85 protein-coding genes, 4 tRNA genes and 2 pseudogenes (1 of these 91 cut by a window edge) are annotated in these 95,446 nt (G+C 71.5%); 50 read left to right on the plus strand and 41 right to left on the minus strand.

Features of this window, described 5'->3' with window-relative positions:
* The 5 genes from ACGFYH_RS17460 to ACGFYH_RS17480 form a co-directional block, all read right to left on the minus strand.
* A protein-coding gene (locus tag ACGFYH_RS17460) for a copper resistance CopC/CopD family protein (protein WP_393803994.1) crosses the window boundary here: on the minus strand, positions 1–310 show its start. 1,817 nt of this gene lie to the left of the window's left edge; only the first 310 of its 2,127 coding nucleotides appear in the window; it begins with the start codon at positions 308–310; its stop codon lies beyond the left edge, outside the window.
* A 13-nt stretch (positions 311–323) separates the two neighbouring features.
* A complete protein-coding gene (locus ACGFYH_RS17465) occupies positions 324–827 on the minus strand; it encodes a copper chaperone PCu(A)C (RefSeq protein ID WP_393803995.1) in 504 nt (167 codons plus the stop codon).
* Positions 824–1,474 carry an SCO family protein gene (locus ACGFYH_RS17470; protein WP_393803996.1) on the minus strand — a complete coding sequence of 217 codons (651 nt, stop codon included), beginning with the start codon at positions 1,472–1,474 and terminating at the stop codon, positions 824–826. Before ACGFYH_RS17470 ends, ACGFYH_RS17465 begins: the two co-directional genes overlap by 4 nt.
* A 146-nt stretch (positions 1,475–1,620) precedes the next feature.
* On the minus strand, positions 1,621–2,379 hold the full coding sequence (locus tag ACGFYH_RS17475; protein WP_393803997.1) for a YcnI family protein: 759 nt from the start codon (positions 2,377–2,379) through the stop codon (positions 1,621–1,623).
* A 125-nt stretch (positions 2,380–2,504) separates the two neighbouring features.
* Positions 2,505–3,353, minus strand: a complete 849-nt coding sequence (locus ACGFYH_RS17480) for a hypothetical protein (RefSeq protein ID WP_393803998.1) — start codon at positions 3,351–3,353, stop codon at positions 2,505–2,507.
* A 241-nt stretch (positions 3,354–3,594) separates the two neighbouring features.
* On the opposite strand from ACGFYH_RS17480, the gene ACGFYH_RS17485 reads away from it, so the two are divergent.
* Positions 3,595–4,059 carry an ATP-binding protein gene (locus ACGFYH_RS17485; RefSeq protein ID WP_393803999.1) on the plus strand — a complete coding sequence of 155 codons (465 nt, stop codon included), beginning with the start codon at positions 3,595–3,597 and terminating at the stop codon, positions 4,057–4,059.
* A 249-nt stretch (positions 4,060–4,308) separates the two neighbouring features.
* Here ACGFYH_RS17485 and ACGFYH_RS17490 read toward each other — a convergent pair whose 3' ends face one another.
* The gene (locus ACGFYH_RS17490) at positions 4,309–5,796 is read right to left on the minus strand and encodes an aminopeptidase P family protein (protein WP_393804000.1); all 1,488 of its coding nucleotides are present in this window, start codon (positions 5,794–5,796) and stop codon (positions 4,309–4,311) included.
* Positions 5,797–5,939: 143 nt separating this feature from the next.
* Positions 5,940–7,373 carry a PP2C family protein-serine/threonine phosphatase gene (locus ACGFYH_RS17495; protein ID WP_393804001.1) on the minus strand — a complete coding sequence of 478 codons (1,434 nt, stop codon included), beginning with the start codon at positions 7,371–7,373 and terminating at the stop codon, positions 5,940–5,942.
* A 649-nt stretch (positions 7,374–8,022) separates the two neighbouring features.
* On the opposite strand from ACGFYH_RS17495, the gene ACGFYH_RS17500 reads away from it, so the two are divergent.
* Positions 8,023–8,688 carry a bifunctional DNA primase/polymerase gene (locus ACGFYH_RS17500; protein WP_393804002.1) on the plus strand — a complete coding sequence of 222 codons (666 nt, stop codon included), beginning with the start codon at positions 8,023–8,025 and terminating at the stop codon, positions 8,686–8,688.
* A gap of 55 nt (positions 8,689–8,743) precedes the next feature.
* A pseudogene (locus ACGFYH_RS17505) lies at positions 8,744–9,409 on the plus strand (hypothetical protein); the annotation flags it as partial.
* Between the two features lie 415 nt (positions 9,410–9,824).
* On the opposite strand, the gene ACGFYH_RS17510 reads toward ACGFYH_RS17505, so the two are convergent.
* From ACGFYH_RS17510 to ACGFYH_RS17520, 3 genes are all read right to left on the minus strand, one after another.
* Entirely contained in the window at positions 9,825–10,790 is a 966-nt protein-coding gene (locus tag ACGFYH_RS17510; RefSeq protein ID WP_393804003.1) for a DUF5926 family protein, read from the minus strand.
* Between the two features lie 234 nt (positions 10,791–11,024).
* On the minus strand, positions 11,025–11,663 hold the full coding sequence (locus tag ACGFYH_RS17515) for an ATP-binding protein (RefSeq protein WP_393804004.1): 639 nt from the start codon (positions 11,661–11,663) through the stop codon (positions 11,025–11,027).
* A 127-nt stretch (positions 11,664–11,790) separates the two neighbouring features.
* Positions 11,791–12,618, minus strand: coding sequence for a glycerophosphodiester phosphodiesterase (locus ACGFYH_RS17520; protein WP_393804005.1), 828 nt, complete (start codon positions 12,616–12,618; stop codon positions 11,791–11,793).
* Positions 12,619–12,880: 262 nt separating this feature from the next.
* On the opposite strand from ACGFYH_RS17520, the gene ACGFYH_RS17525 reads away from it, so the two are divergent.
* Positions 12,881–14,419 (plus strand): S1C family serine protease, encoded by a 1,539-nt coding sequence (locus tag ACGFYH_RS17525; protein WP_393804006.1) that lies wholly within the window; start codon positions 12,881–12,883, stop codon positions 14,417–14,419.
* Between the two features lie 148 nt (positions 14,420–14,567).
* Here ACGFYH_RS17525 and ACGFYH_RS17530 read toward each other — a convergent pair whose 3' ends face one another.
* The gene (locus ACGFYH_RS17530) at positions 14,568–15,461 is read right to left on the minus strand and encodes an NADP-dependent oxidoreductase (protein WP_393804007.1); all 894 of its coding nucleotides are present in this window, start codon (positions 15,459–15,461) and stop codon (positions 14,568–14,570) included.
* 88 nt (positions 15,462–15,549) lie between these two features.
* On the opposite strand from ACGFYH_RS17530, the gene ACGFYH_RS17535 reads away from it, so the two are divergent.
* Positions 15,550–16,134 (plus strand): TetR/AcrR family transcriptional regulator, encoded by a 585-nt coding sequence (locus tag ACGFYH_RS17535; RefSeq protein ID WP_393804008.1) that lies wholly within the window; start codon positions 15,550–15,552, stop codon positions 16,132–16,134.
* 302 nt (positions 16,135–16,436) lie between these two features.
* On the opposite strand, the gene ACGFYH_RS17540 is transcribed toward ACGFYH_RS17535, so the two are convergent.
* Both ACGFYH_RS17540 and ACGFYH_RS17545 read right to left on the minus strand, forming a co-directional pair.
* Positions 16,437–17,834, minus strand: a complete 1,398-nt coding sequence (locus ACGFYH_RS17540; RefSeq protein WP_393804009.1) for an FAD-binding oxidoreductase — start codon at positions 17,832–17,834, stop codon at positions 16,437–16,439.
* Positions 17,835–17,907: 73 nt separating this feature from the next.
* A complete protein-coding gene (locus tag ACGFYH_RS17545; protein ID WP_393804010.1) occupies positions 17,908–18,189 on the minus strand; it encodes a hypothetical protein in 282 nt (93 codons plus the stop codon).
* A 333-nt stretch (positions 18,190–18,522) separates the two neighbouring features.
* Between ACGFYH_RS17545 and ACGFYH_RS17550 the strand changes: the two genes are divergently transcribed.
* Positions 18,523–18,609 (plus strand) — tRNA-Ser (locus tag ACGFYH_RS17550).
* A gap of 66 nt (positions 18,610–18,675) precedes the next feature.
* Entirely contained in the window at positions 18,676–18,852 is a 177-nt protein-coding gene (locus ACGFYH_RS17555; protein ID WP_393804011.1) for a hypothetical protein, read from the plus strand.
* Between the two features lie 223 nt (positions 18,853–19,075).
* On the opposite strand, the gene ACGFYH_RS17560 is transcribed toward ACGFYH_RS17555, so the two are convergent.
* The 5 genes from ACGFYH_RS17560 to ACGFYH_RS17580 all read right to left on the minus strand — a co-directional run bounded on the left by ACGFYH_RS17560 (position 19,076) and on the right by ACGFYH_RS17580 (position 25,920).
* Positions 19,076–19,756, minus strand: coding sequence for a hypothetical protein (locus ACGFYH_RS17560; protein ID WP_393804012.1), 681 nt, complete (start codon positions 19,754–19,756; stop codon positions 19,076–19,078).
* A 267-nt stretch (positions 19,757–20,023) separates the two neighbouring features.
* A complete protein-coding gene (locus ACGFYH_RS17565; RefSeq protein WP_393804013.1) occupies positions 20,024–22,060 on the minus strand; it encodes a copper resistance CopC/CopD family protein in 2,037 nt (678 codons plus the stop codon).
* Between the two features lie 350 nt (positions 22,061–22,410).
* The gene (locus tag ACGFYH_RS17570; protein ID WP_393804014.1) at positions 22,411–22,902 is read right to left on the minus strand and encodes a cupin domain-containing protein; all 492 of its coding nucleotides are present in this window, start codon (positions 22,900–22,902) and stop codon (positions 22,411–22,413) included.
* Positions 22,899–23,537 carry a GNAT family N-acetyltransferase gene (locus ACGFYH_RS17575; protein ID WP_393804015.1) on the minus strand — a complete coding sequence of 213 codons (639 nt, stop codon included), beginning with the start codon at positions 23,535–23,537 and terminating at the stop codon, positions 22,899–22,901. Before ACGFYH_RS17575 ends, ACGFYH_RS17570 begins: the two co-directional genes overlap by 4 nt.
* Positions 23,530–25,920 (minus strand): penicillin acylase family protein, encoded by a 2,391-nt coding sequence (locus tag ACGFYH_RS17580; protein WP_393804078.1) that lies wholly within the window; start codon positions 25,918–25,920, stop codon positions 23,530–23,532. Before ACGFYH_RS17580 ends, ACGFYH_RS17575 begins: the two co-directional genes overlap by 8 nt.
* A gap of 116 nt (positions 25,921–26,036) precedes the next feature.
* Between ACGFYH_RS17580 and ACGFYH_RS17585 the strand changes: the two genes are divergently transcribed.
* The 6 genes from ACGFYH_RS17585 (at position 26,037) to ACGFYH_RS17610 (ending at position 30,434) form a co-directional block, all read left to right on the plus strand.
* The gene (locus ACGFYH_RS17585; protein ID WP_393804016.1) at positions 26,037–26,762 is read left to right on the plus strand and encodes a siderophore-interacting protein; all 726 of its coding nucleotides are present in this window, start codon (positions 26,037–26,039) and stop codon (positions 26,760–26,762) included.
* A gap of 25 nt (positions 26,763–26,787) precedes the next feature.
* Entirely contained in the window at positions 26,788–27,369 is a 582-nt protein-coding gene (locus ACGFYH_RS17590; protein ID WP_393804017.1) for an HhH-GPD-type base excision DNA repair protein, read from the plus strand.
* Positions 27,370–27,814: 445 nt separating this feature from the next.
* Entirely contained in the window at positions 27,815–28,498 is a 684-nt protein-coding gene (locus ACGFYH_RS17595) for an HdeD family acid-resistance protein (protein WP_393804018.1), read from the plus strand.
* Positions 28,499–29,101: 603 nt separating this feature from the next.
* Positions 29,102–29,230: a hypothetical protein gene (locus ACGFYH_RS17600; RefSeq protein WP_393804019.1), complete on the plus strand. Its 129-nt coding sequence runs from the start codon at positions 29,102–29,104 to the stop codon at positions 29,228–29,230.
* A 146-nt stretch (positions 29,231–29,376) separates the two neighbouring features.
* Positions 29,377–29,673, plus strand: a complete 297-nt coding sequence (locus ACGFYH_RS17605; protein ID WP_003999914.1) for a type II toxin-antitoxin system VapB family antitoxin — start codon at positions 29,377–29,379, stop codon at positions 29,671–29,673.
* A gap of 146 nt (positions 29,674–29,819) precedes the next feature.
* The gene (locus tag ACGFYH_RS17610) at positions 29,820–30,434 is read left to right on the plus strand and encodes a LytR C-terminal domain-containing protein (RefSeq protein WP_393804079.1); all 615 of its coding nucleotides are present in this window, start codon (positions 29,820–29,822) and stop codon (positions 30,432–30,434) included.
* 16 nt (positions 30,435–30,450) lie between these two features.
* Here ACGFYH_RS17610 and upp read toward each other — a convergent pair whose 3' ends face one another.
* Complete coding sequence (upp, locus tag ACGFYH_RS17615; RefSeq protein WP_393804020.1) at positions 30,451–31,086, minus strand: uracil phosphoribosyltransferase; 636 nt, start codon at positions 31,084–31,086, stop codon at positions 30,451–30,453.
* A 141-nt stretch (positions 31,087–31,227) separates the two neighbouring features.
* Here upp and ACGFYH_RS17620 point away from each other — a divergent pair, with 141 nt between their 5' ends.
* The 8 genes from ACGFYH_RS17620 to ACGFYH_RS17655 all read left to right on the plus strand — a co-directional run bounded on the left by ACGFYH_RS17620 (position 31,228) and on the right by ACGFYH_RS17655 (position 35,819).
* On the plus strand, positions 31,228–31,470 hold the full coding sequence (locus tag ACGFYH_RS17620) for a hypothetical protein (RefSeq protein WP_393804021.1): 243 nt from the start codon (positions 31,228–31,230) through the stop codon (positions 31,468–31,470).
* 322 nt (positions 31,471–31,792) lie between these two features.
* On the plus strand, positions 31,793–32,350 hold the full coding sequence (locus ACGFYH_RS17625; RefSeq protein WP_393804022.1) for a hypothetical protein: 558 nt from the start codon (positions 31,793–31,795) through the stop codon (positions 32,348–32,350).
* Positions 32,351–32,418: 68 nt separating this feature from the next.
* A complete protein-coding gene (tadA, locus tag ACGFYH_RS17630; RefSeq protein WP_393804080.1) occupies positions 32,419–32,850 on the plus strand; it encodes a tRNA adenosine(34) deaminase TadA in 432 nt (143 codons plus the stop codon).
* A gap of 77 nt (positions 32,851–32,927) precedes the next feature.
* Positions 32,928–33,012, plus strand: a tRNA-Ser gene (locus tag ACGFYH_RS17635).
* A gap of 87 nt (positions 33,013–33,099) precedes the next feature.
* Positions 33,100–33,276, plus strand: coding sequence for a hypothetical protein (locus tag ACGFYH_RS17640; protein WP_393804023.1), 177 nt, complete (start codon positions 33,100–33,102; stop codon positions 33,274–33,276).
* Positions 33,276–33,569, plus strand: coding sequence for a Dabb family protein (locus ACGFYH_RS17645; protein WP_393804024.1), 294 nt, complete (start codon positions 33,276–33,278; stop codon positions 33,567–33,569). Before ACGFYH_RS17640 ends, ACGFYH_RS17645 begins: the two co-directional genes overlap by 1 nt.
* Positions 33,570–33,751: 182 nt before the next feature.
* A complete protein-coding gene (locus tag ACGFYH_RS17650; RefSeq protein ID WP_393804025.1) occupies positions 33,752–34,591 on the plus strand; it encodes an RNA polymerase sigma factor SigF in 840 nt (279 codons plus the stop codon).
* A 292-nt stretch (positions 34,592–34,883) separates the two neighbouring features.
* The gene (locus ACGFYH_RS17655; protein ID WP_393804026.1) at positions 34,884–35,819 is read left to right on the plus strand and encodes an RNA polymerase sigma factor SigF; all 936 of its coding nucleotides are present in this window, start codon (positions 34,884–34,886) and stop codon (positions 35,817–35,819) included.
* A gap of 132 nt (positions 35,820–35,951) precedes the next feature.
* Here the strand turns inward: ACGFYH_RS17655 and ACGFYH_RS17660 are convergent, their stop codons facing one another.
* A complete protein-coding gene (locus ACGFYH_RS17660; RefSeq protein WP_393804027.1) occupies positions 35,952–36,149 on the minus strand; it encodes a hypothetical protein in 198 nt (65 codons plus the stop codon).
* 205 nt (positions 36,150–36,354) lie between these two features.
* Between ACGFYH_RS17660 and ACGFYH_RS17665 the strand changes: the two genes are divergently transcribed.
* The 3 genes from ACGFYH_RS17665 (at position 36,355) to ACGFYH_RS17675 (ending at position 40,442) form a co-directional block, all read left to right on the plus strand.
* A complete protein-coding gene (locus tag ACGFYH_RS17665) occupies positions 36,355–36,855 on the plus strand; it encodes a MarR family winged helix-turn-helix transcriptional regulator (protein ID WP_393804028.1) in 501 nt (166 codons plus the stop codon).
* Positions 36,856–36,868: 13 nt separating this feature from the next.
* Positions 36,869–39,511 carry an MFS transporter gene (locus ACGFYH_RS17670; protein ID WP_393804029.1) on the plus strand — a complete coding sequence of 881 codons (2,643 nt, stop codon included), beginning with the start codon at positions 36,869–36,871 and terminating at the stop codon, positions 39,509–39,511.
* A 109-nt stretch (positions 39,512–39,620) separates the two neighbouring features.
* Positions 39,621–40,442, plus strand: coding sequence for a YceI family protein (locus tag ACGFYH_RS17675; protein ID WP_393804030.1), 822 nt, complete (start codon positions 39,621–39,623; stop codon positions 40,440–40,442).
* On the opposite strand, the gene ACGFYH_RS17680 is transcribed toward ACGFYH_RS17675, so the two are convergent.
* Together ACGFYH_RS17680 and ACGFYH_RS17685 are read right to left on the minus strand one after the other, a co-directional pair.
* Positions 40,425–41,126: a GAF and ANTAR domain-containing protein gene (locus tag ACGFYH_RS17680; protein ID WP_393804031.1), complete on the minus strand. Its 702-nt coding sequence runs from the start codon at positions 41,124–41,126 to the stop codon at positions 40,425–40,427. The two genes, ACGFYH_RS17675 and ACGFYH_RS17680, sit on opposite strands and share 18 nt — an antisense overlap.
* Before the next feature lie 18 nt (positions 41,127–41,144).
* Positions 41,145–41,852 (minus strand): ANTAR domain-containing protein, encoded by a 708-nt coding sequence (locus ACGFYH_RS17685; RefSeq protein ID WP_393804032.1) that lies wholly within the window; start codon positions 41,850–41,852, stop codon positions 41,145–41,147.
* Between the two features lie 258 nt (positions 41,853–42,110).
* Here ACGFYH_RS17685 and ACGFYH_RS17690 point away from each other — a divergent pair, with 258 nt between their 5' ends.
* Both ACGFYH_RS17690 and ACGFYH_RS17695 read left to right on the plus strand, forming a co-directional pair.
* Positions 42,111–42,506 carry an STAS domain-containing protein gene (locus ACGFYH_RS17690; protein WP_393804033.1) on the plus strand — a complete coding sequence of 132 codons (396 nt, stop codon included), beginning with the start codon at positions 42,111–42,113 and terminating at the stop codon, positions 42,504–42,506.
* 9 nt (positions 42,507–42,515) lie between these two features.
* On the plus strand, positions 42,516–42,986 hold the full coding sequence (locus ACGFYH_RS17695) for a PPOX class F420-dependent oxidoreductase (protein ID WP_393804034.1): 471 nt from the start codon (positions 42,516–42,518) through the stop codon (positions 42,984–42,986).
* 7 nt (positions 42,987–42,993) lie between these two features.
* Here ACGFYH_RS17695 and ACGFYH_RS17700 read toward each other — a convergent pair whose 3' ends face one another.
* The 8 genes from ACGFYH_RS17700 to ACGFYH_RS17735 all read right to left on the minus strand — a co-directional run bounded on the left by ACGFYH_RS17700 (position 42,994) and on the right by ACGFYH_RS17735 (position 51,784).
* Entirely contained in the window at positions 42,994–43,149 is a 156-nt protein-coding gene (locus ACGFYH_RS17700; protein WP_393804035.1) for a hypothetical protein, read from the minus strand.
* A gap of 128 nt (positions 43,150–43,277) precedes the next feature.
* Complete coding sequence (locus ACGFYH_RS17705; protein ID WP_393804036.1) at positions 43,278–43,403, minus strand: hypothetical protein; 126 nt, start codon at positions 43,401–43,403, stop codon at positions 43,278–43,280.
* A 150-nt stretch (positions 43,404–43,553) separates the two neighbouring features.
* Positions 43,554–45,785: an ArnT family glycosyltransferase gene (locus tag ACGFYH_RS17710; RefSeq protein ID WP_393804037.1), complete on the minus strand. Its 2,232-nt coding sequence runs from the start codon at positions 45,783–45,785 to the stop codon at positions 43,554–43,556.
* Positions 45,782–47,155: a glycosyltransferase gene (locus ACGFYH_RS17715; RefSeq protein ID WP_393804038.1), complete on the minus strand. Its 1,374-nt coding sequence runs from the start codon at positions 47,153–47,155 to the stop codon at positions 45,782–45,784. The genes ACGFYH_RS17710 and ACGFYH_RS17715 overlap by 4 nt, the downstream gene beginning before the upstream one ends.
* Positions 47,156–47,169: 14 nt before the next feature.
* Positions 47,170–48,840, minus strand: coding sequence for an ATP-binding protein (locus ACGFYH_RS17720; RefSeq protein ID WP_393804039.1), 1,671 nt, complete (start codon positions 48,838–48,840; stop codon positions 47,170–47,172).
* Positions 48,837–49,577 carry a response regulator transcription factor gene (locus ACGFYH_RS17725; protein WP_393804040.1) on the minus strand — a complete coding sequence of 247 codons (741 nt, stop codon included), beginning with the start codon at positions 49,575–49,577 and terminating at the stop codon, positions 48,837–48,839. Before ACGFYH_RS17725 ends, ACGFYH_RS17720 begins: the two co-directional genes overlap by 4 nt.
* Before the next feature lie 367 nt (positions 49,578–49,944).
* Complete coding sequence (locus ACGFYH_RS17730; protein WP_393804041.1) at positions 49,945–50,835, minus strand: amidohydrolase family protein; 891 nt, start codon at positions 50,833–50,835, stop codon at positions 49,945–49,947.
* A gap of 67 nt (positions 50,836–50,902) precedes the next feature.
* Positions 50,903–51,784, minus strand: a complete 882-nt coding sequence (locus ACGFYH_RS17735; RefSeq protein ID WP_393804042.1) for a DUF2797 domain-containing protein — start codon at positions 51,782–51,784, stop codon at positions 50,903–50,905.
* Between the two features lie 114 nt (positions 51,785–51,898).
* Between ACGFYH_RS17735 and ACGFYH_RS17740 the strand changes: the two genes are divergently transcribed.
* The gene (locus ACGFYH_RS17740; RefSeq protein WP_393804043.1) at positions 51,899–52,252 is read left to right on the plus strand and encodes a winged helix-turn-helix transcriptional regulator; all 354 of its coding nucleotides are present in this window, start codon (positions 51,899–51,901) and stop codon (positions 52,250–52,252) included.
* A 22-nt stretch (positions 52,253–52,274) separates the two neighbouring features.
* Here the strand turns inward: ACGFYH_RS17740 and ACGFYH_RS17745 are convergent, their stop codons facing one another.
* The gene (locus ACGFYH_RS17745; RefSeq protein WP_393804044.1) at positions 52,275–53,762 is read right to left on the minus strand and encodes a peptidoglycan D,D-transpeptidase FtsI family protein; all 1,488 of its coding nucleotides are present in this window, start codon (positions 53,760–53,762) and stop codon (positions 52,275–52,277) included.
* Positions 53,763–54,085: 323 nt separating this feature from the next.
* On the opposite strand from ACGFYH_RS17745, the gene ACGFYH_RS17750 reads away from it, so the two are divergent.
* From ACGFYH_RS17750 to ACGFYH_RS17765, 4 genes and pseudogenes are all read left to right on the plus strand, one after another.
* Positions 54,086–55,393: an LAETG motif-containing sortase-dependent surface protein gene (locus ACGFYH_RS17750; RefSeq protein ID WP_393804045.1), complete on the plus strand. Its 1,308-nt coding sequence runs from the start codon at positions 54,086–54,088 to the stop codon at positions 55,391–55,393.
* A 277-nt stretch (positions 55,394–55,670) separates the two neighbouring features.
* The gene (locus ACGFYH_RS17755; RefSeq protein ID WP_393804046.1) at positions 55,671–56,300 is read left to right on the plus strand and encodes a hypothetical protein; all 630 of its coding nucleotides are present in this window, start codon (positions 55,671–55,673) and stop codon (positions 56,298–56,300) included.
* A 36-nt stretch (positions 56,301–56,336) separates the two neighbouring features.
* Positions 56,337–56,737: pseudogene (locus ACGFYH_RS17760) on the plus strand (hypothetical protein); the annotation flags it as partial.
* Between the two features lie 79 nt (positions 56,738–56,816).
* Entirely contained in the window at positions 56,817–57,653 is an 837-nt protein-coding gene (locus ACGFYH_RS17765; protein WP_393804047.1) for a protein kinase, read from the plus strand.
* Positions 57,654–57,860: 207 nt separating this feature from the next.
* Here ACGFYH_RS17765 and ACGFYH_RS17770 read toward each other — a convergent pair.
* A tRNA-Arg gene (locus ACGFYH_RS17770) sits at positions 57,861–57,933 on the minus strand.
* Positions 57,934–58,136: 203 nt separating this feature from the next.
* A tRNA-Ser gene (locus ACGFYH_RS17775) sits at positions 58,137–58,227 on the minus strand.
* Between the two features lie 191 nt (positions 58,228–58,418).
* On the opposite strand from ACGFYH_RS17775, the gene ACGFYH_RS17780 reads away from it, so the two are divergent.
* Positions 58,419–58,880 (plus strand): SSI family serine proteinase inhibitor, encoded by a 462-nt coding sequence (locus ACGFYH_RS17780; protein ID WP_393804048.1) that lies wholly within the window; start codon positions 58,419–58,421, stop codon positions 58,878–58,880.
* A 199-nt stretch (positions 58,881–59,079) separates the two neighbouring features.
* A complete protein-coding gene (locus tag ACGFYH_RS17785) occupies positions 59,080–63,603 on the plus strand; it encodes a PAS domain-containing protein (RefSeq protein ID WP_393804049.1) in 4,524 nt (1,507 codons plus the stop codon).
* Positions 63,604–63,615: 12 nt separating this feature from the next.
* Here ACGFYH_RS17785 and ACGFYH_RS17790 read toward each other — a convergent pair whose 3' ends face one another.
* Entirely contained in the window at positions 63,616–64,194 is a 579-nt protein-coding gene (locus ACGFYH_RS17790) for a TetR family transcriptional regulator (protein WP_393804050.1), read from the minus strand.
* A 359-nt stretch (positions 64,195–64,553) separates the two neighbouring features.
* Here ACGFYH_RS17790 and ACGFYH_RS17795 point away from each other — a divergent pair, with 359 nt between their 5' ends.
* On the plus strand, positions 64,554–65,738 hold the full coding sequence (locus ACGFYH_RS17795; RefSeq protein WP_393804051.1) for an MFS transporter: 1,185 nt from the start codon (positions 64,554–64,556) through the stop codon (positions 65,736–65,738).
* 198 nt (positions 65,739–65,936) lie between these two features.
* On the opposite strand, the gene ACGFYH_RS17800 is transcribed toward ACGFYH_RS17795, so the two are convergent.
* From ACGFYH_RS17800 to ACGFYH_RS17810, 3 genes are all read right to left on the minus strand, one after another.
* Positions 65,937–67,613, minus strand: a complete 1,677-nt coding sequence (locus ACGFYH_RS17800; protein WP_393804052.1) for a long-chain fatty acid--CoA ligase — start codon at positions 67,611–67,613, stop codon at positions 65,937–65,939.
* Between the two features lie 125 nt (positions 67,614–67,738).
* Positions 67,739–68,377, minus strand: coding sequence for a SigE family RNA polymerase sigma factor (locus ACGFYH_RS17805; RefSeq protein ID WP_393804053.1), 639 nt, complete (start codon positions 68,375–68,377; stop codon positions 67,739–67,741).
* A 540-nt stretch (positions 68,378–68,917) separates the two neighbouring features.
* Positions 68,918–69,244 carry a hypothetical protein gene (locus ACGFYH_RS17810; RefSeq protein WP_393804054.1) on the minus strand — a complete coding sequence of 109 codons (327 nt, stop codon included), beginning with the start codon at positions 69,242–69,244 and terminating at the stop codon, positions 68,918–68,920.
* 364 nt (positions 69,245–69,608) lie between these two features.
* On the opposite strand from ACGFYH_RS17810, the gene ACGFYH_RS17815 reads away from it, so the two are divergent.
* Positions 69,609–70,475, plus strand: coding sequence for a bifunctional DNA primase/polymerase (locus ACGFYH_RS17815; protein ID WP_393804055.1), 867 nt, complete (start codon positions 69,609–69,611; stop codon positions 70,473–70,475).
* Between the two features lie 138 nt (positions 70,476–70,613).
* Entirely contained in the window at positions 70,614–71,066 is a 453-nt protein-coding gene (locus ACGFYH_RS17820) for a hypothetical protein (RefSeq protein WP_393804056.1), read from the plus strand.
* A gap of 72 nt (positions 71,067–71,138) precedes the next feature.
* Here the strand turns inward: ACGFYH_RS17820 and ACGFYH_RS17825 are convergent, their stop codons facing one another.
* The gene (locus ACGFYH_RS17825) at positions 71,139–71,528 is read right to left on the minus strand and encodes a hypothetical protein (protein ID WP_393804057.1); all 390 of its coding nucleotides are present in this window, start codon (positions 71,526–71,528) and stop codon (positions 71,139–71,141) included.
* 569 nt (positions 71,529–72,097) lie between these two features.
* On the opposite strand from ACGFYH_RS17825, the gene ACGFYH_RS17830 reads away from it, so the two are divergent.
* From ACGFYH_RS17830 to ACGFYH_RS17850, 5 genes are all read left to right on the plus strand, one after another.
* Positions 72,098–73,360: a helix-turn-helix domain-containing protein gene (locus tag ACGFYH_RS17830; protein ID WP_393804058.1), complete on the plus strand. Its 1,263-nt coding sequence runs from the start codon at positions 72,098–72,100 to the stop codon at positions 73,358–73,360.
* 60 nt (positions 73,361–73,420) lie between these two features.
* Positions 73,421–74,668 (plus strand): hypothetical protein, encoded by a 1,248-nt coding sequence (locus ACGFYH_RS17835; RefSeq protein WP_393804059.1) that lies wholly within the window; start codon positions 73,421–73,423, stop codon positions 74,666–74,668.
* Positions 74,665–77,976 carry a hypothetical protein gene (locus ACGFYH_RS17840; RefSeq protein WP_393804060.1) on the plus strand — a complete coding sequence of 1,104 codons (3,312 nt, stop codon included), beginning with the start codon at positions 74,665–74,667 and terminating at the stop codon, positions 77,974–77,976. The genes ACGFYH_RS17835 and ACGFYH_RS17840 overlap by 4 nt, the downstream gene beginning before the upstream one ends.
* A 15-nt stretch (positions 77,977–77,991) precedes the next feature.
* On the plus strand, positions 77,992–80,808 hold the full coding sequence (locus ACGFYH_RS17845) for an RNaseH domain-containing protein (RefSeq protein ID WP_393804061.1): 2,817 nt from the start codon (positions 77,992–77,994) through the stop codon (positions 80,806–80,808).
* 165 nt (positions 80,809–80,973) lie between these two features.
* Positions 80,974–81,816 (plus strand): PE-PGRS family protein, encoded by an 843-nt coding sequence (locus ACGFYH_RS17850; RefSeq protein WP_393804062.1) that lies wholly within the window; start codon positions 80,974–80,976, stop codon positions 81,814–81,816.
* Here the strand turns inward: ACGFYH_RS17850 and ACGFYH_RS17855 are convergent.
* On the minus strand, positions 81,746–83,047 hold the full coding sequence (locus ACGFYH_RS17855; protein WP_393804063.1) for a hypothetical protein: 1,302 nt from the start codon (positions 83,045–83,047) through the stop codon (positions 81,746–81,748). The two genes, ACGFYH_RS17850 and ACGFYH_RS17855, sit on opposite strands and share 71 nt — an antisense overlap.
* 632 nt (positions 83,048–83,679) lie before the next feature.
* The gene (locus tag ACGFYH_RS17860; protein WP_393804064.1) at positions 83,680–85,623 is read right to left on the minus strand and encodes a hypothetical protein; all 1,944 of its coding nucleotides are present in this window, start codon (positions 85,621–85,623) and stop codon (positions 83,680–83,682) included.
* Between the two features lie 161 nt (positions 85,624–85,784).
* Between ACGFYH_RS17860 and ACGFYH_RS17865 the strand changes: the two genes are divergently transcribed.
* Positions 85,785–86,444, plus strand: a complete 660-nt coding sequence (locus ACGFYH_RS17865) for an HAD family hydrolase (protein WP_393804065.1) — start codon at positions 85,785–85,787, stop codon at positions 86,442–86,444.
* On the opposite strand, the gene ACGFYH_RS17870 is transcribed toward ACGFYH_RS17865, so the two are convergent.
* Entirely contained in the window at positions 86,425–87,699 is a 1,275-nt protein-coding gene (locus tag ACGFYH_RS17870) for a transcriptional regulator (protein ID WP_393804066.1), read from the minus strand. The genes ACGFYH_RS17865 and ACGFYH_RS17870 overlap by 20 nt on opposite strands.
* 267 nt (positions 87,700–87,966) lie before the next feature.
* Here ACGFYH_RS17870 and ACGFYH_RS17875 point away from each other — a divergent pair, with 267 nt between their 5' ends.
* The 8 genes from ACGFYH_RS17875 (at position 87,967) to ACGFYH_RS17910 (ending at position 95,245) form a co-directional block, all read left to right on the plus strand.
* Positions 87,967–89,217 (plus strand): methionine adenosyltransferase, encoded by a 1,251-nt coding sequence (locus tag ACGFYH_RS17875; protein WP_393804067.1) that lies wholly within the window; start codon positions 87,967–87,969, stop codon positions 89,215–89,217.
* 92 nt (positions 89,218–89,309) lie between these two features.
* Positions 89,310–90,143: an aminoglycoside phosphotransferase family protein gene (locus ACGFYH_RS17880; protein WP_393804068.1), complete on the plus strand. Its 834-nt coding sequence runs from the start codon at positions 89,310–89,312 to the stop codon at positions 90,141–90,143.
* Entirely contained in the window at positions 90,140–90,439 is a 300-nt protein-coding gene (locus tag ACGFYH_RS17885) for a histidine phosphatase family protein (protein ID WP_393804069.1), read from the plus strand. Before ACGFYH_RS17880 ends, ACGFYH_RS17885 begins: the two co-directional genes overlap by 4 nt.
* 81 nt (positions 90,440–90,520) lie before the next feature.
* Positions 90,521–90,853 (plus strand): hypothetical protein, encoded by a 333-nt coding sequence (locus tag ACGFYH_RS17890; protein WP_393804070.1) that lies wholly within the window; start codon positions 90,521–90,523, stop codon positions 90,851–90,853.
* Positions 90,846–92,138 carry a serine--tRNA ligase gene (gene serS / locus ACGFYH_RS17895; RefSeq protein WP_393804071.1) on the plus strand — a complete coding sequence of 431 codons (1,293 nt, stop codon included), beginning with the start codon at positions 90,846–90,848 and terminating at the stop codon, positions 92,136–92,138. The genes ACGFYH_RS17890 and serS overlap by 8 nt, the downstream gene beginning before the upstream one ends.
* Position 92,139: 1 nt before the next feature.
* Positions 92,140–93,162 (plus strand): glycosyltransferase, encoded by a 1,023-nt coding sequence (locus ACGFYH_RS17900; RefSeq protein ID WP_393804072.1) that lies wholly within the window; start codon positions 92,140–92,142, stop codon positions 93,160–93,162.
* On the plus strand, positions 93,156–94,172 hold the full coding sequence (locus tag ACGFYH_RS17905; RefSeq protein ID WP_393804073.1) for a hypothetical protein: 1,017 nt from the start codon (positions 93,156–93,158) through the stop codon (positions 94,170–94,172). Before ACGFYH_RS17900 ends, ACGFYH_RS17905 begins: the two co-directional genes overlap by 7 nt.
* 380 nt (positions 94,173–94,552) lie before the next feature.
* Entirely contained in the window at positions 94,553–95,245 is a 693-nt protein-coding gene (locus ACGFYH_RS17910; RefSeq protein WP_393804081.1) for a restriction endonuclease, read from the plus strand.
* Positions 95,246–95,446: the final 201 nt, after the last annotated feature.

Below are 95,446 nucleotides of genomic sequence, written 5' to 3' on the forward strand. Positions count from 1 at the left end.
TGCCGTCGGGCAGTCCGGTGTGCAGTTTCACGGAGTACGTCGTGCCGCCCGTGCCGGCCGGTCTGCCGTCGTCGACCCGCTTGCCCTTGGGGTCGAGGACGCGCAGCGAGTCGTCGTCCATGGAGACGGACTCGGAGAAGGTGAGCGACACCTGGGCCGGAGCCTTGTCGACCACCGCCCCCTGCCGGGGATCGCTGCCGGTGAGCGCGGCGTGCGCGGAGGCCGGCCCGGCGCCGGCCAGCAGCGCGCAGGCCGCGGCCAGGAGCAGCAGCACCAGGGTCCGGACGCGCGGGGCGATGGTCTGCGTCAAGGTGGTCCCTCCCTCAGTGTCCGGAGTCTTCGGAGCGTCCGGCGTGTCCGTCGGCGGGCTGGTAGGTGGCCGCCTTCACGGGCAGCTCGACCGTGACGGGGTCGGCGTGGGCGAAGTGCAGCTCGACGGCGACGGACTGGCCCTGCTTCGGCCGGTGCTTCAGCTTCTCGAACATCAGGTGGTTTCCACCGCTCTTGAACACGAGTCGGCCGTGGGCGGGGACCTTGAGGCGGTCGACCCGCTTCATGGTCCCGCCGACGGTTTCGTGCACCGTGACCTCGCCGGCCCCGCTGGTGACGGAGGTCAGTTCGTCGGCCGCGTCGCCCTCGTTGGTGATGGTGAGGAAACCGGCCGCCATCGAGTCGGAGACGGGCTGCGGTATGTAGGCGGCGTCGACCGAGAGTCCGGCGCCGGCGGCCGGGGAGCCGGACTCCGAGCCGCCGCAGCCCGCGAGGGCCAGGGCGCAGGCCAGTGTCACGGCGGCCAGGGCGGTACGGCCTCCCGGGCGGCCCCTCACGGGCTCTCCCCCTTGATGAGCTTGGGGAGGTCCTTGGTGTAGTCGTCGACCGTGGCGTCCTCGCCGTAGAGGACGTAGCCCGCGTCGGACTTCGGGGAGAAGGCGACGACCTGTGTGCCGTGGGCCGATACGGTCTTGCCGTCCTTGTCCTTGGTCGGCGGATCGATCGAGATGCCGAGGGTGCGGGCGCCGGCCTGGATGGTGTCGAAGTCGCCGGTCAGGCCGATGATCTGCGGGTCGATGCCCTTCAGCCACTCGCCGAGCGCGGCCGGGGTGTCGCGCTCCGGGTCGGTGCTGACGAACACGACGCGCAGCTTGTCCTGCTCCGCCCGGGGGAGCTGCTTCTTGGCCACGGCGATGTTGTTCATGGTCAGGGGGCAGACGTCGGGGCAGTGGGTGTAGCCGAAGTAGACCAGGGTGGGCTTGCCGGCGGTCTGCTCGCGGAGGTCGTACTTCTTGCCCTGGGTGTCGGTGAGGACCAGGTCGGGCTTCTCGAAGGGCTTGTCGAGGACGGTGGCTGCCTGGCGGCTGTTGTCCTCGGAGACCACGGTCACGGGCTTGTCGCCGGCGGCGTCGCTGCCGCAGGCGGACAGTGTCAGGGAGGCGGCGGCGAGCAGGGCGGCCGCGGCGAAGGTCTTCTTGCGCATAGGAAAATGTCCCAGATGTGAGGTGCTCCGGTGCGCGCCGGTGTCCGTCGGGCCGCCGGACGGGCGGTCCGACGGACGGTGTCCGGCGCGCACCGGACGAGAGGATGCGTCGGCGGGGTCGCGCCGACGCACCGGCGCGGGCGTTGTTACGCCGACGCGCCGGAGTTGCGCCGCCTGCCGGCCAGCACGCCGTACGCGACGCCCGCGGCACCGACGACGATGCCGACGATGCCGAGGACCCGGGCGGTGGTGTCGCTGCCGTCGCCGGAACCGGAGTCCGAGGAGGCGTCGGCGGCGGTGTTCCGCGCGGCCGCCCCGGTGGCGTCGTCCTCGGCGTCCGAGGAGCCCGACGCGCCGTGGGCGTCGTCCTCGGCGGCGGACAGCTTGAGCACCGGCGCCGGGGTGTCGGGCTCCTCCTGGCCCTCCTGGGGCACCTCGATCCAGCGCACGACCTCCTTGTTGGAGTACGTCTGGATCGTCTTGAACACGAGCTGGTCGGCGTCCTCGGGCAGCGCGCCGACGGAGACCGGGAACTTCTGGAAGTAGCCGGGCTCGACGCCCTTGCCGTCGGCGGTCCAGGTCACCTTGGTGACGACCTCGGTGAGCTTCTCACCGTGCGACTCCAGCGGCTTGGCCGGCTTGGACTTGGTGACCACTGCCTTCCAGCCGGGGACCGGCTCCGGCATCACGGACGCCAGCGGGTGGTCGGTGGGGAAGTTGACCTCCAGCTTGGTGGTGGAGGCGTTGTCGCGCTCGTTGGGCACCTTGAAGTCGACGACCGCGTAGCCGCCCTTGGCGGCCGTGCCCTCCGGCTGCACGCTGACGTGCGCGAAGGCGGGGGCGGACAGGGCGAGGACGGCGATGCCGGCAGTAACGCCGGCGGCGGCGATACGGGAAGCCTTCATGGACGGAGTACTCCGCTTCGGTGGGCACCGGCGCTGAGCCGGTGACGAGTGACGGGAGGATGCGCGCACGCGCGCGTGCCGCACGACGGTGGCCCCTCCGGAAGCGGAATGGCGGTCGCGTCGTGTCAGGCGGCGAGGGTGAACGTGTCACTCGGCGGGCCACGCCTGACGACCGTGTGCTGGAGTGCGGTGGTACGGGGCCGCGGCGGCGCCCATAGGGCGGTGTGCGGCGGACGCGGGCCCGTACCGGGGGCGCCGGCGAGCCCGGCGTGCAGAGCGCGCACCAGGGAGAGCGCCGCGCGCAGGGCGCGTACGAACGCCGCTTCGGCCATCGAGTGGGCCGAGTGCGCCGACAGTTCGACGAGCCGGGCCAGCGCCAGGTCCCCGCGCCGCAGCAGCCAGCCGGCGGCCAGGGCCGCGAGGACGTGCCCGAGCAGCATCGGCAGGGACGGCAGCAGCGAGGTGGAGCCACCGGCGGTGGCCAGGGCGTCGGCCGGGTGGTGCGTCGCACCCGCGTGGACGTCCGGGGCGATTCGCGCGTCGGTGAGGATCCGCTGGGCCTGGGCGGGGCTGATGGCCGCCGCGGTGGTCCCGCAGACCAGCCGTGCGGCCTGCTGGACCAGTGAGGCGTCGGACAGTGTGCCCGGTCCGCCGCCGGAGGCGACGGCCGTGCCGGACGCCGTGACCGCGGTGGTGCCGTGCTGGCCCAGTCCGAACAGGGTGTGCAGCGCCGTCTGTCCGACCGCGAGCAGCATCACGATGCCGGGCAGTGAGCGCCGGCGTCCGGCGAGGGGCACGGCGACCAGGACCGCCCCGAGGAACCCCGCGCCCAGCGACCACAACGGAACGGTGGCACAGGAGGCCAAGGTGTGCCCCGCCGCGGCCAGCACGACGCAGACCGCGGCGAACACCGCGGCCCGCAGGATCCGGAGATCGTTCCCGGAGCGCGCCGTTGGCGGGTGGGGGGCAGTCATGGCGGCCTCATCATCGCACTGACGCCCCGCGCGCCGTACGGCAGGTCCGCAAGATGCCGTACGGCCGGTATGCGGTGAACGGGATGGAAGATCACCTTCCGGCGCGAGTCGCCCCGCATACACCGATCGGCGGCGGGCACGCATCGGCCAGATGAGCGGAGTCACGGGCGGAGCGCGCTTACTCCCGGGTGTGAGGGGCAATACGTAACGGTATGTCGAGCCGCGGCCGGGAGGCTGGAGCATGAGCATCTGGTGGTCACTCCATTTGCGGCGCGAGGCTGCGAGCGTTTCCCTGGCGCGCCGCCTGCTGATCGGCACCATGGAGACCGCGGGCGTCGACCCCGACATCTCCTTCGACCTCTCCGTCGCGCTGAGCGAGGCCTGCGCGAACGCCGTCGAGCACGGCGGGGACGACGGCTCCGGCGGCCCCGGCGAGGCGTACCGCGTCACGGCCTACCTGGACGGCGAACGGTGCCGCATCGAGGTCGCCGACACGGGCCCCGGATTTCCCGCCCCCGTTCCGGACCGGCCGGGGTGCGTGGCCCGCCCGGTTTCCCCGGAGGCGGAGAGCGGTCGCGGACTGTGTCTCATCCGGGAGCTCGCCGACCATGTCCACATCGGCAGTACGCCGGGGCGGGCCGGTGCCGTGGTGAGCTTCGACAAGATCCTCAAGTGGCGGGAGAACGCCCCGCTGGTGGCGGTGTGACGGGCGCGCTCCGCCGAGCACGCCGAGGGCCGGGCACCCGTGAGTCCGTGTGGTGCCCGGCCCACGAAGGGCGGATCAGCGCGTGAGCGGTCGGCGCGCCGGCATCTCAGCGCTTCGGCCCGCACCGCTTCGGCGTGCACCGCACCGGCCCGCACCGCTTCGGCGCGCACCGCTTCGGCGCGCACCGCACCGGCCCGCACCGCACCGGCGTGCACTGCTTCGGCCCGCACCGCTTCGGTGCGCACCGCTTCACGGCTTCAGCGCGGCCATCCACTCCTCGACCTCGTCCGACCGGCGCGGCAGACCGGCGGACAGGTTCCGGTTGCCGTCGGCGGTGACGACGATGTCGTCCTCGATGCGCACGCCGATGCCCCGGTACTCCTCGGGCACGGTCAGGTCGTCGGCCTGGAAGTACAGGCCCGGCTCGACGGTGAGCACCATGCCGGGCTCCAACGTGCCGTCGACGTACGACTCCACGCGCGCGGCGGCGCAGTCGTGGACGTCCAGGCCGAGCATGTGGCCGGTGCCGTGCAGCGTCCAGCGGCGCTGCAGGCCGAGTTCGAGCACCCGCTCGACGGGGCCCTCGACCAGACCCCACTCGACGAGCCGCTCGGCCAGCACGCGCTGGGACGCGTCGTGGAAGCCGCGGTACTTGGCGCCGGGCTTCACCGCCGCGATGCCGGCCTCCTGGGCGTCGTACACCGCGTCGTAGATCTTCTTCTGCAGCTCGCTGTAGCGGCCGTTGAGCGGCAGCGTGCGCGTGACGTCGGCGGTGTAGTACGTGTGCGTCTCCACGCCCGCGTCGAGCAGCAGCAGGTCGCCGGAGCGGACCGGGCCGTCGTTGCGGACCCAGTGCAGGGTGCAGGCGTGCGGTCCCGCCGCGCAGATGGAGCCGTAGCCGACGTCGTTGCCCTCCACGCGCGCGCGGAGGAAGAAGGTGCCCTCGATGTAGCGCTCGCTGGTCGCCTCGGCCTTGTCGAGGACCTTCACGACGTCCTCGAAGCCGCGCACGGTGGAGTCGACGGCCTTCTGCAGCTCGCCGATCTCGAAGTCGTCCTTGACCAGGCGGGCCTCGGACAGGAAGACGCGCAGCTCCTCGTCGCGTTCGGCGGTGACCTTGTCGGCCAGGGCCGCCTCGATGCCGGCGTCGTAGCCGCGCACGACGCGCACCGGACCGGTGGCCTCGCGCAGGCTGTCGGCGAGTTCGCGGACGTCGGAGGCGGGGATGCCGTACAGCTTTCCGGCCTCGGTGAGGGAGTGCCGGCGGCCGACCCACAGCTCGCCCTGCCCGTTCAGCCAGAACTCGCCGTTCTCACGGTCCGAGCGCGGCAGCAGGTAGATCGTCGCGGTGTGGCCGTCGCCCTTGGGCTCCAGGACCAGCACGCCGTCCTCGGTCTGGTTGCCGGTGAGGTACGCGTACTCGACCGAGGCGCGGAAGGAGTACTCCGTGTCGTTCGAGCGGGTCTTCAGGTTGCCCGCGGGGATCACCAGGCGCTCGCCCGGGAAGCGGGCGGACAGGGCGGCCCGGCGGGCGGCGGTCTCGGCGGCCTGGGCGATCGGCTCCAGGTCACGCAGCTCCGTGTCGGCCCAGCCGGACTTCATGTTCTCGGCCAGCTCGTCGGACACGCCCGGGTACAGGCCGTTCTTGCGCTGCTTTGTGGGTTCCTCGGACTCGGTCTCCGGGCCCGCTGCGTCAGCAGCAAGATCAGATACTGCCGGGGTGAGCTCCTCCGCCACGGTCATCCTCCTCGATACGGCACTGGATCACCCCCATCGTACGGTCGTACGGAAGGGGGCCCAGGGTCGAAGGGCCTGTTACACGGAGGCGCTGCCGTCCGCTATGCGTGACGTCCGGGGCGCCGGCGCCCTGTCGGCGCCCGTTATCCGAACCGGACCGCCAGCAGAACGACGTCCTCCTCGGAGGCCGCGTCCGCCTTCCCGTCCGGCAGCACGGTGCGCAGAACGTGCTCGGCGACGGCGTCCGGGTCGTGCCGTGCGGCCCGGGGTACGCCGGCGGCCGCCGCGTGCAGCCGGGCGAAGGCGCGGTCGGCCGGCTCGCCGGTGCGGTGCAGCAGCCCGTCGGTGTAGAGCAGAACCGTCTCTCCGGGATCGGCCTGGAGCTCCACACTGGGCGCCTCCCAGCAGGCGAGCATGCCGAGCGGCGCGGAGACGGAGGTCTCGACGAACTCCGTGTGCCGCTCTCCGATCAGCAGGGGCGGACTGTGCCCGGCACCGGCCAGGGTGATCCGGCACAGCGCGGGCTCGCAGTAGCCGAACAGCGCGGTGGCCGAGCGGGCGGGCTCGGTGAGCCGCAGCAGCAGCTCCAGGTCGGACAGGACGGCGACCGGGTCCTCGCCCTCCATCACGGCGTACGCCCGCAGCGAGGCGCGCAGTCGCCCCATGGCCGCGACCGCGCTGGGACCCGAACCGGTGACGGACCCGACGGCGAGGCCGAGGGCGGCGTCCGGCAGAGGCAGCGCGTCGTACCAGTCGCCCCCGCCGAGCGGACCGGTGCGGTGCCGGGCGGCGAGCTGTACGCCGGGCACCCGGGGGAGCCGGGAGGGCAGCAGTTCCTCGGCCATCGTCGCCATGGACGCGCGGGTGCGCTCGACCTCCAGGAGGCGGGTCAGGTGCTGTGCGGCGTACCGGACGTACAGGCCGGCGAGGTGGCGCTGCCGCTCGCCCGGTTCGGCGGGCTCGTCGTAGAGCCACACGGCGGCGCCCAGGAGCCCGGTGCCTTCGGCGCACAGGGGGAGCGCGTAGCTGGCGGCGTAGCCGAGGCGGGCGGCGACCTCGCGGTGGCGGGGGTCGAGGCTCTTCTCGGCGAGCAGGTCGGGGGCGGCGATCCCGCCTTCGCCGACCGGCAGCCCGTCCAGAATCCGCCCGTAGGACAGGGAACTCCGGGGCACGGTCTCGATGTGGCCCAGGTCGGCGCGGGCGAGTCCGAGGCCGATGGTGGTGTCGGGGCCCAGTCCGTCGGCCGGTTCCAGCACGACCAGCCCGCGCCGGGCGCCGACCAGGGCGGCTCCGGCGCGCAGTAGCTCCTGGACGCCGTCGCAGAGGGTGTCCGTCCGGACCAGGCGCTCGGTCAGTTCGTGCAGGGTCGTGAGGTCCGAGACCCAGCCGGCGAGACGGTCCTGGAGCAGGGCGCCGGGGGCACAGTGGGTGCCCGAGGCGTCCGCGGCGGCTGCGGCATCCGTGGGATTCGGTGAGATCGCCGGTGCGGTGCCCGTGGCGGCGGACGCGACAGTGTGGGCGGGGGACGGAACCGTTGAATCGATTCCGGCCACTTTCGCAGGGTGCGGGGCGTTCATGGCGTCCGGCCTTCCGACCGGCGCCTACTGCTCAAAAGCATCGCGAACCCCCATGTCATTCTGCGCCGCTAGCAGTGTCTCCACATGTACACGCACTCGTAAGGGGATGTCCAGCATTGTCCTGCCGGGATTCCCGGTGTCCGCGGGGTGCGAGCGACCTCCTTCTCGACCCCTTGCGGAAAAGCGAAATTGGCTTGAAACTGCCCCAGAGGACGTCTTGTTGCGGTCGACTGGGGGTGCTTCACGGAGCGTCACAGCGGTCGTGATGGGTACGTACTCGGAGAAGGCCAGGGGTGGTTGGGGGCCACCTGGAACCTGGCGGCGGACCCGGGCGTCCTATCCACCGACGACCGTGCCCCATCCTCCCGTGGCGGAGGCGGAGAGAAATACGCGCGACGGCAAACGCCAGACTTCGCCACCCCCGCGCCACGCCCATGCTTGTGTCGGACGCAGTGTGGTCGGACCGTCACGGATGCAGTCAGTGCTCGACCCGCAGGGGTTTTCCTTGCCCTTGGCGGAGGCGTTCCCCGTGGGGGCGTCCCTCGGCAGGGGTGTGATGCGCCACCAGCAACGCACAGCGAAGTGATCGACACATGGTGTGAAGAGACCACGGTGTTGCCAGGCGTGCAACGGAAAGGAACGAGCGCTCATGCGCGAGATCCTCGGAAGGCGACACAGGCTCCTGTCCCAGCAGGACGACGGGCAGCCTGAGCTGATCGGCGCGGCCCTGACCTGCGCGACACAATGGCAGTGGCCCGTACTCCCGGGCGCGGCGGCGGACTCGCGGGCGCGGTCACGCTGCGGCTGCCCCGACCCCGAGTGCACGGTGCCTGGCGCGCATCCCTTCGACCCCGGACTTCTCGCGGCGACCACCGACGCGCGCATGGTGCGCTGGTGGTGGACCAACCGGCCGACCGCGCCGATCGTCCTGGCCACCGGAGGCAGCGCCCCGTGCGCCGTCTCCCTGCCCGCTCTGCCGGCCGCCCACGCCCTGGCCGCGCTCGACCGTGCCGGGCTGCGGCTCGGCCCGGTCGTCGCCTCGCCCACCCGCTGGTCGCTGCTGGTCAGGCCGTACTCCATGGAGCAGCTGGGCGAGCTGCTCTACGCCAAGGACTTCGTCCCCGGCTCGCTGCGCTTCCACGGCGAGGGCGGTTACCTCGCACTGCCCCCGTCCGAGACCGGCGCGGGTGCCGTCCGCTGGGAGCGCGCACCGCTGCCGGGCTCCGCCTCGCCCTGGGTGCCCGATGTGGAGGCCGTGGTGGACGCGGTGGTCGACGCCCTCACTCGTACGGGTGTGAGCGCGCCCGAGTTGTAGGAGTGTCCGGCGCGCGCCGGAGCCCGCGCCCGCCTCGGTCGTTATCGTCCGCCCCATGCCGCTGCACGCAGGACAGCACCGCGCCGTCGGGCCGTACCGCACCGGGTCACGCCGTGGCGGGCCGGACCATCGGCTGTGGCGTCTGTACGGGCTCGCCGGTGTCGTGGTGTGCGCGGTCGTGCTGCCGTTCGCCGTGGCGTCCGCGGGGCCTTCGGGCGGCGGGGGCGAGGAGGCGGCCGTGGCCGTCCCGCTCCTCACGCGGGGCGGTGACGGCAAGGCGTCCGGGGCCGCGTCCGGACCCGGGTCCGGGACGGGGGGAGGCGACCGCGCTCCGGCAGAGGCCGCGCCCGCCCGTTCCCCGCTGCCGCCCGGCCCGGCGCTGGCCGCGCGCTGCGGCCCCGAACTCACCTCACCCGCGGGCGTCGAGGCGCAGACCTGTGTCCTGGCCCGGGGTGCGGAGACCTGGGCCAGGACCTACTACCGCAACGCCACCGGTGGCCCGCTCGAGTCCGTACTGAGTCTCATCGGGCCCGGCGGGCGGAGCATGCGGACGCGCTGTGCGGTGAGCGCCGAGGACGCGCCGGGCACCTGCGAGACGCCGCCGGAAGGCACCCGGGGCGGTTTGGCGGGGTACACCGCGGTCGCCGAGTTCGCGAGCCGGGCCGGGTACGGGCCGCTGCTGCTGCGCAGCGGGAGCAACGGGGACACCGGGAGTGACGGGGGCGACGGGAGTACCGAAGCCGACGGGAGCGGCGGGAGTACCGAAGCCGACGGGAGCGGCGGGAACACCGAAGCCGACGGGAGTGGCGGGAGTACCGGGAGCGGCGTGAACGCAGAGGACAGCGGAGGAGACACCGGTGACATCAACTTCGTTGTGGAAACGGCGAGTTGACGAAGGGCTGCGGCCGGTGCACGGCCGGGTGCATGGGAAGACCCGGTTGCTGGCGACGGGGGATGCACCAGCAACCGGGCTACTCGAACGGTAACAAGAGATCGGCGGTTGGCAAATTCGATCTCCTGCTTTCCGGTCACCGACTGGCTTGTCCTCACCGGGAGTTGTGACCGCAGTCATCCGTCCACGGGCCATCGGTCCGGCTGACCGGTCGGTCAGCCGGACCGGCCTCCGCGGCCGTGCGTCAGCTGAGGGTGACCTGTCGGTTGGTCAGGCCGCCGCGCGCCCGGCGCTCGTCGTGCGTGAGCGCAGCGTCCGTGGCCAGGGCCCCCGCGAGCCGCTCGGCGAACTCGGCGGCCGGCTTCTCGGTGTCCTGCGCGGTGATCTCGCTCGGCAGGTCCCACACCGGCACGGTGAGCCCGTGAGCGCGGAAGGAGCCGACGAGGCGGGTGCCCTCGCCGAGGGACGACCGGCCCGCGGCGTGCAGCCGGGCGAGAGCGTCCAGAAGCCGCTCCTCCTCGTGCGGCATGACCCAGCGCAAATGGTTCTTGTCCGGCGTCTCGCACCAGTAGGCGGCGTCCACGCTCTGCAGCCGGACGGTCGGGATGGCCGCGGCGTTGGCCCGCTCCAGGGAGGCGGTCACGTCCGGGGTGGCGTTGTCCGGGTCCGGGACCCAGAACTCGAAGCCCGAGTGCACCTCCGGCTCGAAGGCCCCCTCGGGCGCGAGCAGGTCCTGCAGCCGCGGACCGTCGGCCGGCGCGCGGCGGCCCTGCACCGGGGTGCCCGGCTCCGCGGTCAGCGCCCGCGCGAGGGTGTCGGCGAGGTCGCGGCTGATGTCGCCCGACGCCGTGTCGTTCTGCAGGCCGAGCAGGACCGAGCCGTCGTCGCGGCGCAGGGCGGGCCAGGCCATCGGCAGCACCGTGGCCAGCGTGACGGAGGGGACGCCCTCGGGCAGACCGTCCCGCAGGGTCAGCCGGGCCGTGGCCGCCGGGACCAGCTCCCGCAGCGCCACCCAGTCGCACTCGCCGGCCAGCCCCTCGAACGGGCGCTGCACCAGCGCGGTGGTGGCCTGCGCGGCGGTCCGGCCGTGGCAGGCCTTGTACCGGCGGCCGCTGCCGCAGGGGCAGGGCTCGCGGGCGCCGACGACCGGGACCTCGCCATCGTCGAGCTGGGGCCGCTTGGCCTTCGTCTGGGGTCGCTTCTTGGCCATCGTGGGTGTCTCCCGGTTACGGCTCTACTCGTACGGGCGCGAGCCTAGCCGTTCCCACCGTGGCCGACGGGGTCCTGTGGACGACGGGCCGTCTGTGGACAACTCGTCCCTGCCCGCTCCGACTACGTCCCCGTCCGCCCCGACCAGGCCTTTGCCTGCCCGGCCGTGTCCCTGCCCGCTCCCGGCACGCCGCGGGGCCGGCGGCCCGCCCCCGCTCCGGTGCATGCCGCCGGGTCAGGCCAGGTCGTCGAAGGCGTCCGCGAAGTCCAGGCCGGGCACCTCCGACACCGCCGGGGCCGAGATCCGGGCGGCGAAGTCGTCGCGCCGGTGCCCGGCGTCCGGGTCGTGCACGTCCTCGTGGACGACGACCCAGACCGTGACCTCTCCGCGTGCGTCGTCCCGTACACCCCAGTCGTCGGCGAGCGCCGTGATGATGTTCAGCCCGCGGCCGCCGTGCGCGGTGACGGAGGGGGTCGCCGGGGCGGGTCGGGTCGGGCCGCCACCGTCCGTGACCTCGACCAGCAGCCGGCCGCCCGCGTCCACCTGCCACGCGGCGCGGACGTCACCGTCCCCGGCCAGGGCCTCGCCCAGCGGACGGCCGTGCTTGCACGCGTTGCTCAAGAGTTCGGAAAGGACCAGTACAGCGTCGTCGATGACCGATTCCGACACACCGCCTCTGCGCAACTGGTCACGCATGCGGTGTCTTGCCTTCCCCACGCCCGCAGGGCCATGGGGAACGGCCATGCTCGACGACGTGGGCACTTCCTGTGCCACCACCAACGCCACCCCCGAGACCTCCTTCGCCCCACGCCACGGTGTGGATGCCCCATCGTTCTGAGCCGGAAACCGGCCGCTCCCCGCACGGTGACGCATTCGACACGGTCGAACACGTACCGAACGCGCCGGAGCACTCCCTGTAATCACATGGCTGGATGTGGTCGGTGTGGCCGAGACCGGAGAATGCGGCAGTCGGGCCGCCGGGTCAAGAGCCGCGTACGAATCAGCGGCCCAGGTGGTCCAGGACGGCGCGCGGCCGGTTGGTGATGATGGCATCGACGCCCAGGCCGGAGCAGAGATCGACGTCTGCGGCCTCGTTCACCGTCCACACGTGCACCTGGTGGCCCGCCGCCTTCAGGCGCTCGATGTAAGCGGGGTGGTTGCGCACGATCCGGATCGAAGGGCCCGCGATCCGGACACCCGCGGGCAGTCGCCCGTCGCGCAGCCGGGGGGAGACGAACTGCATCAGATAGACCGTCGGCAGCGTCGGCGACGCGGCCCGCACCCGGTGCAGCGACCGGGCCGAGAAGCTCATCACCCGCACCGGGGACTCCTCGGCCGAGGCGGGGGCGTCGAGGCCGAACCGCTTCAGGAGCAACAGCAGCCGCTCCTCCACCTGCCCCGCCCAGCGGGTGGGATGCTTGGTCTCGATGGCCAGCTCCACGCGCCGCCCCGCGTCGGAGACCAGCTGGAGCAGCCGCTCCAGGGTCAGGACGGAGGTCTCCTCCCGGTCCTCGGGCCGGTGCTCCCAGTCGGGCTGCTCGTCGCGGGTGCGCCAGAACTCCCGGGTCCGGCGCGCGCCGAAGTCCAGCGCGGCCAGATCGGCGAGTTCCAGCGCGGACACCGCGCCGCGGCCGTTCGACGTGCGATTGACGCGCCAGTCGTGGACGCAGACGAGATGGCCGTCGGCGGTCAGGCGCACATCGCACTCGAGGGCGTCCGCCCCGTCCTCGATCGCCTTCCGGTAGGCGGCCAGGGTGTGCTCGGGGGCCTCCTCGGAGGCCCCACGGTGGGCGACGACCTGAATCCGGTGCTGTCGTGCGTGGGTCACCGCGTCATGGTGCCACCGCGGGCGGGTACACGTGCCATCGGGGGAAGCGACAGCACGTCCGTTTAGTCTTGGATGACCCATGTAAGGGGCGGTCGGAGACGCACAGCAACCGCTTATGGTGCTCTGACGGCCCGTGGGAAAAGCTGATGGCATACAAAATCACCAGCACATCCGCATCGCGCCGGACCGTGGAGCAGCGCGTGAGCGTGGCTGAGCGCGACCAGGGTGAGCGACAACCAGCCGTGGAACGAGGAGAGAAGCTGTGAGCACCGAGAACGAGGGCACCGCGGTACCCCCGGCCCCGTCCGCACCTCCAGCGCCGGTGGATGCTCCCACTGCCTCCGACCAGCCCCCCGTCCCGCACCGGGCCCCCGCCCCGGAGGCCCCGGCGGCTCCCCCCGCCCAGGCCCCGGCCGCACCGCGGGGACCCGCGACACAGCAGGACACGGGAGCGCAGGGGCCGGCGACACCTCAGGGATACCCGGCGCCTCAGCACGCGGCACCCCGCGGCGGCGAGGCCCCTCAGGGCTCCGCGGCACCGGACGCCTCCTGGCCTCCGCCCCCGCCGCCGGGCACCCCGGCCCCCACCCCGACGTACGGCGGCGGCGACGGCTCCGGAGACGGCGCCGGTGGCGGGGCAGGCGGCTGGGGGGCCTCGTACCAGCCCCCCGCCTCGAAGCCCCGTCGCGGCCGCGGCGGCATCGTCGCCGGGGTTCTGATCGCCGCGCTGGTCGCGGGCGGTGTGGGCGGCGGTCTCGGTTACACCCTGGCCAAGAACAACGACGAGAGCGGTTCCACGACGGTCGCCGCCTCCGACACCGGCGGCTCGGTCAAGCGCGACGCGGGCACGGTGGCCGGTGTGGCAGCCAGGGCGCTGCCGAGCACGGTCACCATCCAGGCCGAGGGAAGCAACGGCGAGGGCGGCACCGGCACCGGGTTCGTCTTCGACAGGGAAGGCCACATCCTCACCAACAACCACGTGGTGGCGGAGGCGGTCGACGGAGGCAAGCTCAGCGCGACCTTCCCCGACGGCAAGAAGTACGACGCCGTAGTGGTCGGCCACGCGCAGGGCTACGACGTCGCGGTGATCAAGCTGGAGGACGCCCCCTCGGACCTGAAGCCCCTCCCCCTGGGCGACTCCGACAAGGTCGCCGTGGGCGACTCGACGATCGCCATCGGCGCCCCCTTCGGTCTGTCCAACACGGTGACCACGGGCATCATCAGCGCCAAGAACCGTCCCGTGGCGTCCAGCGACGGCAGCGCCGACAGCAAGGCGTCCTACATGAGCGCCCTGCAGACCGACGCGTCGATCAACCCGGGCAACTCCGGCGGCCCCCTGCTGGACGCGCAGGGGAACGTGATCGGGATCAACTCCGCGATCCAGTCCACGAGCAACGGCGGTTTCGGCACCGGCCAGGCCGGCTCCATCGGCCTGGGCTTCGCCATCCCCGTCAACCAGGCCAAGTTCGTCGCCCAGCAACTGATCAAGAACGGCAAGCCGGTGTACGCGAAGATCGGTGCCTCCGTCTCCCTGGAGGAGACGACGAACGGCGCCAAGATCACCGAGCAGGGCGTAGGCGGCTCCGAGCCCGTCGAACCGGGCGGCCCCGCCGCCGACGCCGGCCTCAAGCCCGGTGACGTCATCACCAAGCTCGACGACCGGGTGATCGACAGCGGCCCGACCCTGATCGGCGAGATCTGGACCCACAAGCCCGGCGACGAGGTCACGGTCACCTACAAGCGCGGCGGCGAGCAGCACACGACCGAGGTCACGCTGGGTTCGAAGGTCGGCGACGACTGATCCCGATCCAGCTCCGTTCCACCGCACCACCGGGGTTCGCCCCGGTGGTGCGGTGCGTTCGGTGGGGGGCACGCGGAGCGAGCGGATCTCGGCGGCCCGCGCCGGTCTCGCTCCGGAGGTGATCCGGATATCCACCCGATGCGGACACTCAGACGACGACGACCCGGCGCCCGCGCGTGTGACCCGCCTGGCTGTCGGTGTGCGCCGCCGCGGCCTCGGCGAGCGCGTACGACTTCTCGACCGGGATGTGGAGCTTGCCCCGCGAGATCAGGTCGACCGTCTCGGCGAGTGCCGCCGGCACGCTCCCGGCCACGCCGGAGAACCGGACGCCGACCTCGGGCGCGCCGAGGTCGGCGATCGTGACGACCTTCTGCGGATCCCCGGTCAGTCCGACGAGTTCGCGGAGCACGCCCGAGCCGGCCAGATCGAGGGCCGCGTCCACACGGCCGAGCCGCCGCACCCGCTCCGCCCAGCCTTCGCCGTACGTCGTGGCGACGGCCCCCAGACCGCGCAGATACTCCTGATTCGCCGCACCGGCCGTGCCGACCACCGTGATGCCGCGGTCGCGGGCGATCTGCAGCACCGCCGATCCGACGCCCCCGGACGCGCCACTGACCAGCAGCGTCTGCCCGGGCCGCACACCGACCTCGCGGATGACGCGCAACGCGGTCTCCATCACGGAGGGATACCCGGCCGCCTCCTCGAACGTCAGCCCCTCGGGCATCCGGGCCCAGGCCGACAGCACCGCGAACTCGGCGTAGGTGCTGGACCCCTCGCCGAACACGCGATCACCGGCCTCGACCCCTTCGACCCCCGCGCCGACCTCGTCCACCACCCCGGCGGCGTCCAGACCGACCCCGGCGGGCAACTCGACCGGATGGGCTCCCAGGACCTGGCCCTCACGAATCCTCCAGTCGACGGGATTCACGCCCGCCGCTCGCACGGCGACGCGTATCTCCCCGGGACCCGCGTGGGGCTCCTCGGCGTCAACGAGGCGCAGGACATCCGGACCACCGAACTCGGCGAAGCTCACTTTCTTCATGCGACCGACGCTAGCACTAACGGTTGCGGCTTCATAGCCGTTATCTTTTCATATCGGTTATGCTTTCCTACCTGATAGCCTGCGCCGTATGACCGTGCAGTCCGGACGCCGTGAGCGCAAGAAGGCGGCGACCCGCCAGAAGATCGCCGACACCGCGCTGCGGCTCTTCCTGGAGCGCGGGTACGACGCGGTGGGTATCCGGGACGTGGCCGCCGAGGCCGACGTGGCCGTCACCACGCTCTTCTCGCACTTCGCCTCGAAAGAGGCTCTGGTGTTCGAACAGGACGAGGACTTCGAGCAACGCTTCACCCAGGCGGTCACCGACCGGGCGCCCCACGAGCCGCTCGTCCCCGCGCTGCGCCGCGAGGTCCTGGCTCTGGTGCGGCATTGCACCGCGGACGGTGCCGCCCCGATCTGGCGCATGATCGACACGTCACCCGCCCTGCGGAAGTACGACGAGTCGATGCGGCTGCGCCACGCGGACGCACTGGCGTCGGCCATCGCCGCCGACCCCGACCTGACCCGGAGCTCCACCGCCGCCCGCACGATCGCCAGGTTCGTGATCGACGCCTACTCACTGGCCCGCGAGGCGCCCGATCCGGAGGCCGCGCTGGACGAGATCTTCCCGATGATCGAGGCGGCCTGGGAGGCCGCGTCCCCTCCTCACAACTGAGACCCGCCCGCACCGAAGACGGGGCGTGGCGTCGCGGCGCAGTCACGCGTGATCGATGCCGCGGCGGCAGGCTCCTGGTCTCGTCCGCAACGGGCGACTCACCAGGGCGGCATGTGCCGGCTCGACACGCGGCGTTCGGTCTCGGAGATTCCCGGGCCCTGCGCGGCGCGGCAGCGAGGCCGGCCCGCGTCACACCCGGCCGGGCCGCGGGTGTACACCGGGGCCCCGGGCCGGGCCGCGGGTGCAGACCGATCTCTTCGGCTCCTCCGGCATCGGTGTGCCTTGCTCGTCCACGTGCCGTCTCACGCTGCCGACAGCGAGATGTTCTGGTTGGCGCGGAAGAAGTTGTCCGGGTCGTAGGTCCTCTTGACCGAGGCCAGCCGGTCATAGTTGCCGCGGTAGGTGGACCGGACTCGCTCCGGGCCCTCGGCCTCTCCGAGGAAGTTGACGTACGAACCACCCATGGAGTGCGGGTGCAGGTCGGTCCAGTAGTCGACGCACCACTGCCGGATCAGGTCGGCGTTTGCCGGATCGGGATCGATGCCGCCGATGACGCCGGACCACACGGCGTCCCGGTAGGCCCAGGCGGTCGCGTCGGGGCCGACTCGGTGGGCCGCCCCGTCCACCGGGTACAGGTGCATCGTCGACAGGTCGGTGGGGATCCCGTGGCCGTACCTCTCGTGCACCGCGATGGCGTCATCGGAAATGGTGTCGAAGAAGTCGCCGCGCCAATACCACTGCAACCCTTTCGGAATCAGCTCGTCGAACATGGTCTGCAGGGCGGGGTAGGGCATGGGCGCGGTGAAGTGGAAGGCCGGTGGTGCCGGATCGTTGACCACCGACATCACCTCTTCCAGACGTTCGGCCTCCAGGTCGCCCACGTGACACCAGACCACGCCGCACATCTTCTGCCCGTGGATCGGCTCCGGGAAGGGCGCCCCGGGCGGGACGACGAGAACCAGGAAGAAGCCGGTGAGCTCCTCCGGCGCGGCGGGCAGGAACTCTCGGTACCACCGCAACACGTCTGCTGTGCGGTCGATCGGCCATACGGTCACCCCGACTCCGACGGTGTGCACCGGGTGCAGCCGGTAGGTGAACGAGGTGACCACGCCGAAGTTGCCGCCGCCGCCCCGCAGCGCCCAGAGAAGGTCTGGGTGTTCCCTCTCGGATGCGGTGACGAGGCTGCCGTCGGCCAGGACGACATCCGCGGCGATCAGGCTGTCGATCGTCAACCCGTACCTGCGGGTCAGGTGGCCGTGTCCGCCGCCCAGCGTGAGCCCGCCCACTCCGGTGGTCGACATGATCCCGGCCGGCACGCCGAGACCGAAGGCGTGTGTCTCGTGGTCCAGGTCGCCGAGCAGACTGCCTCCGCCCACCTGCACGGTGCCGGCCTCGGGGTCGACACGCGCCCAGCGCATCGGGGACAGGTCGAGGGTGAGCCCGCCCTCGATCAGACACAGCCCGGGCCCGCTGTGACCGCCACCGCGTACCGCGAGGTCGACCCCTGTCTCCTGGGCGAAGGCGAGGGTCGTCCGCACGTCCGCCGTGCCCACACACCGGGAGATGGCGGCCGGACGCCGGTCGATCATGGCGTTGTAGAGGCTGCGGCTCTCGTCGTAGTCCGTGTCCTGCGGTGTGACGACACGACCCCGCAAAGCCGCGCGCAGGCTGTCGAGGGCAGTTGCGTCAATGCCGCTCATGGTCGAACACCTCTTGGAGGGAGTGCCGAACCCGATGGCCGCAGGCGGGCGAAGGCGCCAGGGGCTCGGTGTGTCACCCCGTCTGGGACTTGATGTGGTCGATGACCACGTTGAACTCCTTGGACGGTGAGAAGCCCACGTTCGCGCACTCCTCGACCGCCTCTGGCACGTGACCGGGCCCCCGGTGGAAGACCTGTCCCGCCTCGCAGATCTCGTCACCCGCCTTCGTCCGCATCCCCAGCCGCCCGTTGGAGCGGGTAACCCCAGTGGGGCCCTGGCAAAGATCATCGGGCAGCCCCACGAGGACGGGCGCAACCTTCACGCCCTGAGGAAGCCGCACGAACGCGGCGGACATATGCCCCCCGGCCTCCTGTGCGCGTGGCTCGACACCATTGCCTTCGATCGCAACGGGAGCCTCGCTCCACATCGTCGCTGTCATGGCTCCTCGCCACCAGCCGTCCGTGCGGGTATGCGGACGATCGCGTCCGATGACACTTCCAGTGTGACGCATGTCACTGCGGCGTGGGAAGGGTGCGTCCGATATGGCGCGGGGGGTGCAGTTCCCCGGTCGCAGCGTTGCCACCGGGGAACCGAACGGAGCCGGTGGACCCCCGTGCGGACCGCGAACCCCGCGTGAGGCCGGAGGCCGGTACGCTGTACCCGCTCCGCCCCTGGTGGGCGGTGCGAGGGTGGGTTGCCCGAGCGGCCTAAGGGAACGGTCTTGAAAACCGTCGTGGCAGCGATGTCACCGTGGGTTCGAATCCCACACCCACCGCGGTGATGGACGGCCCCTGACCAGGCTTTACGGTCGGGGGCCGTTGCCGTGCGGGCTATCTGCCGAGTGCCGCTGTTCCCCGCGATTTCCGGCTCGACCACGTACTCCGGCTACTTCGCCGTCAGCTCCGGCAAGACGGTGCGGAAGTCCTGGAGCAAGTCCGGCTCCTACATGGGCTACAACAGCACCGGTGTGCTGAACCAGAGCGGCGGTACCCTCCAGACTCCGACCGCCCACTGCTGAGGCGCAAGCTGGTGAGGGCCCGTCGTACATGACGGGGCCCCTCTGCTGTCTCCATGCCCGGCGGTTTCTCACGGTCGTTGCGACACGCGGTTGTGTCGATGGCCGGCAGTGACCGGTCGCCGCGCTCACCGCGGTCTGGCCGCAGAACGGGAGGCAGGGAGGTGGGTCTCCGCTGACCAGATCGGAACTCGTGTGGGGCGGCCCCTGACGAGTTCCGGTCTGGTCACTGCGCGACCTGAGGTGTGCCGGCCGGGCGGAACCACAGCGCCGCGCACATCGTCAAGGGCACGGCGACGGCGGGCACCGTCCACCACGGGACGCCGGTCCACACCGCCGGGATGCCCACCCCGAGGCACACGGTGACGGTGGTGAGGAGCAGACGCCTGCCGTACGGCTCCCAGGTGTAGGGCTCGTGGTCCGAGGCCCTGACCGCACGCACCGCGCCGAACACGAGGCCCTGGGCCGCGAGGAGCCCGGCGAGCACGCCGACGGCGGCGTTGCCCTGCAGTTCGTCACGGGGCATCTCCAAGGTGTCCTGCCGCACACCGTCCATGTCGACGACCACGATCTCGCCGCGCCAGGCGGTGGCCGTGACCCGGTCGCCGGGCCCGAGCCGCTCCAGGAGCGGTCCGGTGCCGCCGAACGACGCGGTTCCCCGCCAGGAATCCCGGTACCTCAGGGTCGCCTCGTGGACGGAATCCTTCCCCGCGGTCCTGTTCACCGTCTTCTGCACGGTGAGGTGCCAGGTACTCAGGCAGTCCGTGTCTCCCCGCGTCAGCTCGCGGGAGGAGCACGGTTCGGCCGCGCGGTAGTCCTGGTAGCGCTTGCCGTCGGAGGGCAGCCACCAGGCGAACACCGTGCAGCAGGCTGCCGCCGAGGCCAGGGACAGCAGGATTAGCAGCACGCCCGTGAGCCGCGTGCGGACCGGCGATCGCCCGCCCGTACGCCCCTCGCCCGGCGGCCTCCCCCGACTCTGCGCCGTGGCCCTCCCCCGGGTCGCCGTCGCCGGTGTCTTCCTGGTCCGTGATGTCATCGCCCACCCCTGCGACAGCTTCCCTCTGCGTGGAACAGGAACGCGACGTGGTGGGACGGCAGCCTTGGAGGGGTGGAGACTTCCGTGTCCCGGCAAACACGCGGCTGGGGGCGGTCGCCCGGACGCCGGGCCCGGCGGTTACCGTTCGACCCGTATCCGCCTCGTCTCGCTGACCTGGTCGATCTCCGACACCCGGACCGTCGTCCTCATCGTCCAGACTCCGGGGAGCGGGAGGGTGACGGTGTTGGCGCTCCAGTAACCGCCACGGTCGACCAGTTCCGCGTCGATGGGTCCCAGGTCCTTGTCGGGCAGGGTGAAGGAGAGGCGCAGTTCGGGTACGGCGGCCAGGCTGCCGTCGGGGCCGTAGACGACGGCCTGCACCGCGTTGTCGCCGGTGCGGCCGGGGTCCAGGGTGATCTGGACCGTGCCCCGGCCGGCGGCACCGACCTCGAAGGGGATCGTGGTGACCGACGCGGGCAGCACCCCGCCCGCCGGCACGGCCGCCGACGCCGCCTGTTCCGCGGCGCGGCCGGGCAGGGTGCCGGTGAGCACGGTGGTGACCACCAGGACGACCGCGGCGACGACGGCCTCGACGAGGACGGAACGGCGCAGGCCACGCCAGTGGACGTTCCCTGCGGGGGGCGGCTTCGGCTCGGACGGCCGTGGTGAGGAGGACGTCGGTGCCGAGCACTTGGGTGCGGAGGACGTCGGTGTGGAGGACGTGGGTCCGGAGGACGTCGGTCCGGGCGGCTGCGGTCCGGGCGTTTGCGGCGCCCCGACCGTCGGCGGGCCGCCCACCGGCTCCGGCACCCGCTCACTCAGCCGTTCCCGTTCCCGTTCTCGCTCCCGTTCCCGTTCCCGTTCCCGTTCTCGCTCCCGTTCCTGCTCCCGTTCTCCTTCCTGCTCCTGCTCCTGCTCCTGCTCCTGTTCCCATTCCCGCTCTCGCTCTCGCTCCCGTTCTCGCTCCTGCTCCCGTTTCCGTTTCCGCGCCCTCTCGGGCATGTCCGCCGCCACCCCCGTCACCAGCGCGGCCGTCCACCTCCGGGACACCGCGGCCGCGGCCAGCAGTACGGCCACCAGGACCACCTTGGCGAGCAGCAGCCTGCCGTACGCCGACCCGGTGAGCGCCTGCCAGGAGCCGAGGCCGCGCCAGGACTGGTAGACGCCGGTGACGACCAGCACGGTCACGGAGGCGAAGGCGATCCGGGAGAAGCGGGCGACCGTGGCGGCGTCCGGGGCGCAGCGCAGGGTCGTGAGCAGGGCCACGAGGCCGCCGAGCCAGACCGCGGTGGCCAGCAGATGCAGCACGGAGGACGTCATCGCGACCGGTACCTGTATCCCGGCCGAGGCGTGCTCGGCGGCCGCCCAGGTCAGGGCGAGGCCGACGGCCGACGCGGCGCCCACGGCGGCGGCGAGCGGGGAGCGCTCCCGGTGCCGGTCCACGCGGGCCGCGCGGACGAGGAGCAGTGCGACCGGCACCAGCAGGGCCAGTCTGACCAGCAGCAGGACACCGGGGCGGGCCGTGAGGGTGCCGCTCAGCGCGGCCGGGTCCAGGGCCGCCGACGGCCCCGTCCCCGCCTCGTACGGGGCGCGCAGCACCAGCAGTGCGACGGTGGCCGCCAGCAGGGTCCACCAGGCCGCCACCAGCGGCCGGCGCAGCGGGGCGGGGTCCGGCGGGCGGCACAGGACGACGAAGGCGGCGGTACCGATGAGCAGGGCCGCGGCGAGGTAGGAGAGGTAGCGGGCGATCGCGTGGAGGGTCGCGGTCAGCCGGTCCTCGGTGGGGCCGGTGTCCACCGGCACGGTCGTCTGCGACGGCTCGCCCACGGAGAAGGTGAAGGCGCCCGAGACGGGGTGGCTGTCGGCGGACACCACCCGCCAGGCCATGGTGTACGTGCCCTCACCCAGGCCGCCCGGCAGCGCGACGCGGACCGTGTCGGGCCGCCCGTCCACGCCCCCGGCCTCACCCGTGCGCACCCGGTGGCCGCCGGGATCCAGCAGCCGGAAGGAGTCGTCGCGCAGGGTGACGGACTCGCTGAAGGTCAGAGTGACGTGGCGGGGGGCCCGCTGGAGGACGGTTCCGTCCTCGGGGTCACTGGAGCGGAGGATGGCGTGGGAGGACGCCGGTCCCGCGCCGCCGAGGAGGAACAGGACCAGCACGGTGCCCAGCAGCACCAGCCGCTGAACTCCCCGGCGGTCCCCCCGCCGCTGAAGGTCCCACCGGCCCCACCGGCCCCAGCGGTGCCGTCGGCCCCACCGGCCCCAGCGGTGCCGTCGGCCCCACCGGCCCCAGCGGTGCCGTCGGCCCCACCGGCCCCAGCGGTGCCGTCGGCCCTTTCGCCGCTCCCGGGTCCGTCCGCCCCCCGGCCCCCGGCCTTCAGCGCGCACACCGCCACCACACCTCACGTCGCATCTCCGTCGTCGGGACCCACTGCCTCCGGGTTACGTACGGACGCGGAGGCCGCCCCGCTCACCGGAGCGCCCGGCGGCCGGCCACCACGGGGGGCGTGCCGTCACCCCGCCGTTCATGGACGGCACAGTTCCACGATGCGCGCGGCCTCGGCCGGATAGCGCGCCGTGAGGTCGGCGGCGTCACCGTGCGTGTAGTCCCCGTAGGTGAATCCGGGCGCCATCGTGCAGCCGAAGAACGACCACGCGCCGCCCACGGCCACCCGGCCGCCCATCCAGGTCCCGGCCGGGACGGTGAACTGCACGTGCTGTCCGCCCAGGACGTCCGGTCCCAGCACGACCGTGCGCGTACCGCCGTCCGGGGCGAGGAGCAGCAGTTCGAGCGGGTCGCCGAGGTAGAAGTGCCAGACCTCGTCGCCGGGCAGCCGGTGCAGGGCGGAGAAGTCACCCGGGCGGGCGGTGAGCAGGGCGACGATGGCGGACCCGGCGGGGCGTCCGTCCGGGCGCTCGGGCCCGGACCAGGTACGCCGGAACAGGCCGCCCTCGCGGGGGATCGGCTCCAGTCCGTAGTGCGTGATCAGGTCCTCGGCGGTCGGCGGGGAGGTCACCCGGCGAACGCTACCTCCCGGCGCAGGAACGCGAGTCGCGCCTTCTTCTCCGGCAGGTGCACGTCCGGCAGGTCGACCTCGGGCAGGACGACCGCCGGTCCGGCGGTGAAGCCCTGTTTGAGGAAGCGGGCGATCGCCTTCTCGTTGTCCACGTCCGGGTCCACCACGAGCCGCGTCCGGTCCAGGCCGAGCAGCACGTACGCCATGAGGGCGTCCGACAGCGCGGCGGTCCAGCCGGGCCGCGCGCCCTCCGGTCCGGCGGGGGCGAGCAGCAGGTGGACGCCGATGTCGCCGGGTTCGACGGCGTAGCACTCGCCCACCCGGTCGGCGCCGGGATCGTACGTCTGGAGCAGGGCGACCGGCTCGCCGTCCTTGACGACCAGGAAGGCGTGGTGGGTGTCGAGCGTGTCCAGGTGGGCGTAGGCCTCGGCGACCTGGTGGCGCGTCAGGCCGCGCATGCCCCAGAAGGCGGCCCGTTCCTCGCTCACCCAGCCGTGGATCACCGCGGCGTCCGCGGCGGCGTCCAGGGGGAGGACGCGGACGGTGCCGAAGCCGTCGAGGTGCTGCTCGTGGACGGCGGCGCGGTCGGTGTACGGGGCTGTGTGCGAAGGCGGGTGCGGGTGCGGGTCAGACATCGGTCTCCTTCGTGAGCCGGTCGAAGTCGGTGACCACCGGGGCGAGTTCCCCGTCGAGCCACAGGGACTGCTGGTCGCGGTGGTGGGGTGAGCCCGGGACGCCGGAGGCGCCGTGCGGCACCACCCAGCGGCTGTTCGCGCGGTCGGCCAGGTCCCAGACGTAGCGGGCGGCCGGTCCGCGTGCGGCGCGGTCGGTGAGGCCGGGCACGGGGGAGGTGCACAGCACGCAGTCGTGGTCGCCGGAGAGGCGCGGCTCCTCCGCCCGGGCCGGGTCGGGCAGCGCCCGCCAGGGGGCGAGGCGGTGAGTGTCGCCCCAGGTGCCGGCCGGCGGCCGCGCGGCGACCTCCTCCAGCGCGGCGCGGACGGTCGCGGCGCGGTCGATGCCGTACAGGTCCCGCGCACGCAGCAGGTGTTCCAGGGCGTGGCCGACGCGCGGCACGAGCGCGAGCCACGGCAGGAGCACCTCGGGATGCGCGGGCGGCACGGAAGCCGGGGCGAGGACCGGGTGCGCCGCCAGTCCTCGTACGGCCGCTCCGCGCACGGCCGCGTACGCCGCCGCGTCGGTGCTGTCGGCGTCCATGCGCCGGTCCCAGGCGAGGAGGCGGTCGCGGAGGGCGGCGGCCTCGGGGGTGAGGCCGGTCAGGGTGGCGAGGTGGTCCAGGAGGGGGGCGGCCGAAGCCAGGTGGGTGTCCGTGTGCAGGGCGGGCATGTCCGCCGCAGACCAGCGCTCCTTGCTCGCGAGCAGGGCGGCGATGCGGTCGGCGCGGTGCGGCGGGGCGAACTCGACGCCGAGGGGGGCGGCCGGGCCGCGCTGGTTGGCCATCACGGCGACGCCGTCGGTGAGTCCGGCGCGGGGCGGGGTGTGCCAGCCGGTCCACTCGTGGCCGGGTTCCCAGGCGGGCACCGGACGCAGGCCGTTGGCGGCGGGACGCACGGGTACGCGCCCCGCGACCCGGTGCAGCAGGCCGCCCTCGGTGTCGGCGGCCTGCACCACGTTGACCGGCTCGGCCCACGCGTCCAGGGCGCGGTCCACGTCGGCGACCCGGCGGGCCCGCAGCAGCGGCAGCAGGGCGCCGAAGCCGAGGTCGGCGGTGACGCGGGGCGGGTAGCGCAGGCTGAGGGCGGCCGGGGTGCCGTCGTCGAGGCCCTCGGGGCCGCCGGCGATCACCGGGCCCCGGTCGGTCTCGATGATCTCGACCTCGACGGTCTCCTCCCCCGAGTTCCCCGCGACCAGGATCGTCTCCGTGTGCCGGGCGGCGCGGTGCCAGGTGCCGTCGGGGCCGAGCGCCTCGACGCCGGCGCCGGTGCGGCGCAGGCGCTCGTGGTACAGGTCCTGGTAGTCGGCCATGGCGTTGGTGATGGCCCAGGCGACCGTGCCGGTGTGGCCGAAGTGGGCGACACCGGGGACGCCGGGCACGGCGAGGCCGACGACGTCGAACTCCGGGCAGGAGAGGTGGATCTGCTGGTATACCCCGGGGTCCTCGATGAAGCGGTGCGGGTCGCCCGCGATGACCGCGTGTCCGGTGGTGGTCCGCTCGCCGCTCACCAGCCAGCCGTTGCTGCCCGCGGTGCCGAGGCCGTCGGCGGCGAAGAGGGCGACGGCGTCCGGGCCGAGGTGGGCGGTGATGTGCTCGCGCCAGAGCTTGGCGGGGAAACCGGCGAACAGGATGTGCGTGGCGAGCCAGACGCCGAGCGGGGTCCAGGGCTCCCAGCGGCCGGGGCGGAGGCCGGTGCGCGCGAATTCGGGGGCGGGCCTGGCGCCTTGCGGTCCGTCGCCTTGGGGTCTGCCGTCTCCGGGCCTGCCTTCTTCCGGCCTGCCGTCTCCGGGCCTGCCGCCTCCCGGCCTGCCGTCTCCGGGCCTGCCGCCTTCCGGTCTGGCCTCTTCTGGCCTGCCGTCTCCGGGCCTGCCGCCTCCCGGCCTGCCGTCTCCGGGCCTGCCGCCTTCCGGTCTGGCCTCTTCTGGCCTGCCGTCTCCGGGCCTGCCGCCTCCCGGCCTGCCGTCTCCGGGCCTGCCGCCTCCCGACCCGCCGCCTCCCGGTCTGGCCTCTTCCGGTCTACCGCCTCCCGGCCTACCGGCTCCCGACCTGCCCCCTCCCGGTCGTTCGACCAGCCCCTCGTTGACGCCGTCGACGTACGCCCGCACCCAGGCCGCCGTCTCCGGGTCCGTCTCCTCCAGGGCGGCGAAGCAGCGGCGTGCGGTGTCCGCGAGCCGGGCGCGGCGGGCGAGGCGGTCCCAGGACAGGGCATCGGGGCCGAGGAAGGACGCGGAGGTGCCCTGGACGCGGTGTCGCTCGACCTCCAGTTGCCAGGCCCGGTCAAGGGCGGTCACCCGGCCCTGGGCGCGGGCGAGTTCGCGCGGGGTGTCCGCGCGCAGGTGCGGTATCCCCCAGGCGTCGCGATATGTCTCGGCGCTCACCCCTGTGCCCCTACTTTCCTTTAGGTTAGGCTCACCTAAGTAAACGGCGTCGTGGCCGAATAGTACGTGAAGGGTGAAGGATCATGGGGCAGGGGCGGGGCTGGGAGGGCGCGGTCCTCAAGCTGATGCGTGCGAAGGACTTCGAGTTCACCGTGACGGACGCCGAGGACGTGACCGAGCGGTACCGGCGGCTGCGCCTGACCGACGGCGGCATGCTGGCGGCGACCGGGGTCCACCCGACGATGTGGGTAAGGCTGTGGTTCGACAACGCGGGCAGGCCGCACCAGCGGGGGTACACACTGGTCGACCCGGACCCGGCGAGCGGCACGTTCGCCCTGGAGTTCGCCCTGCACGAAGGGTGCGCGAGCGACTGGGCGCGGGCGGCGAAACCGGGTGACACGATCGAGGCCACGGTCCAGGGCACCGGTTTCGAGGTGCCGCGACCCCTGCCCTCCCGCGTCCTCGCGGTCGCGGACCCGGCCTCCCTGCCCGCCCTCAACTCCCTCCTCGACGCGCTGGGGCCGGTCCCCGCGACGGTCTGGTTCGAGGGCGGCACGGACGACGGCCTGCCCTTCCGCACCGACCCCGGGAGGCACGAGGTCCACGCGGTCCCGCGTCGCGAGGCGGGTGCGCACCTGGTCGCCCGGGTGAAAGAGGAGCTGCCGGAGCTGCTGCGCTCCACCGCCGAACCGTTCGTCTGGATCGCCTGCGACACGGCGACGACGCGGACGCTGGCCTCGTACGTCCGCAAGGAGCTGGGGCTGGCGAAGCAGCGGGTGAACGCGCTGGGGTACTGGCGCGCGACCTGAGCGCCGACGCGCGATCATCACAACCATGGACGTCACACTTCACCTCGCCCAGGACCCCGAGGCCGACGAGCTCCTCGGGCGCAGTCCGCTCGCCGCGCTGGTCGGCATGCTGCTCGACCAGCAGGTGCCCATGGAGTGGGCGTTCAAGGGCCCGTCCACCGTCGCCCGGCGTATGGGGGCGGAGGATCTGGACGCGCACGACATCGCCGCCTACGACCCCGAGGCGTTCGCCGCGCTGCTCTCCGAGAAGCCCGCCGTGCACCGCTACCCCGGTTCGATGGCGGGCCGGGTGCAGCAGCTGTGCCGGTACCTCGTCGAGACGTACGACGGTGACGCCGAGGCGGTCTGGCGGAGCGCGTCCACCGGCAAGGAGCTGCTGAAGCGGCTCCAGGAACTGCCGGGGTTCGGCAAGCAGAAGGCCCAGATCTTCCTCGCCCTGCTCGGCAAGCAGCTCGACGTCCGTCCCGAGGGCTGGCGCGAGGCCGCCGGCGCCTACGGGGAACCCGGCTCCTTCCGCTCCGTCGCGGACATCAAGGGGCCGGAGTCCCTGACGAAGGTGCGCGCGTACAAGCAGGAGAGGAAGGCGGCGAAGGCCGCCCGCCCGTAGGGGCGGGAGTGCCTGCGACGCCTGTGCGGGTGCGGTGCGGGTGCGGGTGCGGTGCGGGTGCGGGTGCGGCGCGGGCGCGCTTACCGCGTGCGGTCGTGCCGTACGCGGCTCTCCCGCCGCTGAGCTGCGGGAGAGCCGCCCGCTTTCCCACCCGGCCGCGGGCACTCGTGCCGCTGGGCCCATGGGCCCCCCGCTCAGGCGAAGCCGGGGGTGGGGGGAGCGGGCGCAGCGGCACCCCGCGAGCGCCGGGCCGCAACACCCACGTCCACCCCCGCGCCCACACGCACACTCACGTCCACCCCGCGCCCACACGCACACTCACGTCCACCCCGCTCCCACCCCGCGCCCACACCCGCCCCGCACCCGCACCCACGCCGGGAGCGCATGTCAGCCCCGTGGACGCCCTCCGGTGGCGGGGACGCCGGAGGCGCTCGCAGCATGGGGCATGACCGAACCACCGAGCGGGCCCCCCGGAGGGACGCCGTACGACGACCGCGGGGTGCACGCCCGGCACGGGACGCACGATCCGGCCGCTGCGCGGCAGGAGCACGAGCCCGAGCCGGGCTTCGACGGGCCGCTGCACCTGCTGTCCCGGGCCGCCTGGCAGACCGTCCTGTTCACCGGGGTCGCCTCATTGGTCCTGGGCGTGCTGGTCCTGGTCTGGCCTGGTGCCTCGCTGCTCGCCGCCGGCGTGCTCTTCGGCCTCTACCTGGTCATCAGCGGCATCCTCCAGCTGGCCGCCGCCTTCGGCACGCACCGGCGGACCGCGCTGCGGGTGCTGGCCTTCATCAGCGGCGCCGTGTCGATCCTGCTGGGCCTGTTCTGCTTCCGCGGCCCGCTGCAGTCGGTGCTGCTGCTCGCGCTGTGGATCGGCATCGGCTGGCTGTTCCGCGGTGTCACGCAGACCGTGGCCGCCGTCCACGACCCCGCGATGCCCGCACGCGGCCGGCACATCTTCCTGGGCGTCGTCACCGTCGTCGCCGGCATCGTCCTGATCGACTCGCCGGTCGAGTCGGCCACCGTCCTCATGCTGGTCGGCGGCTGGTGGCTGGTCGTCGTCGGCATCGTCGAGATCGTCACGTCCCTGGGCCTGCGCGGGCGGGCGGGCCGGGTCCCCCGCGGTACGTGAACGACGCCCGCCCCCGCCCACGCCGTGCGGGCGGTTCTCGTCACCGGCGCGGTGGACGGCGTACGCCGGGCGGGGACACGACGGAGGCGAGACCCGCGCCGCACGCAGCGTCGCACGCCGCCCGCGCCGCACGCCGCCCGCGCCGCACGCCGCCCGCGCCGCACGTCGTCCGCGCCGCACGCAGCGTCGCACGCCGCCCGCGCCGCACGTCGTCCGCGCCGCACGCCGCGGCGCCTGTCCGCGGGCCCTGGTCCTGCTGCTCGTCCTGATCGTGCCCTGCACGCACGCGACGGCCCGGGCGGCGCCGGTCACGGTCGTCGGCGGTGGGGGACCGGGGGGCGGCACGGCGGGGGAGTACGACCATCCCGGCAGCGCGTTGCGCGTCCAGGACCGAAGCGGCCGGCGTGCGGTCGTGGTGCGGGCGTCCGCGCCGTCCTGCGAGCCGTGCCCCCGCGTTCCCCTCCGGACCGGCGCCCGTACCGACGATGCCCTCCCCCGCGGCCCGCGCTCCGTGGGTCTGCGCTGCTGACCGCGCCGGACCGGCTCGCTCGCCGGTCCCCCGCGGACAGGGACACCCCGCGGAACCAGGAACGAGGAACAGCCATGCCCGACGATCCGTACGCCGTCCTGCGCGCCCTCCCGCGCGCCGAGGCCGCCCGCCGCACCCCCGGCCCCGCGCCGCGGGCACCCGGTGAACAGCGGCTCCCCGAGCGGGAACGGAGGCGTGCCTGACGGGAGGCCCAGGGGCGGCGGAGGCGGGTCAGGAGCCGTCTCCGCCGTGGCCCCCTACCGATTGATCCCGTTTGCGGCTTCTTTTCCGGCGCCGCACTCCGGCGCCGTGGCTGTGCCCGCGAGGTCCGGGCCGGTAGGCTTTCCGTGTGATCTTCAAGCGCATCGGAAACGGCCGGCCGTACCCCGACCACGGCCGGGAAAGCACCCGGCAGTGGGCGGACGTCGCTCCGCGCCCGGTCCGCCTCGATCAGCTCGTGACGACCAAGGGCCAGCTCGACCTGGAAACGCTCCTGGCCGAGGACTCCACCTTCTACGGCGACCTCTTCGCGCACGTCGTGAAGTGGCAGGGCGATCTGTATCTGGAGGACGGCCTGCACCGGGCGGTGCGCGCCGCGCTGCAGCAGCGCCAAGTGCTGCACGCCCGGGTCCTCGAACTCGACTGACCGGGCCGCGAGGCCCTCGGCCGGGCTCCCGCTTGACCCTTTCGGGTTGCCTTGCGCAGATCTGCGGAACGTCTACTGATCATCTAATAGGCATCGTCGCTCCAGCGCACTACGCTGCGCCCATGAGCATGCTGACTCCTCCCGGCATGGGTGGCCAGTACAAGATCACGGGGGACAAGTACCCGCGGATGCGCCCGGTCCGACGACGCGGCAGAATCGCGCTCGTCTCCGTCGCCGGTGTCACCGTCCTGGGGGTGCTCGGCTGGGGCACGCTGCAGCTCATCGACGTCTTCACCGGCGGCGACAAGGCATCGGCGGCCGGTGCCGCGGGCTGTGTCACGACCGCGAGGGCGAGCGCCCCGCCCGCCGCCGTCGTGCTGCCGAAGCCGGACCGGATCACCGTCAACGTCCTCAACGCGACGACCCGCAGCGGGCTGGCGCAGAAGACCGCCGACGAGCTGAAGAAGCGAGGCTTCCACGTGGGCGACGTGAGCAACGCGCCCAAGCAGTACGACAAGAAGGTGGACGGCACGGGCCTCCTGCTCGGCCCGGCCGCCTCCCTGAAGAGTTCGCTCACCGTGCTCGGCACCCAGCTCCCCGGCGCCGAACACCGCACCGACGCGGCCCGCAAGGGTGCCGCCGTCGACCTGATCATCGGCAACGGCTTCAAGGGGCTGGCGAAGCGAGCGGACGCCGACACGGCGCTGACCGCGCTGGCCGCGCCGCGGTCCGCGCCCGCCGCGGAGAAGAAGAGCTGCTGAAGAGGGCTCCGGGGCGCTACTCGGCCGCGCCGTACATGCGGTCGCCCGCGTCGCCGAGGCCCGGGACGATGTAGCCCTGCTCGTTGAGACGCTCGTCGACCGAGGCCGTCACGACCGTCACCGGAGTGCCCGCCAGCTCGCGCTCCATGAGTTCGACGCCCTCGGGGGCGGCGAGCAGCACCACGGCCGTCACGTCGTCGGCGCCGCGCTTGATCAGCTCCCGGATGGACGCGACCAGGGTGCCGCCGGTGGCCAGCATCGGGTCCAGGACGTACACCTGGCGGCCGGACAGGTCGTCCGGCATGCGGGTGGCGTACGTGGAGGCCTGGAGCGTCTCCTCGTCGCGCACCATGCCGAGGAAGCCCACCTCGGCGGTCGGCAGCAGCCGGACCATGCCGTCGAGCATGCCGAGCCCGGCCCGCAGGATCGGCACCACCAGCGGGCGCGGGTGGGAGAGCTTGACGCCGGTGGTCTGCGAGACCGGCGTGCGGATGTCGACCTGTTCGGTGCGCACGTCGCGCGTGGCCTCGTAGGCGAGCAGGGTGACCAGCTCGTCGGCGAGACGGCGGAAGGTCGCGGAGTCGGTGCGCTGGTCGCGCAGCGTGGTGAGCTTGTGGGCGACCAGGGGGTGGTCGACGACGTGGAGACGCATGCCCACCACAGTAACCGGGCCCCCGGCACCGGCGTCCCCCCGGCGGGCGGGCAGGGCCCGGAACGCGGTCCCACTCGTTCACGGGCGTCGAACCGCCCGACCGGGGGAAGGCGGAAGAGACGGACGCTGGGTGGTGAGACTGTGCCTGACCGGGACTTCCACAACACGCCGTCCCCCGCCGCGGAGCGGGGTACGGGACGCGGGGCGACGCCGCGCACGGAGCGGGGTACGGAGCCGGAGCGCGAGGACGAACGGCGCCGGCGCCGTGCCCAGTTCCTGCGGGATTTGGCGGAGGCCCGTCAACTGCGGGACCGTGTGCAGCCGCGCCGCGCCAAGACGGCCCGGCTGCGGCACGCGATGCGCATGCGCACCTTCCGCTGGTAGCTCCCCGGGAAACCCCCTGGCCCGGCCGGGGAGGATCGCGCGCCGCGCCGACGTCGGTGCTGACGGACGTACGCGGGGACCGCGAGAATCCGCGTACGATCCGCACGTGGCGGCGACGAGAGCGCTACTGGGCGGCGGTCCGGACGGGTACTTCCGGGACGCCGGTCAAAACAGCCGGACACAGGGCGCCGAAGACGTCCCCTGAGTGCCTTGTTTCTGCCACGATTCCGAGTGGGTGGGGCTCGCAGCACCGCTCCCCCGCCCGTAGCCTCCGCCGGGGGGACCCCCAACCGGCACGCCTAGGACCAGTGGGAGAGTCACGGTGTACTTCGCCGCACTGCTCGCGCGCACCGAAGACGGGTGGGAAGCGAGCGACACGGAGCTCGACGATGTGGAAACCCTGTCGGATCTTGCCGACCTGGCCCGGGAGGCCTCTCCCGACGAGGACACGGTGCTCGTGCTGATCGAGCAGGAGGACGTGTGGTTCGGAGTCGTCCGGGTGGACGGCGAGGAGGACCCCCGTATCTACGTGTCGGACGCCGCCGCGGCCGCCCGCAGCAGCTACGGCGAGATCCTGCTCACCGACGAGCTGCTCGGCCGGGAACCCGGTGCCGACGGCGACGACCTCGACGCCCTCGACCTCGACGGCACGGAGGACGGCGAGTCCGACGACGAGGAGGAGGACGCGGACGTGGACGGTGGCGGCGGTGCCGCGGCCGCCGGCTCGGGCGAGGCCGTGCCGCACGGGCCGGTCGGCGACGCCGAGGTCCTCGACGACCTCGGGGTGAGCGAGAAGGAGCTGCGCTCGATGTCCGGGGACGCCGTCGGGGAGATCGCGGAGGCCCTGGGCGTCTCCGACGTCCTGGAGACCGTCCGCTGACCGCGCCGGCCGACGAGGGTCCCCCGGGGACACCGCCCGACCCGGTGCGCGACCGGTGGCGGGCCGCGATGCGGCTCGCCCTGGCCGAGGCCGGGCGGGCCGCGGGGGGCGGGGACGTCCCCGTCGGTGCCGTCGTCCTGGCACCGGACGGCCGCACCGTGCTGTCCACCGGGCACAACGAGCGCGAGGCCACCGGCGATCCGACGGCCCACGCCGAGATCCTCGCGGTCCGGCGGGCCGCCGCGGAACGGGGCGAGTGGCGCCTGACCGGCTGCACGCTGGTCGTCACCCTTGAGCCGTGCACGATGTGCGCGGGCGCGCTCGTGCAGTCCCGCGTCGACCGCGTCGTCTACGGCGCCCGCGACGACAAGGCGGGTGCGGCCGGGTCCCTGTGGGACGTCGTGCGCGACCGGCGTCTCAACCACCGTCCCGAGGTCATCGGGGGCGTGCTCGCGGACGACTGCGCCCGGCTGCTCACGGACTTCTTCCGCGACCGCTGACCACGCCCGCACAGCCGCCCCGCGGCCGTCGGACACCGATTTCAAACCATGCCGCGCTGTGCGGTAAGGTCTTTCTCGGTAGCGTGTCCGAGCGGCCGAAGGAGCTCGCCTCGAAAGCGAGTGTGGCGCAAGTCACCGAGGGTTCAAATCCCTCCGCTACCGCTCTGGAAGGGCCCCGTCGTAAGACGGGGCCCTTCGTGCGATCATGAGCGACCGAAAGCGTGGGTCGAGGGGACAGGGGAGGCCGCGGTGGCGGTGAACTCGAAGAAGATCGCCGTCTATGTGCTCGTGGTCTTCGCGCTCTATGTGATCATCACGGATCCGGCGAAGGCCGCCGACTACGTGCAGATAGGTTTCCAGGGCATATCCGACGCGGCGGGCGCCGTGGGCGACTTCATGACCTGGGCCGCCAACGGAGGAGAGTGATGATCCGCCACCTGGTGCTGTTCAAGCTGAACGACGGAGTCGGGCGCGAGGACCCGCGCGTCGTGGCGGGCGTCGAGGCCTTCCGGGCGCTCGGCGGCCAGATCGAGGACCTCCGCTTCTGGGAGTGCGCCTGGAACATCAGCGACCGGCCCATCGCCTACGACTTCGCCGTCAACTCGGCCGTGGACGACGCCGACGCCCTCGAGCGCTACCTCGAACACCCGGCACACCGGACGGGCGTCGCGCTGTGGCGGGAGTTCGCCACCTGGGTGATCGCCGACTACGAGTTCTAGTACGACCGCCCGCCCCGGCCCCGCGCCCCGGCCCCGCACCAGCCCGGTGCGGGGCCGCTCTGCGTTCACTCAACACGACGTTATGCGGTGCTTGCACACAGTGGGCATGTCTTGTGATGCTATGACCGCTTTTGACGGATGAGTTGACGGAAGAGTTGACAGATCACGAGGTGGAGTTGACCGTGCCGGCCAGTACTGCGCCTCAAGCACCGCCCGCGCCGCCCGCCCAGGCCCCGGAGGCACCCGCGCCGCAGCGCAGCCGGGGCGCCGACACCCGGGCACTGACCCAGGTGCTCTTCGGCGAGCTGAAGGACCTCACCCCGGGTACGCCGGAGCACGACCGGGTGCGCGCGGCGCTCATCGAGGCCAATCTCCCTCTGGTGCGCTACGCCGCCGCGCGTTTCCGCTCCCGCAACGAGCCGATGGAGGACGTCGTCCAGGTCGGCACCATCGGACTCATCAACGCCATCGACCGCTTCGACCCGGAACGCGGCGTGCAGTTCCCGACCTTCGCGATGCCGACCGTCGTCGGCGAGATCAAACGGTACTTCCGCGACAACGTCCGCACGGTGCACGTACCGCGCCGGCTGCACGAGCTGTGGGTGCAGGTCAACAGCGCCACCGAGGACCTCACGACCGCCTTCGGGCGCTCACCGACGACCGCCGAGATCGCCGAGCGGCTGCGCATCACCGAGGAGGAGGTGCTGTCCTGCATCGAGGCGGGGCGGTCCTACCACGCCACCTCGCTGGAGGCCGCCCAGGAGGGCGACGGGCTGCCCGGACTGCTCGACCGGCTCGGTTACGAGGACCCCGCCCTCGACGGAGTCGAACACCGCGACCTGGTGCGGCACCTGCTCGTCCAGCTCCCGGAGCGCGAGCAGCGCATCCTGCTGCTGCGCTACTACAGCAACCTGACCCAGTCGCAGATCAGTGCGGAACTCGGCGTCTCCCAGATGCACGTCTCGCGGCTACTGGCGCGTAGTTTCCAGCGGTTGAGGTCCGCGAACCGGATCGACGCGTAACCTCGGGAGGGACTCCGGGGGGAGTCGAAAGCGCGAGCGAGGGATCACCGGTGAGGGCGAATCGCTCACCAGGGCCGTTGCGGGTGGAACCGGTCCGACAGACCGTCAGACCCCCTGTTTCCAGGGGGTATTCGCATCTCGGATGTCGACATGTCACTACAGCGCGTTGCCGACATGTGACATTCTGCCGGAGACGCGTTTGCCGAAGCTCCGGCTCCGGTATTCAGGTGAAGGCTGCGTTCCCGGCATGGGAGCGTGTGCCGTGACCGTCCCGCGACCCAAAGGGGGTGGCATGTCCGCAGAACAGGGCAGCTCGAAGGTGCTCGCGCTCGCGGAGAGCGAGACCGCGCCCGTCACGATCGAGGCGCTCGGCCCCATCGATTCCGTCGGTCCCGACGGCGTTCGGGCCGTCGAAGCCGTGGCAGACCTCGACGCCGTGCCGGCCCAGACCCTTCCGGCCACGGAGGCCATCGACACCCGCACCCTGTCCCGCTCCCTGTTCCTGCGGCTCTCCGCCCTCGACCAGGACAGCCCCGAGCGTGCCTACGTCCGGGACACCCTGATCGAGCTCAATCTCCCGCTGGTGCGCTACGCCGCCGCGCGCTTCCGCTCCCGCAACGAGCCGATGGAGGACATCGTCCAGGTCGGCACCATCGGCCTGATCAAGGCGATCGACCGCTTCGACTGCGAACGGGGCGTGGAGTTCCCGACGTTCGCGATGCCGACCGTGGTCGGCGAGATCAAGCGGTTCTTCCGCGACACCTCGTGGTCGGTGCGCGTCCCGCGCCGCCTCCAGGAGCTGCGCCTGGCACTGACCAAGGCCAGCGACGAGCTGTCCCAGAAGCTGGACCGCTCCCCGACGGTGGGCGAGCTGGCCGCCGTGCTGGGCGTGTCCGAGGAGGACGTCGTCGACGGCCTCGCGGTCGGCAACGCCTACACCGCCTCCTCGCTGGACTCCCCGGCCCCGGAGGACGACGGCGGCGAGGGCTCGCTGGCGGACCGCCTGGGCTACGAGGACACGGCGCTGGAGGGGGTGGAGTACCGCGAGTCCCTCAAGCCGCTGCTGGCCAAGCTGCCGCCCCGGGAGCGCCGGATCATCATGCTGCGCTTCTTCGCCAACATGACCCAGTCGCAGATCGGCGAGGAGGTCGGCATCTCGCAGATGCACGTCTCCCGGCTGCTCACCCGGACCCTGTCGCAGCTGCGCGAGGGTCTCGTCTCCGACTGAGCCCGCGGCCCGCGACCGTCGGTCCAGCCCGTCGGTCCAGCCGTCGGTACAGCCGTCGGTACGACAGCCCGGCGACCGCCGCGGCACCTCGGGGGTGCCGCGGCGGTCGCCGTCGTACGGGCCGGTGCCGTCCTAGCCGAGCGCCAGCCAGGCCACGGCCGCGACGACGATCACGGCGGCCACGATGCCGACGATCAGGCCGACGCGGGGTCCGGAGGGGGCGGCGGGGGCCGCCTGCCGGGCCTGCGGGGCGTCGTCGACGAACGCGCGGAACATCTGGGTGCTGCCTGCGGGGTCGTTGGTGCCCTGGGGGCCCTGGTTGTTAGCCATGGGCCGAGACACTAGCGAATCCGCGGGTGCGGCCCAAGTGCGGGGCCGCCGACTGCCCTTCACCGGGGTCACCACCCATCACCTGCGCGTTTACTTTCGCAATACTTGTCTTTGCCAACTTTTTATGCCGCGCTGACCGTTTTTGTTTGCCTGTAGCAACCAACTGAACTTATGGTTGCCCTAAGCAACGAATCGGGAGGTGCACATGGCCGGGAAGGCGCAGTACGAGGAGCTGATCCGCCAGTTCAGCGCCTTCGGCGCCGTGAAGCGGGAGATGGGACGGCTGCTGCCGTCCGACTGTCCCGGCGGGTCCGTCGCCGTACTGACACTGCTCGGCCGCCACGGGGACATGCGCATGAGCAGGCTCGCGGAGCTGCTCGCGGTGGACATGTCGGTGACCAGCCGCCACGTCGCCCACGTCGCCGAGCGGGGTTGGATCGAACGCATCCCCGACCCCGCGGACAAGCGCTCGCGCATCCTGCGCCTGACGCCCCCCGGGCAGGAGCAGCTCGACGAGATCGCCGAGCGGACCACCCAGCTGCTCTCCCACCGCCTGGGCGACTGGTCCGACGACGAGGTCGGCCAGCTCTCCCGGCTCATGGCCCGTCTCAGGGCCAGCTTCGACGACTGCCGGGCCCCCACGGCCCGGCCTCCCGCACTGTCCGGGGACGACCAGTCCACCCGTACACCCTCGATCACCACGTAAGCAAAGGAAGTCCATGGCAACGACCACACCGGCCGGTGTGCGGGCTCATGCCAAGCACGGGGGAGGCTCCACCGGAGACGCTCCGATGACGCACCGGCAGATCATGGAGGCACTGTCCGGGCTGCTGCTCGGCATGTTCTGCGCGATCCTGTCCTCGACCATCGTCACCAACGCCCTGCCCGAGATCATCGGGGACCTCGGGGGCGGCCAGAGCGCCTACACCTGGGTCGTCACCGCCTCGCTGCTGACGATGACCGCGTCCACCCCCCTGTGGGGCAAGCTCGCGGACCTGTTCAGCAAGAAGGCCCTGGTCCAGATAGCCCTGGTCGTCTTCGTCCTCGGCTCCGTCGTGGCCGGTCTGGCGCAGAACCCGGCGATGCTGATCACCGCGCGCGGCATCCAGGGCCTGGGCGCCGGCGGTCTGTCCGCCCTGGCCCAGATCATCATGGCCGCGATGATCGCCCCGCGTGAGCGCGGGCGCTACTCCGGCTACCTCGGCGCCACCTTCGCCGTCGCCACCGTAGGCGGCCCGCTGCTGGGCGGCGTCATCACCGACACCAGCTGGCTCGGCTGGCGCTGGTGCCTCTACGTCGGTGTGCCCTTCGCGATCCTCGCGCTGATCGTGCTGCAGAAGACGCTGCACCTGCCGGTGATCAAGCGGCAGGTCAAGGTCGACTGGGCCGGCGCCTTCTTCGTCACCGCGGCCGTCTGCCTGCTGCTCGTCTGGGTCACCTTCGCCGACGACAAGTACTCCTGGATGTCCTGGCAGACCGGCGCGATGGTCGGCGGCGCGATCGTGCTGACGCTGGTCTTCCTCTTCGTCGAGTCGAAGGCCGACGAGCCGATCATCCCGCTGCGTCTGTTCAGGAACCGCACCATCACCCTGGCCTCGCTGGCCTCGCTGTTCGTCGGTATCGCGATGTTCGCGGGCACCGTCTACTTCAGCCAGTACTTCCAGCTGGCCCGGGACAAGTCCCCGACCATGTCGGGTGTCATGACGATCCCGATGATCGGCGGCCTGTTCGTCTCGTCGACGGTCTCCGGCATCGTCATCACCAAGACCGGCAAGTGGAAGCGCTGGCTGCTGGCCGGCGGTGTGCTGCTGACCGCGGGCCTGGGCCTGCTCGGCACCATGCGCTACGACACCCCGTACTGGCGCATCGGCATCTTCATGGCGCTGATGGGCCTCGGCGTCGGCATGATGATGCAGAACCTGGTGCTCTGCACGCAGAACCAGGTGTCCGTGGCCGACCTGGGCGCCGCGTCCTCCACGGTCACCTTCTTCCGGTCCCTCGGCGGCGCGGTGGGCGTCTCGGTGCTCGGCTCCGTCATGTCGACCCGGATCAGCCACTACGCCTCGGACACCATCGGGCAGCTCAGCCCGCAGGAGCAGGCGGCGGCCGCCAAGGCCTCCGGCAGCGGCGCGATCCCCGACATGGACCTGCTGCCCCCCGGCATCCGCGAGTGGCTGGAGAGCGCCTACGGGCACGGCATCGCCGACATCTTCCTGTACGTCGCGCCGATCGCCCTGCTCGCCTTCCTGGTGACGCTGTTCATCAAGGAGATCCCGCTGCGTACCAAGGGCGCCCTCGCCCAGGCCGCGGAGTCCTCGGCGGAGGCCGCCCCGCCGGTGGCGGGAGCCCCCGCGGAGGCCACCCGCGTCGCCGACGAGCCGGTCCCGGCCGGTGCGACGGCGGCCGGACCGGCGGCGCCCTCCGGTGCGTCGGACACGCCGGTCGCCTCGGACGCGCCGGTCGCCTCTGCCACCACGGCGGCCGGACCGGCGGCCACGCAGCCGCTCGCCGCCGCCGCCACCACGGCCGGACCGGCGGCCACGCAGCCGCTCGCCGCCGCCACGACGGCCGGGTCCGGTGAACCGCGGGGGCCCCTCCCCGGTGGCCTCGCGGTCCGCGGCTTCGTGCGCGGCGCCGAGTCCGCCCCGGTCCCGCAGGCCGCCGTGACGCTGATCTCCCTGGCCGGCCGCCAGCTCGGCCGGTCCGTCGCCCAGGCCGACGGCTCCTACGCCCTGGACGCGCCGAGCGCCGGGTCGTACGTGCTGATCGCCTCGGCCGACGGCTTCCAGCCGCAGGCCTCCACCGTCGTCGTCGACGGCGAGCCGGTCGCCTACGACATCCTGCTCAGCGGCACCAGCGGGCTCACCGGCCTGGTGCGGGCCGTGGAGGGCGGACTGCCGGTCAAGGACGCCATGGTGATCGTGACCGACGTGCGCGGTGACCTGCTGGCCAGCGCCGCCACCGGTGAGCAGGGCGAGTTCGCCTTCACCGAGCTGGTGCCCGGCACGGTGACCGTCGCGGTCAACGCCGCCGGCTTCCGGCCGCGCGCCCTGCCCCTGGAGGTGGGCGGCACCGGCGTCACCCGCGTCGAGGTCGACCTCCAGGCCGGCGCCCAGGTCCAGGGCGTCGTGCGGGCACCGCACGGCCCGCTGGCCGACGCCCGCGTCACCCTGGTCGACGCGGCGGGCAACGTGGTCGGTACGGCCACCACCGGCGCGGACGGGGCATACGCCTTCACCGACCTGGACGCCGGTGAGTACACCGTCATCGCGACCGGCTACCCGCCGGTGGCCACCGCCCTGACGGTCGCGGGACCCGGTACCGACGGCCACGACATCGAGCTCGCCCACCCCGGCGAGTAGCAGGACCCCGGCCCGTGGTGGCGTGCGCGCTCCGAGCGGAGGTGCGCCCGCCCACCACGGGCCGGCTTCTTCACGACCAGTTTCCGAGCCTTTGCAGGGAGAAAACGGGATGGCACTGACCGCGAGGATCCGAACGCGGGACGGATGGGCCGTGTCGCACGCGGTCGTCACGGTGACCGACATGACCGGCACCCAGGTGCTGCGCGCCGAGGCGGACCCCGAGGGCGCCGTGCGGGACACCACTCCGCTCACTCCGGGGGCGTACACCGTCATCGTCACCGCGGTCGGCTACGCACCCGCCGCCTCCAGCGCGATCGTCACCGCGAGCGGCCGGGCCGAGGTCGGCACGCTGACGCTGGCCCGCCAGGGCGGCGCGGAACTGCCGCCGCCGGGACCGTGGACGGTCGACCCGGCGCACTCCAGCGTGGCCGCCGTCGCCCAGCACCTCGGCATCTCCAGCGTGCGCGGCCGCTTCACCGACTTCACCGCCACCGTCGAGATCGCGCCGGACGACGTCACCAAGTCACGGGTGGAGGCGGTGATCCGGGCGGCCTCCATCGACACCGGCAACGGCATGCGCGACACCCACCTGCGCTCGGCGGACTTCCTGGACGTCGAGCGGTACCCGGAGATCACCTACCGCTCCACCCGGGTGAGCGAGACCGGCCCCGACCGCTGGACCGTCCGCGGCGAGCTGGGCCTGCACGGCGTCGTCCGCCAGGTCGACCTGGACCTGGCCTACCTCGGCACCGGCGCCGACCCCTGGGGCGGCACCCGGGCGGCCTTCCGAGCGACGACGGAACTGCACCGCGAGGACTTCGCCATGAACTACAACCAGGTCGTCCAGGCCGGCATCGCCGCCATCGGTACGACGCTCAGGGTCGAGCTGGACGTCCAGGCGGTCCAGGGGGAGTCACTGCCGGCCGCGTGAGGCGCCGCCGGACACCCGGTCCACCATCTGGGCGCACAGCTCCCGCAGCTTGACGTTCCGGTCCTGTGATGCCCGGCGCAGCCGCTCCAGGGCCCGGTGGGCGTCTATGCGCTCCCGGGCCATGAGCATGCCGACCGCCTGGTCGATGATGCTGCGGGAGAGCAGGGCGGTGCGCACGTCGGCCGCCGAGGCCTGCTGCCGCTCGATGCGCAGGGCCTCGTTCACCGCGTGCGCGATCCGCTCCGCGAAGGCGCGGGCCGCGTCCAGCCCCTGGGCCAGGGAGCCGGGCCGGAGACCGTAGAGGTTGAGCGCGGCGCCCGTCTCGCCCTCGACGGCCAGCGGCAGCGCCAGCACACAGCGCACGCCGGTGGTCAGCGCGTACTCCGTGTACGCGGGCCACCGGGCCTCGGCGGCCAGGTCGGGGGCGTACTGCGCGCTTCCCGTCTCGGCGGCGTCCACACAGGGGCCCGAGCCGTTCTCGTACTGGCGCAGGTCCAGGCCGCTGGGCAGACCGGTGCTGCCCGCGAGGGTCATCAGCCGGTCGGCACGGCGCACCGTGACCGAGCAGGCGTCCGCGCCGGGCACCTGCAGGACCGCCCGGTCGGTCAGGTCGCGCAGCAGGGTGTCGAGACCCTGGCTGTGCGCCATGGCGTGGTCAAGCGTCTCCGTGCTCCGCGAGGTCATGTCCGTACGAATGTCCCGTCACCGCTCGCCCACTCCTCGTCCCCCCGTGCCGGAGTTGGCGTCCACGATGCGGCGGGCCAGGTCGCGCAGTTTCACGTTCTCCCGCTGGGAGGCCTTGACCAGGGACTCGAAGGCGCCGGCCGCGTCGATGTTCAGGCGCTCCATGAGGATGCCGGTGGCCTGGCCGATCAGATCCCGGGTGCGCATCGCCTCGGTGAGCTGCTCGCGCACGGTCGCCGAGTCCAGGGCGAGGGAGACGTGCGCGGTGAACAGCCGGCCGATGCGGGTGGCGTCCTCGCCGAAGGCCTGCGGCTTGCGGGCGTAGGCGGTCAGCACGGTCAGGCGGCGCCGGTCGGCGCGCAGCCGCAGGGACAACGCCGAGCGCAGCCCGAGCCCGGACAGGAGGTTGCCACCGCCGTCGGCCTCGCTGTCGTCCGTCCGCACCACGGGCGTGGTCCACAGGTGCTCCCAGTCCGGGTGCGGCTCACGGTCCCCCTGCCGGGGCTCGGCCGCGAACCGTACTGCCTCGTCCGTCCAGGCGAGCGTGCGGAGCCTGCCGCCGCGCTGGATCTCCGAGATGCCCGCCTGCTCCGCACCGGGCAGCAGACGCACCGTCAGCGCCGCCGCGGTGCTCAGAGTGTCGCCCGGGGCACCCGCCCCGTGCAGCTGCCGGGCCGCCACCGTCAGGGCGTCGGCCAGCTCGAAACCCGCCGGAAAACGCGGCAAATCAGTAAATTCGGACGCAGCCACCACGAACCTCTTCGGCGTGCACGGCCTCACGGCCGTGCGCAGGAGAGCTCCGCAGCACATTCCCGACTGCGAGCACAGGACGAACAGCACTTTAGCTGCTTGGTTGCGAGCCGGTGACGCCCGGCCGAAGTACCGGGCGGGCGCCTTCCACGGCGTCGCGCCGCGTGGTGGAATGAGGGCTGGGTCAGGAAGCGGCCCGGCCGGAACCCGACGGACGTCTGTCAGGTGAGTGCTGTGACCTTCCACCCCCGACCCTGCGAGCCGTGCGCACCATGTGACCCACCCGGGTGCGCCGTGCTGACGATGCCCGGCGAGGTCGACTTCTGCAACGCCACGGGGCTGCTGCCCCTGATCATGGCCGCCGTGGACCAGCGGCCCGACGCGTTGCGCCTGCTCGTCCTGGACCTCTCGGCGACCCGCTTCATGGACTGCCAGGGCGTCCGGCTCCTCGACGCGGTACGCCGCGGTCTGCCCGGCCGTACCCGGCTGCGGGTGGTCGCCGCCCAGCAGGGCGTACCGAGCCGCGTACTGAAACTGTCCGGCCTGCGCCGCGACGTGCCGGTGTACGACAACCTCGCGGAGGCGCTGCGCACGGAGCGCGGGGCGGCGGAGCGCGGGGCCGCGGCCTAGGCTGGCGCCATGGCACCGAACATCGCGACGAACACCCGGGTCCCGCTGGACGAGTTGCTGGACTTCGTACGTCCCCGGCACCGGGCGATCCTGCTCACCCGGCGGGCCGACGGCAGCCCCCAGGGGTCGCCGCTGACCTGCGGCGTCGACGACTCGGACCGGATCGTGGTCTCCACCTATCCGGAGCGGGCCAAGACCCGCAACGCGCGCCGTGACCCGCGGGTCAGCCTCATCGTGCTCAGCGACGAGTGGAACGGCCCCTGGGTGCAGATCGACGGCACGGCCGAGGTCATCGACTCGCCCGACTCCGTGGAACCGCTCGTGGAGTACTTCCGCAACATCTCCGGCGAGCACCCGGACTGGGACGAGTACCGGCGTGCCATGGTCGAGCAGGGCAAGTCCATCGTCCGGGTGACACCCGAGAAGTGGGGCCCGGTGGCGACGGGCGGCTTCCCGGCGCGCCTGTCGGCGGACGGCTGAGGCCGGGTCAGCCCCCTCCGGCCACCGCATCGATGCCCGCCACTAGCAGGTCGGGGGCGGACTCGACGTCCCGGTCGGGCATCTCCGCGACGGTGCCGCCACCGCGCGCCGCCATGATGTCCCGCGGCCCCTCGACGACGCCCGCCGGGTACGGCGCCTCCAACCGCGCCCGTGGAGTGCCGGAAGTACTCGTCGGTCGGACCGCGACCGGTGTCCTCGGCCCGGAGGAGGAAGCGGCTCTCGACGGTGCGTGGCCGTGGGCGAACCCGAGGACGGCGGAGAAGGCGCCGGTCACCCGGTGCCGGTCCGCTCCCGGTCGGGACCGGACGCCCGGCCCAGCGCGCCGCCCGCGCCGGCGGCCCCCGCCGGCCGGACACCGGCCCGCAGTCCCTTGCCGCCCGCCTTCACCCCGCGCACCCACCTCGATGGCTCCGGTGCCGGTCCATGCCGGGCGTTCCCGGGAGGGGCGCGGCGCGGTGCGGGCGGGCGGCATCGGGGCGGTGGGCGCCGCGGCCAGGTCGTCGGGCCGGTCAGGCCGTCGGGGGCGGGCCAGGTCGTCGGGGGCGGTCAGGTCGTCGGACGGGTCAGGTCGTAGAAGGTGGCCGAGCCGGCAGTCACCTCCTCGAAGTTGGCCTCGACCCACGAGGTGATCCGGGACGAGGCGCCGGAGCCGTCGCCACCCATGCCGCCCCCCGTACCGCCGCCGATGAAGTAGTGGATCCTGCCGTCCGCCACGTACTTCTTGAACTGGGCCGGGGTCGGCGAGGGGTCCGTGCCGTTGAAGCCGCCGATCGCCATCACCGGGTCGCCGGTACTGAGCTGGTAACTCGCGGCGTTCTGGGAGCCGATGGCGGCCGCGGCCCAGGTGTAGTCCTCGGCGTCGGCCGCCACCAGCTTCCTGGCCGCGGAGTCGACCTGGGCGCCGTCGAGGAGCCCGCCCATGCCGCCTGCGCCCATACGGCCGGCCTCGCCGGTCCGGCCGTTCTGGGCCGTCTGCCCGTTCTGCCCGTTCTGCCCGTTCGGGGCGGTCTGGCCGGTGCCGGGGGCGCCGTTGCCCTGCTGGTTGCGGCCCGGAGCGGTGCCGCCGCCGGGGAAGCCGCCGTTGCCGGGACCGCCCTGGCCTTGACCTTGACCCTGGCCGGGCGCGTTCCCGCCGCCCGGGAAGCCGCCGCCTCCGGGACCACCGCCCCGGCCGCCGCCACCGCCCATCACGCTCGCGCCGGACGGACCGGCCGTGACGATGGAGCCGCTGTGCCCCTGGCGCACGGTGCTCAGCGTGTACGCGGTGGGCGCGGCCAGCGACGCCACGAGGCCCAGCCCCGCCGCCGCGAGGGCGGTCCGCCGCCCCAGCCGACCGGCGAAGACGAGCCCCAGCGCGGCGACCAGCCCGCCGACCAGGACGGACAACCTCAGCCAGGGCAGGTAGTCGGGCGTGCGGTCGAGGAGGACGTACCCCCAGACCGCGCTCGCCGTGACGGCGGCGGCGAGGGCGAGCGGCACCCAGATCCGCTCGCGCCGCTCCCACAGCGCCGCCGCGCCCATGCCGACGACCGCCGCCAGGTAGGGCGCGAGGGCCACCGTGTAGTACTGGTGGAAGATTCCGGCCATGTAGCTGAAGACGGCCGTGGTCATCAGCAGCGAGCCGCCCCAGACCAGGAAGGACGCGCGAGCGGTGTCGGTCCGGCCGCCGCCCCGGGTGGCGATCAGACCCGCGACGAGCAGGATCAGGGCGGCCGGGAGCAGCCAGGAGATCTGACCGCCGATCTCGGAGTTGAACATCCGGTCCCAGCCGGTCTCGCCCCACTGCCCGCCGCCACCGCCGCCCATGCCGCCACCACCGCCGACGCTGCCGGTCTCCTCGCCGTTGAGCCGGCCGAGGCCGTTGTAGCCGAAGGTCAGCTCCAGGAAGCTGTTGTTCTGCGAGCCGCCGATGTACGGGCGGGACGACGCAGGCCACCACTCCACGATCGCCACCCACCACCCGCCGGAGACGACGATCGCGAGGGTGGCGAGGGCGAGCTGTCCGAGGCGCTTCTTCAGCCGCACCGGCGCGCAGACGCCGTACACGAGGGCGAGCGGGGGCAGGATCAGGAAGGCCTGGAGGGTCTTGGCCAGGAAGGCGAAGCCGATCGCGACGCCCGCCCATACCAGCCACTTGGTCCGGCCGTCCTCCAGCGCCCGTACGACGAGGTAGCAGGCCACGGACATCAGCAGCGCGAGGAGCGCGTCCGGGTTGTTGAACCGGAACATCAGCGCGGCGACGGGCGTGAGCGCCAGCACCGCACCGGCGATCAGTCCGGCCGCGGGGCCGGACCGGCGGCGCACGGCGGCGTACACGACGGCGACCGTGCCCACCCCCATCAGTACCTCGGGGACGAGGACCGACCAGGAGGAGAGGCCGAAGATCCGCACCGCCAGTGCCATCGGCCACAGCGCGGCCGGGGGCTTGTCGACGGTGATGGCGTTGCCGGCGTCGAGGGAGCCGAAGAAGAACGCCTTCCAGGACTGGCTGCCCGCCTGCACGGCCGCCGAGTAGAAGGAGTTGGCGTAGCCGGAGGCGCTCAGGTTGTAGACGTAGAGGAGGGCGGTGGCCAGCAGGAGGCCGAGGAGGGCCGGGCGTATCCGGCGCGGGTCCTCGGGACGGCCGCGCCACAGCCGGGCGAGCCGGGGCCGCCGGGGCCGCCGGGGCCGCCGGGGCTGCCGGTGGGCGGGCGGCGCCGCCGACGGCGCTCCCCAGTCCTCGCTGCCGGGGGTGCGCGTGTCGTCGGCGTAAGCGGCCGGGTCGTGGTGCGTCGTCATCGGACGTCCCTCGGGTCGGTGTCGGCGGGGGGCACCGGCTGAAGCCGCACGGTGGCGTCGCTCCAGGTGCGGTACGGATCCGGAAGGTGGGCCGGGGGTGCGGGGGCCGGGTGCGGGGCGGGGGCCGGGTGCGGCGCGTCCGGGAACACCCAGGCGCGGAAGAGCAGGAAGCGCAGCACGGTGGCCGCGAGGTTGGCGGCGATGAGCACCGCCAGCTCGGTGGAGTGGTCCGGGTCGGCCGTCGCCGCGTTCAGGGCGGCGAGCGAACCGCTGGTCAGCGCGAGGCCGATGCCGAAGACGACCAGTCCCTGTGCCTGGTGCCGCACGGCCCCGCTCCGCCCCCGCACTCCGAAGGTCAGGCGCCGGTTGGCGGCGGTGTTGGCGACCGCGGAGACCAGCAGGGCGAGCGCGTTGGCGACCTGCGAGCCGGTGAAGAGGCGGAAGCCGCTGTAGAGGAGCAGGTAGAAGAGCGTGGACAGGACACCGACGACGCAGAAACCGACGAGCTGCCGGGCCAGCCCCTGCGGCACGCCGGTCAGGTCCCGGTCGCGCGGGTCGTCGCCGAAGGGCCTGGCCAGCCGGTCGAGCGGCAGCGAACCGGTGGCCAGCGCCGTGCCGACCCGCCACACACCCTTGAGGTCCTCGGTCGCCGTCTTCACGATGTGCACGGTCGAGTCCGGATCGTCGACCCAGTCGACCGGCACCTCGTGGATCCGGCAGCCGGCGCGTTCGGCGAGCACCAGCATCTCGGTGTCGAAGAACCAGCCGGTGTCCTCCACCAGCGGCAGCAGCACCTGGGCCACGTCCCGGCGGATCGCCTTGAAGCCGCACTGGGCGTCGGAGAAGCGGGCCTGGAGGGAGCCGCGCAGGATGAGGTTGTAGGTACGGGAGATGAACTCCCGCCTGGCGCCGCGCACCACCCGCGAGCTGCGGGCGAGCCGCGAGCCGATCGCGAGGTCCGAGTGACCGGAGATCAGCGGGGCCACCAGCGGCAGCAGCGCGTTCAGGTCGGTGGAGAGGTCCACGTCCATGTAGGCCAGGACCGGGGCGTCCGAGGCCGACCAGACGGCCCCCAGGGCCCGGCCCCGGCCCTTCTGCTCCAGCCGGACGGACCGGACCGCCGCGTGCTCAGCCGCCAGCCGGGCCGCGACGTACGGAGTGCCGTCCCTGGAGGCGTTGTCGGCGACCGTGATGCGGAAGGCGTACGGGAACGTCCGCGTGAGGTGCTCGTGCAGTCTCAGGACGCACGGCCCGAGGTCCTTCTCCTCGTTGTAGACGGGGATCACTACGTCCAGGACAGGAACACCGGCTCCTGCGGCCGGGAGATGCTCCCGCGCCGGCAGGGAGCCGGGAGAAGAGTCGGTTCGCATGGGACCGACTCTTCTCAACTCTCCTGTCGCACCCGTGTGGTGAGACTGTGCTGTGCCTGTGAGTACGGTGCTTGCGCGGGCGGTGCTGGCGCGAGCGGTTCATGCGCGGGCGATGCCCGCACATGCTGTGCCCGCACATGCTGTGCCTGCGTGTGCTGGGCCTGCGCGTGCTGCGGCGTGCCGCCCGGCCCTGCCGTGGTGGGCAGGTGCACGGTGAAGACCGTCCGCCCCGGCGCGCTGTCGACCGTCACACCGCCGCCGTGCGCGGTCGCCACCGCCTGCACGATGGCGAGCCCGAGGCCCGTCGAGCCGGTCGTGCGGGACCGCGCGGAGTCCCCGCGCGCGAACCGTTCGAAGACGTGCGGCAGCAACTCGGCAGGGATGCCCGGCCCGTCGTCCGCCACGTCCACGCACAGCCACGCCCCACCGCGTCGCACGCGCGCGGTGACGGTCGTACCGGGCGGGGTGTGGTTGCGGGCGTTGCCCAGCAGGTTGACCAGCACCTGCTGGAGCCGGGCGGGGTCCGCCGACACGAGGGCCGGTTCGTCGGGCAGGTCGAGCCGCCAGTTGTGGTCGAGGCCGGCCGCGCGGGCGTCGCTGACGGTGTCCACGACGAGCGGTACGAGATCGGTCCGCCCGAACTCCAGCGGCCGTCCGGTGTCCAGGCGGGCGAGCAGCAGCAGGTCCTCGACCAGCAGGGTCATGCGGCCGGCCTCGGACTCGATACGACCCAGCGCGTGCCGGGTGTCGGGGCCGACCCGTTCGCGTCCCCTGCGGGTGAGTTCGGCGTAGCCGCGGATGGAGGCCAGGGGTGTGCGCAGCTCGTGACTGGCGTCGGCGACGAACTGCCGTACCCGTGTCTCGCTCACCTGCCGTGCGTGCAGCGCTCCGTGCACGTGGTTCAGCATCCGGTTGAGCGCGGCACCGACCCGGCCGATCTCGGTGTGCGGGTCGCACTCCGACTCCGGAACCCGCTCGTCGAGGTTCACCTCGCCGGCGTGCAGCGGGAGTTCGGAGACCCGGGTGGCGGTGGCGGCGACCCTGCGCAGGGGGCGGGTGGCGACGCCGACGATGACGGCACCGGCGAGGGAGGCGGCGACGAGGCTGGCGGCGGTGACGCTGGCCTCGACGATGAGCAGGGTGTTGATGGTCTCGGTGACGTCGTCGGTCGGGACGGCGGCGTAGTAGCTGCCGTTGGTGCCCGCGCGGTACTGCACGCGGTAGTCGCCGAGGCCGGGGATCTCGACGGTGTGCGCGTCGCCGTCCCGGGGGGCCGATGCCAGCGCGGCACGCTGCGCCGAGCTGAGGGATACCGCCGTCATTCCGCTGAAGTCGGTACTGTCCTCGTCCTTCTGGCCGAACTCGGCGTCGACGACGACACCGTCGCGTACGTCGGCGACGACCGTGCGGCGCGGTTGCGGTCCGCGGGTGACGAACTCGTCGAGGTCCATCCGCTGCGGACCCTTGTCCCCGCCACCGGCCTGGGGCCCACCCGGCGGCCCGAAGCCGGAGACCCGGGTCACGACCTCGCCCAACTGCCCGTCCAGCTGCTCGTACAGATGCGAGCGCAACGCCACCGTCGTCACCGTGCCGATCACCGCGCACACCACCGCGATCAGCGCGACGGACGCGACGACGAGCCGCGTCCGCAGGGTCCGCGGCCGCGGTCGCCGCCACCCGCTCATGACACCGCGGGCTTGATCAGGTAACCGGCACCGCGCCGGGTGTGGATCATCGGCTCGCGACCGGCGTCGATCTTCCGGCGCAGGTAGGAGATGTACAGCTCCACGACGTTGGCCTGGCCGCCGAAGTCGTACGACCACACGCGGTCCAGGATCTGCGCCTTGCTCAGCACGCGCCTCGGGTTGCGCATCAGGAAGCGCAGCAGCTCGAACTCGGTGGCGGTGAGGTGGATGCCGTCGCCGCCCCGGGTGACCTCGTGGCTGTCCTCGTCGAGGGTGAGGTCGCCGACGGCCAGCACGGATTCGGAGCGCCGGTCGGCGGCGCCGGAGCGCCGGATCAGTCCGCGCAGCCGGGCGACGACCTCCTCGAGGCTGAACGGCTTGGTGACGTAGTCGTCCCCGCCGGCGGTCAGCCCCGCGATGCGGTCCTCGACGGCGTCCTTGGCGGTCAGGAACAGCACCGGCACGTCCGGCAGGTCGCGGCGCAGCCGCCCCAGCACGCTCAGCCCGTCCATGTCGGGCAGCATCATGTCCAGCACGACGGCGTCGGGCCGGAACTCGCGCGCGGCCTGAACGGCACCGTGGCCGTCCCCGGCGCTGCGGATCTGCCAGCCCTCGTAGCGCAGGGCCATGGACAGCAGTTCCGTGATGGACAGCTCGTCGTCCACTACAAGCACCCGGACGGGGCTCCCGTCCGGCCTCAGCAGTTCGGTGCGCCCCTGGGGCGAGGTCGTGGTCATGGCGGACACGATGTCGGGGCGCTCTGAGAGCACCCTTTCCCCAAGCTGTGATTTCTCTGAGAAAGCCGCAGGGACTACCCGGTACGGCCCGTCGGGTGCGGCCCCACGGTCTCGCCGGTCCGTCCCGCCGCCGCGGGGGTGAGGTGCGCGACCAGCACCTCGACCGCGGTGCCTGCGGCGCGGGCCGGCGCAGCCCCCTCCGGCCGGCGGTGCCTCTCGACGCCGTCCCGTCCGGGGTCGCGGTGCGTCGGCCAGCGGCGGGCCGGTTCGCCCGCGCCGTCCGCAGCCCGCCGAAGGTCTCCGCAGGACGGCGGCCGGTACCCAGCGGGCCCGTGCCCGTCGCCCCCGTGCGCGACCGGCGGGCAGCTCAGCGTCCCGGCAGCCCGAACAGCCGGGCCGCGTTGTCGTGGCAGACCCCGCGCAGCCACTGGTCCCCCAGCTCCAGCCGCTCCAGGGCGTGCAGCTGGTGCAGGTAGGGGTAAGGGATGTTGGGGAAGTCCGAACCGAGCAGAACGCGGTCGCCGAGGTCCGCCAGCCGGGGCAGCGCGCGGCGCGGGAAGGGGGCGAGACGTTCGCTGAAGTCGGTGAACGCCATGGTCGTGTCCAGCCGCACCTCGCCGTACCGTTCGGCGAGGTCCAGGAAGTCCTCGTACTCGGGCATCCCGAGGTGCGCGACGACCAGTCGCAGCCGGGGATGCCGCGCCAGGACGCGCCCGATCGGCTCGGGTCCGGTGTGCTTGCCGGGCGCCGGTCCGGATCCGCAGTGGATGACGACGGGGATTTCCGCCTCGGCGAGCACACCCCACGCCGGGTCGAGCAGCTCGTCGGCCGGGTCGTAGGCCCCCACCTGCACATGCGCCTTGAAGACCCGCGCCCCCGCTTCGACGGCCCGGCGGACGTACGCCTCGACGCCGGGCTCGGGGAAGAGGGTGGAGGTGTGCAGGCAGTCGGGTGTCCGGCGGGCGAAGTCCACCGCCCAGTCGTTCAGCCACCGGGCCATGCCCGCCTTGTGCGGGTAGAGCATGGCGGTGAAGGCGCGTACTCCGAACCCACGCAGCAGCGCGGCGCGTTCGTCCTCCTCCTGCCGGTAGGTGATCGGCCACTCGACCCCGCCGGTCAGCGGCCCGAGAGCGTCGAAGTAGGCCCAGACCTTGCGCAGCACCCGCTCGGGCATGAAGTGCGTGTGCACGTCGACCAGTCCGGGCAGGCCGAGGCCCTCCCAGAACCGGCGGACCTGCCCGGCCTCGTGATCACTCATGCGGTCACGATCGCGCCCCGCGGTCCCATGAAGCAAGGGGGTGTCGGGGGGCGGCCCAGGCGCGGGGTCAGAACAGCCCGTCCTGTACTCCGGCCGCTCGTCTGAGCTCCCGCAGGGGCACGGTGCACGGCTCGCCCTCGGCCGGCACCAGCTCCCATCCCGTCATCAGCCGTGTGTCGAGCACCACGACGCCACGCTCCGTCGCCAGATGCAGATCCGGCCCGGCGGCCGCCACCAGCTCGCCCCCGATCGCCCCGCCCGCCACCAGCTCGACCACCTCCGCCACCGCGGCCGGCCCGCGCTCCGCCCCCGCGATCCCGAACACGCCCGCGTGGTCGACGGCCCGGAACGGCTCCGGCGCCAGCGACTCCGGCCAGCCGCCGAGCGCGACCGCCCGTGCGTGCAACCCGGCGATCTCGGCCGTCCGCTCCGCCTCCGACTCGGGCAACCCGTCCCGCACCGCGCGCTTGTGGGCGTACGCGATGCGGTCGGGCACGCCCAGTGCGGCCCGCAGCAGCTCCTCGGTCCGGCGCGCGGCCATCAGCGGCCCGCAGCCCAGCCAGCTGAAGCACACGGCTCCCTGCTCGAGCAGCCGGGCCGCTCCCCTCTCCCGCGCCGTGATCCCCACCTTGACGAGCCCCGGACCGAACCACGCCAGATAGACGCGGTACGGCCGCGGATCGTCCGCCATGGTGTCGGCGGCCACCGAGTGGGCCCGGTCCAGCCGCGCGCACTCCTCGCACCGCGCCCCCGTACTCCGCCCCGGCACGCCGGCCCGCACCGGACACGCGTGCCCCCGTGCTCCCACACAAGTCCGCACACCTCCCTCGACGACCCCGAAGGCCACCCGCTTCCCCCGGGCCGGCACACTGCGCCGCCCCCCGACCCACGTCAGCACGGGACCGTCCGCCGCCCACCGCAGCCCCGCGCACTTCCATGCCTGTGCCATCTCCGTCGACACTAGAGGGCACCACTGACAACGACCGGACGACAACGACCGGACGACAACGACCGGGCTGGCGCTCACTCACGGTGAGCGCCCGCCCGGACGTACCGTACGGGCATGTCAGAAAGTGAAGCGATGTGCCCCGAGCGCCTGCTCCTGGAGCACATCACCAGCCGCTGGGGCACCCTGGCCCTGATCGCCCTGCTGGACCGCGGCCACCGCTTCGGCGAACTGCGCCGGGAGATCGGCTCGGTCAGCGAGAAGATGCTGGCCCAGACCCTGCGGACGCTGGAACGCGACGGCCTGGTCCACCGGGACGCCAGGCCCGTGATCCCGCCCCGCGTGGACTACTCCCTCACCGATCTCGGCCGCGAGGCCGCCGAGCAGGTCCGGGAGCTGGCGCGCTGGACGGAGCGGCGGATGGCGGCGGTCGAGCGGGCCCGCGGGGCCTACGACGCGACGAGGACCTGACGCGACGCCGCCCGCGACGGCGTCACGACTCCAGGACCGCCTTCATGACACTCCGGGCGATGGGCGCACCGAGCCCGCCACCGGAGATGTCCGCGCGGGAGATGTCCATGTCGGTGGGGTCGATGAACACGGCGACCGCGACGGAGGACCCGTCCCCCTTCTTGCCGTAGGACACGAACCAGCCGTACGGCACCTCGTCGTTCACGTCGACCCCACGCTGTGCGGTGCCGGTCTTGCCGCCGACCGTGACGCCGTCGATCTGGGCGCGGCGGGCGCTGCCCTCCTTGGCGGTGAACTCCATCATCTGCTGGACCTTCTGCGCGGTCTCGGCGGAGACCGCCTCGCTCAGCACCGCGGGCTCGGTCTTCTCCAGGGTGTCGAGGTCCGGGCCCTTGACCTCGTCGACGATGTAGGGCTGCATCACCTTTCCGTCGTTGGCGAGCCCGGCGGTGACCATGGCCATCTGCATCGGCGTACTGGTGAGGCTGCCCTGCCCCATGCCGGTGAGCGCGGTGCCCGGCGCGTCGAGGTTCTCGGGGTAGAGGCTCTTGGTGGCGAGCAGGTCGCCGAAGTCGTCGGAGTACACGTCCTCGTTGAAGCCGAACTTCTGGGCCGTCTCGCGCAGCTTGTCCTGCCCGAGCTCGGCCGCGGCGTCGAGGAAGACGTTGTTGCAGGAGTACTGCATGGCGGTCTTCATCGAGGCCTTGTCGCAGACCGCGTCCCCGGCCTCACTGCCGATCCTGTTGCTGGACTGCGGCAGCGGGTACGGGGAGACGGCGTCCGTGCGGGCGTCGACGTCGGTGACGATGCCGTGCTCCAGCGCGGCGGCCGCGGTGAGGATCTTGAAGGTGGAGCCCGGCGGGTAGGTCTCCCGCAGCGCGCGGTTGGCCAGCGGCTTGTTCTTCTTCTTGTCCAGCGCCACGAAGCGGTCGGACTCCTTGAAGGTGCCGCCCGCGAACGCCGACGGATCGTAGGAGGGCGCCGAGACCAGCGCCAGCACCTTCCCGGTCCGCGGGTCGAGCGCGACCACGGCTCCCCGTGCGCCCTTCAGGCCGGTCAGCCCGTCCCAGGCGGCCTTCTGCGCCTTCGGGTCGATGGTGGTGACCACGGAACCGGCCCGCCGGCCCTCACCGCTGACCACGTCGGCGAACCGCTGGAAGGCCAGCCGGTCGTCCTTCCCGGTGAGGATGCCGTCGTAGGTCTTCTCCAGCAGCGTCATGCCCTGGGCCTGCGACGCGTAGCCCGTCACCGGCGCGTACATCGGCCCGTCGGCGTAGGTGCGCTTGTACTTGAGGTCGGTACTCTCGGTCTCCTTGGAGCCGGTGACCGCCCGGCCGCCGACGATGATGTCGCCGCGCGGGGTGGCGAACTGCTCGATCTGCACCCGCCGGTTCTTGGTGTCGGAGGCCAGCTCCGGGGCCCGTACGTACTGCAGCCAGTTCGCGCGGACCAGCAGACCCAGCACCAGCAGTCCGCAGAAGATCGCCACGGCCCTCAGCGGCTTGTTCACCGGCGGCCTCCGTCGCGGCTCGGCCGGTCGGATATGAAGACGGATCCTCTCAACATGCGCACACCCTAAGCACAGTTACGCGTGCTGATCAGCGAGGGGCCCGGCGGCCGAGGTGGCATCCCTCACAGAAATACGCGGCCCTGGTGAGCAACCATCCCCGTCTGTCCCGATTATCCGGACGCCCTCTCCCGACGACACCCGCGAACCGGACAAAACACCGATGCGCTCCGTTACTTGAGCCATAAACTCATCATCTCTTCAGGCTGCCGTGCACACCTCCCGGCGGCCGTTTCCCTTTCTCGCCCCCTCCAGAAGGGTTCTCTGTGAGACTTCGCCGCTCACTCGCCGTAGCCGCCGCCGTCGCCGTGACCATGCCCGTCGCGCTGCTCACCGCCGCACCGGCATTCGCCGCCGGTGCCTCGGCGAGCCAGACGCAGACCCAGCCGACGTACGCGGAGCTGGAAAAGGCCGCCGCCGACGCACAGAAGGCGTACGACGAAGCCGTCCTCGCCCAGAAGAAGGGACGGAAGGAGGTCGAGGCCACCCTGACGGCCCTGGACTCCGACACGCACCCGCTCAAGGCGGCCGCGATCGCCGCGGGCAACACGGCCGAGGACGCCGAGGCCACCCGGACCGCCGCCGAGCAGGCCGTCACGAAGGCCGAGGCCGCGCTCGAGGCAGCGGTGAGCGACGCCGACAAGGCCGAGGCGCGGAAGGCCCTCGAAACCGCCGAAGCCGGCCTCGCGGACGCGGTCGGGGCCGAGAAGGAGGCCGACGCCGAGGCCGAGGAGGCCCAGACGGCCCTCGACGACGCGAAAGTCGCGGCCGTCCGCGAGTACAGCATCCTCAAGGAGGACCTCAAGAAGGCGTCCGAGGCCAAGAAGGCCGCCGCAGAGGCACTCGCCGCCGCCAAGGAATGCGTCCGTGAAAGCGGACTGACCTCGCGCGCGGTGGGACTGCCGTCCGAGGTCGTCGCCGGGACCACCGTCGACTTCACCCTGCGCGTCACCAACGGGACCAGGCGCACGCTGACCGTGGACCCCCTGGCGTTCGTCTACGTCTCCAGCGGATCCAAGGGTGCGAAGGGCCTGTTGCAGGTGAAATGGTCCCAGGGTTCGGGCTGGCAGCCCCTCGGCGGGGAGAGGCCCGAGCACATCGCCCACATCGACAGCCTGAAGCCGGGCGAGCGCAGCGTGGTGAAGCTGCGCATGAAGACCGACTCAGGGGCCGGGACCACCGAGGCCTTCGCGCTGTTCGCCAGTGACGCCGCCGACGCCTACCGGCCCTGCGTCCTGGGCCCGATGAAGCGCTACGAGTTCACCCTGCTGCCCGAGGGCAGCAAGCCCGACGCGGTCGACGACGCCGAGCCGGGCCGACCGGACGGGAAGGACGACGACCGGTCGGGCACCAAGGCCCCCGGCACCGGCTCGGCCCCCTCCACACAGGGCGGCACGTCCTCCGGGGCGGTGCGGTCCCAGGTCACCGCCACCGACACGACCGGCCGCCTCGCCGAGACGGGCGCGTCCTCCGCGACGACTCCGATCGCCCTCGCGGGCGCCGTGGCCGTCGCACTCGGCGCCGGCACGGTCTTCACCGTCCGCCGACGCAAGGCAGCCGCGGACTCCGCCTGACACAGACGTGCCGGCCGCTCTCCCGAGCTCTCACCGCCGGAAGCCGGAATCAAGAACGAAGGCCCTTTGGATCACTCCACAGGGCCTTCGCTCTTTACTCCGCACCCTTTACTTCGCACTGAGGTTTTCTCAGAGATGATCACCAGTGTGGAGTTGGCCTGGCACTCGCCGCTCATGGCACGTCGGCGCGTCCCTGAGCAGGCTGTCACCGCAGCGGCGAATCCGCTGCCGTCAGAGGTCGCTCCTACGCTGTGGCCCTATGGGACTTGCGCTATCAGTGGGACTCCTCAACGACCAGGCTCGCACTGACGCAGAGGGTCTCGACTATCACCGCCGTGCCTTCGCCCACCTCGGCCAGGCGCTCATGGCAGAGGGAATCAGCTGGCACGAGCCGGAGATCACCGATGCGCCGCACGCCCGTACCTTCTCCGGCGGCTTCCCCTACGGGTACCTGACCCAGCTGCGCCGCATCCTGATGCTCACGAACCTCGGCGAACCTGTCACGCCAGCCCGGGCGGTCAGCAGGCGCCAGTACGACCGCGACTGCGAGAAGATCCAAGACGAGACGTCGATGCTCGCCTCCCATCTGCTCTGTCACTCCGACAGTGCCGGCTACTACGTGCCGGTCGACTTCGAGGATCCGCTCTTCCTCCCTGACGAGGCGAGAGTCGATGGCGCTGGAATGGTCGGCTCCAGCCGGCGCCTGCTGGCCGAACTCTCGGGCATGGCGTCGTCGATCGGCATCAGCCCCGACGACGAGGGTGCTCCCTCAGACACGGGGGAGAGTGGGCTGGCCGAGGGTCTCGCGACTGACGGACCGTTCGAGACGGAGCGTTTCGCCTGGTACCAGCTCTACCGGGCATGCCTGGCAAGCATCGCCGGCGGCCACGCCGTCGTGTTCCACTGACTCTTTTGACTCTTTCGCGGCAGTGGTCACCTCCAGATTCTGTTGAGGACGAGGACGGTCGGCCTCGCCCACTTCGTGGTCGTCCACAACGGGCAGTCGCCCGAGCGTGCCCAGCGGATCGCGGACCAGGCCGGGGCCTTCTTGGTCACCGCCGCCACCGCCACGGTTCCAGGGTCCCGTCGGACGACGTGGACCTCGGGCTGCACGCGCTCATCCTGCACACGAAGGAGTACGCGGCCCTGTGCGAGCGGTAGGCGGGCCGCTTCCTGCACCACGGCCCGGCGCCGGGCGGCGGGGCCCGTGACCCGGAGAAGGTCGCCGCCTCCGCGCGCGCCACGAAGGCGGCCGGGTTCATGGTCTTCGACGACCTGTGGACCGTGGAGGGCGCCCACCTCGCGCAGTGCGACTCGGACTGCGGCCGGCCGTACGGTCGGGCGTTGCACACGACAGCAGCGAACGCGGCCGGCCACGAGTCGTGGCCGGCCGCGTTCGCCGGTACCGGAAGGAGAAGAGACGTTGTCCGGACCGTCCCCTGAACTGCCGATCGTGGTGCTCGACGCCCTCATGCCTACGGCTCAGCGTCTGGTGGTGGACCGCCGGGGCTCCACGGTCTGGGACGTGGAGAGCCATCGGGGTCACTACGCCGTGAAGCTCGGCCATCCGATCGAGGCCACGCCCGACTGGCCCGCCCAGCCCTGGTCCGCGCTCGCGCCCGCACGCGAGGGGGCCGTGCTGCATCGCCTCGGCTTGGACGACTTGGCGTACGGCGAGTGGAAGCGCGGAACGTGGAACCTCCAGCCGTGGCACGAGGGGCCGGACCTTCACCGACTGTGGGACCCCTGCCGCGCGAAGGACTCGCCCGTCGAACCTCACGCAAGCGTCGCCCTGGGCTGTGTCGAGGCGCTGGCCGAACTCCACGCCAAGGGCTGGGCACACGGTGACGTGCAGCCCGCCCACCTCATCGTCGGTCCGGAGCGGACGCACCTCATCGACCTCGCTCTTGCCCGGGGCGGGCACGTACCCGAGGGGTACGACTTCCCGTTCCGCGGCTGCCTCGTCCACTACGAGGCTCCGGAGATCGCGCGCAGCGTGCTCGCGTCCGGAGAGGCCGAACCCACGCAGGAAGCCGACGTCTACGGACTCGGCGCGTCTCTCCTCATCTCCGCCACTGGGAGCCGAGCCGTGGAGTATCCGGACGACGCTCCGCGCCCCGTCCAGAGAGAGGCAGTGGCGAACGGCAAGCGCCGCTCTGTGAAGGCTCCTGGTCCGCTGGGTGAGCTGATCGACGCGATGCTCAGCCATGCCCCGGAGGATCGGCCAACCATCTACGAGGTGGGCAAAGCCCTGAGCTGACTCTCAACAGCCAGAGACCGGACCCCCCTCAGCTGGACAGCATCGGAACGAGAGAGGCGAGGGCAACGGATGAGACGAAACGCGGCGGTCTGGACACATGCCCTCTCACTGCGCGATCCGCCTACCGGCACGGTTGCCGGCGGATACTGCCGTCAAGGCAAAAGCCAGAGGCCCCGTGGATTCCTCCACGGGGCCTCTGGTCTGCTGTGCACTCGGCAGGATTCGAACCTGCAACCTTCTGATCCGTAGTCAGATGCTCTATCCGTTAAGCTACGAGTGCTTGTCTTTTCACTTTTGCCGCCACTCTCGGCCCTTCCGGCCCGCTCGCGGCGACAGGAAGAACATTACATGACTGCCGCCGCCATGTGAAATCCATTGGCCACACCCCTTGTGACCTGCGTAAACGCCTACCTGGGGCTTTGTCCGCAGCATGCTCACGACACCGAAGCCCCGGCCGTGTGGCCGGGGCTTCGGTGATCGGTGCGGAGGCGGAGGGATTTGAACCCTCGATGGGCTTTAAAACCCAAACCGCATTAGCAGTGCGGCGCCATAGACCGGACTAGGCGACGCCTCCAGACAACATCACCATCTCGCGTGCGAGCGCGAGTGGCGCGTGCCGATGATGACACAGTTGAGCGCGCTGTCACCAATCGACCCCTACGGTACTAGGCAGGCAGGCCACAGGGCAAAGCCCTTGTGGCGCGCATACGGCCTACTCCGGGGCGGGTCGCGCAACGTCCGGCCGTCCGGCGCGTTGGGCAGGTCATGTTCCAGGCCACCCGCACCCCCGCCGCCCGCCTCCTCGGCGCGGCCGCCCTGTCCGCCGCCGCCCTCGCCTCCGTCTGCGCCGCGCACCCCGCGGCGGCCGTCGACCCCGCCGTCCCGGACGGTGATCACCTGACGGTCACCGTCCGCGACGCCGGAGCGGACACGGACGGCACGTACGAGCTGTACTGCCACCCCGGGGGCGGCGACCACCCCGACCCGGAGGGCGCCTGTGCCGTCGTCGAGCGCGACACCCGGTGGGGCGAGGACGTCTTCGCTCCCGTGCCCGAGGGCAGCGTCTGCACCATGCAGTACGGCGGTCCCGCCACCGCGCACGTCACCGGCACCTGGGCCGGACGCCCCGTCGACGTGACGTACGACCGCCGCGACGGCTGCGAGATCTCCCGCTGGGACCGCATGGTGCCGCTGCTGCCCGAGGTGGGGGCGCCGGCCCGCTCGTAGGGGCACGGACGGCGACCGCGGGCGGGCCCCCGACGGCCGGCGGTCACACGTTCTACGTCACTTTCTCGTGCGACCTCCGTCCCATCCCACGCCGCCCGCCGGGCCCCAGCCCTTAGACTCCCTCGCGTGACACGCTGCGGGCCGATTGACAAGATGGCCCGGGCGGTCGGCAAGTGCGGTAACAGGAGGGAAGCGTCTCGTGAGCAGCAGGCCATCCCGAGGCACTGCTCGCCTCGCAGCCATACTGGACGCGCTGCCGGACGCGTTGGTCCTGGTCAACGCCAACGGCACCGTGGTCAACGCGAACAGCATCGCGCTGGAGGCGTTCGAGACGCCGGGTACCGCGCTGGTCGGTCGCGGACTGCTGGACCTGCTGCCGCAGTTCGACTCGCGGCTCATCCCCGGGTCCATGCGACGGCCGGACCACATCGACCCGCGGGCGCGCACCAAGCCGACGCGGATGGTCGCGCGGCGCACGGACGGCTCCGAGTTCCCGGTCGAGGTCACCAGTGCCAACCTGGAGACCGGACAGCAGGCCTACGACACCTACGGCTACACCGGCGACGAACTGCTGATGCTCGTCGTCCGCGACCTCTCCGGCACCGTCGACACCGAGGCGGAGCTGGCCCGTTCGCAGCGGCAGACCGAAATGATCCTGCGGGCCGCCTCCGAGGGGGTCGTGGGCACCGACACCGACGGGCGGATCGTCCTCGTCAACCCGGCCGCAGCCCAGATACTGGGCTACCGGGCCGGTGAACTCGGCGGCCGCGAGCTGCACACCCTCGTCCTGCACTCGCGCGCCGACGGCTCGCCCTTCCCGTACGACGAGTCCCCGCTCGCCGACACCCTGCGCTCCGGGCGCAAGCACCGGGTGCGCGGACAGGTGGTGTTCGCCAAGAGCGGCGACCAGCTGCCGGTCGACCTGACGACCGCTCCCGTGCGCGACGGCGACCAGCTCGTCGGCGCCGTGATGACCTTCACCGACCGGCGTCCCTACGACGCGCTGGTCAAGGAGCACGAGGAGGCGGAGCAGCGGCACGCCGAGGAACTGGAGCGGCTCGCCGAGGAGCACGCCTCCGAACTGACCGCGCTGCGCCGACGGCATGCCGCCGAGCTGGAGGAGCTGCGGGAGCAGCACGCTGAGGAGATCGCCGCGGACGCCGACCGCTACGCCGCCCTCGGTGAGCGGGAGAAGGACCGGTACGAGGCGATCGCCGCCCGGCACGAGCAGCTGCTCACCCTCCTCGGCGACTCCCTGCGCGGGCCCCTGAACGAGCTGCGCCACGAGCTGGCCGCGCTGGCGTCGGACGACGCCGGGCAGTTGTGGCCGGAGGCCAACCAGGTGCTGCACCACCTGTCGGCCGGTTACTCGCGCATCACCACCCTCATCGACAACGTCCTCGGTTACCAGCGCCTCGATGTCGGCCACGAGCACGTCGCCCGTACGAAGGTGATGCTCGACGCCGTCGTCGCCGCCGGAGTCGACGGGGCTGTCGAGCTGATCGGTCCCGGACGGGTGCAGTTCGCCGTGCACGCACCGCCCATCGAGGCCGAGGTCGACTCCCGGCTGCTGGCCACCGCGCTCGCCCATCTCGTCGCGGACGTCGCGGGCGTCGACGCCACCGGCAACTCGACCGTGTCGGCGACGGGCGGGTACCTGGACAACACCGTCGTGGTCGCGGCGGCGCAGCGCGGTGAGGTCGTACGCATCGAGGTGCGCGGGCCGTACGCCGGGGGGGACCCGGTGCACGAGCCGATCGTGCGCGGGATCGTGCGGGCGCACGGTGGCGTGCTGCAGACGCACGAGGTGCCGGGCATGAGCGGCAGCTCGTACGTGTTGGAGGTGCCGATCGGCGGCGGAGCGGGGGCCGTCGCGGCCCCGGGTGCCGAGATCGCTCAGCTCGCTCCTGTCGCTCAGGCCGACCACGCCGACGGGAGTGCGGCGGCCGGGGGCGGGGGGACCGCTGTGGCCGTTCGGGAGCCGGCTCCCGGGGGCGGGCGGCGGCGTGCTCGACGGGCGTCCGTCGACGCCTTCCTGGAGAGCGCGGCCGCGGGCGCGCCGGGCGAGAGCGGTGCCGGACCCGAGGGGGAGAACACCGCGCCGACCGGGCGGCGCAGGCGGCGCGCGGCCCAGGCCGACGCCCAGGCTCAGGGCGACGCTCAGGCCCACGCCGACGCCCAGGCCCAGGCCCACGCCGAGGCTCAGGCCCACGCCGAGGCTCAGCCTCAGGCTCATGGACAGGCCACTGCATCGCCTTCGCTTCCCGTGCCCGCGCAGGCGGGGCCCGGCGAGGGCGCCGGGTCCGGTGGTACGGGACGTCGGCGCGGGCGGCCCGCGGAGGCACCGGGTTCCGAGGTCGCCGGGGTGCCCCAGGCGATGCCCGCCGGGGTTTCCGAGGGTGCCGTCGTCATGGCCGGCGAACACCGCGGGGGGTCCGCGGCGTCCAACACCGGTCTGGGCGGGACCGTACCGCCGCAGGGCGTGCCCGCGCCCGCCGGACGCCGGGCCGGGCAGGACGGCGGTGAGCAGCACGCGCTGCCCCCGGCACTGCCCGTGCAGGCCGGTGAGGCGGACCCGGCGGACGCGGACCGGCCGACAGGGCGGCGACGCCGTGCCCTGGCCTCCGCGAACGAGCGCGCCGCCGCGCAGGAGGCCGCTCCGCGCCAGGTGTTCGCCCTGCCGCCCGCCGACGCGGACCGGCCCGCCGACGGAACGGTGGGGGCGCCCGGGGTGCCCGTCGCCGCGCCCGCGGGGGAGGCGCAGGGCCAGGAGGGCCGTACCCGGGTGCCGGGACCGGCCGCTTCCGGTGACGCCCTGCCCGCCGACCGCCGTCACGACGCAGGCCGTCACGACGCCGCACCGCACGACCAGGCCGACGATCACACGCCGCCGCAGCCCCATCCGACCGAGGCGCCCACGGGACGCCGCCGCCGGGCCGGAGCCGCCCGCCCGCCCGGGGAGTCGGCGCCGGTGCCCGCGCAGGGTCGTCCGGCGCAGAGCGCGCCCGTGCAGAACACGCCCGTGCAGAACGCCCCGGCGCAGAGCGCGCCCGTGCAGAACACGCCCGTGCAGAGCATTCCGGTGCAGGGGACGCCGCCGGTGCACGGAACCCCCGTGCCCGCGCGGCACACCGCCGCGCACGCCGAGGCGCAGGGCCAGACGCAGGGGCAGCCCCAGCCGCCCCGGCCCGCCGAGGCCGGCACCGCGCACCCCGGCACCGCGCATCCCGGTACCGCGCATCCCGGTATCGCGCCGCCCGCTGCCGCGCCGCCCGCTGCCGCCGGTCGGTCCGGCCCCGCACCGCAGCCGTGGCCCGCCGCCGCTGACACCCAGGCCCCCACGGCCCCCGCGGCCCCCGCGGCCCCCGCGGCCCCCGCGGCCCCGGAGGCCGCGCAGGGCGTCCCCGCCTCCACGCCGAGCCGGGGCACCCCGCTGCCGCCCGAGAACGCGCCCGCTCCCCGCGCGGCACAGCCGCTGCCCGCCGAGGCGTCCGCGCCCGTCGACCCGGACTCGACGCAGGGACGGGCGTTCAGCGTGCGGACTCTGGGCCAGGGTGTGCCGTTCAACCGGCAGGCGGTCCAGGTGCAGCAGCCGTCGGCCCTGCCCGCCGCCCATGGGCCGTCGGCCACACCCGCCCCGCATCAGCCGGCCGGCGGCGGCCGACGCCGCAAGCTGGGGACACCGCCCGAGCCGGCCGCCGCCCGCCCGGAACAGCCGGCCCGCCCGCACCCGTCCGCCGAACAGCCGCCCGGCGCGCAGCCCCCCACGGCGCAGCCGAAGAAGCAGACCCGGGCGCAGCCCCCGGCCCAGGAACCGCAGGGTTCGACCGGTGGCCAGGGGCGGCTCGCGCCGATCGCCGAGGGCGCCGGGCGGTCGTACGCCATAGGGGCACCGGACCGGAACGCCGCCGAGGGACCCGAGCCGCTGGACGGACCGGGCGGGGCCGTGGAGGTGGCCGACCCGCCGCGTCCGCAGCCGATGGACGACGAGCTGCCGCCGGAGCCGCTGGACAATCCGCGCCGGCTGCTGGTGTGGCCCGCGCCGGACGTCTCCACCCAGCAGGCGCTCAGCGACCGGGGCTACCGGCCGGTGATCGTCCACTCGCGCGAGGAGGTCGACGCGCAGATCGCGGCGTTCCCGGCCGCGCTGTTCGTGGACCCGCTGACCGGTCCGATCACGCGGACCGCTCTCCAGTCGCTGCGGCAGGCGGCGGTGGCGGCCGAGGTGCCGGTGCTGGTGACGGCCGGGCTCGGACAGGCCTCGCGGGACGCCGCCTACGGCGCCGATCCCGCCGTACTGCTGAAGGCGCTCGCGCCCCGGGACAGCGAGCAGCATCCGCCGCGCGTGCTGCTGATCGAGGAGCACGCGGAGATCGCGCTGGCGCTGACCGCGACGCTGGAGCGGCGCGGAATGCAGGTGGCACGGGCGGCGAGCGACGCCGACGCGGTGACGCTGGCGGGCCAGTTCCGGCCGAACCTGGTCGTGATGGACCTGATGCGGGTGCAGCGGCGCCAGGAGGCGCACGCCGGAATCGTCGACTGGCTGCGCGCCAACGGACAGCTCAACCGCACCCCGCTGGTCGTCTACACCGCCGCCGTCGACCAGGACGACCTGCCGCGGCTGGCCTCCGGCGAGACGGTGCTGTTCCTGGCGGAGCGTTCCACCAGCGACGAGGTGCAGGCCCGGATCGTGGAGCTGCTCTCGCGGATCGGGACCAACTGACGCCTTCGCGCGCTACCCGTCGACGATCCGGCGGGCCGCCTTCTTGATCGAGTCGCGCAGGCGGTCGTCCTCGCCGTCCTCGCCGCCGACCAGAATCCGTTTCATCTGGGGCACGACGACCGCCCAGTTGGCCATCGCGACCAGCAGGAAGAGCAGGTCGGGCGCCGGGATGGCGGCGGTGACCACGCCGCGCTCCTGACCGTCCCGCACGGCGGCGACCTTGCGGGCGTAGTGGGCCTGGCGTTCGGCCTCGTGGGGCAGCTCGGCGGTGCCGTACTCCATGCCCTCCCAGAAGAGGAGGCGCAGCAGCTCGGGGTGGGCGGCGTGGTAGTCGAGCAAGCGGTCGATCCAGCCCTCGATGTCGTCCGGGTCGACGGGGACGGAGATCGCGAGGTCGAGCATCTTCTTCTCGAGGACGGACGCGAACAGCTCGCTCTTGTTGCCGTAGTAGGCGTAGATCAGCTGCTTGTTGGCCCTGGCCTCGGCCGCGATGCGGTCGATGCGCGCGCCGGCGATGCCGTGACGGGCGAACTCGGCGACCGCCGCCTCGAAGATCCGGGCCTTGGTGGCCTCGGGGTCCCTTGCTGCCATGAGGCAAGGGTAAGCGGAGCGGAGGAGGTAACCAACTATTCGGTTGACAGGGTTCGGGAATGCGGGCCAGACTCCCGGAGTTACTTCCAACCAACCAGTTAGTTGCCAGTGCGCTCGAAGGAGTCGCTCCGCTCATGCCGTCATCGTCGCCCGTTTCCGCGTCCGTGTCCGCAGCCGCGCAGGCAAGGCCCGCGACCGACCAAGCAGGACCGTCTTCCGAGACCGGGGCGTCCGGGACCGGGCCGTCAGGAACCGAGTCCTCCGGAACCGAGTCCTCCGGAACCGGGCCGTCAGGAACCGTGCCGTCCGGGACCGGGCCGTCCGGGACCGGGCCGTCCGGGACCGGACCGTCAGGAACCGTGCCGTCCGGGACCGGGCCGTCCGGCGTCGCTGCCCGGCTCTTCCTCCCGCTGATCGCCCTCTGCACCGCCGTGACGGCCGCCAACATCTACCTCGCGGCGCCGCTGCTTCCCCTCATCGCCCACGACATGGGCTCCACCCCGTCGGCGGTCGCCTGGCTCGCCTCCGTCGCGCAGTTGGGGTACGCGGGCGGCCTGCTCTTCTTCGCCCCGCTCGGGGACAGCGTGAACCGGCGCCGCCTGGTCGCCGTCCTCTCGCTGGTCGCCACGGCGGCCCTGCTCGCCGCCGCCGCGTCGGCCGGGACCGGCGCGCTCGCGGCCGCCGTCCTGGTCGCCTCGGCCGCGACCGTCGTACCGCAGCTGCTCGTCCCGCTGGTCGCCGAGCGCGCTCCCGCCGACCGCCGGGCCCGTCATGTCGCGGCCGTGATCGCGGGCCTTTTCACCGGCGTCGTCGCGGCCCGCGTGCTCGGCGGTCTCGCCGGGCAGGCCTTCGGCTGGCGGGTGGTGTTCGTGGGCGCCGCCGTCCTGACCGCCGTACTGGGGCTGGCGACCGCGTACATCCTGCCGGTGGAGCGGCGTCAGCGGCAGGGGCCGCTGTTCGCGGGGCTCGCCGCGATACCGGGCGTGGTGCGCCGCTCACCCGACCTGTGGCGGGCGTGCGTACGCCAGGCGGGGATGTACGGCGCCTGGAGCGCCCTGTGGACCTCGCTCGCGCTGCTCCTGACGGGCGACGACGGACACGGCTACGGCCTGACCACCGCCGCGGCCGGTCTGTTCGGTCTGTTCGGTCTCGCGGCGAGTGTGGTCGCACCGCTCGCGGGAGGCCTGGTCGACCGGTTCGGGGCCGCCAGGGTCGTACGGTCCGCGTACCTGCTGGCCGCCCTGTCGGTGCCGCTGTTCTGGCTCGGCGGGCAGGCGATGGCGGCCCTGTGCGCGGCGGCCGTCCTGGTGCACGCCGCCCTGGTCGCCTCCCACGTCGCCAACCAGACCCTCGCCCTGACCACCACCTCCGCTCCGGCCACCGCCAACACGGCGTACGTCGTCGCCGGCTTCGCGGGCGGCGCATTGGCCTCGGCGCTCGCCGGGCCCGCGTTCGGTCACTGGGGCTGGGGCGGCGTGTGCGCGGTGGCGGGGGCGTGGCTGGTCCTGGGATGGACGGCCACGGCGGTACGCCGTACGCGGTGAGGGCGGCCACGACCGCAACCCCGTACACGGTCAGGAGGGCGGCAACCGCACCCCGTACACGGCCGGGACCGCCACAACCGCACCCCGTACCTGGGCCGGACCGCCACAACCGCACGCGTAGGCGCGATGAGGACGGACGCCGGGCGGTGGGGGCCGTGGGCCCGCCGCCCGGCGGCGTCGTGCTCGTGCTCGTGCCGGTCAGAGCCGGGTGACGTCGAGACCGCCGTCGGCGTACTGCCTGCGCAGCACCTTCTTGTCGAACTTGCCGACGCTCGTCTTCGGCACCGTCTCGATGACCGTCCAGCGCTCCGGGAGCTGCCACTTGGCGATCTTGCCCTCCTCGGCGAGGAAGGCGCGCAGGGCGGTGAAGTCGGTGGTGGCGCCCTCCCTGAGGACGACGGTGGCCAGCGGACGCTCGCCCCACCTGTCGTCGGGCACGGCGACCACGGCGGCCTCGGCGACGTCCGGGTGCGACATCAGCGCGTTCTCCAGCTCGACGGAGGAGATCCACTCGCCGCCGGACTTGATGACGTCCTTGGCCCGGTCGGTGAGGGTGAGGAAGCCGTCCGGGGAGATCGTGCCGACGTCACCCGTCTTCAGCCAGCCGTCCTCGCTGAACTTGTCGTCGGGACGCAGCGGCTCGGCTCCGGGGCCGTTGTAGTAGGCGCCGGCGATCCAGTTGCCGCGCACCTCCAGCTCACCGGCGGACTCGCCGTCCCAGGGGAGGCGTTCGCCACCGGGGCCGGTGAGGCGGGCCTCGACGCCGGCCGGGAAGCGGCCCTGAGTGAGGCGGTAGCCGAACTCCCGCTCCGTGCCGATCGCGTGGGCCGGCGGCCGGGCGACCGTGCCGAGCGGGGAGGTCTCCGTCATGCCCCAGGCATGGCAGACCCGCATGCCCAGCGCGTCGAACGCCTCCATCAGCGACGGGGGACAGGCGGACCCGCCGATGGTGACCTGGGTGAGGGAGGAGACGTCGCGGGGCTTGGCGGTCAGCTCGGCGAGCAGGCCCTGCCAGATGGTGGGAACGGCGGCGGCGTGCGTCGGCCGCTCGCCCTCGATCATCGCGGCGAGGGGCGCGGGCTGCAGGAAGCGGTCCGGCATCAGCATGTTGACGCCGGTCATGAAGGTCGCGTGGGGCAGTCCCCAGGCGTTGACGTGGAACTGCGGGACCACGACCAGCGAGGTGTCCTCGTCGGTCAGGCCCATCGACTGGGCCATGTTGACCTGCATGGAGTGCAGGTAGATGGAGCGGTGGCTGTAGACCACGCCCTTGGGGTCGCCCGTGGTGCCGGAGGTGTAGCACATGGCGGCGGCGGCACGCTCGTCCAGCTCGGGCCAGTCGTAGGCGTCCGGCTTCCCGGCGATCAGGTCCTCGTACTCGTGCACCTGGACGGAGGCCGCCTCCAGCAGGGATCGGTCGCCCGGACCGGTGACGACGACGTGTTCGACCGTCTTCAGGTGCGGCAGCAGCGGGGCGAGCAGCGGCAGCAGCGAGCCGTTGGCGATCACGACCCGGTCGGCGGCGTGGTTGACGATCCAGGCCAGCTGCTCGGGCGGAAGGCGAAGATTGAGGGTGTGGAGGATCGCGCCCATGGAGGGGATCGCAAAGTAGGCCTCGACATGCTCGGCGTTGTTCCACATGAGGGTCGCCACGCGTTCGTCGTCGCCGACGGCGAGGTCCTCGCGCAGGGCGTGCGCCAGCCGGGCGGCGCGGGCGCCGATCTCGGCGAAGGACCGACGGTGCGGCTCGTCCTCACCGGTCCAGGTGGTCACCTGCGAGCTGCCGTGGATGCTCGACCCGTGGGTCAGGATCCTCGATATCAGCAGCGGTACGTCCTGCATCGTGCTCAGCACGGTGTCCTCCCGGGGCGACATTGCCTACGCGGCGGTAAGGGTTGCGCTGATTCTGCGCACATACCGCGCGGTATGTCACTAGTTCCGGGTGATCGATCAGTGAGCGGGACCGATTGCGCGATCCCACCGGGGGTTCACATACCAGATCAGGACCGGACAATTCCCAGCTCAGGGTCTTCGCGGAGCTTGCCGAGGGCCCGGGAGACCGCCGACTTCACCGTGCCCACGGAAACTCCGAGCACTTCGGCCGTCTGGGCCTCGCTGAGGTCCTCGTAGTACCTGAGGACGACCATCGCTCGCTGCCGGGTGGGCAGCTTCATGATCGCCCGCCACATCGCGTCGTGCAGGGCCTGCCGCTCCGCCGGGTCGTCACCGCCGTGCGCGGGCTCCGGCTCGGGCAGCTCGCCGCACGCGAACTCGTCGACCTTGCGCTTGCGCCACTGCGACGTCCGGGTGTTCAGCAGCGCCCGGCGCACATAGCCGTCCAGCGCGCGATGGTCCTCGATGCGCTCCCAGGCCACGTACGTCTTGGTGAGCGCGGTCTGCAGCAGGTCCTCCGCGTCGCTCGGGTTGGCGGTGAGGGACCGGGCGGTACGCAGCAGCACCGGCTGGCGCGCCTTCACGTACGACGAGAAGGAGGGATACGGGAAGGTCTGCGTCCTTGCCGTGGCCGTGGCCGGTGCCATAGCCGTGACGGGCGCCGTGGCAGTGACGGGCGCCGTGGCCATGGCGGGCGCCGTGGCCGTAGCGGCGTTCGAAGCACTGGTGCAGACGGGTGTGGTCATGACCCAACGCTATGAGCGAGGGAGCGCCCGGCGGATCGGCCGCAGGTCCCGAAGCGGAGTCCGCCTCAGGTTGTAGGGGTGGTGTTGGCCCCACCTCCTGTAGGTGGAGCAGAGGAGGAGAAGTACTGCGGGTTCACCCCTGGGGACTCCCTGTGGGGACTCCCTGTGGGGGGGGCGGGTCAGCGCGGAGACGCGCGGGCACCGGCGGAACACGCGGGTCCCCCTGGAGACGGACGGGCACCGGCAGGAGCACGCCGACCCACGCGGATACGCACGAGGGCCGGCAGGAGCACACCGACCCACGCGGATACGCACGAGGACCGGAGGAAGCACACCGATCCACGCGAGCACGCACGAGGCCCCACCGGAGACGCGGGGGCCGAGCGTGCCCTACGGGTCCGCCGGACACACCCGCGCACGAGGACGTCCGGGCGACGGCACCGAAGCACCGCCGCCCGGACGCACTGCGACCCCATGAAGCACACCCGCACAAGGAACCGGGGGACCGGCACGGCAGCGTACGCGCGCCGGTCCCTCAACTCACCACCACAGCGGGGAGAAGCTGACGGCCACGTTCTCGTTGCCCTGATTGATCGCCGTGAACGCGGAGCCGTCGACCTGCGCGGTGTTGCTCTGGTTCGAGGCCCCCGAGCCGACCGCCTGCTGCTGCGTGGTGGACGAGTTGCCGTTGTTGTTCCCGCCGACGCCGCTGCCGAGGATGCCGGCATTGGCACTGGCGGCGGTCGCGCTCGATCCGTCGTCCGCGAAGGCGCCGTTGTCCGCCGTCGCCACCCCGCCGAGGAGAGCGGCTGCGAGCGGAAGGGCGACGACGGCGGCGACGACACGGGCGGTACGGATGCTTGCCATGTTGTTCCTCCAGAACAAGTGCGCACCGGCTTTCAGCCGACAACGCGAGAAGTACGTGAACTCGGTTTTGTGTCAGGGCAGTTGGCCGACCGCCTTGACTTTGTGCACGACGTCGCGTGATCAGAATTGCCCACCGAATCCCCGGCGAACCACCCCGGAAGCACTGATTCGCCCTCAAGCGTGAGGACAAGTCGATAAACCCCTTTGACTCCCTTACATCCCAGCCCGGGACAGTACGAGCAGCTCCATCCCAAGTCCCGCAAGAGGTGAAGCGTTCCGCCACTTTTCCTGCTCACTCCCGCCCTCCCCGGCGTGTCACCCCTCCACTCTTCCCTTTGTCGAACATACGTACGAACATAGCCCCATGGCCACCACCGACCGGCGGGCCACGACGCTGGCCCTCGCACACGCCCTGTCAGCCGCGGAACGCGGACTGGCCGTCATCCCGCTCGCCCGGACGAAGCTTCCGGCCCTGCGCTCCCCCCACCGCGACGCCCCGACGCCGGACCCGTTCACCTGCCACGGCGAGTGCGGCCGCTTCGGGCACGGTGTCCACGACGCGTCCACCGACCCGGCCCGCATCCGCGCCCTCTTCGCCGCCGCCCCCTGGGCCACGGGCTACGGCATCGCCTGCGGCCTGCCGCCGCACCACCTGATCGGCGTCGACCTGGACACCAAGTCGGAGACGGACGCCTCGGCCGCCCTGCGCGAACTGGCCCTGCGCCACCTGTTCACGATCCCGCCCACCGTCGTCGTCCTGACCCCCAGCGGAGGCCGCCACCTCTGGCTCACCGGCCCGCCCGACCACGTCGTCCCCAACTCGGCCGGCCGCCTCGCCCCCGGCATCGACATCCGGGGCGCCGGCGGCTACCTGGTCGGCCCCGGCTCCCGCACCCGCCACGGGGCCTACGCCACCGCCCCCGGCACGTCCCACCTGGTCCCCGCGCCCTGCCCACCCGCACTCCTGCGTCTGCTGCTCCCGCCGCCCGTCCGGCGTGCCGGTGGCGGGGCCGTCGCGGGCGGCCGGGGCCTCGTCCAGTTCGTCCTCGCCGCGCACGAGGGCCAGCGCAACACCCGCCTCTTCTGGGCGGCCTGCCGCGCCTACGAGAACGGCATCGGCCCGGACCTGCTGGACCCCTTGCTGGACGCCGCACGTGCGACCGGCCTGACCGACCGCGAGGCCCGCGCGACCATCGCGTCGGCGGCCCGCAGGACGGGCCACGGCCCCTGACCGAAGCCTGCGCGCCTCCGCCCACCCGACCCGGCGCCCCACTCGACCCGGGCCCCCACTCGGCTCCCGCCCCACTCCGCACGCGACCGAAAGCCCCCGATGCACGACTGCCGGCACGACCGCCCCAAAGCTCCGACCATGTCACTGACCCGGGTCCTCCTGGCCTCCGGCCGCAGCGTCGACCTGGCCGAACTGCGGCTCACGCCGACCTACGGCGGCATGGCGGAGGGCTACCCGTGCCCCCCCGTCAACGACCTCCGCATCAAGGCACTCCTGCACACCGCCGCGCGAATGTCCCCCACCACGCCGGTGCACCTGCTCCCGCCCCCACGCGAGTACCCGGACCAGTACGCGGGCGCCCTCGGCCCTGTGGAGACGCTCCCGCGTGTGGCCTGCGTGGGCCGTTTCTCCTCCACGCCCCTGACCCCGGCCAACGACCCGGTCAGCTACCGCTCCGGCCTGACCGTCGTCTGGTTCCAGTCCACGCCCCGCGTCCCCGACACGTGCGACACGGCCCCCGCCCTGCGGGAGGTCGACTGGACGGCCCTGGCCCGGGACTACGAACCCTGGGACCTGTCGGACAGGCCGTAGGCGCCCCGGGCCGCACCGCTCACGGCTTCGCGCTCGGGTAGATGTAGAAGTACGTATCTATAAAACGTAACCCTATATGTGCACCGAGGCTGCCGACGCGCGGAGGAACGGCGCATCGGCAGGGGAAACCTGGCCACGAGGACCTGCTGCGCGCAGAACGACGTCCAACACGGTGTCGGCCAGGGCCGCGTAACTGTGAGAGAACCAGGGCGTGTTGACCTCCACCACGGCCCAGCGCTCATGACCGGTGTCGGGGTCCTGGATCAGGCCGACATCGACGGTAACTGCGCTGGGCGGCGACTCCCCCACCGTGACGAGGAGTCCCTGGGGGGACCGGCGCACCTCGCGCTCACGCGGATCCCCGTCGAGCGGGGCGACGTCCAGCCGCCCGTAGACGGCATACCGGCTTCCGGTCGCGATCCGCGGCAACCGCACCAACCAACCATCCGACAGCTCCAGCAATCCCAGCCCCGACCGCCGACGACCCGGTCAGCGGGCCAACGGGCCGAGGGAAATGACCGTAATGCCAGACATAAATGCAACCAAAACTGCAACCAAAGCACGCCGAAGAGCCGGACCGCGATCACGGCCCGGCTCTTCGTTTCGCCTGGTCAGGCGGCTGCGGAGGATACGAGATTCGAACTCGTGAGGGGTTGCCCCCAACACGCTTTCCAACTGTTCGTATGGGGGTCCGGCGGGGGCCGTACCTGTCCTGACCTGTGGCGGAGTGTTCGGGGTGGACTCGTCCGGACGGGCCTGGACGGTGGTGAATGAGACCAGAACTGAGACCACTAAGCGCTGCACTGAGCCTGGTGGCAGGCTGGCTCTGCTCAGCTTGAACTGCAGGGATGCCACGGACGCGACCCGGGCGATCTCGCTGGAGTGATCGGAGTCCTCCAGATGCGTGGTGCCCTCGCGGCATCCTGCCGCCGAGCAGTTGGCGGACCTCCATGACCGTCCAGAACATTTGTGTGCCGTCGGCCTGGTAAGAGTGCATTGCCATGAAGTCTTCATTGCAGTTCTATTGAGGCATGCCATTGCCCGTACGCGTGATAGCCCCCGGTCGCCTTGTGGCGCTGCGGGAGCAGGCCGGGCTGTCGAAGGCGGAACTTGCGCGGCGGATCGGGGTGTCTACGCGCATGGTGTTCTTCTACGAGAACGGACGCCACACGCCGACCCCGCAGCGGTTGCAGAAGATGGCTGCGGCGCTGCGCTGCGATGCGGAGGAGCTCACTGGGGTCCGCCGTGGAGACGAACGGCTCGTCGACCTGCGGTTCGGTGCTGGCCTGACGCTCGACCAGGTGGTGGAGCTACTACGCCGGACGGCCGTCGGGCGTGACCTCTATCTGTCGGCTCCGAGGCTCTCTGCCTTGGAGCAGGGGCGACCCGTGCTCGGCCGGAATTGGGGCGACGGTGACGTGGTGGGACGGCTCCCTGCCGCGTTGGCCAAAATCTATGGTGTGCCCGTGCGCATGGTCGTGGATGCCTGGATGCGTACCCGCCCTGACGAGCTGGCTCCGGTGCGCCCGAGGAGGCGGGCTCAGGAGGGGGCGAGCGGCTCCGCCGATGCTGCCTGGGAGTCTTTGAACGAGCGGCAGCGGGTCTACCTCGGTGAGGTCTTACGGGACGAGCGCATGACGGAGACAGAGGTGTGGATGCGCCGGACGCATCATCTGCCCGCGCCACGCCCTGCGGAGTGGCGCAAGCTTCCTCTGGCTCTTCGTGCACCAGCGCACCTCGTGGGCTATACGCGGCTCCAGGAACGTTTGCGACGTAGTGGAGTTCACGACCCCGGAGTCGGTGCGACAGTGCATGCCTTGGAACGCCGAGGACTGCTGATGACCAGTGCTGACGTGGTGCAGCATCCGGTAGCTGGCGAGGTGACTCGCGTTCGAGTAGAGCTGACGAGGCGAGGCAGGGCCGCCGCGCGCGCCGGACTAGGCGAGCCCGCGGAGCAGCAGCCGGACATGCCGCTGTTGTCCGAGTGGCTGTGGGGCGTCATGGCCCGGGTGGCTGGGGCAGGCCCGGACGGGCTGGAGCGTGACGCGCTGTCTGGGAGGGCTCCGTTCTACCTGGGCGTCGGCTACAAGGACAGGTCCGGAGGCCGGCCGAGCCGGGGATTCATCGACGAGGTTCCCGTACTCGCGGCTGACGGCAGCCATGTCGTCGGGTACCGGTGGAAGCTGACCCCGATCGGCCTACGACACGCGGCTGAGTACCTGGAGGAGTACCGGCATCGGTATCCACGAGTTAATACCACAGGCATCACGCCTTTCGCTGCCGAACCCTCATAATTCATCTTTTCCACACGAGGCCAGGCGAATTGTCAGTGGCGTCTCTTACCCTCTGGGCTCATGACGAACGCGACGAACAATGATGTTCGGCCGGTCGATGAGCTGTGGGTGAAGTCTCTGGTTGCCCGCTCGGTGCTGCGTGCCGCCAACGCGATAACGGCCCCTGGCGTGACGCCTTCCGCCCGTCTCGGGGTCTTGATGGAGTGCCACGGGGCGCTGCTAGCGGCGCGTGGTCCCGGCCGTGAGCTGTCCTTCGCGGACTTCCGGCGGCAGGTGCGCGGCGATCCCTCCCGGCTCCTACCCGAAGGTGTCCCTGGGTGGGATGTCGACGAACTGCGCGCGGTCGATGCGGACGGGCACGTTACGGAGGACGCTTTCGATATCGCCGCAGAGCAGCGCCTGGTGCTCCGCGTCCTGCAGAAACGCGGCCGGGGCGCTGGCCTGCTGGGTGGGCAGGACTTGGACGACGAGGTTGCGCAGGAATCGGCCTTCGCTCAGCTGTGCAAGGCGGGTAGCCAGAAGGTCTACGAGAGCGGACGTAGCGATCTGATCCGCTACCCGGCCGGCCCGGTGAGTGAGCTGAGTGAGCTGAGGCTGCCCCCGCTGGTCGCAGATCTGTACGAGGGCATCCCCTATGCCTCCAGGTATCGGGGCTGGTGGTTCGCGTGCCCTGTATGCAAGTGGCCGATGCGCGTCGCACTGCGCCGCGAGGCGGGGCAGCAGGTCGGTGTGATCGCCTGCTGGCACACGCCGCACCAGGAGATGGGCGCCACATACCGCTTCCGCCCAGTCGAGGGGATCGTGCCGCCCGAACTGCTGCCGGAGCCACCTCCGCCACGCCCAGACGAGCGGGAAGCGGTCCTATGGCCCGACCTTGAGTACATCCCGGAGGCGAAACCCGTGGAAGGACACAAGGCCCTGGTACGGGGCGTGTGGCGGTACACCTGCATCCCCGGGCTGCCGGAGCTGGCACTGCGGGACCGGCTCGTCGAACGCGGCCTCAAAGTGGATCTCTGGCCCGCCCTGGACGCCTACGACCTGTGCGTGCACGTCGGGCGTAAGCGGACGAGGAAGAAGGAGCAACTGCGCGTCGACGTGAAGGACTACACCTCGGGCACCGCGCTTGCGCAGCTGATCCACGCGCAGGAAGGCGACAGCGGGGGAGCGGAGTGGCTGGTCATTCCAGACCACCGCGCTACTCAGGTGCACCTGCTGTCCGGAGTGGGGAAGAAGTACGGGCTGAACGTAGCCACGGCGTCCGAGTTTGGCGCGATGGTCTGCGAGCGTTCGGGGGTGGCCTGGACGTGAGCGAGCCTTCCGTGGAACAGACGGCGCTGTGCGCCTCCCTCGCACTGGCCGCCCACTACTTCCCCGAGACGTCTGAGGACAGCGATGCACCCGCTGCCCCCTTCCGGAAGGCGGCCTTCCTGCTGTCCGGGCAATTCCGGGCCTGGGACCGGTGGCCGGAGCTGACGAGCGAAGAACGCCGACGCATCGTCGATGTGTACAGCAACGCCCCCGGCAAGTTCGGCGACCTCCGGAACTTCACGCCCGCCGCCCGGGCACTACTCACGGATCTCGGTGACGAGGACCCTGGTGAGCCCCAGAAGCTGCTCACCTTCGAACCGGCGGGCGGAGACCCGCTCACCGCCGAGGCAGCCATTCCGCGGGTCGGCGGTGACCTGCTGGCCTACGTCGACCGACAGATCGCCCGGTACCGGCGGCCCAGTGCGCGACCGAAGCCCCCTGAGTTCGTCGGCCCCGGATTCTGGAAAACGGGGGAGATCAGCGTGCAGGGCGTCGGCCAGGTGCATGGCCAGCTGACGATCCCCACCTATCCCGGCTTCACCGAGGCATTCGGCCATGACCGGCTGCCCCATGTCGACACCGCGTCCCCACTGGACGACCCCCGTATTCCTACGGACGATCTGCTCGAACTGGCCGCGCAGATCGAGAGCGGTGAGCCGGAGGAGAAGCGCTACCTCCATGCGGTCCTCAAGGGTCTGTTCTCCGTCCTGCAGACCTCCGACTCCATCAGCCCGCAGGAAGCGTTGCGCATGACGGCTGGGGGACTGGAGATCTTCCACGCGCCGACCGGGACGGGCAAGAGCGTCTTGGTGCGCGTCCTGGCCGCATGGTTCGCCCAGCAGGGCCACCGGGTGGCCATCGTGCTGCCCGACATCAAGGCGTGCCTGGCCATCACCCGCAGGATCCAGTCCGATCTGCGCGTCCTGCAGGATCTCGACGTCATCAAGCACGAGACCGGCTGCGCGCACCTGATGTCGTCATCGGGCATGCACGACCGTGCGCACAAGCTGGCCCGGCTCATCGACGAGGACCCGCAGACACCGGGAGAGTGGGGCGAGAACGGCGAACGGGACGTGGACCCGCTCTCCTACGGGTGCGCCCAGCAACCACTGCTTGAGTCCAACGCCGACTACCCGCCTGGGCGCGAGCCCTGCCTGTCCCTGTACCGGCAGGAATTGGGCGCGTCCGCCTGCCCCTGGATTCCCACCTGCGGCAAGTTCGCACCCGTGTACGAAGCCTGCTCGGCCCACGTGGTTGTGACGAACCACTTCGCCTTCCTCAAGGGCAACCTGCGCATCGGCGTGAACCTGGACGGGCGTCCCGTCCAGGGGGTGAGCGTTGCCGAATTCGCGCTGCGCACCTGTCATGCAGTCCTTGTTGACGAAGTCGACCAGTTCCAGTCGAGGGCAGTGGACCAATGTGCCGGCGAGGTCGTCCTTCACTCGCGGAGGCACTGGACGGCGGCTCCGCAGGAGATGGACACGGATGCGAAGCGGCTGCCGATCTCGGCCGAGGCCAACCTGCTTCCATCGGTCGGCCAGGTACGGCTGATGGCAGAGTTCCTGCTGCTCGCCGTATGCAGCAACGCGCTGCGCCTGGACATCAGGGACGATGAGCGCGCGGGGAACCGCGTGCCGGACCGTACCGGGCTGCGCTGGCACCTGGCCCGCGGCCGTGACCGGCAGCTGATCCGTCTGCTCTGGCCGGACCTGGCCACCTCCGGGGAGGCGGATCTTCCAGCCGACCTTGCTCGGCGTCTCCAGGACCTCATGCCCGCCCGCTACCTGCAGCCACGCGCCACGGAGACCGATCCGACGGAGGTGGGATGGGATGAGGTGCGCCGCGCTCTGGAGGCTTTGGTGGCTCCGCGAGGCCAGCAGCTGCTCGACGCCGTGAAGCTCGACCTGCACCGCCTGCTGGAGTCACGGGTGAAGGACCCGCATCAGCGTGCCCAGGCGGTCAACTTGCTCGTCACTCGGGCGACCATGACCGAGTTGGACGAAGCAATCTCCGAACTGCGCGCCTGCGTGCAGCATTACCGCCCCTCCGGGCTTCGCTCCGCGCAGCGGATCGCGGAGACGCTCAGTCCGAGCGCCGTCTCGGCCGTCCTCCCGCTCGGCCTGTTGGGGCGCTCGATCACGGGATGTCGGGTAACCGGCCTGGACAAGCGGGAGAGCGAGGCCGAACTCGTCGCGCAGAGCATCGCGGGCGACCCGCACACCTTCACCGCCGAACTGGGCGGCGTCGTCTCACTGTGCCTGGCCGGGGTCGAGCGTCCCGTCATGGGGTTGTCCGCCACGGCGTACTTTCCCCAGGCGGTGCGCGAGCACGTCCACGCGCCCGTGCGCTGGTGGATGACCGATGCCCAGGCCCGTTCGATCCGCGCTCGGCGCCACCGGATCGAGTACGGCGAGGGACACCCCATGTACGGCGAGCCGATCAAGATTTCGGGCCAGCACCCCAGCCGCAAGAAGGGCGCCTTGATCGAGCTCGGCACGGAGCTGTACGACCAGTACATCCACCGGGAGCTGGAGCGGCAGCGTGCCAAGGACAAGGACCGCGCGCACGTCCTGGTCGTGGCCAACTCCTACCAGCAGTGTGCCTGGCTAGCCCGAGGCATCGCTCAGGCCGGCACCTACCGGGAAGGGCTCTGTGTGGCCGTGCGGGACGGCGACCGGCACAACCCTGACCCCGACCTGCCTCGGGAGAACATCGCCACTCGCCTCACGGCCGAGCAGTTCGAGGACTTCCCCGCGCACGGCAACGTCCTGGTCGTCCCCCTGGCCCTCATCGCCCGCGGTCTGAACATCGTCGTCGGTATCCGCTCCGCCGTGCGCTCGGTCTACCTCTGCGTCCGACCTTTGGCATTGTTCGCCGAACCCGCGGAGATGTACGCCAGCGTCAATGCTGCCGGGCTGCACGCACTCCCAGAGGGCGGCGCCGCCGACCCCGACGACGCGCTGAAGGAAGCACGCGCCGTCGCGTGGCAGCGGCTCGAACTGATCCTGCGCGCGACACCCCAGTTCACCTCCATGCCGAAGTCGCTCCAGGAGGAGGTCGTCGCGGGTGTCGTCGTCGACCTGATCCAGCTGGCCGGACGGGCACGCCGGGGCGGCACCGAGGCCGTCCTGCACCTGGTCGACTACGCCTTTCACGAGGACACCTGGAGCTCCGACCTGGAAACCGTGCTGCGCCGCATCCACGAGCAGTGGCCGCCAGCGGTGAAGCGGCAGATGAACGACCTGTACGGGGAAGCCCTGAACGCCTTCCTCTCCTACGCGGGCATCGAACCGAACCTCACCCACTGAAAAGAGAAGAGAAGAGTGAACGACCAGAGCCTCGAGCCGGGCAAGTACCTGCACGCACTGGCCTACCGCTGCACTCCTGCTCTGGTGGGGGACGCGACGGTTCACCTGCGCCGGCTGGACACGGAGACGGCCAAGCTGTGGGGCACCTTCACCAACCAGTGCAGGAAGCGCTTCGGCAAGGAAGAGGCCCAGGCGCCATACAGCATCGCCACGACCGTGCTCCAAGTGATCACCGGCGGGTACGTGTACTTCGAGCCCTACGGTCCGGCGCCGTTCCTGGTGTCCCGACAGCCGATCGACAGCAATCTCCTGTCCAAAGCCTTCGCCCTGACCCACGGCCTCGCCCTCGGCCAGCCGGTCGAGACGATCGACCTGCAGCAACCACCCGAGCTCGCACGGCGCATCGCGCGGACTCCCGAGCGGGAACTCGCGCTGAAGGAGCACCTGGCAGGGGCGGACGGAGAACAGCCGGGGGCCCCGAACTGGCTTTACAAGAGCGTGGGTTGGGGGCTGGTGGAGCGTCTCGCAGCCGTTCCCTTCCAGCTCTCCAACGGTCGAGAGATCATGCTGCGTCCCGACACGACCGGCGGCCTGATTGCGTTGGACGACCCTTGGGAGAACGAGGGCGGCGGTCGCTACGCCGTGTGCCGCACGGCGGTGCGGCTGAAGACGCTGCCGAACGTGCAACACCCTGTGTTGCTCCTGGATGCGCGCGTCTCCCGTATTTCGTCCTCGCTGATCTTCAGCTCCACGGCACTTGCCGTCCAGCCCGGTGAGGGCCGCCCCGTCCTGGAGGTCAAGCTCAACGGGCGGGGTGGAATGAAGACGATCCCGCGGCAGACCCTGGAAGCACTCGGCCGGTTGGAGATGGACTACTCGATTCTGCAGTCCATCGCGAAGCGTTCCCAGCAGGAGCAGAAACTTCGCGAACGGGCCAGGGCCTTCAAAGAGAGGCTCCAGTTCCCCCGCGAACACCCCGGCCAGATCTGGCCCATCCCAGCGAAGAACTACCAACACCCCATCGGAACCGGCGTCGGCATGCACCACCTGCGGCTCCTACGCGCCCACGCAGACGCGGCCTTCGGCGATGATGCCCAGCGCCTATCCATGCGCCAGTCCACGATGACCCTGCCGCGACGCCCCACCGACCCTGAGAAGGTCTCGGCCCAGGAGTACAAGCGCCGGAAGGAGGAGCGCGAGCGGACCGGCAGCAAGGAGCCGCTGCTCTCACGGGGCAGCCTCTTTCCGTCAGCAGAGTCGCTCTGTGCCTCCGTCGACGAGGCCGGCTTCAAGAAGCTCCGCATCGCTTGCCTCTGGTACCGGGATGAGACCCGGCAGCGCATGCTGCAGACGTTCTGCCACGCGTTCGGACTCAGCCCCGCCGGCCTGGACACCCAGGAAGGCGTCGAGCTCGACCTCTACCAGGGACGCATCACCGCCGCTTTCCACTACGTGCCGGACTTCCTGCGACCAGGTCGCGGGCGGGACCGGGCAGAAGCACTGGGGGCCGTTGGTGCCTCACTCAGGTCTCGCGACGGAGTCCTGGTCGGCGCATGGTGTGAGACCGAAATTCCGCACGCCGACGACTTCCCTGGTATCGACGCTCGCGACCTGGACGATCTGGACGCCAAGCCGCAGACGAAGGCCGTCATGGCCCGCCTCGACGTCCCGTCGCAGTACCTGAAGGGCCGCGGGAAGGAAGGCGTCATCGAGCCGAACGGCGAGGACCACGCGGCACAGATGGCGCTCCTCGACCTGTATCGCTCGCTCGGTGTCATCGACGAGCGGATCTCTAACGCCCTTCAGAGCAAGAGTTCGTTCCCGGTCGACCGGCTGGCGCATGTCGGCGTGCATGTGCGACAGCAGAATCGGCGCTACGGCGAGAAGGGCGAGCCGAAGATCGTCGTTACGGCCACCGCGCTGGTCCCACCACAGTCCTCGCAGGGAGCATGGTCCCTGCTCGGCTGGAGCTCCACGGCCCCGGTATGGCGACCGTACCGTTCGGCTCAGAACGCCTTCCACACCCACCCATATCCCGAACCCTCCGCAGAGATTACGAGCTATCGGCAGAAGTGGGACGGCGCTGCCGACATGGTGGAACGCGCCCTGGGCGACCTTGCCGACGAACTGGACGGCGTGCCCTACACGGTCACAGTGGATGCACAATCTGCGCGACGCATGTGGGACGGCCTGCAGAACGTACGCCTCGGTGAACATCTCGGGCAGGCAGGAACTGATGGTAAGAGCAGCCGATACCAGCTCCCTGGGGCACGGCTCGGCCAGGACGCCCCGCTGGCCGTCATCCGTCTCAACACGGAAGACGAGGAGGTGCCACAGCCCGTCAGCGTCACCCACCTGGGCAAGAAGGAAGGTGCCGAGCCGGTCGAGAAGGACACCTCGACGCTGCTCTTCGAAGTCGCTACGGACTTCGGAACCCCGGTGTGGCTGCTGTGCAACGTGCCTCGCGCCTACGACGGCAGCGGCGCCGGCCGACTGGGCTCCAAGCGCACCCGGTGGGAAGCGGAGAAATCTGTGCAGTCAGAGGACCGGTCGAAGCGCCGCAAAGGCGAGATGCCGCAGAATTTCTACGCCATGACCGCCACCGAGATCCTCCCCATCGGGGGACCCTCCGACGAGGCACGTGAGGCGCTGTCGGCCATGACCGCACGCCTGTGCCACCAGACCCTCTTCTGGTCGGACCGCTCCCGTTACCCGGTGCCGCTGCATGCGGCACGGCAAATGGACCTCGACCACCCGCAGTACCGGCGCGAGGTGGCTTATGCGGAGCCAGGAAGTGGGGACGAAGGCGAAGAAGCAGCAACAACCGTGTAGAGCAGCGACGCCGTGAACTGGTGAGGGGATGGAGCAGTTCGCTCTATCCCCGAGGCAATGGGCGTGGGCCATCGCCTCTGAAGGAACCTCAGCGAGTGCTCAGTTCCATCAGCTGGTTTCGCAATCACGGGGCGACGGGATCAACAGACCTGGCTCAATGGACCCATGGAGATGGGTGAGCACTGGGCCTACCGAGCGAGGCCGAAGGAGCTGGGCGGCCCGGTGCGGCGGGTCGAGGTCGTACGCGTAGGCGGTCGCGGCCGGGCTGATTGGCTCCACGTCCGGTTCCTCGACGGTGACGACGCCGGACTGCAGGAGTGGGTCGACGCGACTTCCCTCGTGGCGCGCTGGGAGGACGTCGAGGCGTTCCGCGCGGACGACGCGAGCGAGCTCGCTCTGGCCGAGGCGTCGCGGCATGTGCGGGGGAGTGCCGACTTCGAGGCTGCACGGCTGATCCTCGGGTTCGTCCGCCCGAAGAGCAAGCTGCGGCTGCGGCGCAGTGTCGCGGACGCAGGGATCCTGGAGATGGGCAGTCTCGACGGCAGCGCTCCCCTTGTCGGCATGGATCCTGCGGAGCTGCGAGGCGATCCGATGGTCTACGAGAACCGCTACCGCAGGTGTCTGGCAGGATGGCCGGTCACCGAGCGCATCGCACGCCTCGTGGCTGGCCGTCATGCCGAGGACATCCTTCCGGAGGTGGACCGCAGGCAGCAGGCCATCGATCAGGAGCGCACGCAGTCCTCCTGGTACTCCTACAGCCGCCGGGACGACCGCAAGCTGGACACGGAAGCGGCCGTCCTGCGGACCGTCCGTGAGTGGTGTGGTCAGGACAAGGCCGAGCGTTACGACGAGCTGGTCGCCCTGCGCGAGGAGGTCGTCCGGCTCGGGAAGCTCGTGGAGAAATCGGTGAAGGCCCTACGCGACCGCGGGCACGGCGTCATCGCCTCCACCATTGAGCGCGACCTCGGGATCCATATCTCCAGCCTTGATCCAGAGGTTCGTCGGTGAAGCCGCGCCATCGCTCCGGCTCCGGCTTGGGCGGCTCGGCCTCCGCCTTGGGTTCTTCCTGCTTCGGAGGCTTCTCTTTCTCCGGCCGCTGCGGATGCCATCCGTCGAGGAACGGCCGCAGCTGGTCGCCCGTGGGCTCCGCGTGGAGGCTGTGGCCGGTCAGGCTCCTGCCAGCCACGGTCGGGTCGAGCCGGTCAGCCTCCGCCTTCCCCCACGCTGACCACTCGCGAAGCCGCTCGGCTTCGTGGGCGTCGTCCGAGGCGGAGGCGGCCTCGTCGAGCGCGGCGCAGAGGGCCCGCATCTCCCCTGCGGCCCGCCACTGCGCCAGGGCGGTGCCGAACCGGTCGACCCGTACGGCGTCCACTGCCTTGATCGTCGCGATGCTGACCGCCGCTTCCCATTCTCGCCGCGTGCGCTCCTTCTTCTCCGCCTTCCGCCGGCGGTGCTCCTCTTCTTCCTGGGCCTCTCGCAGGCGGCGTTCCTCCTCCTGCCGCTCCCGCTCCTCACGCTGACGCTGTTGTTCCGCCTCCCGCGCCAGCCGGGCCTGCTCCTCTTCCTCCGCGCGGGCCTTCAGCGCTCGGAGGACGGCGTCGATCTGGTCCTCCAATGGCTTCTTGGCGGTGTCGGACCATTCCTTCGTCCAGCCGTAGCGGTAGCCGTAGCTGTACCCCGATTGCTGGGCCACCTGCAGCTCCAGCTCGCCGGACGGTTCGAGCCGGTGGGCCGGGGTGACCCGCTGCCATTCGTACGTCCGCCGGCCCGGCTGCTTGGGCACGTATCGGACCTGCTTCTGCCGTTCCTTGAAGCTGATCTCGTACGTCCTGCCGTGGACCGTGAGCAGTGGCCGCGGCTGCCTGCGCTTCTTCGGCACCGCGATATCGCCGTGCCGTGCGAGTGCCTGCTCGGCGAGGAGCCGAAGGAGGGAGAGTGTCCGTGGGAGCACCTCGTCCGAGATCTCGAAGGCACTGTGGTCCGCGGTGACCGCCGCGATCACGTCCTCGACGTCGGTGATCACACGGCTGCGTGCCAGGCGGATCCGGTTCCACTCGGTGTCGTCCTCGCCCGTCACCCGGAGCAGGCCGAGGAAGAAGTCTCCCTTCGCCCGCCCGCTGTACTTCAGGTGGTAGCCCTCCGGTGCACACTGCCGCGCGGCGTCGAACGCCCGGCGATAGCGGGCCCGCTCCTCGTTGCTCGGGTCCGGGATCCGAAGGAACCGACCGGCCTTCTGCACCTCCGCGATCAAAGCCGCGCCGATTTCCGCCGGCGACTGCCGTGGCGGCTTCGCCGGGCGTGCCGGCGCTGGCTTCGCCTCGGGCGGGGGCGTCGCCCGCCGACGGGGAGGTGCCGCAGCCTCCGGTGTCGGCTCGGCGGTTGCCGATCGTTGCTTGCGCGGAGCTGGCTCGGGCCGGTCCGGGTGGTGGCCGTGTTCCAGGTAGAAGCGACCGTCGTCGGTGATCTCCGCCCGCCACTTCCCACCATGCCTGGGCATGGTGATGAGGCCCCGGCCCTTGAGTGCACGGGCGGTGTGGGCAAGTTCCGGGCTCGCCGAGGTGACGGGATCCGTTCCCTCTCCGATGCGGGTGAGCAAGGCCAGCTGTCGATCGTTGAGCGGCGACCATCGGTACATGGTGACCGTCGTACCGGTCCCGCCGAGCGCCTACAAGCAGAATGGCGATGTTCCCGCCTCCGCCTGCCGAGCAAATCCACGACGTGAACTTCCGACTGCGCCTTCTGGGGGAGCCGGACCCGCTGTCGGCCAGAATGCGAGCCAGGAGCCGACACGCCCTCCTGGGTTAGACCGCTGCTCTGGTGTTTTGAGCCATGGCCGCCGTGTTGTCGTCGCGCACTCGGGGGCTGGCTGGATCACCGGCCGCTCGGAGGCTTCGGCCACGCGCTGCCCTCCTTCGCGGCGGTGAGGATGTCGCCCAGGCGCAGCCAGGCAGTCGGCCCGGAGTAGGAGGCAGGGCTGGTGGCGAAGCGCGCCCAGGCTTCCTCGTCTTCGCCGAGCGCGGCGGTGACGACTGACGCCACCGCGGCGTGAGCCGTGCCGTGTTCGGGACCACCGACGGTCAATGCGGCCCAAGCGGGCAGCGCGCAGATGAGTTTCGTATCGCACTCGGGGAGTCTGAGCACTTGCCGAACCCATGCCTCGCGGAGGTGAGGGCCGCCCCCGAGGCGCTTACGCAGGCCAGCGGTGACCTGGAGCAGCGCCTCCTGTGGTGAAGAGTGCCGTCCCAGCACGTCGGAGAAACCGAGCTTCGGCCGGTAGCTGTCGCGACTGACGAACGACAGCAGCGCCTTCTCGACGAGCTCATCGATTCCGGCGTGGCGGGAGAGATAGTCGTCCAGCACTTCGTCGGAAGCGGTTGCCAGATCTCGTACGGTGACCTGCTGTGGATCGCCGAGCGCCGAACTGCGGGCAGCTGTGGTCGGGTCCCCGAGGATCCGGTCGATGGCGGTGCGAAGATCGGCAAACTCGCGATCGTGCTGATCTGTGGCGAGGTCAGTGACCTCCCAGCTTCGACGAGGCTGTGGTCTCGCATGCCGTAGGACAGCACGAGCCTTGTCCTTCACCTCGTTCGTCACCTGAGGGAGGTGAAGGAGCATGGAATGCAGCCATCGCAAATCGCGGGGAGTCCGTCGGCCGGGGCCAGGGTCGGTTTCCCAGAGATCCAGAGCCTCTTCGGCTACTGCCGCGAAACGCTCTCCGAGCGTCACCAGCAGTTCCTGCGGCGCGCGCCAGGTGTGCGCGCGGCCGAATCGGTCCTTGGCGTCGGACGGGGTGAGGATGTGGCGCCAGGAGGTGTCGGCCCTGGACTCCACCCAAAGGACTGCGGCACGCAGCCCCGCGGAGCGGACTTCAGGGGACTCGTCGAAGAACTCCTCGACGTGGCGGCGCTCCTTCGGGGACAGGGATGCGAACTCACCGGCAAACCGCGAGCGCACATCCGCCTCCGAGGCGCCATCACGGAGTAGCCGACTGATGCGCGTGATCAGGGAGGCGCGAGGGAAGTCCGCAAGGTCGCGAACGGCGATCTCTTCGAGGAGGGAGCCCTCGACATCCCAAGGGATGGTGCCGAGCAAGTGCTTCCGGATGTAGTGGCTCGCTCGCGTGCCCTGCGCCCACTCGACCAACTGACGATGACGGTCGATATGGACTCGCGTGATCGCCTCCCACATCGAGCTGCCCGCGTCCAAGGTGGCCATGTACGCGTCGAATCGGGCAATGACATCGCCGTCCCCCTCGTCCAGCCGTGGGGAGGAGGGAAGTACTGGCAGCAGGCCAAGAGCGGCGGCGAAGACCGAGTCGTCGAGCGTCGGCTCACGGAGGATGACTTGTGCCGTGCCGGGATCTTCAAGGAGCGCCGGCGTCATCGGCTGGCCGTGCGGTCCACGCCGGCGCAGCTCGGTGACAACCGCCGCCGTCAGTGTCGCCCCGCGGTCCCGTCGGCCGAGTGCGCCGAGTTGGGCTACGGAGCAGCGGCGCAGCGTCTCCGCGCGCAGTTCGTCCGGGCATGAAGGATGGCCGAGCGCCGCGGCGGACAGATGCATCGAATAGCTCGCGTAGGAGGCGGCCTCCTGTCGAAGGTCACTGTCGATCGCGGCGCTGAGCATCCATTCAGGAGCGGAGGCACTGAGCGCCCCAAGAAGAAGCGCGAGCAGGAGGTCGTCGCGCGCGCTTCCCTCAGGTAGCTCGTGTGCTCGGGCGACCGCCATGCCGACGGGCGGTGAATCCGGCCCGGACTGCGCGGCGATGGCACGCAGGAACTCGATGGGCAGCCCTGAACGTGGCTCTTCGACGATCATGGTTCTTCCCCCACGTTGATCACAGCACGTCCGCCCATGGTGAGCCATACCACGGACACCGCGGGCGATATGACCTGATCAGGTCAGGGACGGGGTGGATATTCAGCCGCGGTCCGACAGGGCTGTCTACTCCAGGTGCTGCACCGTCTAACCTGCGGAGCATGATTCGTGCGGTGGTGTTCGACGTGGGTGAGTGTCTTGTCGACGAGACCCGGGAGTACGGGACCTGGGCGGACTGGCTGGAGGTGCCGCGGCATACCTTCGCGGCGATGTTCGGGGCGGTCATCGCGCAGGGGCGCGACTACCGCGAGACCTTCCAGGAGTTCCGGCCGGGGTTCGACCTGACCGAAGAGCGCGAGAAGCGTGCGGCGGCCGGGAAGCCGGAATGGTTCGGCGAGGACGACCTCTACTCCGATGTGCGCCCCACGCTGGCCGCGCTGCGAGAGGCCGGCCTGTGGGTGGGCATCGCCGGGAACCAGACCGTCCGTGCGGGCGGCCTACTTCGCGGGCTGGACCTTCCGTCCGACCTGATCGCCACCAGTGACGACTGGGGCGCGTCGAAGCCGGACGTGAAGTTCTTCGAGCACGTCATCGAGGCGACCCCTGCCGAGCCGGGCGAGATCCTGTACGTCGGGGACCGACTCGACAACGACATCCGTCCGGCCGTGCAGGCCGGGCTTCTGACAGCTCTGATTCGGCGTGGGCCCTGGGGCACGATTCAGCAGCGTGACCCGGATGCGGACTCGATTACCACGATGCGCATCGACTCGCTCGCGGAGCTGCCTGAGAAGATCGCCAAGTTCAACGCTGGAGAGCGCTGACAGTCGTTCCCCAGTCGTAGAGACGATCGTCGAGGTCTCGGACGCACTGCTCGTTCTGCCATGGGGCGAGCGTGCGTCGGACCTCGCGGATGCGCTCCATGCCCGTGGCGTACCAGGTGATGGCGAGCTGGTCGAGGGCTTGCACGGCGTACCGGCATGCCGCTTCCGGGTGGCCGTCCGCGGCTTCGACTGCGGCGAGATCGCCGAGGACGACCGTGCGCTGCTTGTCCGACTCGGGCGGCAGGTCGTCGAGAACCTCCTGAAGAGTCTGGCGGGCTTGTGGCAGATGGCCGGCCTTCAGCTGCGTGTTCCCTTTGAACGCGGACAGGCGCACGGGGCTGAACCAGTCCAGCCACTCAGGGGCGGGGTGCTCGGAGCCCGAGGAAAGGGCGTCCTCGGCGTGTCCGATCAGGCGGAGCGCGGCGCGAGGGTCGCCGCATCGGGTCTCGCATTCCGCCTCGACTGCATCCAGCCATGCCCAGAGCTCCGCGGAGGCGTCTCCGCGTCGAGCGTAGGTGCGGGCGGCCATCATGCGCTCGATCGCCGCTTCCCGGTCATCGGTCCAGCCGGGGATAAACGCCATGTGCGCGAGGATGGCCGATCCAAGGAGGGGGTCGTCGGCTTCGCCCGCCGCTTGCAGGGCACGCAAGAGGGTTTCCGAGGCTTGGTCGGGCTGGCGTAGGTCGAAGAACTCGATGCGCCCGGCCAGTAGATAGGACTCGGCAAGGGCGCCGGCCAGGGTCTGGCGGGCAGGGTTCGCCGTCTCCGGCAGGAGAGCGCATCCCAGACGGGCGTGCTCGAGCACCGCGGGGTGCAGTACGGCGGGCGCTACGGACCAGTAGAGGTGCCGGTGAGAACGAGTGACGGCCTCGAAGTCCTTGCCCACTGTGACTGGCTGCGTTGCGGGGCCGGCCTGCGCGGGGACGTTGGCTAGCCGCGCTCCCTTCAGAGGCGCATGCGGGGTGTTGCGGACCGTCGAGCCCGCGTGGCGGCTCTCATTTCCCCAGGGTGGGGTGAATCCCAAGTCCTCCATGCTCTGGCCCAGGAGGTGGGTCAGAACTCGGTGGACGTCAGGCTGAGGCCAGGGCGGTGTGGCGGACTCCCAGCGTCGGATCTGACGCACGCCAACAGCGAGCCCCCTGATGCCCAGCTTGGGTGCCGTCTTGGTGATGGCGTCGGCCAGAGCCTGCTGTGAGTTGTATCCGGCCGCCAGGCGGGCGGACTTGAGTCGGGTGTTGCCTGCGGGACGGGACATGGATCTCCTCCGGGGACGAGTTCTCGTCAGAGAGTGACATGCGATGTCCCCGCCGCGGCGCAAAATCATCCACAGGAGCCCAACAAAGCCCTGTAGAGGTCCTCTTGATGACCTGTCAGAGCCCTCGAATAGGACCTGAAGGGCCAGGAAGATGGCACCCACGGACCGAGGACATCGGCCTCGTCACCACCCACGGCACTTACCGCTCGTCCAGGCGTTCTGCGCCTGCGCTCATCCCCTTCTGTCCACCCTGAACGGGAGTTCGTGATGCTTCGCACGAGCACGACCATCGACAACAGCCACCTCGTCATCGAGACGGGCGGGTCCGCCCCGGATGCCACGACCATCGTGGAGCGCAAGGGCCTCGGCCATCCGGACACCCTCGCCGATCAGTTGGCCGAGCGACTGTCCCGCGCGTACAGCGCCTACACCGTCCAGCACTTCGGCGCGGTGCTGCACCACAACTTCGACAAGCTCGCCCTGCTGGGCGGAGCGAGTGAGGTCCGCTACGGCGCCGGCCGCATGACCGCCCCGGTCCGGGTGCTCGTCAACGGCCGCGCAGCGCCCATGTGCGGCGGTGAGCGGATCCCCGTCGAGGACATCGTGGAGGCCGAGGTACAGGCGTTCTTCGCTCGCCGGCTCCCCGAGGTCTCCGACCACCTCGACATCACCTTCAACATCACCAGCAACTCCAGCCCCGGTGCCGTCCTCACGGGCGACGAGGTGCCCGACCGGACGCGATGGTTCAACCCGCGGTCGATCGACGACCTGCGGGAGCGGCGGGTGCGGCTCTCCAACGACACGTCGCTGGGCACGGGCTGGGCGCCGGAGAACGTCTTCGAGTCCTTCGCGCGGGATCTGGTCGACCACTTCTCCGGGGAGAGCGACTTCACCCTCTCCCACGCCTGGTGTGGGTCGGACGTGAAGCTCATGGGCTACTGGGACGGGGAGCGGGCGGATGTCGTGCTCTGTGTGCCGCAGAAGTCGCGGCACGTCGCGAGCCGTGCGGAGTACGTCCAGAACACCGAGAGCGTCCTGGCCGAGTGCTACCGGCTCGCCGGCCTCCACCTGCCCGGCGCCGAGGCGAGTTTCCGGCTCAACGCGCGCGACGTGCCGGAGAAGGACGAGCTGTACCTCACCTACACCGGTAGCTCCATCGAGTCCGGCGACGAGGGCGTCGTCGGCCGAGGCAACCGCGTCAACGGCCTCATCACGCCCCTGCGGCCGATGAACCTGGAGGGCGCCAACGGCAAGAACCCCGTCTACCACGTGGGCAAGCTCTACAACATCGCTGCCCGCCGGCTCGCCCAGCGGCTCCACGAGGCGACGGGAGGGCACGCCGAGGTCCATCTGGTGAGCACGACCGGGCAGCGCCTCGACCAGCCGTGGCGTGTCCTCGTCCGTCTGTCGTCCCCCGACGCCGAGGTGGACAAGGTGCAGGCGCTGGTGGCGGAGGCGCTGGGCGAGTTCCCGGCGCTCACCGACGAGCTGGTCTCCGACGGGATCGTGCTGAGCTGATGAAGAAGCGGACGCTCGGAGAGGTCTCCCCGGAATGTCGGCGCAGGCTGATCACTCACTATGGCCCTGAGGTCTCCGGGTGGCTCGATGCTGTGCCCACCTTGCTGGAGGAGGTTGCCGAGCGCTGGAAACTCACGCTCGGGGCTTACCACGACGCCGGGCACGCCTCCGTGGTCGTCACGGCCGGAACCCTCGAAGGTCGTCCGCTGCTTCTCAAGGCGTGGGCCGATCCCACCCGGTTCCGCAACGAAGTCACCGCTTTACGTCTGTGGGCGGGCGGGCCGACGACAGGGGTCGTCGAGGCGGCGGACGACCTGGTCGCGGCGGCCCTGGAGATGGTTGGGGGCCGCCCGGGTGGCTGCGAGCGGCCGCCTCGGGAGCTGCAGACCGTGGCCGCCGCTCTCCAGGGCCTCCACACCATCGGCCGGCGCCAGCGCCGACCGCGTGAGCTTCCTTCCTTGACCTCGTACCTGTATCAGGAGGTTCGTCCGAGGGTGCGCCGCCGTCTGGAATCGGTCGATGCCGGCCCGTGGCAGGGGCTCGTCAACTCGGCCGTCCCGGCTCTGGTGGCCCTGGAGGAGGACGGCGGTCGGGCGACGGTCCTGCACGCGGATCTCTACCGCGAGAACGTCCTCTTCGACTGGCTGGGCCACCCGCGCCTGATCGACCCGCTCCCGATGGTGGGCGACGCGGCCTTCGACTGGGCCTTCTGGACCGTGTACTACGACCTCGGACACGGCACGGACGCTCGCTTGGCCACAGCCGCCCGGATCTCACGCATCCCCGTGCCCGTCCTGGCGCCATGGTGCAGGGCCCTGGCCCTGGACGGCCTGCTTTTCTACCTCGACACCGGTGATCCGCGCGCGCCGAGGATGGCCGACGTCCTCGCATGGCTGTCGGCGCCGACCCCAAGGAACCGATCATGACGACCTACGTCCTCCGCCACGGACAGACGAACTACAGCCGGCGCTATCTCGTCAACGGCGATCCGACCAAGCCCATCCGCCTGAGCGAGGAAGGCCGCCGGTCGCTGAACAGGGGATGGAGCAGCGTGCCCCTCCACAGCGTGAAGACGTGGCTGGCCAGCGAATTCCCCCGTGCTCAGCAGACCGCCAACCTCCTGATGGGAGTCCCCGGGCCGGAACTGATCACCGATCCTCGGCTGAACGAACTCGACTACGGGGAATTCGAGGGAAATCCGTTCCTGGAGTACGCCGTCTGACTCGATGGGCACGGCGCCGACGAGCGCCCGCCCGGCGGGAGTGAGTCGCAGCGCGAGGGCATCCGCAGGATGCTCTCCGGGGTGCTCGCGGCCCTGGAGCATCCCGGCCCCCGCGTCATCGTGGCCCACGGCCTGCTGGTCTCCGTGCTCCTGTGGCACCGCGACCGGACTTCTCGCGGGGCCATGCCCCTGTTCTTCCCGGAAGCCCCGTACATCGATCCCGTCGCCATCCCCGATGACGAGCTGCCGGAATTCATCGGGGCCCTGATGAACGATCTTGAAACTGGCGTTCTCGATCGCGCCGTCGGCGACGGTGACAGGGAGGTAATGCGGATCGGCGAAGGGGCCTCGGTTGCTACCGTCGATCCCGTATCCCACCACTCGCCGGATCAGAAGGATCTTCCTCATGCATGATGCCCGCGCCCTGATTGAAATGGGTGCCGAAGCGGTTCGTCGGCTCGCTCGTCGCGGTTACTCCCTGGACCTGTCCGAGCTGGAGTCCCTCCAGTCTCGTCGCAACCAGAACATCCGCTCGGCCGATGAGCTGCGGGCCGAGTCCAAGCGGGTGGCGAGTGAGGTTCAGCAGACGGCCAAGCAGGGCGGCGACATCAGCAAGCTGAAGGAGCGCGCCCGCGAGATCAAGGAGCAGGTCCGCGACATCGAAGCGGGGCAGGAAGAGATCGAGGCCCAGCTCCGTGATCTGCTCCTGAGCATCCCGAACCTGCCGGACGACTCGGCCCCTGATGGCGACTCCGAGGAGTTCGCCATTGAGATCCGGCGCGTCGGTACGCCCCCCGCGTTCCCCTACGAGCCGAAGGACCATGTCGATCTCGGAGAGGCCACGGGCATCCTCGACTTCGGCCGCGCGACGAAGCTGTCCGGCCCGCGCTTCGCGGTCTCCCGCGACGCCGGCGCCGCTCTGGAGCGGGCCCTGGCCACACTCTTCCTCGACATCCACACCCGCCGACACGGGTACACCGAGTACGCGGTCCCCTACCTGGTCACCCGCAAGACCATGACCGGCACCGGCCAGCTCCCGAAGTTCGAGGAGGACCTGTTCAAGACCGGTGTCGCCGACCGCGAGCTCTTCCTCATCCCGACGGCCGAGGTCCCGCTGACCAACCTCTACGCCGACGAGATCATCCCGCCCGCCGAGCTGCCGCTCGCGTTCACGGCGCACACTCCGTGCTTCCGGTCCGAGGCCGGCTCGTACGGCCGCGACACCCGCGGTCTCATCCGCCAGCACCAGTTCGCCAAGGTCGAGATGGTCAAGATCGTCGACCCGGAGACGGCAGACGCCGAACTGGAGGAGATGGTCGGCCACGCCGAGGCGTGCCTCAAGGAGCTCGGCCTCGCCTACCGGGTCATCAAGCTGCCCGCCGGCGACACCGGCTTCTCCGCCCAGCTCACGTACGACCTCGAGGTATGGATCCCGAGCCAGAACACGTACCGCGAGATCTCCTCGGTCTCCAACTTCGGAACCTTCCAGGCCCGCCGGGCGAACATCCGGACCCGTGGCGAGGACGGCAAGCCCAAGCTCGTCGCCACCCTCAACGGCTCCGGTCTGCCTGTCGGCCGCACCCTGGCCGCGCTCCTTGAGCAGTGCCAGCAGCAGGACGGCTCGATCGTCCTGCCCGAATCACTCTTCCCCTATCTCGGCTTCCGCCGTATCTCGGCGGACGGAACACCGGAGGCATAACGTGCTCGTCGGCGTCTGCGACTTCCCTGGTAGCTACGCCTTTCCAGCCGCCGGGTACGGCGGGATCGAACGATGGCTGTGGGCGGTCGCCGAAGGCGCCCGTGCCGCAGGCGCCGACGTACACCTCCTCGGGCCGGGCTGGCTCACGGAACTGGAGCACGACTGGGTCCGTAAGCCGGTCCGCCTGGAGGACATCTCCACTGGATCGCTCGCTGAACGCGAGCTGCGCGACACGGGGTACGACCTCCTGGTCGTTGGTCACGAGTACCCGTCGCTTCCCGCGTGGACGCGCACCTGGAGCGAGCTGGACTGCGACGTCGCCACCTTCCAGCACTCGCCCGTCTTCCAGCACGCCGCAACCGCCTTCGATGGCAGGCGGTCGCGCCTGTACTGCTACTCGCCCGAGATGATCGAACGGTACGCGGACCACCGGCCGATCCCTGAGCTTGCCGTCCATCTCGGCCTCGACGAGGAGGAGCCGCCGGCCACCCCGGGTACCGATCTCGTCTGGCTCGGCCGGATCGACGAGGAGAAGGCACCGCACATCGCCGTGCGGGCGGCCCAGATCCTCGGTCGCCGCATTCGGATCGTCGGCCCCGTCTTCGACGAGGCGTATGTGCGGCGCCACGAAGGGCTCTTCAGCGCCGACCACGTGAAGTGGATCGGGGAACTCGGCGGTCCTGCCAAGACCGCAGCCATCGCCGACGCCTCGGTCTTCGTCTACACGTACGCCCGCACCTACGTGGAAGCCGGTGCCGCGGTCTTCGGTGAATCCCTCCGCGCCGGCACTCCCATGGCCGCCCTGACCTGGCGCGAAGGAACCTGCGCCCACGCGGCCCTGTGCGAAGAGACGGGCGCGGTCGCGGTCGTCGACCCGCGGGAGGAGGACGAGACGGCGGCACGAAGGCTTGCCGACGCGATCGAACGGGCGGAAAGCCTCGATCACCAGCGTGTCCAGGCGATGGGGATGCAGCGCTTCGACCTGGCGCGCCACTTCCAAGCGATGTCGGCCCGATCGTGCTGACCCGCGCGGTCGGCACCGTCGGAGACGACCTGGCCCAGCGGATACCCGGCGTACTGAGCGCCGCGTTAGGCCCCCACTGGGAGTTCACCGCCGACGGCCCCCACATCGAGATTCTTCACCCGCACCGGGGAAGCCCCTACCAGCCGCCGCGCAGATCACCCACGTGGAGGGAGATCCTCGACTCCCTGGAAGCCGGCTTCGCGGGGGACGGTGCCCCACGTGACGCCTGCCTCCCTCTCCGGTGGGGCAGAGAGACCGAACTGACGATCTCCGCTATCCAGGCCCTGGACCCGGTCCTCAAGGACGGCCAACCTCGCACGTATCGAAGCGGATTCATCCCGCAGCCGGTCGTCCGCTTCACAGGTCAACGGGACGCGGAAGGCCAGTTGATGGACGGCTTCCTGACCTCCTTCGTCAACGTCTCCCGAGTCCAGCCCATAGGGGGCCTGGAGGAATACGGCGCCATCCTCGACGGCTGGCTGACAGTCCTCTCCCAACTCGGCTTCCACGCACGGCACCTAAGCATTTATGGAACGCTCACTCCGTGGCGCCGACGGCAGGTCGAAGGCATCACACTGCGCTTCCGCCACCTGGACCTCACCCTCGGCGACATCGTCCTCCTGTGGAACACGGATCACCCGGACCGGATAGCCGTTGACCTCGGCACTGGGCTGGAACGCCTGGCCTGGGCGCGCACCAGGGCGAGCTGGCACCCCCTGATCTTTGGGCGCTTCGCACAGATGGCGACACCACCGACGCTGGATGCCCTCCGTACCGCCACACTCCTGCTAGGCCACGGGATCGCCCCAACAGCTCGGGGGGCCGGCGGAATCACACGGCGCGTCCTAGGCGCCATCGATCCCGAAGCCACCCGCCTCGGCGTCAGCGCCATGGTTCGAGCTGCCTACGACTACTGGTCGCTCTTCGGCGCCTTGCGTGCTCCATGGCCGGAGATCGCTCGCGTCATCGAGGGAGAGGGAGAGGCGACGCGCTCGACCCTGGCGGCATAGAAGGTGCGGGCAGCGCTCGTTCTCGCCCCAAGCCTCGAAACGGCTGAAGCTGGTAGGTCGAGCCGTAAACGCGCAGGTCGAACGATGAGCGGCTGATGGGGTGCGGGGTTCTTCTGACCGAAAACCCATCACTCGCGGTGATCGACTTCTTACATGCTGTCGGTGGCGCGTGCTGTCATACGACCGGCGCGGGGATGCACCAACGGTCTTGGACAGAGGGGGAATTCCTTCATGGCGGTTCAGCTTGCGGACCACGTTCGGGGTGACGTCCCGGTGTGGGCTCAGACACGGTGGCATGTGGGATCAGCCGCGGTAGGCGTTGCCACGTGCACGCCGCACTTGTGTGCTTCCTCCGCCTCGGCGCAGCCGGGCGGGACTCGATGAGCCGCCGCCCGATACGGCGCTCGGCCCGGCGCCGACCGGTCCGTCGTTCCAAGAAGCAGGACGAGCAGGTCGCCCTGGTCGTGGGTGTGGTCGTGGCGGTCGGCCTGGTCGTCACCGTCGTGCAGTGGCTGCTCATGCACTGGTGGGTCCTTGTCATCGTCGCCGTGGCCGCCTCGGCTGCCGGTGGCCTCTGGTACCAGAAGGCACAGCAGCGGGCAGTTTGGGCTCGCGTACGCGCCCAAGCCTTGCGGCTGCGGATTGCCGAGCTCGACGCACTGGATCACCGCGCGTTCGAGTTCGCTGTACGGGACCTGATGCGCCGCGACGGCTGCAAGGCCGAGCAGCTCGGAGGTGCTGGCGACAACGCTTGCGATGTACGCGCCGTCGACCCCGCCGGTCGCGTCTGGGCGATCCAGTGCAAGCACCGTCGGGATGGGGACCGTGGTGCCGCGGTCGGTGTCGGGGTGCTGCAGCAGGTCAACGGCACTGCACGCCAGATCCACGGGGCGGACGTCGCGGTCGTCCTCACCAACGGCCGCTTCTCCTCCAAGGCGATCCCCTGGGGTAAGCAGTACCGAATCCACCTCGTCGACCGCCGCGTGCTCGGCGAGTGGGCCGCAGGATCCCGCCCCTTGTGGGACCTGCTCGACCGCATCCCACCGCCGTGCCGGCCGACTGCTCTGTCCTGACGTGACAGGTGCCTGGCAAATCCAGCCCAAGACCAGCGCTTTGTTGCCAACCACTGGTGACCGAACCCTTTCACCGCCCAGTTCGGACTATGCAGGAAGGCTGGGATGAACCGCACCGGTTCCAGTAGAGACTCGATTTCATGAAAGGATCGAGTCATGGCACGACCTTCCCGTTATCCGCTTGAGCTGCGCCGTCGCGCG

Origin of the sequence: Streptomyces sp. NPDC048392 (assembly GCF_043200575.1) — a bacterium.
GTDB lineage: Bacteria > Actinomycetota > Actinomycetes > Streptomycetales > Streptomycetaceae > Streptomyces.

Excerpts from the sequence above, each read along its gene's own strand:
- ACGFYH_RS17470 (WP_393803996.1), bottom strand. The coding sequence starts at position 1,474 with ATGCGCAAGAAGACCTTCGCCGCGGCCGCCCTGCTCGCCGCCGCCTCC.
- ACGFYH_RS17475 (WP_393803997.1), bottom strand. The coding sequence starts at position 2,379 with ATGAAGGCTTCCCGTATCGCCGCCGCCGGCGTTACTGCCGGCATCGCC.
- ACGFYH_RS17480 (WP_393803998.1), bottom strand. The coding sequence starts at position 3,353 with ATGACTGCCCCCCACCCGCCAACGGCGCGCTCCGGGAACGATCTCCGG.
- ACGFYH_RS17485 (WP_393803999.1), top strand. The coding sequence starts at position 3,595 with ATGAGCATCTGGTGGTCACTCCATTTGCGGCGCGAGGCTGCGAGCGTT.
- ACGFYH_RS17495 (WP_393804001.1), bottom strand. The coding sequence starts at position 7,373 with ATGAACGCCCCGCACCCTGCGAAAGTGGCCGGAATCGATTCAACGGTT.
- ACGFYH_RS17500 (WP_393804002.1), top strand. The coding sequence starts at position 8,023 with ATGCGCGAGATCCTCGGAAGGCGACACAGGCTCCTGTCCCAGCAGGAC.
- ACGFYH_RS17510 (WP_393804003.1), bottom strand. The coding sequence starts at position 10,790 with ATGGCCAAGAAGCGACCCCAGACGAAGGCCAAGCGGCCCCAGCTCGAC.
- ACGFYH_RS17515 (WP_393804004.1), bottom strand. The coding sequence starts at position 11,663 with ATGCGTCACCGTGCGGGGAGCGGCCGGTTTCCGGCTCAGAACGATGGG.
- ACGFYH_RS17530 (WP_393804007.1), bottom strand. The coding sequence starts at position 15,461 with ATGAAGAAAGTGAGCTTCGCCGAGTTCGGTGGTCCGGATGTCCTGCGC.
- ACGFYH_RS17535 (WP_393804008.1), top strand. The coding sequence starts at position 15,550 with ATGACCGTGCAGTCCGGACGCCGTGAGCGCAAGAAGGCGGCGACCCGC.
- ACGFYH_RS17540 (WP_393804009.1), bottom strand. The coding sequence starts at position 17,834 with ATGAGCGGCATTGACGCAACTGCCCTCGACAGCCTGCGCGCGGCTTTG.
- ACGFYH_RS17545 (WP_393804010.1), bottom strand. The coding sequence starts at position 18,189 with ATGTCCGCCGCGTTCGTGCGGCTTCCTCAGGGCGTGAAGGTTGCGCCC.
- ACGFYH_RS17575 (WP_393804015.1), bottom strand. The coding sequence starts at position 23,537 with ATGTCTGACCCGCACCCGCACCCGCCTTCGCACACAGCCCCGTACACC.
- ACGFYH_RS17585 (WP_393804016.1), top strand. The coding sequence starts at position 26,037 with ATGGGGCAGGGGCGGGGCTGGGAGGGCGCGGTCCTCAAGCTGATGCGT.
- ACGFYH_RS17590 (WP_393804017.1), top strand. The coding sequence starts at position 26,788 with ATGGACGTCACACTTCACCTCGCCCAGGACCCCGAGGCCGACGAGCTC.
- ACGFYH_RS17595 (WP_393804018.1), top strand. The coding sequence starts at position 27,815 with ATGACCGAACCACCGAGCGGGCCCCCCGGAGGGACGCCGTACGACGAC.
- ACGFYH_RS17600 (WP_393804019.1), top strand. The coding sequence starts at position 29,102 with ATGCCCGACGATCCGTACGCCGTCCTGCGCGCCCTCCCGCGCGCCGAG.
- ACGFYH_RS17610 (WP_393804079.1), top strand. The coding sequence starts at position 29,820 with ATGGGTGGCCAGTACAAGATCACGGGGGACAAGTACCCGCGGATGCGC.
- upp (WP_393804020.1), bottom strand. The coding sequence starts at position 31,086 with ATGCGTCTCCACGTCGTCGACCACCCCCTGGTCGCCCACAAGCTCACC.
- tadA (WP_393804080.1), top strand. The coding sequence starts at position 32,419 with ATGCGGCTCGCCCTGGCCGAGGCCGGGCGGGCCGCGGGGGGCGGGGAC.
- ACGFYH_RS17645 (WP_393804024.1), top strand. The coding sequence starts at position 33,276 with ATGATCCGCCACCTGGTGCTGTTCAAGCTGAACGACGGAGTCGGGCGC.
- ACGFYH_RS17655 (WP_393804026.1), top strand. The coding sequence starts at position 34,884 with ATGTCCGCAGAACAGGGCAGCTCGAAGGTGCTCGCGCTCGCGGAGAGC.
- ACGFYH_RS17660 (WP_393804027.1), bottom strand. The coding sequence starts at position 36,149 with ATGGCTAACAACCAGGGCCCCCAGGGCACCAACGACCCCGCAGGCAGC.
- ACGFYH_RS17665 (WP_393804028.1), top strand. The coding sequence starts at position 36,355 with ATGGCCGGGAAGGCGCAGTACGAGGAGCTGATCCGCCAGTTCAGCGCC.
- ACGFYH_RS17670 (WP_393804029.1), top strand. The coding sequence starts at position 36,869 with ATGGCAACGACCACACCGGCCGGTGTGCGGGCTCATGCCAAGCACGGG.
- ACGFYH_RS17675 (WP_393804030.1), top strand. The coding sequence starts at position 39,621 with ATGGCACTGACCGCGAGGATCCGAACGCGGGACGGATGGGCCGTGTCG.
- ACGFYH_RS17680 (WP_393804031.1), bottom strand. The coding sequence starts at position 41,126 with ATGACCTCGCGGAGCACGGAGACGCTTGACCACGCCATGGCGCACAGC.
- ACGFYH_RS17695 (WP_393804034.1), top strand. The coding sequence starts at position 42,516 with ATGGCACCGAACATCGCGACGAACACCCGGGTCCCGCTGGACGAGTTG.
- ACGFYH_RS17710 (WP_393804037.1), bottom strand. The coding sequence starts at position 45,785 with ATGACGACGCACCACGACCCGGCCGCTTACGCCGACGACACGCGCACC.
- ACGFYH_RS17715 (WP_393804038.1), bottom strand. The coding sequence starts at position 47,155 with ATGCGAACCGACTCTTCTCCCGGCTCCCTGCCGGCGCGGGAGCATCTC.
- ACGFYH_RS17720 (WP_393804039.1), bottom strand. The coding sequence starts at position 48,840 with ATGAGCGGGTGGCGGCGACCGCGGCCGCGGACCCTGCGGACGCGGCTC.
- ACGFYH_RS17725 (WP_393804040.1), bottom strand. The coding sequence starts at position 49,577 with ATGACCACGACCTCGCCCCAGGGGCGCACCGAACTGCTGAGGCCGGAC.
- ACGFYH_RS17730 (WP_393804041.1), bottom strand. The coding sequence starts at position 50,835 with ATGAGTGATCACGAGGCCGGGCAGGTCCGCCGGTTCTGGGAGGGCCTC.
- ACGFYH_RS17735 (WP_393804042.1), bottom strand. The coding sequence starts at position 51,784 with ATGGCACAGGCATGGAAGTGCGCGGGGCTGCGGTGGGCGGCGGACGGT.
- ACGFYH_RS17740 (WP_393804043.1), top strand. The coding sequence starts at position 51,899 with ATGTCAGAAAGTGAAGCGATGTGCCCCGAGCGCCTGCTCCTGGAGCAC.
- ACGFYH_RS17780 (WP_393804048.1), top strand. The coding sequence starts at position 58,419 with ATGTTCCAGGCCACCCGCACCCCCGCCGCCCGCCTCCTCGGCGCGGCC.
- ACGFYH_RS17790 (WP_393804050.1), bottom strand. The coding sequence starts at position 64,194 with ATGGCAGCAAGGGACCCCGAGGCCACCAAGGCCCGGATCTTCGAGGCG.
- ACGFYH_RS17800 (WP_393804052.1), bottom strand. The coding sequence starts at position 67,613 with ATGTCGCCCCGGGAGGACACCGTGCTGAGCACGATGCAGGACGTACCG.
- ACGFYH_RS17805 (WP_393804053.1), bottom strand. The coding sequence starts at position 68,377 with ATGACCACACCCGTCTGCACCAGTGCTTCGAACGCCGCTACGGCCACG.
- ACGFYH_RS17810 (WP_393804054.1), bottom strand. The coding sequence starts at position 69,244 with ATGGCAAGCATCCGTACCGCCCGTGTCGTCGCCGCCGTCGTCGCCCTT.
- ACGFYH_RS17815 (WP_393804055.1), top strand. The coding sequence starts at position 69,609 with ATGGCCACCACCGACCGGCGGGCCACGACGCTGGCCCTCGCACACGCC.
- ACGFYH_RS17820 (WP_393804056.1), top strand. The coding sequence starts at position 70,614 with ATGTCACTGACCCGGGTCCTCCTGGCCTCCGGCCGCAGCGTCGACCTG.
- ACGFYH_RS17830 (WP_393804058.1), top strand. The coding sequence starts at position 72,098 with ATGCCATTGCCCGTACGCGTGATAGCCCCCGGTCGCCTTGTGGCGCTG.
- ACGFYH_RS17835 (WP_393804059.1), top strand. The coding sequence starts at position 73,421 with ATGACGAACGCGACGAACAATGATGTTCGGCCGGTCGATGAGCTGTGG.
- ACGFYH_RS17850 (WP_393804062.1), top strand. The coding sequence starts at position 80,974 with ATGGAGATGGGTGAGCACTGGGCCTACCGAGCGAGGCCGAAGGAGCTG.
- ACGFYH_RS17860 (WP_393804064.1), bottom strand. The coding sequence starts at position 85,623 with ATGATCGTCGAAGAGCCACGTTCAGGGCTGCCCATCGAGTTCCTGCGT.
- ACGFYH_RS17865 (WP_393804065.1), top strand. The coding sequence starts at position 85,785 with ATGATTCGTGCGGTGGTGTTCGACGTGGGTGAGTGTCTTGTCGACGAG.
- ACGFYH_RS17870 (WP_393804066.1), bottom strand. The coding sequence starts at position 87,699 with ATGTCCCGTCCCGCAGGCAACACCCGACTCAAGTCCGCCCGCCTGGCG.
- ACGFYH_RS17875 (WP_393804067.1), top strand. The coding sequence starts at position 87,967 with ATGCTTCGCACGAGCACGACCATCGACAACAGCCACCTCGTCATCGAG.
- ACGFYH_RS17885 (WP_393804069.1), top strand. The coding sequence starts at position 90,140 with ATGACGACCTACGTCCTCCGCCACGGACAGACGAACTACAGCCGGCGC.
- serS (WP_393804071.1), top strand. The coding sequence starts at position 90,846 with ATGCATGATGCCCGCGCCCTGATTGAAATGGGTGCCGAAGCGGTTCGT.
- ACGFYH_RS17910 (WP_393804081.1), top strand. The coding sequence starts at position 94,553 with ATGAGCCGCCGCCCGATACGGCGCTCGGCCCGGCGCCGACCGGTCCGT.